Source organism: Borreliella spielmanii (assembly GCF_014201705.1).
Classification (GTDB): Bacteria; Spirochaetota; Spirochaetia; order Borreliales; family Borreliaceae; genus Borreliella; species Borreliella spielmanii.
The window spans coordinates 115,343-230,685 of record NZ_JACHFA010000001.1 but is presented as its reverse complement, the minus strand read 5'-3'; the positions used below and the strand labels follow the sequence as shown (position 1 = coordinate 230,685).

Sequence of the window (115,343 nt, the reverse complement as noted above, 5' to 3'; positions counted from 1 at the left end):
ATTGATAATTTTAGAAACGTTATCTTGTATTGGATGAAAAATGGTAAATTCTTTTCTTGAATTTAGATGATCTTTGATTTTATCTTTTTCTTCTTTTAAAAATATAAAATCAAAGATCATTTGACCTTTTAAATAGATTCTTGCAACTTCTTTTTGGGCAGGCAATGTTGATTTTTCTGCGTTATTTGATATTTTTATTTTTGGTATAAATTTTCCATTTTTTTCTATAGAAATCATTTTATATACTCCTGAAAGGTTTGGATCTCCTTTTGCTGTAACTAAATTTGTCCCAACGCCCCAAATATCAATTGGAGCATTTATTGAATTTAAGTACATGATAATATTTTCATCAAGCTCATTAGATGCAATAATTTTTACGTGACTTAAACCATTTTGGTTTAATTCTTTTCTTACTGCTTTACTTAAATATTCAAGATCTCCGCTGTCAATTCTTATCGAAAAATTGTTTTTTCCCTCTTGTTTGAGTTCCTTAAATATTTTAATAGCATTTTTTAATCCACTGTTAAGCGTGTCGTAAGTATCAATCAGTAGGCATACTTTGGTTGGATATGTTTTTGCATATTCTCTGAATGCTTGTTCTTCGTTTTCAAAACTCATTACCCAACTATGAGCCATTGTTCCTGTGATTGGTATATTGTAGTTATATCCAGCAAGCATATTGCTTGTAAAGTCTGCTCCCCCTATGTAGGCAGCTTTGCTAGCAGAGAGTGCTCCATTTATTCCTTGTGCTCTTCTTAATCCAAGTTCTGCTAAAATTTTTGCACCAGATTCTTTTATTCTTGATGTTTTTGTTGCTATTAAACTTTCAAAGTTTATTATGTTTAAAACCAGCCCTTCTATTAATAGCAATTCTATTAGATGCCCTTCAAGCACAACTACCGGTGTGTAGGGAAAAACCAAGCGACCTTCTTCTATTGAACTTATTTTTATGTTTAGTTTAAGTTCTTTAAGAAAGTTTAAAAATCGTTTATCCAAAATATTTAAGCTTTTTAAATATCCAATTTCATTTTCAGTAAAATGAATATTTTTTAATTCATTAATTAATGTATGTATTCCAGCTAAAACAATATAACCATTTTTAAACGGTGTTTTTCTAAAAAATACTTCAAATTTTGCTTTAGGGTTAATGCCTTTTATAAAATAAGCATTCATCATTGAAATTTCATAAAAATCTGTAAATAGCGATAGATTTTTCATTCTCCTTATTATATACTAATTTTGTTTGTAAAAAAAATAATATTTAATTTTAGCTTAATTTTTATTTATTTGTTCATATTTATAAATATATATTTGTAATATATAATAAGGTGACCAGGTTGGACCAGATTGTATGAAAGAAAGAAGTGTTTCTAATTTTGATATTGTAATTTTTGGAGTTACTGGGAATTTGTCTAGAAAAAAACTTATTCCTTCACTTTTTAATTTATTTAAAAATAAATGTATTAGCAATTTTAGGGTTATTGGTGTTTCTCGTAAAATCTTTACAGATAAAGAATTTAGATTATATATTAAAGATTCTTTGTGGCAAGAAGAGACTGATTCTTTGATTGAAATTTTTTTAAATTTCTTTATTTATGTATTTGGTGATTTTAATGAAAAGGAGCCTTATATAAAATTATTTAAATTTTTAGATAAAAGCCGAGAGACAATATATTATCTGTCAACGTCTCCTACATTTTATGGACCAATAATTAATCATCTAAAAAAGTATTTTTTAATTGAAAAATTAACTTTATCTAAAATAGTTCTTGAGAAGCCTTTTGGTTCTAGTCTTGAGACAGCTAAAAAATTAAATAGTTTACTGTATTCTGCTTTTAGAGAAGATCAAATTTATAGAATAGATCACTATTTAGGTAAAGAGACGGTTCAAAATATTTTTACATTTAGATTTGGCAATTCTATTTTTGAAAATATTTGGAATAATCGTTATGTAGATTTTATTCAGATTACAGTGGCAGAAGAATTAGGTCTTGATGGAAGAGCAGAGTATTACGATTCTGTTGGAGCTTTAAAGGATATGGTTCAAAATCATATTTTACAATTGTTAAGCCTTGTTGCCATGGAATCCCCTATTAGATTTGATTCTGAGTTTATTCATGATGAGAAGGTGAAAGTTTTAAAAAGTTTGAGAAAAATTAACAAAGAGGATATTAAGAATTGCATTATTAAAGGGCAATATATAGGCTCACAAGTTCAAGGGGTTTTTAAAAAAGGCTATAAAGATGAAACAGAATCTTTGGGAAATTCAAATACTGAAACTTATTTAGCTATGAAGGTTTTTATTAATAATTGGCGTTGGTCTGGTGTTCCTTTTTACCTTAGAACTGGCAAAGGTCTTGCTAGGAAATTTTCAGAAATATATATTCAATTTAAAAAGCCGAGCTTTACTCTTTTTAATAATAGTTCTGTTGATTTTTCCAATGCTTTAATATTTAGGATTCAACCAAGAGATGGGATTGAAATTAAATTCAATACCAAAAAACCCGGGTATAATTATGAAATTCAAACTGCTAATATGGAATTTTCATATCACGGGGCATTTAAAAGATTGTTTGATGAGGCTTATGAGCGTTTGTTGTTAGACGCTTTTTTAGGAGATGGCACTTTGTATGCTACAAGTGATGAGATTGAAAGTTCTTGGGAATTTGTTTCAGATATTGCCAATAAATGGGCAGATATTGAAATTTGTAATTATTTTTATGGGTCTGAAGGGCCAAAAGAGATAGATTCTATTTTGGAAAAAGATCATTTTTGGCGGAAAATTTAATTTTTCAAGTTTTTTAAAAAGATAAATAATTTAAAATTTTTTATATAATTTATTTCTATTCATTTTTAACGTTTATCTTATTTGCAGTTAACGTCTAAAGTCTTCGGATTTTTATTTCTTGTGACTTAGTACTAAAGTTTTTTGATAAATTTTGTTTTTCTTTTTAATATTTTAAGAGAATTGGTGATTTTTGCCCTTGAGTTGACTGCAAGTTTATGTATCGATTAATAATTTGAGGTATCATTAAAAAATAAGCAATCTTTTTTAAAAAGCAGCGCTTATACTTAAAGGATGTATATGGAAAATCTTGAAGCAAGAGTTCAACCAAATTTTTTTGGACTTGTTCCTTTTTTTGTTTTTATTATTATGTATTTAGGTACAGGGATTTATTTAGGGGTTATTGGTGTGGAAATGGCCTTTTATCAATTGCCAGCTAGCGTTGCGATGTTTTTTGCTTCTATTGTTTGTTTTTTGTTGTTTAAAGGAAAATTTTCTGACAAAATTCACATATTTATTAAAGGAGCTTCTCAGTACGACATTATACTAATGTGTCTTATTTTTATGCTTTCGGGGGCTTTTTCTTCTCTTTGTAAGGAAATAGGTTGTGTTGAAACTGTGGCAAATTTAGGGATTAAATATATTAATCCTAATTGGATTGTTTCTGGTATATTTTTTATAACTTGCTTTCTTTCTTTTTCTGCGGGTACTTCTGTTGGATCTATTGTTGCAATTGCTCCTATTGCTTTTAATATTGCCTTTAAAAGCAATATTAATCCAAATTTAATAGCAGCATCTGTAATGTGTGGAGCTATGTTTGGAGACAATCTTTCTTTAATATCAGATACAACTATTGTTTCTAGCCGAACTCAGGGCAGTAGTATCTTAGATGTTTTTATTAGCAGCAGTTTTTATGCTTTTCCATCAGCTATATTAACTTTTTTTTCTTTTTTCTTTCTTTCTGAAAATTTGCTTAATACTGCAAATTTTTCACATGAAAGTTCAATAGATTTGGTGAAAACCGTGCCTTATTTAATAATTATATTATTTTCTTTGGCCGGAATGAATGTTTTTTTAGTTCTTTTTTTGGGTATTTTTTCTATATTTCTTATTAGTGTTTTGTATGGTGATTTGTATGTTCTAGATGTAATGAAAAACATTAATAAAGGGTTTTTAAATATGGCAGATTTGATTTTTCTTTCAATTTTAACAGGGGGAGTTTCTTTTACTGCGATTCATAATGGAGGGTTTAAATGGTTGCTTATTAAATTGAAATCTTTGATTAGAGGAAAAAGTTCAGCTGAATTTTCTATTGGGGCATTTGTTTCAATAGTTGACGTTTTTCTTGCTAATAACACAATTGCCATACTTATTTGCGGCAAAGTGGCAAAAAAGATAGCTTTTGAAAATAACATCAGCTTTCAAAGAAGTGCTTCTATTTTAGATATGTTCTCTTGTATTTTTCAAGGCATTATTCCTTATGGTGCTCAAATGATTATTTTAGTAAGTTTTTCAAATGGACTTGTATCGCCAATTAGCGTTTTACCATTTTTGGTTTATTTTGGATTTTTATTGGTTTTTATTATTTTGTCTATTTTGGGAATTGATATAAAAAAACTTTTTTTATATTTTTTAAAAAAATAAAAATTTTAAAAACTTTAAGGTTTGCATTATTTAATTTTTATTGGTCAATTTTATTGATTTTATTTAGAATAAATTATTTTTAATTGTATTATATAATTTAGGAGGTTTGAAATTGGAAAGAGAAACCGATATAGTTCCAAATTTTTGGGGACTTACACCTTTTTTTCTTTTTATAGGGATTTATATTGGTACAGGACTTATTCTTTATCTTAACGGTGTAGAAAAGGCATTTTATCAAATGCCTCCTATATTTGCCATGTTTATTGCCATTGTTTTGACATTTATTGTTTTTAAAGGATCTTTTTTGGCAAAAATGAATAAATTTATCGAAGGTTGTGCTCAACAAGATGTTATTTTTATATCTTTAATATTTATGTTATCTGGCGCTTTTTCTACTGTTTGCAAAGAAATAGGGAGTGTTGGAGCTGTGGTAAATATTGGCATTAAATATGTTCCATTGAATTTGTTAGTATGTGGCATTTTTTTAATTACCCTTTTTTTGTCTTTTTCTACTGGAAGTTTTATGGGAACCATTGTTGCTGTTGCTCCTATTGCTTTAGAACTTGCAGACAGGGTGAATATTTCTCTTCCATTAGTTGCTGGTGCTATTCTTAGTGCTGGTGCATTTGGAGACAATATGTCTTTAATATCAGATACCCCTATTATTTCAAGTCGTACTCAAAAGGTTAATATTGTTGATGTTTTTAAAAATGGATCTTTTTATACGTTTCCAGCGGCAATTTTAGCAAGCATTGTTTTTGCATTTTTAGGTTCTTATTATACTAAGACTAATAGTTTTATTGTTGAGCCTGGTGAGATAAATTTTTTTAAAATTATTCCATATATTTTTGTTATGGTTGTTGCAATTTCAGGCTTTGATGTATTTTTAGCCTTGTTTTTAGGTATTGTTGTTGCTGGTATGATTGGAATTTATTATTCAGATATTACTTTTTTATTGTTGGCTAAAAAAATCAATGAGGGATTTTTAGACTTGGGAGAAATGTTTATTCTTGTTGTTTTTACAGGGGGAATTTCTTATATGGCAATTAAGTATGGGGGATTTGATTGGTTACTATTAAAATTGCAAAAAATGTCAAAATCTAAAAGAACTTCGGAATTTGTAATTGTATTTTTAGTTGGCATTTTAACTGTGTTTCTTGCAAATAATGGACTTGCTATTTTAATGAGTGGTTCTGTTGTAAGATCAATAACTAAGGAGAATAACTTAAATTCAAAACGAATTGCTGCTTTGCTTTGTATGTCTTCATGCTTTTTTTTAAGCATTTTACCCCATAGTATGCATGTCATAGCCCTTGTAGATTTTACAAAAGGCAAGCTTTCTCCTTTTGACATTTTTCCATTTTTAATTTATCAAGGATTTTTAGTCTTGTTGATTACTTTGTCTATAATTGGACTTGATATAAAATCGGTATTTAGATCTTTTTTAAATAATAGTCAACGATCTTAAAAGCCTTTAAGATCGTTTTTGTTTTTTAATATTTAAGAGGATAGATTCAAATATATTTTGAGTATTTCCTCTTTTATTTTTTTAGGTATTTTTTTAAAAATTTCAAATTTGGAAAAATCTTTTGGTATAAATTTTTCTTCTAAATATAATTTCATTTCGGGATTATTTTTTGCTTCTTCTTCTATTCTTTTTATTACATTTTTATTTGGAGAATTATATCTGGTTTCTTTGAAATTTTTATAAGATGGTTCATTGTCATATAGAAAGTTTATAAATTTATAAGCCAAGTTTTTATTTGGGGCATCAATAGGAATTACAAATGCGTCTATCCATAGATTGGTGTTTTCTGGTGCATAGAAATCCAAGTTTTTATCTTTTAGCATTGCGCTTTGTGCTTCACCACTCCATGTAAGTTGAATAGATGCTTCTCCATTTAGCATTAATGATTTTGCAGGCACATCTGAGAAGTATCCGATTAATAGTGGATTTTGAATTTTTAAAAGCTCGCCAGCTTCTTTGATTTTATCTATATTGTCTTCATTTATTGAGTATCCAAGTTTTTTTAGAGCGACTCCAATATTGTCTTTAGGAGAATCTAGCATTGTAATCTCTTTTTTATATTTTTTATTAAATAGTATGTCAAAGCCTTGCATATCATTTGAATCTATTTTGGTTTTATTATAAAGTATGCCCATTAGTCCCCAGTAAGCTGGAACTGAATAAAGATTGCCAGGATCATGTTCTAGGTTTGTGAGATTTTGAGAAATGTTTTTTGTTACATTTGGTAGTTTTGAATAATCTAATTTTTCAATTTTGCCTTCATCGATCAATTCTTGGATTAAATATTCTGATGGGACTATTATATCGTAGTAGTTCTTTGTGGTGTTAAATTTAGCTATCATTTCTTCATTGTTATGAAAGATTTCATAATTAATTTTTATATTATTTTCTTTTTCAAATTGATCTAATAAAGTCTCATCAATATATTCTGCCCAATTAAATACGTTTAAAGTTATTGTGTCTTTTTTAGTGCAAGTAAAAGTTGTAAGAATTGCTATTAATATAAAAATTTTTTTCATAAGTACTCCTTTTTTATTTTAAAGCTCAGCATCTGTTGTTAATTTTTTAATTCCTATAAATTTGTTAATAATAAACAAAAGGCTCAATATTGTAAAAAACAATATTGCAGAAATAGCGTTTATTACGGGTTTAATACCCCTTTTTGTTAGTGAGTTTATTAGAATAGATAAATTATTAAATCCTTGTCCAGTAGTGAAAAATGATATCAAAAAATCATCTATTGATAATGTTAAGGCAATAAGAGCCCCGGTTGCTATATTTCCAACGATTTCTGGATAAATTATATTGAAGAATATTTGAATTTCTGAGGCCCCAAGATCTTTGGCAGCATCAATAATATTGTTGGGAAGAGAATATAATTTGGGCAAAATTATTATTACTACGTACGGTGTTGAAAAAATTATATGTGACATTAGCATTGTAGAAAATCCCAATTGCATTTTTATTGTAGAATAAAATGTCATTAAGCTTATTCCTGTTACGATGTCTGGATTAATTATTGTTATTTTATTTACTGATAATAGTATTGTTTTTAATTTTTTATTTTCTGCTTTGTAGATTGCGTAAGCACCAATAATGCCAATAATAACAGAAGTCAAAGACGAAATTGTAGCTATTAAAATGGTATTAAATATTGCTGATTTGATTTGACTTGAAGCAAAAATTTCTTTATACCATTTCAGACTAAATCCTTGCCATATAAATCCACTATCACCAGAGTTAAACGAATAAATTATTAAGATTATTATTGGAAGGTAAATAAAGCTGAGTATTATGAATAAGAAAGTGTTTTTAAAGGCCCTAAACATATTTTATTCTCCACTATTTTTTTGCATTAATTTTATTATTATTAAATTAAAAATTAATATTACTAACATTAAAATAAATGAAATTGCAGCTCCAGTATTCCAATCTTCTATGAAAAGAAATTGTTTGCTTATTAGATTTCCTATTAAAATTTGTTTAGAGCCTCCTAGTAAATCCGAAATGACAAATACTGTGATTGAAGGAATAAATACCATAATTATTCCTGTTGCCAGGTAAGAGAGTGTTAAGGGTATTTTTATATAAATTAGTATTTGCCACATTCTTGCTCCAAGATCTTGTGCTGCCTCAATGTATTCTGACTTTATTTTTAAAAATCCTGTATATATTGGCAATATCATGAAAGGCAAAAAATTGTATACCATACCTATTGTAACAGCTTGTTCATTGTAAAGAAGATCTAAATTTCCAATTCCGATTTTTTCAAATAAGTTGTTGATAAATCCATTTTTTCCAAGTATTCTCATCCAGGCATAAGTTCTAAGTAATGTATTTATCCACATGGGAAGTATTATCATTATTATTAATTTGTTTTGAGCGCTTTTTTTTGATAATGAAATTAGCCAGGCGGCAGGATAGCCTATTAAAATGCAGAAAATAGTTGCTATTGTTGCTAATTTTAGACTTCTTGAAAAAATACTAAGATAGCTTGGTTTTAAAAGCCCAATAAAATTGTAGATTGTAAATTCATGGTTTTCATTTAAAAATCCCAGCAATATTATTATTAGTAAAGGAATAATACTAAACGTTAATAAGAATATAGAGTATATGGTTAATATTAATTTTTTCACAACCATTATTCCTTACGCATAACATGAATATCATCAGGTTCTAAAAATATGTCAACTTCTTCTCCAACTTTTGTAAGTCTTGTGCTTTGAACTATCCAATTTGTTTTTTGAATTTCTAGGGTCATTTCGTAATGAACTCCTTGAAAAATTGCAGATGTTACAGTTCCGCTTAAATGTCCTTTTCCTTTTGGAAGCAGCTTTATATCTTCGGGGCGTATTACAAGGTCAACTGTTTCTTCAGCCTCAAATCCTTTGTCAAGGCATTCAAATTCATGGCCTAGTAAACTGACAACCAACTCTTTTTTGTATGTTCCATCAAAAATATTACTTTCTCCAATAAAATCGGCTACGAATTTTGTTTTAGGTTCATTGTAAATTTCCTCAGGTGTTCCTACTTGTAGAATTGTTCCTTCATTCATTACAACAATTCTATCACTCATTGTCAATGCTTCTTCTTGATCATGAGTAACATATATGAATGTAATTCCAAGTTGGCGTTGTATTTTTTTTAATTCTTTTTGCATTTCTTGTCGCATTTTTAAATCAAGAGCAGAAAGTGGTTCGTCTAGTAATAAAAGCTTAGGTTCCATTACTATTGCTCTTGCTATTGCAACCCTTTGTTTTTGCCCCCCTGATAGTTCGTTAATATTTCTGTATGCATATTTTGGCATTCCTATTAATGAAAGAGATGTTTTTACTTTTTCTTTTATTGTATCTTTTGGTGTTTTTTTCATTCTAAGTCCAAATGAAATATTGTCGAAAACATTCATATGTGGGAAAAGTGCATAATTTTGAAATACAGTATTGATTTCTCGTTTATTTGGACTAGTTTTGGATATTTCTTTGGAAAGGAAATAAATTTCTCCAGTTTTTTGACTTAAAAAACCACCCAATATTTTTATTAATGTTGTTTTTCCACATCCAGACGGGCCTAATAATGTAATAAACTCATTTTTTTTAATTTTTAAATTTATGCTATCTAAAGTTTTGCTTCCATTGTTATCATAATAATGACTTAAGTTTTTAATCTCTAGGATAAAATTATCCAACTAATTCCAACCTCCTTATGGCTGTATTAATACAAATCAAGATTATACTTAATATTATTAAGTATGTAAATGCCCTTTTTAAAAGGCATTATAATTTTTGTCGAGAATTATTTTCCCAAATTTACCTTCTCTGAATTCTTTAATTAATATTTTTGATGCTTCCCCGAGGTTAAGCTCATTTTTTTTATGGATCAATTTTCTTGCTTTTGCAAAGTTTTGTAGAATATCAAGTGAATTTTTGTGATATATCTCATATTTTTTTAGTAAAATATTTTTATTATTTTGATCCATTATTTCAAGTAAATATAATGCAAGATCTATATTGTCTACTATTTCATTTTTGATCATATCTAATATTGCAAGTTTTTTAGCAATTGATTGGTCTACTATATTATGCCATAAAATTCCTGGCATATCAAAAAGATTGATTTCTTCACTTATTTTTACTATTTGTATATTTTTAGTATATCCAGGTTTATTTGCAACTTTTGCGCTCTTTTTACCGGATAATAGATTTATTATTGAAGATTTTCCAACATTTGGGACTCCAATAATTAAAACCTTTATTTTTTCTTTATAGTTTTTTATCTTTTTAACAATGGCTAATTTTTTAATATTGTCTATTATTTGTTTGCGCATTCCTTTTTTATAAATATTGCTTATTATTACAGTATTGCCGAGATTTTCAAAATATTTTTTCCATTTTATAATTTCATTTATTTGAGCAATATCAGATTTATGTAAAAGAATTATTTTGGTTTGATTTTTAATAATTTTTTCAGCTAAGGGATTTTTGCTACTAAATGGAGCTCTAGCGTCAAGTATTTCTAGCACAATATTGGTTTTTTGTAAATTGTTTTTTATCAAATCTAAGGCTCTTTTCATGTGGCCAGGAAACCAGTTAATTTTATTTATCATGCCTAAATTATATCTTAATGTTTATTGAATAATAAATTATTTTTGTTTTTATCTTTTAAATTTATATTAATTATGTTAGTTTACTTTAAAAGAATTGTTTTTTTTAAAGTAAAAAAATACTTTGTATTTGAGTTTTTATATTTTTTTTTAAAAATAAATTTTATAGGAGGTTTAATTATTATTGCAAGAATCAAAAGAGGGTTAATAGTATCTTGTCAAGCTCTTGAGAATGAACCTTTACATAGTAGTTTTATCATGTCTAAGATGGCTTTAGCAGCTAAAATAGGTGGAGCTGTTGGAATAAGAGCTAATGGGGTTAATGATATTAGCCAGATTAAGTTGGAAGTTGATTTGCCAATAATAGGTATTATTAAAAAAAGTTATAATAACTGCGATGTGTTTATTACTCCCACCATGAAAGAGATTGACGAGCTTTGTAATGAAGGAGTAGATATAATTGCCCTTGATGCCACTTTTAGGAATAGACCCGATGGTATATTGCTTTATGATTTTTTTGAAAATATTAAAAAAAAATATCCAAAGCAGTGCTTAATGGCAGATATTTCTTCTTTAGAGGAAGCTGTTAATGCTGATAAATTGGGGTTTGATTTTATTGGAACAACTTTGTATGGCTATACACAAAGTACTAATGGTTTAGATATTGCAGACAATGATTTTCATTTTTTAAAAACCTTGATTAATTCTAATTTGAAATCCACTTTAATAGTGGAAGGAAAAATAGACACCCCTTTAAAGGTTCAAAAATGTTTTGAAATGGGGGTTGATTTAGTAGTTGTGGGGGGAGCTATTACAAGGCCCGTTGAGATTACTAAAAAATTTGTAGAGAAAATAAATCAGGTTAAAAGACAATTTTAAATATTATATGAGTTAATTTATTTTTTATTTTAGGAGGTTTTTATGGTAAAAGGTTTTGAACAAGCTCAAAAATTTGGTCGTTCTTTCATGCTTCCCATTGCTATTTTGCCAGCAGCAGGGTTGCTTTTAGGAATTGGAGGTTCTCTTTCTAATCCAGAAACTATTAAGACATATTCTTTTTTGGATATATTTTTCTTACAATCAGTTTTCAAGATAATGAGTGCATCAGGTTCTATTATTTTTTCAAATTTAGCGCCAATATTTTCTATTGGGGTTGCTGTTGGACTTGCCAAGTCAGATAGAGGTACAGCTGGAATTGCGGCATTTATTGGCTATCTTGTAATGAATGCTACTATTGGGGTTTTAATTGATATGTCAGGCAAGGCAGAGTCTTTCTCTAGCGGTGCTGTGGGTTTGATTCTTGGAATTAGAACGTTAGAAACCGGAGTTTTTGGCGGGGTTGTAGTTGGTATTTTGACCTATTATCTTCATTCTAGGTTTAACAAGGTAGATTTACCCAAGGTTCTTGGATTTTTTTCGGGATCTAGATTTGTGCCGATTATTGTTTCTTTTTCTAGTATTTTTCTTGCTGTAATTATGTTTATTTTTTGGCCATTTGTACAAAATGGAATTAATAAAGTAGGAGGCCTAGTAGATTCAACCGGTTATATTGGAACGCTTATTTATGGAATTTTTTTAAGGATGCTTGGACCTTTTGGTCTTCATCATATATTTTATTTGCCATTTTGGACAACAGGCCTTGGAGGATCTGTTATTATTGATGGAAAATTGATTGAAGGAACGCAGAATATCTTTTTTGCAGAACTTGCTTCTCAAGGTACAAATAGATTCTTTGTTGGAACTAGTCGTTTTATGAGTGGGCGATTTATTACTATGATGTTTGGTTTGCCTGGAGCCGCACTTGCGCTTTATTACACTGCAAAACGTGACGAGAGAACAAAAGTTTTTGGTCTTTTAATGTCTTCAGCCCTAACATCATTTTTAACAGGTATAACAGAGCCCCTTGAATTTTCTTTTCTTTTTGTAGCTCCTATTCTTTATGTTGTTCATGCCACATTTGATGGATTTGCTTTTATGTTGTCGCATATTTTTCAAATTACAATAGGTCAAACGTTTTCTGGAGGGTTTATTGATTTTATTCTGTTTGGTATTTTGCAAGGAAATTCAAGAACTAATTGGATTTTGGTGCCAGTTGTAGGTATTGTTTGGTTTTTCCTTTATTACTTTACTTTTGTGTTTTTAATAAATAGGTTTGATTTTAAAACTCCTGGTAGAACGCAAGATTTAAATTCTGGAGATTCTTCAAATTCTAAGAGTAGTGAATTTGAAGAAAATCATGCTGCTAAGGTTATTATTGGGCTTGGCGGTGCTTCAAATATTGTTGAGCTTGATTGTTGTGCAACTAGACTAAGAATTACAGTAAAAGATGCTCTTAAAGTTTCTGAAAAAATTCTAAAAAAAACCGGTTCTAAAGGAATAATTATTAAAGGCAACGGGGTTCAAGTGGTTTATGGACCGGGCGTTAGTGTTCTTAAAAATGAAATAGAAGAGTTATTGGATGATTGATTTTTTTAATAAGTAATAGCCTTAAGGCTATTACTTATTTGCTTTGATTATAAAATCAACTGCATATTTTGTGAAGTATGATGTGTTTTGGGCGCTTTTGTAGCTTTGGTTCCCAATAGGTACGTGTGCGTGTGAATTTTCAAGAAGTATAATAGGAATATCTTTTTTTTTACCTCCATAATTTTTTATGAATCCATTTATTTTTATTGGGTCTACTGTATGATCATTAGGTGTGTGGGTTATTATCAAAGGTGTTTTGATTTCATTGAAATTGTACGAATTTAATAATTTTACAAGGCCCATCATTGCAATAATTGCGTCTACATGTTGTATTCTTGAAGAGTGGCTTTTTACAGTTAAGTGTTCTTTTCGTTTATCTTCTTTTGTTTCGAATTTATTGTAACCACCTGTTATAAGATATGCAATTTGTCGTCCCCAAGGATAATAAACGATGTTTGTTCTCTTGTCATAAGGGAATATGTTAGGAGAAATTAATACCGATGAGTTTATTTCATCTGGATAGTTTGCTAAGGCCCATATGCTGGCAGCACCTCCATTAGAGGTGCCAATTAATATTAATTTATCACCTATCAGTTTGCCAATTTCAATAGCCTCATCGATGTCTTTCAACCAATCTTGAGTAGTTATTCCCTGGAATGCATTTTTATTGTTAATTCCGTGTCCTTTTAATCTTGTAAAAAAAAGATTGGCATTAAGAGCTTTTGCAATATTATTTGGAACCGGATAAATTTCATTTTTTGATGCTCCAAATCCATGGATATAGACTACAGAATATTTTGTTTTTTTGGTATCTTTGTACCAAATTATTTCTTTTTTTGTATTTTTTTCTAAACTAAATTGTAATTCTTCTTTTAATAGGTAATTATCAATTTCTTTAATGTTTTTGGGAATTGCTTTTTTCGAAAATTCATTTTTAAATTTTATCCTTGGGCTAACTAGTATTAAGAGTAATAAGAATATAATTATAAAAATGATATTTTTTATATTCATACGGTGATTCCCTTGCTATTTAGGATATCGTTGTTGTTATGAGCTTCTTTTTTATAGCAATTATTGCAATGTCCTGAGTAAATTATTTCGATAGATTTTGTTTCCCAGTTTTCTCCAAGTTTGTCTTTCAGAATATCTTTAATATCGTCAAGTTGAATAGGATGGACTTGATTGCATTTATTGCATTTAAAGTGAGCTATTGTGGAAGCCAAGCTTAGGTAAAATTTTGTTTCTTTTTGATCAGTAGTTTTTATATCTTTTAGAATGTTTCTTTCTTTTAAAATGTTTAATGTGTTATACACTGTTGCTTTTGATAAGCTTGGAATTTCTTTTACAAGTTTGTTATAAACTTCTTTAGCTGTAAAGTATTCTTTCGGGTTTGATGCTATGTAGAGAATGATTCTGTTTCTCGAATGAGATGCTTTCATTCCCAATTCTGATGTTAAATTTTTTAATAATACAGGATCATTTGTAATGCCGACTTTTTCTAATGTAGAGTGGACGTCTATTATGTTATCGTTCATATTATTATACCTTTTTTATTTAAATTAAAGATTAAATACTTTTTATGTTCTACCTAGGATAATTTTATACCCAGTTATTAATATTTTACTACTTATTATTTATTTATTTTCATATTTTTTTATATTAGTATAAAAAATTAAATTTTTTATTTTTGAATTCAGTCTTATTTTGTTATCGAAATTATTATTTAATGGTAATATCATTAAATTTAGCGTCTGAGAGTAATTTATTACATCTTGAATCTTGACTGTATTGTAAGAGCCCCCTATGTTTAAAACTAACCATTTTTTAGAATTTATTTTTTCAATTTTATAATTAATTGTATGAATGATTTGTTTTTCAACATTTAAAAAGCTTATAAAAAAATTGCTATTTTTGTCATTTCCTTTAGATATTAAAAATTCTGTACCATTAATGTAGCCTTTGGGATTGTTTTTAGTTATTATTATTTTTTCATAAGTATCAAGATCGCTGTATTTTGCTGTTATTTTTAAATTAGTGCCTTTTGTAATTTCAAAAACAGGTATTTCAAGGGCAGAGTATTCAAGAAGATAATCAGGATTACATTTTTTTAATGCTTTTTTATCTAGATCGATTTTAGAAGGCCATTTTATTTTAATAGATACAAAAAAGCTAGAGATAGTCTCATCTATAAAAAAATCAATTGTTGATTTTGTAGAAGAGTTAAAAGCTAAGTATTGTTTTATTCCTAAAATTTTTTCATTTGAGAAAGAAAATGAACTCTCAATAGATGCTTCTTTTATTAATTCTTTTTTTGATAAAATTTTAAAATAGGTTCTAGATGTGTTTAGAAATTCAACTTTTTTGTCTTTAAATTTTATTTTATTTAATTTTCCATTTTCGAATTTGATATTGTATTGATCATGAGATAATGTGAAGTTTCCCTCCATATTGTATTCCAGATTCTTAGGAGCAATAGATTCTGAATTTCTGACAATTTCTTCTTGGTGTTTGTTTATTAAAAATTCCCTTAAGCTTTTTTCATTGATTTGATAATCTTTGAGTCTTTTGTTTTGAAAATTTATTATTGGTTCTTGCTCTTTAAGAGAGTTGAATTTTGGAATTTCTAGTAGTTCGGTAGTAAGTTTTGATCCTGTTAGATTTTGTATTTTGATGCTGTGTAGGCTATTTTCTAAGGATTTCAAATAAAGTAAAAAATTTTTTAATTCTTGATTGTCATAAGTTTCTTTGATTTCATAAAAATAAATAAGAGTTTCTACATTGCTTTTTGTAGAATCTATTTTTTGGACTTCATATAAATATTGACAGTTGTTTTTATAAAATATTAAGTAAGTTTTATTATTTTTGCTCTGCCTTATTCCTTCTGTATAATTAAAATTAAGCTTTCTATAAAGCTCAGTCACTTTTTTCCTAAACTTTTCTATATTGTATATATATAACATAATAGGTGTATTTTGAAATATATCTTTGTATCCACTTTTAAATGGATTTTTTAGCGCCCAATACAAATCTAAATGTATTTCATCATGTAGCATGTATTCATGAGGGCTTCCGCTGTAAGTTCCAGGCATATATACATCCATATTAGTCTTAAATCTTTCAAATAGCCATTTATTTAATTCTTCATGTTCTCTTAGAATTTCAAAAAAGTATATTGGAAATGTCCAATGTATTTTGTAAGCTAACCGTTTGTGCTCAATTAAATATTTTATGTTTGATATTATTGATAACAGGTTATTCTCTGAAAATTTAGTTATTGAAATAATAATAATATAGGTTTTTGGGTTTTTTAGTTTTCTAAACATAAATTCTTTATCTTTATGATGTAAAGATCTGCTCAATATTTATATTATATAATAAAAATTTGTACTGGTTTTGTATATTTTGTATTTTTTGATATATGGATCAATACGCTATAGCGAATGTATTAAGTTTATGTTAATCTTATAATGTTAAATATAAATTATTTTATGTATAAAAAGGGGTAAAATTTTTATGGCTAAAGACATATATTTTAATGAGGATGCTAGAAAAAGCTTACTTAGTGGCGTTGAAAAATTATCCAATGCTGTAAAAGTAACTCTTGGGCCAAAAGGGAGAAATGTTCTTATTGATAAAAAGTTCGGTTCTCCAACAGTTACAAAGGATGGAGTTAGTGTTGCTCGTGAGATTGAGCTTGAAAATCCGTTTGAAAACATGGGAGCGCAGCTTTTAAAGGAAGTTGCTATTAAAACAAATGATGTTGCTGGTGATGGAACAACAACCGCTACTGTTCTTGCTTATGCTATTGCAAGAGAAGGTCTTAAGAATGTTTCTTCAGGAATTAATCCTATTGGAATAAAAAAGGGAATAGATCATGCTGTAAATTTAGCTGCTGAGAAAATTCGTCAGTCTGCAAAAAAGATTACAACAAAAGAAGAGATTGCGCAAGTAGCTTCAATTTCTGCTAATAATGACAGTTATATAGGTGAAAAAATTGCTGAGGCAATGGATAAAGTTGGAAAAGATGGTGTTATAACAGTTGAAGAGTCAAAAACTTTTGATACTACTATTTCTTATGTTGAGGGTATGCAATTTGACAGAGGATACCTTTCTCCTTATTTTTCCACCAATAAAGAGAATATGAGCGTTAGTTTTGATGATGCTTTTATATTAATATATGAGAAGAAGATTAGCTCTATTAAAGAGCTTTTACCAGTTCTTGAGAAAGTTTTAGGAACAAATAAACCTTTATTAATTATTGCTGAGGACATCGAAGGAGATGCTCTTGCTGCTCTTGTTTTAAACAGCGTTAGAGGAGCTTTAAAGGTTTGTGCAATTAAATCGCCTGGTTTTGGTGATAGACGAAAAGCAATGCTTGAGGATATTGCAGTGCTTACTGGCGGTGTTTTAATCAGTGAGGAGCTAGGTCTTACACTTGAGACAGTTGAGATTGAGCAACTTGGACAGGCTAAAACTATTAAGGTTGATAAAGACAATACCACTATTATTAATACTGGCAATAAAGAACAAATAAAAGAGCGTTCAGAGCTTATTAAAAAACAAATTGAAGATTCAACATCTGAATATGATAAAGAAAAGCTTCAAGAGCGTCTTGCAAAGCTTGTTGGCGGAGTTGCTGTTATTAATGTTGGAGCTGTTACTGAAGTAGAGCTTAAGGAGAAAAAACATAGAGTTGAAGATGCTCTTTCTGCAACTCGTGCTGCTGTTGAAGAGGGTGTTGTGCCTGGTGGGGGATCAACTCTTATTGAAGTTGCTATGTATTTAGATACAATAGATACAAGCAAATTAAGCTATGAGGAAAAGCAAGGTTTTGAGATTGTAAAAAGAAGTCTTGAAGAGCCAATGAGACAGATTATTTCAAATGCTGGTTTTGAAGGATCTATTTATATTCATCAAATCAAAACTGAGAAAAAAGGTCTTGGGTTTGATGCTTCTAGCTTTAAGTGGGTAAATATGATTGAGAGCGGAATAATTGATCCTGCCAAGGTTACAAGAAGTGCGCTTCAAAATGCTGCTTCGATTGCTGGACTTTTATTAACAACAGAATGTGCAATCACCGATATTAAAGAAGAGAAAAGTACTTCTGGTGGGGGTGGTTATCCTATGGACCCAGGAATGGGGATGATGTAAATTAAAGTTTCACCGGTGAATTTGTGTTTTTGCCGGTGGAATATTTTATTATTTAAAGGAATTATTTTGAGTGAGGATGAATTTGTTTTTTGTATAGGGTACGATTGTTCAAGAGCAATAGTAGATAGGCAGCTTTTAAGAGAAAATAAAGGTAAAAGCGTTAAAGAACTTTTTGAACTTGGGCTTTATAGGAGTGCTTTTAGTAAGGCCCTTTATAGAAATGACGATGCTCTTATTAATTATTTAATTGAAGAGTACAATAAAATAAGTAATTCTAATTATACTAAAAAAGACGACTTTAAGCTTTTATTTGGAGTGGTTTATCCTGATGATATTAATAAGATAAAAGTGACATACGTATAGTAAAGGAGGTTTTGTGTTTTTATTGCAAGAATTTAGCGGCAATAGTAGCTTTTTACGAAGTTTTTTAGTTTTTGTGCCTGTTATTGCTATATTTTGGTTTTTAGTGATATCTCCTCAGCGCAAGGAAGAAAAGAATAAAAAAGAAATGATAAAAAATCTAAAAAAAGGTGATAAGGTGTTAACAATAGGTGGAATTTTTGGAGTTGTAAAAAAACTAGGTGATACGGATGTTATTTTGGAATTAAGTCCAAATATTGAAGCAGTATTTATAAAAAACTCTATTGATAAAGTTTTGTCCGAAAAAAATGAAGTTAAAAAGGTATTATAAGGTATTATAACTTAAGGTAAAATTAGAACTGGTAGCTAATAATGGTATTTTTTAAAAATTTTAAGGATTTATATAATGAAAAAAGGATCTAAGCTTATATTAATATTGCTGGTGACGTTTTTTGCGTGTCTTTTAATATTTCCGACTTTAAAGTGGTATTTTTTTATGAGCATTGAGGATAAAAAAATAAGCTCATATTCGCAAGAGGCTTTAAGGGATTATTCAAAGAAAAAAGCTTTGGATGATCTTGTTAAACTTAAGGAATTGTATCATAAAGATCCCAATAGCAGTATTCCGGCTAGTATGTCTTATTTGATTCCAATAGCAAAAAATAATTATAAGTCTTCAATGAAAATCCCCCCTAATTTTTTTACTGCTAAATCTTTGCGTGAAGGATTTTTGACTGATTCGGATATGGGGGAAGTAAGTTTAGAGATTTATAGGCATTATGAAAACATAAAGAAGAGTAAAAGCAGAATAATACATCTTGGACTTGATTTGTCTGGAGGGATGAGTGTTACTATTTCTCTTGATTATTCAAGTGTTGAAAAAAAATTAGGGCGTTCTTTAAGCTTTGCTGAGAAAGAAGATGCTATTTATCGTATAATGCAAATTCTTAAGGATAGGGTAGATAGGTTCGGACTTACAGAGCCTAAAATTGCAAGAGAAGCTGGGGGAAATAAAATTTTCTTAGATATTCCTGGAGAAAAAGATGAGAGCAGGGTAAGTACTCTTTTGAGTGGGAAAGGCAATTTGACTTTTTATGTGGTTGATGACGAGTCAACATCTATTTTGCAAAAAAAAATTTTAGAAGCGGGTTCTCTTTTTTCTATTGCTGAAATTCAGGCAAATATGAATCTCCCGGATAGTAAACAAATTTTTCCTTGGTATGTTAAAGATCCGTATGGGGTGGATGATGAGTCATCAGTTCGTTATTATGTAGTTGATGTAAGTCCTGAGAATTCATTTGATGGTGCGCATATTAAAGATGCTGGGGTTTCTAATGATCCTAGAACAGGTCGAGATATTGTTGCTTTTAACCTTGATGTTGATGGGAGTGAAAAATTTTTTAAATTTACTCAAAAAAATGTTGGAAAGTCTTTGGCCGTTGTTATGGAAGGAAAAATTAAGTCTGTGGCGGGAATTGGATATGCTATTACTGGTGGCAATGTTTCAATTCAAGGCGATTCTTTTGATAAAAAAGAGGCTTTAGATCTTGCGTTAGTGTTTAAAACCGCAGCTTTTCCAGTTGAGATTAAAATAGATGATTTGAGAATAATAGGACCTACTCTTGGTGCTAAGACTATTGATCTTGGTATTAAGGCTTCTGTGCTTGCTCTTTGTTTGGTTTTTTTGTTTATGTGTGTTTATTATGGATTGAGTGGCTTTGTAGCTGGGTTTTCACTTGTTATTTATAATGTATTTTTAATTTTAGCAATATTGTCGGCCTTTAATTTTACGTTAACTTTAACAAGTATTGCAGGTCTTATTTTGACAATGGGCATGGCTGTGGACATAAATATAGTCATTTATGAGAGAATTAAAGAAGAAATTAGAGAAGGCAGAAAATTTGAAAAAGCTTTTGAAGATGGTTTTAAAAAAGCCTTTTTATCTATTATGGATGCAAATATAACAACATTTATTGCGGTTCTTTTTTTAACTCTTCTTGGAACTGGAGTTATTCAAGGTTTTGCATGGTCTCTTTCTGTTGGAATTGTGGCATCCCTTTTTAGTAGTTTGATTTTTTCAAGATTTATTTTGGAATTTATCATATCTGTTAGAAAAAGCAAATTTATAAGTATATCTTGGAGTTCAAAATATGCAAAGAGTAATTAATTTTTTAAAATATGGAAGCAATGTTTTAATTGTTAGTGTTATTTTGACTTTGATTGGGCTTATTTATACTTTTTTTTATCATGGTGGATACAATTGGGGAATAGATTTTTCTCCTAGAGTTAATATTAATCTTTCAATAGAAAAATCAGATATTAAAGAAAATGAAATTAAAAAAATATTCTCCCCGATTTATAAGGCCTTAGAGGTTAATAGCATTTTTTCGTCTAATAAGAATAAAAGTGAATTTTCCATTATGGTAAAGTCAGATATCATTGATTATGCTTTTAAAACAGAAGTGCAAAAAACAATAATTGATGAACTTAAAAAAGCATTTAATGTTAATATTGAAGTTTTGGATTCTTATTTTATTGATTCAAGTTTTTCTTATACTTTAAGAAGTAAGTCAATATTTTTAGTATTAGGAACATTTGGTCTGATTTTGATTTATATAACTTTAAGATTTAAGCTAAGTTATGCTCTTGCTTCTATACTTTCAACATTTCATGATATATTTTTTATAGCTGCTTTTTTAGGAGCATTTAGAATAGAGATTAATAGCTATATTATTGTGGCAATATTAACGATTATCGGGTATTCTTTAAATGACACAATAATTATTTTTGATAGGATTAGAGATAATGTTAAGCGATTAACCGACAATACATTTTTAAATGTGTTAAATATAAGTATTAGTCAAACTTTATCAAGGACTGTTTTAACATCAGTTACAACATTTGTTGCAGTATTTTCTATTTATGTGTTTACTGAAGGGCCTATAAAAGATTTTTCTTTAGTATTTATGGTAGGGGTAATTGTTGGAACTTATTCTTCTGTGTTCATAGCGTCTCCAATACTTTTAAATCTGTATAAAAAGATAAAGTAGAACTTGAATAAGATGATATTGTGACATGAAGTTTTTTGATTTTGGTTCATTAGGATTTTATAGATTTTTTGATTTTCAAAAATATCTTAATTTTAGCATTTTTAGGTATAGTTTAATAAACTATTACTCTTATCGAGAGCAATCAAGTCTTATTAATGATGCCAATTTGCTTAAAGATAAGCTTGTGTTTTTGGATAAGATTTATAGAGATTTTAATCCCAGCGTCAGTAAATCTTGGGATGCTAATAAAGCTATTTTTTTAGATACTTTGCTTATTATTAAAAATTTGATAAGGAAATATCATCCCCATTCAGAATTTTTAGATATTCAAGAAGATGAATTATTAGAAGATGTTTCCCATTTTAATAAATTTTTAGATAAACTTAAATATTTAAATTTTAGGGTAGATCTTAAACAAAAAATTGAAAATTTTGAAAAAAAGAGCAAAGCCCCATTTTCTTGTATAAGAATTGCTACGTTCTTTATTCAAGAAGAATTTTTAGTGCGACTTAGTAATTCGTTGGATTTTTTTTCCAATGAGGCTAATAGTAATAATTTAGATGTAATTAATAAAGAAATTAATGATTATTATGAAAAAGTAGAGCAAATTAAAAAAAGTACTAATATTAAAGAAACTCATAAAAAATTTATTATAGACCATACAAAAGATAGAATTGATAAAATTATGAAATATCATAGTCTTGACATTTCTAAACTTCTTATAAAAATTGCTTTGCTTGAAATTACAATTCAATGTTTTGATAGTTATTATTTAAATTTATTGGAAATTTTACAAATTCTTTTATCTATCAATAATATAATTGAGATTGGTTTAAACGAATTACCAGACGCTATTTTTAATGAGTGGAATGAGCTTATTTATTTACGAAGAAAAGAGTTTCAAAAATTTGTTTTAATTTCCGATTATGTTTTTCAGAAAAGGATTGTATCTACTATAAATTCTGGAAATTGGAAATTTGCTTTTTTTACTCTTGCTCCCCGACAAGGGGATGTTTTTCAATTTTCGGTGGATATTGTCAAGAATTTTGATAATATTGAGGATGGAATCAAAGAATACGAGTCTAAGATAAATAAATTTAATGAATATAGGTTAGGGTGGGAGGCAAATTTGAAAAACTTTGGTCATTTATTTTCAGAAACACTTTAACTGTATATCTCTTTTAATCTTTCGTAAATAATTTTTACTTCGTTATTTATTATTTTGGGAATTTTTACTATCAAAGTGACTTTAAGGTCTCTTTTTGAGCTGCTTCCAATTATAGGCATTCCTAGTCCTTTTAAGTTTAGAATTTCTCCATTTTTTGCGTCCGAAGGAATTTTAAGTTTTATTTTTTTCCCCTCAATTGTTTCAAATAATTTTTCGCAACCCAAAGCCATTTCCCATGGATAAACTTCTATTGTTGTTTCTAAGGTTTTTCCATTTAGTTTAAATTTTTTATAGTTTGATATAGTAAATTTAACTATTAAGCTTTCCCTTATTCCGGAAATTGGGTTAATAGGTCCTTTGTTGTTTATTTTTATTTTAGTTGTTTCTAATGTTCCTTTTGGGATTATTATTTCGATTTTTTTATTGTTTATAAGTAGTATTTTTTTACTTCCCATATAAGCATCATAAAGTGAAATATTTACAGTTATTTCTTTGTCTGTTGTTCTTCTTGAAGATCCACTAAAGATTTTAGAAAAAAAATCTAAATCTTCAAAATTGCTAAATCTCGAGCTGCTAAATTCTCTTTCAAAATGGTCGTTATTGCTGTTAAAATTGGTGCTACCTAAAGTGTCGTAATTTCTTTTTTTATCAGGAGAAGATAAAATTTCATAAGCCTCATTTATTTCTTTAAACTTTTCTTCAGCTATTTTGTTTCCTTTGTTTTTGTCCGGGTGATATTTTATTGCCAATTTTTTATAAGCTTTTTTAATTTCTTCATTACTAGCATTTTTTTGTATTCCTAGTACATTATAATAATCTTTGGTCATTAAAAAATCTCCTACAAATCCCCTTTATTTATTATATTTTTTAATATTTATACTTTATATATGTTATAATTAAACTTAAATTTTTAAAAGACCAATTATGATAGTAGATCTTTTACCTCTTATCGAGTTAAGTCTTTATATTAATATGTCATTTTGTTGTAAAGATTTTAGCATTTTTAATAGAATTTTAGAGGAATTAAAATATCATTTAACCTTATTAGATCATCCAACTATAAAAACACTGTACATTAAGCATCTAGACTTTTGTTTGTGTAGCCAGAATGATTTAAAATTTATTTTTACTTCTTTATCCAAATATATTAATTTGGCTTTATTAGAAGAATTTACTTTAGAAATGATTCCGGGGTATGTTGATTTTGAAAAATTTAAACTTTTAGATGAATTTTGTATTACTCGAATTAATCTTGGTGTTCAAAGCTTTTCTTTAAAATTTAGAAAGATTATGGGAATTCCTGAAATTTCTTATGAAAAAATGAATATTCTAATTAACAATATTAGAAAATTTCCTTTTGATTTAAGTATTGATATGACGATTAATATGCCTTTGCAAACAAAGTCTTATCTCAAGTTTGATTTAAAAGAATTGCTCTTGTATATGCCTGAGCATATTTGTTTTAGTGATTTTATATGTGAAGAAGAAGGCTTTATTTTAAGAGATTTTAATAATAGTATTGATTCAGAAAAGCTGTGGTTTTATGCTTTAGAGCGTTTAGAATCTAATGGTTATATTAATTATGAAATTACTAATTTTGCGTTGAAAGGTCATGAGAGTAAACATAATAAGCTAAATTGGGAGTTAAAACCATATTTGGGATTAGGATTACACGCTGTAAGCTTGCTTTTCTGTAATGATAAGAATAATAATGTAAGGGCTTTGATTAGAAAAGATAGTGGTTTTGTTAAAGCAAATAATTACCCTGTAACGTTTAAATTGATAGAAGATTTAGAGTTTTTTATTTATCATTTTATTCAAGGGCTTGGAACCATTCAAGGTGTTAATTTACGGTCTCTTAGGCTTAAATTTGATTATAATGAAGAACAATTTTTTCAGTTTATTAATTATTGCTCAAATTTAAGTAGAAAGTTTGTTTTTGATAATAATATGTTGTTGTTAAAAGGGTATGAAAGGTTTAAGTTAGATTTTTATTTAGTAAAAATTATAAACTATTTTGATGATAACTTTTTTAAAGTGAAGTTCAGGCTTCCTTAATTTGTTTGTTTTGGTAATAAACTATTTTTGTGTTTTTATGATTAAATATCCCAATTTCAAGTATGCCTGGAAACAGTTTAAAGTATTTTTCTGCTCCTTCAGGATTTTCTACGTGCATTTTTACATCTAAAATATAATTATTATTATCAGTTATAATAGGTCCTTTTTTTTCGTTACAAATTCTTAAAGTTGTGTCTAAATTCATTTCTTCAAGTCTAGTCATAATAAAGCCAACAGCATTTTGGGCAACTTCTATTGGAATAGGCATTTTTGTTCCCAATTTTTTTACAATTTTTGTTTCATCTGCTATTATTAGCAATGTTTCTGAATTGTAAGCTATTACTTTTTCCATTAGATGTGCTCCCCCCATTCCTTTTATTAAGCTTTTTTTTTCTAATAGAATTTCATCAGCCCCATCAATTGCAATGTCTAGATTTTTGTTAAGCTTTGAAAAATTTGATTCATAAGGAATTTGTTCTTTTGAGAGTAAATATTTTGTATCGTTACTTGTTGTATAGAATTTTAAATTTTTTAAGTTACCCGATTTTAGCTTTTCGATTAAATATTTTATTGCATGATAAACAGTTGTACCTGTTCCGATTCCAAGGTTCATATTGCTTTTAATGTAGTGATCAATTGCGTATTTTGCTACCAAAATTTTTTGATTTTCCATAATTTTTTCCTTGTTTGAATTAATTTAAAGCCCAATGTATTTTAAAGTATATCATTATTTGATTAAGGTTTAAATCTTGACTAGATTTTGTGCTAATTTATAATTATTAGTATTAATAAGTAAAATAATATGCTAGGAGATTTTATGTATAAATTAGTTTTAGTAAGACATGGAGAGAGTGAGTGGAACAGAGAAAATCTTTTTACTGGGTGGACAGATGTTAAACTTTCTGATAAGGGTATCGATGAGGCTATGGAGGCTGGTTTGCTTCTCAAGCAAGAAGGTTATTCTTTTGATATTGCTTTTAGTTCTTTATTGTCAAGGGCCAATGATACTTTAAACATTATTTTGCGAGAACTAGGCCAATCTTATATTAGTGTAAAAAAAACTTGGAGATTAAATGAGAGACACTATGGAGCTTTACAAGGTTTAAATAAGTCGGAAACAGCTGCAAAATATGGGGAAGATAAAGTTTTAATTTGGAGACGCAGTTATGATGTGCCCCCGATGTCTTTAGATGAGTCTGATGATCGTCATCCAATAAAGGATCCAAGATATAAATATATTCCTAAAAAAGAACTTCCTTCAACAGAGTGCCTTAAAGATACTGTTGCAAGAGTTATTCCTTATTGGACTGATGAGATTGCAAAAGAAGTTCTTGAGGGTAGAAAAGTTATTGTTGCTGCTCATGGCAATTCTTTAAGAGCCCTTGTTAAATATCTTGATAATTTAAGCGAAGAAGATGTTTTAAAGCTTAACATTCCTACGGGTATTCCTTTAGTTTACGAATTAGATAAAGATTTAAATCCTATTAAACATTACTATTTAGGTGATGAAAGCAAGATTAAAAAGGCAATGGAATCTGTTGCTAGTCAAGGAAAGTTAAAGTAATGGCCTTTTGGTATTAAAGTGTTAATAAGTCATATTAATTATGACTTATTTATTTTTTTTATTATTTTAAGGTTTAATATATTTACTTGTAATCTTTTCAAAACGATCAATGCCAATTATTTTGATAAATCCGGCTAATTTTGGCCCTTTTTCTTTATCGATTAAAATTTTATAAATTTGTTTAAAAAACAAAGCGGGCTCTATATTATTTTCTCTTGAAATTTTATATATTTCGTTTTGAATGTCTTGCTCTGTAGCAACTTCAAAATTTTTCTTTAAAAAATCTAGAAGTTCATTAATTGCTTTTTTGCTATTTTCTTTTAATATTTCTATATTATCAAATTTATCTCTTAATGAAAATTTAAAATCTTCGGGCGCAAAATCTCTTACCCAATTAATTACACATTTGATTTTATTGATTAGTTTATCTTTTTGATCTTCTTGAACGTTTTTCAAGTAATCTAAAATTTTATTTATATTATTTTCGAATATTTGGCAGATTACACTTAAATGTCTAAATCCTATTTGATAAGGTATTCTTTTACTTGGCATGTATGGTTGAGATAGCTCATAAATTCTTTTAAATGATCTTTTTTTTTCTTCTTTTATATCTTCTACACCATAGTAAATTCTCTCAAACCTGTCGTAATCTTCGTATATTTTAATTACGTCAAGATCAAATGAGATCGAAAATTCAGTATTTGGTCTTGTAGAGGCAAATAAAAATCTTGTGACCTCAGGTGTGTAGACTTCAAGAACATCTTTGAGCGATATGACATCTCCTGATGAGGAGGATATTTTTCCGCCACGTCCTTTTATTGAAATAAAGTCATATTGGAATGTTACAGGAGGATTGCCTTGAAAAATTTTTACAATATTTTTAGATGTATCAAAACTACCACCGCTACTGTGGTGGTCTTTGCCTGCAGGTTCAAAGTCAACTTCTTCATACTTCCATCTCATAGGCCAATCTATTCTCCAGGGAAGCTTAATGGCCCATGTAGTTCTTATATCTAGAGATTCTTGGTTTCCACATTCACATGAGTACTCAACAGAGTAATGGTTGTCATAATTATTTACAGTTGTTGTATCTCTATTACACTTTGTACAAAATATACTGATTGGATACCAATTTTCTTCAAGCTTTGAAGTTCTATATTCGTTTAATGCCTCAGACAGTTCTTTTTTATGATTAAGTGCAAATTTTATTTGACTTGCATAAACGCTGTTGGTATATTGTTTACTTTGGTCGATGAATTCGGGATTGATCCCTACTATGGGTAAATATTTTTCAAATTCAATTTCATTAGCTCTTGCATAACTTGTTTTGTGGTTTCTTGTGTCAGGCACTCTTGTTATTGCTTGCCTTAAATAGGTTGTAAGAAGTTCTTGTTCTGGCATATTTTTGGGAACTTTTCGAAATACATCGTAATTATCCCAAGAATAAATAAATCTTACCTTTGACCCAGAATCTTTTAAAGCTCTTGCTACAAGGTCTACCGAGATAACTTCTCTAAAATTACCAATGTGCACAGTTCCAGATGGAGTAATTCCAGATGCTACTGTGTATAAGTTTTTTGGACCTTTTTCTTTTTTTATTTTTTCTGCGTAAAAATCTGCCCAGTGTGCTGTCTTCACATTTTATTCCTAATCCAAATTTTAGCATTTTATTTTTCAAGTTTCAATAATTTAGAAAATCGCAATTATATGTTAATTTATGAGTCTTTTTATTAGTTTGTCTTCTTTATTCCAATTTTTTTTTAGTTTTACTTGGAGAAATAGGTTGCATTTCGTTTCAAAAATTTTTGCAATTGTTTTTCTTGCCTTTTCTCCTATCGATTTTATTTCTTTCCCGTTTTTTCCTACAACGATTCCTTTTTGACTTTCATTGGCTACAAAAATATTTGCCCTAACAAAAAGACCCTTTTTTTTATTTTCTAGGGTATCAATATCCACATACAAAGAATAAGGAAGTTCTTCTTTTAAGTTTTCAATAGCCTTTTCTCTTATTATTTCGCTAATTCTAAAATTTATTTTTTGATCTGTGTAGTATTCTTGTGGATAATAAAGTGGGCCTTCTGAAAAATTTTCATAAATTTTATTTTTTAATTCTTCCGTGTTAATTTTTTTTTCAGCAGATATCTTAATTATATTACTATCTTCTATTTCTTTTGCTTTTAGAAATTGTGTTATTTCTTTTATTTTTGTATTTTTAAGATCAACTTTATTAATTAATACTAAAAATTTAACTTTAGAGTTTTTAATTATTTCTAGCATTTTATTTTCTTCCTCTCCAGGTTTGTCTTGGATGTCGATCATGTATAAAATAAGTTCAACTTCTCCTATTGAAGAGCGTATGTTGTTCATCATTGCAATATTAAACTTTTTTTTACTTAGATGAAATCCTGGTGTGTCTATGAAAATAATTTGTCCTCGGTCATCTGTAAAGATTCCTTTTATTTTATTTCTAGTTGTTTGTGGAATAGGGGATATGATTGATATTTTATGTCCGCATATTGAATTTAAAAGAGTAGATTTTCCAGTTGATGGTCTGCCAAGTATTGCTGCAAATCCCGATTTCATGTTTTAGCATTCCTTAAATATGTGATATTCATTCATTTTTTTATTATAATTAATTATATAGTATTTTATATACTTTATTTTTAAATAAAATTTAAATTTGAGGAATTTTAGTTTGGCAAAGGTAAATTTTGAAGTTTTTTGCGAGCAATGCGGTGAAAAAGTTGGACTTAATAGGACTATTTGCCCCAATTGTGCTGCTAAGCTTGGTGATATCGAATGTCCAAATTGTCGGCATGTAGGTCCAGTTTCTGCTTTTGGAGAGGGTTGCCCTAATTGTCATTATAGTCCTTTTCAAGAGCTTAAAGAAAAACCCTTTAAAAGAAAAGAAAGAGTAAGAATGGTGGGTGATGGAGTAGTTTCTAAAGTCTTTATAAGACTTTTCCATTTTGGGATTAATGTTAATGTTTTACTATATTTATTCTCAAGTTTTTTATTTGTTATACTTTTTCTTTATATTGTTTATGGCTAAAGGCTTTGTATGGGTGTTACAGTTTTTTATTTATTTTCTATTTTTACATCTTTTGTTATGGGTTCTAGCATGGAGTCTGTTAAAGAGAATATTCTCAAGAGTACTATTTTTTATTATGATGTTGAAGAAGTTGAATTTCCTTATGCTAGAAAACAGACTTTGCAATTTATTGCTAAAACGCATTTAAAATATGCTGTTTTTAATTTTGACAAAAATAAAATGTTTTCATACACTTTTGTTTTTGATAAAAAATTAATATCCCAGTATTCAATTTTCATTGAGGTAAAGAAAAAGTTTGGCGAGGCTACACTTGTAACACCTTTAAATTATTTATGGGATCTTGGTGAATGTATTATTGTTTTAAATAAAAATATTTTAAGAATGACTTTAAAATCTTATATTTCAAATTATAATAAATGATTTTAAATAAGGTTGATAATTGGAAAATATTTTAAAACGGTTTTTATATTTAGTTTTGTCGATGTCTTTTTTATCTTTTGCAGATCATTTTTATGATAAAGAAGTTGTGATAAACGGGGTTAGGTTTTTTGTAAAAATAGCAGCTAATGAATTTGATAGAGCAAAAGGATATATGGGTACTGAAAAAGTTGAATATGGAAATGGAATGCTTTTTGTTTTTAAAAAGGAACAAAATTTATCTTTTTGGATGGAAAATACACCTTTGCCCCTTGAAATAGCTTATATTGATTCAAATGGAATTATTAAAGAGATTTATGATTTAGAACCATTCTCTAGGGCAAATGTTAATTCTCTTTATAAAGTAAAATATGCTCTTGAGCTTCCAAGAGGCTCATTTTCTAAATCTCAAATAAAAATAGGTGATAGGGTGTATTTTTGCTTTGATATTAATTCTTTATCAGTAGAATGACTTTGAAATTATTGGGCTTTAATTTCTTGTAGTTCTTCTTCGATTTGATCTTCTTTAAGTTCATTTTTATTAAATTCTTTTGTTGAATTTATTTTTTCTTGATTTAAAGCGGGCTGTTCTCTTGATGTTTTATTTGTATTGTTATTTGTTTCATTATTATCAATGTTTTCGTTACTGGTTGTTATTATTTTTTTGAAAATAGTTATTGTTGAGGCGATTTCGTCAATTGCATCAAGCAAAAGTGTTTCGCTTGCAAATTCTTCTGCTTTTACAATATATACTAAAGAGTTAAGCCCTTTTTCTGCATTATGAATGATTTCCCACGATCCGAGTACTCTGTTATTATAGCTGTCGCTCATAAGAGAGTCAGATATTTCTTTAATTTTTTGTGTGTTTACATCAAATACTTTGACAATTCCAAATATTTCTCTTATTTTTGAATTTTTATATAAGTTTAGCCTTGATCTAATAATTACTTCTTCTCTTTCGTTATTGTTTATGTTTTTAAATGCTATAAAGTCATTCTCCGAGTCTATTTTATATTCGATTTTGTTTTTATCTAAAAATTTTTTAATTCTCTTGTCATACTGTATATTCTTATGGTTGCAAGAAATGAGTGTAAAAATGATAATAATCATGCTATAGAATAATGTATTAATATTCATTATTCTTGGAATTAACATTGTATTATTTGACATATGATTATTATAATTTAATTGCGAGGATTTTAAAAGTAATTTATGCGTCTTCAAGGTAGCGGTTATTCATATACTGTTATTCAATCTAAAAATAATTATTCACAAAAATCTTCTTTTGGAATTTCTTTTGTAATATTAAGCAGAGGAACAAAAATTTTTAGAGAAGATTTGTTTGAATTTTTATCCAATTTTGACTTTATAAGAGAAATAATTTCAATTGAAAAACAGAGCAATAGAAGTTCTTTGCAGTTTATCTCAGAAAGTTATGGTAAGTTAAAATTTATTTTACTCTCTGATGATTTGAATTCTGGAGAAAAGGTTAATTTGGCAATGAAAGAATCCAGCTGTGATTTTGTTTTTGTTTTGCAAAGTGACATGTACTTGTTAAATCCTTTTTGGATTCCAAATATATTTGATGAAATAGTCAAAAAAAATGTTCTTCTTGTTGGTGGTGAATTTTTCGATAAAGAAGAGGAGATAATCCCTTCAATTTTTCTTCCCAGCATAGATAAACAGCAAAAGTTTAAGGTAATTTTAGTAAATTCTGAGAAAGACTACGAAAAAACTTTGATTACCATGGATTATTGTGGACTTTATTCTAAAGAGAAGTTTTTACAGCTTGGGGGTTTTGACGGAAGGATTCAAAATGAATATTTTCAAAGAATAGATTTTGGACTAAGAGCTGTTTATTTTGGAGAACATGTTTACATTTATAGAAAGTTGAGAATTCAGTATACTGCATTAAATTCACCAGAAAATTTGACCAAAAATAAAAGTTTTTTAATTTTTTTGCTTAAAAATTATGTCCCAATTTTTGTTGGAAATGGCGTTGTTTTTTCTTTTTTGAGGTTTTGTAAAATTTGTTTAAAATACAAAATTAATCCTTTTCTTTTCCAAAAAGAGTTTAAGGAAATAAAAGGAGAGATTACTAAAAATAGCTTAAGATTCAAAGGAGACTTAAAGAGTGCCATCGAGCTTTGGGAAAATGATATTATTGATTGATTTATTTTTGCTTTCATATTTAAGCTTATATTCCAAGACTTCTGATTACTTAAATGTTCTTGATTTTTTTGATGCTAATGTTTTTAGGTTTGATTTTAACATTGAAAATGATGTTTTTACAATTGAAAATGATAAGGGATATTTAAAATTTAGAGTAGGTTTTGAATATGCGCTTACATCTTCTGGTTATTATATGTTTGTAGATCCAATTATTGATATTCGTGGAGAAATTTTAATAAGCCAAAAGGTATTAAAACAAATTGAAAATTATTTCAACTCTCTTAAAAGTTATAATAAACCCAGAATTACTTCAATAATCATTGATCCTGGACATGGCGGACATGATGCTGGTGCGGTTGTGACTTTAAAAATAAATGGTTACGATGTTGTGCTTCAAGAAAAAGATTTTGCATTAACCTATTCTATATTTTTGTCTAAAATTTTAAGTAATTATTTTGTAAATAAAAATATTTTGTTAACTCGTATAAATGATGTTTTTTTAACTTTAAAAGAGCGGTCGGAATTTGCAAATGCAATAAAGCCAAATTTTCCAAATAATGTTATATTTTTATCCATGCATGCTAATGATGCTCCAAATAATGAAGCTAGGGGGGTTGAATTTTGGTATCTTCCCAAGGACTCAAAAAGAGAGGTTATTAAAGATTTTAAAGGGTATGATATTAAGGGTAATAGATACTTAAGCGAGCTTAATGATATACTAGATATTAAATATAAATATGAATCGAAAAGATTGGCTGAAATTTTATATAAAGTGTTTAAAAATGAGTTAAGTGAAACTAATATTAGGCCAATTAGAGAAGAGCAATGGTTTGTAATAAAAAATAGCAGTATGCCTGCTGTATTGATTGAAATGGGATTTTTGTCCAATATTTTAGATGCTAAATTGATTTTGGATTATAATTACATGAGCAAGTTTAATATCCTAATACTTAAATCTTTGATGGAATTTATAAATTTTTATGAAAAATAATATTTCGGATATATTTTTTAAATATAATACAGTGATTTATAAATTTTTTAATTTGAAAAAAGAGTATATAGTTAGATTGCTTTTAGGGGCTTTGGCAGCAAGCTTTTTGTTTTCTATTTGTATGGTTTTTTTAAATTATGACAATCTTTTTTCAAGAAAGGTTTTTTATTTTTATTCTAGCAAGGGCTTTGTTGCTAATTTAAGATATTTAAGAGATGAAAAAAATTTAAAAGATAATTTAGATCTTTTAGTAAAAGATTTTCTTTTAGGGAGCAATGAAGGGTTTTCTTTTGGATTTTTATTAAGTGATGTAAGATTTTTATATTCTTTTTTGCAAAATGGAATTTATTACATAAATCTTTCAAGGGAATTTTATGATTCTTTTAATAACGGTGATTATAATGAATCTTATGAATCTTTTGATGTTAAGGTTAATCTGTTTGCCATGTCTTTAATAAAAACAATACGCTTTAACTATCCCGGCAAGGCAAAAAAGCTTGTTATTCTTGTTGAAGGGTGTATGCTAAAGGAGCAAAGTTGATAAATTTAAGTTTAATAATAACAATTAAAAAACAAAAATTTTATAAGAGGTATATATAAGGAGTTGGTTTATATGAAGAGGAAAGCGAAAAGTATTTTATTATTTTTATTATCCACCGCTCTTTTTGCTCAAGAGAGTGATGGGTTAACAGAGGGCTCTAAAAGGACAGAGCCTGGAGAATTAGTTTTAGATTTTGCCGAACTTGCAAGAGATCCAAGTTCAACCAAGCTTGATCTTACGAATTATGTTGATTATGTTTATTCAGGTGCTTCTGGTATTGTTAAGCCGGAAGATATGGTTGTAGATCTCGGGATAAATAATTGGAGTGTTTTACTTACTCCTTCTGCAAGGTTACAAGCTTATGTTAAAAATTCAGTTGTTGCACCCGCTGTTGTTAAAAGCGAGTCGAAAAGGTACGCGGGGGATACTATTTTAGGAGTAAGAGTTTTATTTCCAAGCTATTCTCAATCATCTGCTATGATTATGCCGCCGTTTAAAATTCCTTTTTATTCAGGGGAAAGTGGGAATCAATTTTTAGGCAAAGGCCTTATTGATAACATTAAAACCATGAAAGAGATTAAAGTATCAGTTTATAGTTTAGGCTATGAAATAGATCTTGAGGTTTTATTTGAAGATATGAATGGCATGGAGTATGCTTATTCTTTAGGGACTTTAAAGTTTAAGGGGTGGGCCGATTTAATTTGGTCAAATCCTAACTATATTCCTAATATATCATCTAGAATAATCAAAGATGATGTTCCAAATTATCCCCTTGCTTCAAGTAAAATGAGATTTAAGGCTTTTAGAGTTTCAAAATCACATAGTTCAAAAGAACAAAATTTTATCTTTTATGTGAAAGATTTGAGAGTTCTTTATGATAAGTTGAGTGTTTCAATAGATTCTGATATTGATAGTGAATCTGTATTTAAAGTTTATGAGACTAGTGGGGCTGAATCCCTTCGAAAATTAAAGGCACATGAAACTTTTAAAAGAGTTTTAAAGCTTCGAGAAAAAATTTCTATGCCTGAAGGTTCTTTCCAAAACTTTATAGAAAAGGTTGAGAATGAAAAACCTAAAGAATCATCCTCAAATAATTAGGTTTGAATTAATAAACAAAGCTGGCCTAAAGGGTTAGCTTTGTTTATGAAATGTTAATAGGAAATGGTATGGAAATATTAGATTTGGAAAATGAAGAGCTTTTAGGAGTTTTTTTTGAAGAGGCTCAAAATCTTGTAGATACCCTTGAAGAGAATATCATGTCATTAGAGGATGATCCTAATAATTCTGATACTATTGATGAAATATTCAGAGCAGCGCACACTTTAAAAGGAAGTTCTGCTTCTCTTGATATGATGGAGCTATCTGATTTTACTCATATTGTTGAAGATGTTTTTGATGCTATTAGAGATGATAGAGTAAATATAAACAATGATCTTGTTGATTTGCTTTTAAATTCATTAGATGTTATTAAGGAAATGCTTGCACTTCGCCTTGATGGCAAGGTTTATTTGAATGATATAAGTGATCTTAAAAGCAAATTAAGGCAATTTTTATCAATTGATGATCAACCTTATATTAAGAAATTTAAAGAAAATTCAATTAAAAACAATTTTTGTCTTTCAAGGTTAGATCTTGAGGAGATAAAAGAGGGACTAGGAATTGGACAAAAGGTTTTAAGGATTAGTGTTATTTTTAATACAAGTAGGGACTTTGAAGTTGACAATGGTGGATTGAAAATATTTAATATTTTAAGAAACTTAGGGCCTGTGTTACATACAATTCCTAAATATGAGCAAATAATCCAAGATAAATTTTTAACAAGAGTAGATTATTATCTGATATATTCAGATATAGAGGGTGTGAAAAAAAGTTTAGACCCTTCAAGTTTAATTGCAAGCTATTTGGTTGATGAATTTAATGTAGAAGAAGAATTAAAAAAGTTTGTAGATAAAAAGATTAAAGATGTTGATTTAGATTCTAAACCTGTTTTAAATGATAGTTTAGATTTTACAGAGAACGAGATTTCTGATTTATTGCTTGAGGTTGAAAATCAAAAGTTATTTAAAGTTAGATTATATTTTGTAAAAGACAACCCTATGGCTACTATTAGTGGGCTTCAAATGCTTCAGGCATTAAAAAGCCTTGGAAAAATTTTCAAGTCTATTCCAGATTCTAGTGAATTATTGGCAGATAAATTTTTTAATTTTGTTATATATTACCTAATATCAAATGTCAGTGCAGACAGTATTGCTAAAAAGATTAATTTGCCCGATGTTGTTAGTCATTTTGAAATCGAAAATATTGATTTAGAATTTTTAAAAAATGTAAGTCTAAAAGAAGGCGATGAATTGCCTACTAAAGTAAATAAAAGTATTAAGAAGAACAATCCAATTAGTGTTAATTTAATTAGAATAGATAGTAAAAAAATAGACTACATATTAAATCTTGTCAGTGAGGCTGTAATAAGTAAATCATCTTATAATCAAATAAATTCAGAGATGATTACATTATTTTATAATTTTAATTATTTTTATGATTATCAAGAAAGTTTTCAGAGAAACTTTTTGATTGATTTAAAGATAATTTTTAAAGATGCAGGTTTAACATTAGAAGATGAGATCGAATCCCATATTAATTCTTTAATGAGTTTTAAAATGGAAAAGTCTCTTAATGATATATCTGAATTGAGAAATTCTTTTTTTAGACTTCTTCAAAACTTTAAAATGACTTCTGGACGGCTATCTAGAATAATTACGGATTTACATGAGAGTGTTTTAAAGACCAGAATGTTACCAATATCTAATATATTTTCAAGGTTTACAAGAGTTGTTAGGGATCTTTCAAAAAAATTGAATAAGATTGTAAATCTTAAAATGGAAGGAGAAGAAACTGAGCTTGATAAATCCGTTATAGATGACCTTGTAGATCCTTTGATGCATTGTGTTAGAAATTCAATGGATCATGGACTTGAAACAGTTAAAGAGAGGGTTAAAAAGGGAAAGAGTAAAGCGGGTACTATAATTTTGCGCGCTAAGAATGAGGGTAGTGTAATATCAATTGAGATTGAAGATGATGGAATTGGTATAGATCCAAAGATTATTAAGCGCAAATTAATCGAAAAGGGAATAATAAAAGAAGGCGCAATTTATTCCGATTTTGAACTTATTAACTTGATTTTTACTCCAGGGTTTTCAACAGCGGTTCAAGTGACAGATCTTTCAGGTAGAGGTGTTGGTCTTGATGTTGTAAAAAAAAGTATTGAAAAGCTTAATGGAACTATTTTAGTAGAATCAGAAATTGGTATTGGAACAATTTTTAAAATCAAGCTACCATTGACATTAGTGATTATACAAGGCCTTTTGGTAAAGTCGGGGTCTGAGACTTATGTTATTCCTTTAAACAATGTTCTTGAAACTCATAGAATAACTGAGCATGATATAAAATTGCTTGAAAATTATCATGAAGTTTATAATTTAAGAGACGAAATCATTTCTGTTCTCAGGCTTGATAAACTTTTCAATATAACAAGAGATGATTCATTAATAGAGAAATTTTTAATAGTTGTTAATATTAACAACATAAAGACCGCAATTGTTGTAGATTCTATTCTTGGTGAAGAAGATTTTGTGGTAAAGCCTATTAAGGATAAATTTTCATCAAGCGCGGGTATAGTTGGAGCTACTACACTTGGTAATGGTAAGGTTGTATTAATAATTGATGTTTTTAAACTTTTTGATTTAAAAAAGGATACTAAGGAGTGAATCTCTTGTGCAGATAAAAGAAATTTATTTTGGATCCAAAATTCTAGATGATAAAAATAGTAATTCTAAATTGACCAATTTTGATTTTAAGGTTGTTTCTTTTGAGCTTGGTTCGGATCATTATTTAGTAGATATTATGCAGGTTAAAGAAATTAGAAAATCTAGTAATTTTACTTATGTTCCGAATGCTAAAAAATATGTAGCTGGGCTTGATAATTTGAGAGGTGAGATAATTCCTATTATAGATCTTAGAATAATGTTTAATTTGGAATTTAATAAAAAAGATCTTGAAGATATTATGGTCTTAAAAAATGAAGACCTTCTTATAGGGGTTATTGTTGATAAAATTAATAATGTTTTTTCAATAGATTCTAGTCTTATTCAAGATCCGCACCCAGTTTTATCTCAAGATTCTTTGATAAACTATATAAAAGGTGTTGTAGATTATAACGAAAAGCTTTATATACTCCTTGATGTTTTTAAAATTTTTAATTATGGCGAAGAGGAAAAGGTGTTAACCTCCGGTCAAAATTTTGTTGAAAAAACCGATTTTGTAGGCGATTTTGATGATTTAGATATGCTGGAGAATTGTAAAGGCAGTTTATCTAATAATGTTTTTTTAAAAAATAGTAATAACAATGATAATTTAGCTGCAAATAATATTGCGACTTTTAATTTGGAAAATATTAAAAAAAATCTTTCGAAATTTTCGTTTAATGCTTCTTTAGTAAATGATGTGTTTTTAGAAAAAGTTGGAGTAAAATTTAATATGGTTGATACTGATTGCTTGCCTTACGATAGTTTTTTAAATGAATTTTATTCAAAATCATCAGGAAATCTGTGGGGAGCTGATTGTTTGGAAGAATTTCAAAATGAAATTGTTAAGAATCGCTTAAATTTTATGGAGAATTTGAATTCTATTTTTAATGTATTAGAAATTGGTTGTGGTAATGGACGAGAGACCATGGCCTTGGTTAATGCTTTGTCTGAGTATTATGTAGGATCGTTTAAGTTGACAGCTATTGATAATGATTTATTAAAAGTGGTTGAAACTTCTAGGTTGATTTTTTCGGAGTCAGAAATTAGTATTAGTGAGATTTATCGTAGGAACTCTTTTGAACAAAGTCCTGGGATTTATAAATTTAAGTCAGAAATTCTCAATAATGTTTTGTTTGAATATTCCGATGCTCTTTTTTCAGATTTGCCTGGCAATTTGGGAATGGTTTTTTTAAAAGATGTTTTATGTTTCTTAGGCAGTGAAGATCAGATTTCAATGTTGAATATCATTGCTTCCAAAACTATTAAAGGGGCTCTTTTGGTTTTAGGAGATAACGAAGAACTTAAAAATAATGATATTTTTATAAAAGAAAAATCCACAAAATATTTTAACTTGTACAGGAAAGTCTAAAGGAGAAATTAATGAGAATAGATTATATAGAGCCGTTTTTGGATGCCGCTTCTTCTGTTTTAAGAGATATGTTGCTTGTTGAGAATATAGAAATGGGTAAACCAGGGCTTAAATCGATAAATCAAAAGATAAAAGGTGTTTCTGTAATAGTGGGACTTGCTGGATCTGTTGAGGGCAGTATAATTATTGATATGGATATAGAAACAGCCCTTTTTGTTGCTTCTAAGTTAAATTTTGAAGAATATTGTGATTTTGATGATGAGGAAACAAAAGAGATGGTTGCTGCAACTCTTACTGAAGTTGGCAACATTATTGCTGGAAATTTTGTTACTACTTTGCATGCCAAAGGTTTTGTATTTGATATAACTCCACCAGCTTTTATTTATGGAGAAAATATGAAGATAAGTAATAAAGGTTCTGAGGCTTTAATTGTTCCTTTTTCTTTGCCTGATGGTAAAATTATAGAAGTTAATATTGCAATAAGAGAGAGGGTTTGATATGAAAAAAATTCTTTTTATTAGAAAAGGGAGGTTAATATGATCCAAAAGACCACAATTGCTGCAGATTCTTCATCTAAACCTAGAGGAATCAATTATGATACAGGTATTCCCTTTAATGTTTTGATTGTTGACGACTCTGTTTTTACCGTAAAGCAGCTTACACAAATTTTTACATCAGAGGGTTTTAATATTATTGATACAGCAGCTGATGGAGAGGAGGCTGTTATAAAATACAAGAATCATTATCCTAATATTGATATTGTCACTCTTGATATTACCATGCCCAAAATGGATGGAATAACCTGTCTTTCTAATATTATGGAATTTGATAAAAATGCTAGAGTGATAATGATATCTGCTTTGGGTAAAGAACAATTAGTTAAAGATTGTTTGATAAAAGGAGCTAAAACATTTATTGTTAAACCATTAGATAGAGCAAAGGTTCTTCAAAGAGTAATGTCTGTGTTTGTCAAATAACTTGTTTATAAAAACAGCTCAGGCTTTAATTTTATTGGCTTTAATTTTATTGTTTTTATTCTTTTGGAAAGAAAATCATTTCATTACTTATTTTATCTGAATTCTTTAAGAAATAAGTAATGTTAAGGTTGAATATTTTTATAGGTTCTGTATTGTTTTCTATGTAAAGTTCTAATTTGTAAAATCCTTTTTTTGTATATATTAGTGAATAGCTTTTAAAACCCCCATTTATATTTTTAATTTTAAAGATTTTATATTTTAAAAATTTGTTATCAACAAGCTCGCTTTGAATCAGATATTTATTTGCTTCTTTGTAGTTTGGATTTAATAAGCCGTAGTCAGGTTTATTAATCATTATGCTTTTTACAAAATGTTCAGTTAGTTTATAAATATTTTTTTCTATTTCGCTTGTTGGAAAATTAGTATAGTATTCTTTTTCTAAAATTAAATTAAAAGATGAATATTGTTTTATTTCTTCGTTTACTTTTTTTTCAATTGATATGTCCAAAAGTCTAGCATTAAGTGAAAAATTTAACAATGTAAATAATAGCATTATAATTATTTGAATTTTCATTTCAATTCCTGATTTTTATTAATTATTTTTTTTACTTTTTCAATTTCTAAAGGTATTTTGCTTTTTCGCTTTGAATTTAGTTTTTCTTTTAGTAAAAGATTGTTAAATGCTTTTGCAAGCTCATATACTTTTTCTTCGCTTAAAGTAAAAGGAATTTGAATTTTTCGATATTCTAATGGATCTTGTAAAATTTTTGTCATTAAAATAATAGGCTTTAAAAAGCTTGCCTTGAAGAATTTATAAAAATTCATTAAAAAAATGGTAAATGATGCAAACAATGCAAATAGAAAAATTCCAAGAATAGAGTCGCTTTTTCTTTGCAAATATTTGTCTATATAAAATTTTGTCTTTTCTATTTCGATTACTTTGTATTCGCTAGGACTGTAGTAAACAAATATTTCGTCTGATTTTGAGTATATTATGTCTTCTTTTTCTTTGATTATTAAGATGAAGGGATATTTTTCTTTAATATAAGCTTTTTCATTTATTATTGATATATTTTTAATAATATTAAATTCTTGTTTTTCTGGTATTGAATTTACAATTTTTGAGCTTGATATTATTATAAAAAATGTAAATGGTATTAACAAGCTTATTGAAAATGTTCTAGCAAATGCTGTTAGTATTAGGTTTTTTTCTTGTGAATTGTAATAGATTTCTATTATTAGATCATTAAACCTAAGAAGTCTTAAAAATCTCAGCTTGAAAAGTGATAGCATTATTGGATTTAATATGGTTTCTTGGGCAACAATTATGTTTTTAAGCTGATATGAACTGTAAAATACTAAAGGGATAAGGCAGTGAATTATATCGAAGAATAGATTGTTTCTAACGTATATTTCTAATCTTTGGGAAAGGTAGGCTTTAGTTATTTTGTATAAAAAAATAAAAATAAAAATTGTGTCAAATAAAAACCCAAGAAATATTAGAGCAAATCGTATTTTGTATGGTAAAAAAAGAATTATTGAGAGTTCTTCAACTAAAAGTTCAAATATTGAAAAAATTATTATTGCTTTTAAGAAAATCGAAAATTTTTTTACCATTTATTTACCTTAGCTATTTCTAATAATTCTTTAATTATTCTTGAATCATATTCCCTAGAGCCCGATTGTTTTATTGAAAACCAACTCTCATCGTACCCAATAAAACCCTTGACTGAATTGTTTTTATACTTTGGAATTCTCGCTCTGGCTGAAAAAATGGCAATTAATGTTGAAATTGGAGACATTGTTTGTAAAATGTCATATTTAAAAAAGCTTTCGATTATAAGTTTGGCTGTTTTTTCGTCTAGAAAATCAGTATCATTGCTTATTGCTTTTGAAGTCGATTCAATATTTTTAATAGTCAATTCTATTTCTTTTTCAAAGCAGTATTTAATTACCAATACTTTTAAGAGAAGTAATATCTTTATATAATTTTTTATGATGTCTGATGAATAAAGGGCTTTATTTTCCTTTTGTATTAAGTATACTGTGTAAGAGTTTTTTCCTTCAAATAGTTTATTTATGTAAAAAGTAATATACCCGTTACTTATAGTATTAAAATTATAAAAGAATTCTTTTCTTAAAGATGAGTTGATTTTAACGAAGTTAAATACCAAATTCAAGTCGTTTTTTGTTAATTCTTTGGTAAAGAGAGGCTTTACAATGTTAAAATCAATAGCTTCAATACCAGATAAAACAAATGGCGTAATCATTATATCTGTTTTATCTTTGACGTACTGAATTAAATCTTTTAGTTCTGATTCAAAATCATTCTTGATAAATGTAGTAATAGTTTTTTTGTTTTCTTTTAAATAGTTGAGTATTTCAATTTCTTTTTCTATAGCAGATAAACTTTTTATGCTTTCATGATTAAATAGGTAATGATATATGTAAGGAAAATATGGTTTTATATTCATTTAATTAGGTCCAATAGTTCAAGAGGATTATGGAGTATATATTTTGCTCCGTTTTGTTTTAATTCTTGAATACTTCTAAACCCCCAAGAAACTCCTATTGGTATGAATCCGGCGTTTATTGCAGTTAGCATATCCACATCACTGTCTCCAATATATGCAATTTCTTCTTTGCGAACATTTAATTCTAATATCATATCAAGGGCATTTCCAGGATCTGGCTTTGGTGGAAATTTTTTTGAATAACCTCTGATTTCAAAAAAAAATATATTTCCAAAAATATTTTTTACTAAACTTATTAATTCTTCGTGATTTTTATTACTTAAAATCCCAATTGGAATGTTAAGTTTATTCATATTTTCAAGAAGAGTTTTTATGTTTTCGTATGGTTGTGTTTGAGATGAAAGGTTTTTGTTGTATTCTTTTACAAATTCTTTGTAAAGTTTATCTTGTAAATTAGGATTATTGTATTCAAGAGATAATAGCTTTAGGGTGTCTATTACGAACTGGTTAAATCCTCTGCCAACAAGAGCATTGAATTTGTTTAGTTCGATTGTATTGTATCCCAAGTTTGAAAGAGCCATGTTCATTGAGAATGCAATATCCATAATGCTATTTACCAGGGTTCCATCCATATCAAAAATGCAGGCTTTGATTTTCATAGTACTCTCTTTTTATAATAGTTTAGTCATTCTTTTATTTTAGCATTAATTTATTTTCTTTATTAAGGTTTTTATATTTTAAGCATTTTTTATTTATTAGTAATTAATTTTTATAAATAACTTATTTTGTTTATTAAAATATAAAAATGTTATTGAAAATATAAATTTTAAGTTTTATTATATTTCATTAGAATAGAATATTGTAAGTCTTTGTGTTTGATGTTTATTAGGGTTAAATTTTAATGAAAGAAGATATATTGGTATTAGAAAATATTACAAAAAAGTATGGCAATTTTATTGCCAATGATAATGTTTCTATTAAATTTAAAGCGGGGGAAGTTCATGCTATTCTTGGAGAAAATGGTGCTGGAAAGACTACCCTAATGAAGACTATTTATGGAATTCATCAAGTAAATAGCGGTCGAATTATTTTAAAAGGTCAAGAAGTAAACTTTAAGGATTCAAGTGAGGCTATTCGAAATGGTATTGGAATGGTTTTTCAGCATTTTATGTTGATTCCGCAGTTTACTGCTGTTCAGAATATTATTTTAGGGTATGAAAATTCAAAATTTGGTTTTATTGATTACAAACAAGCTAGAAAAAAAATAAATTATCTTTCAGAAAAGTATGGTTTAAAAATAGATCTAGAGAAAAAGGTTGAAGACTTGAGTGTTGGTATGGAGCAAAAAATAGAGATATTAAAAGTTCTTTATCGAAATGCAGATATTATTATTTTTGATGAACCTACTGCAGTGCTTGCTCCAAGTGAAGTTGATGATTTTATAAATATTTTAAAGGTACTCACTCAAGAGGGTCATACTGTAATACTTATTACTCATAAAATAAAAGAAATTAGGTCTATTGCAAAGCGATGTACAATTATGCGTCTTGGGAAGACTGTAAAAACTGTTAATATTGCTGAGATTGATGATAAAGATCTTACAAAATTAATGATAGGCAAAGAAATTGCACTTCGCTCATCCAAGATTCAATTCAAAAATCATTTTAATGTTCTTGAAATAAAGAATTTAAGTGTTAAAGATGAGAGGGGAATTTTAAAGGTTAAAGATGTTAATCTTGATCTGAGAAATGGTGAAATTCTTGGGATATCAGGTATTGAGGGAAGTGGTCAAGAGGACTTGGTTGATGCAATTTTGGGTTTGAAAAGCATTTTTAAGGGCGATATTTTTAAAAAAAATTCTTCAGGTAATTTGGAATCTTTAAAAGGTTTAACAATTAAGCAAATAATAGATAAAAAAATTGGCAATATTCCTTCGGACAGGCAAAGACATGGTCTTATTTTAGAATTTAATGTTATGCAAAATATTGGGCTTAAAAGCTTTGATAATTCTGATTATTTGAAATTTAAAAAAAATCATTCAAAGAGTAATTTTGATTTGAAATTTAATTTTTTCAATTTTATTAAAAGACAATTTGATAAGGTTAAAAGACAATTTATAGGGTTTGATCTTAACATTTTAAAAAAATTGAGCAACCAACTTGTAAATTATTTTGATATTAGACCAAGAAATATTTTTAATAAGGTAAAATATTTATCTGGGGGTAATCAGCAAAAGGTTATTATTGCTCGTGAGATTAGTTTAGAGCCAGATGTTCTTTTAGCCATTCAGCCTACAAGAGGACTTGATGTTGGAGCTGTTGAGAATATTTATAAAAGAATAATAGAGCAAAGAGATGCGGGTAGATCTATTTTATTAGTTTCTCTTGAACTTGATGAGCTTGTTAATGTTTGTGACAGGATAGCTGTAATGCATGATGGAAAGATAGTGGGTATTTTAGAGGACAATTTTGATATTGATGTTATTGGTAAAATGATGATAGGTTTAAATTGAATGATGATTAGTAAAAAAACATGCAGTAAACTTGTATTGAAATTTTTAAATTCTTCAGCATTTGTTAGTATTTTTGCCCTATTTGTTGGATTTTTAATTGTTGGGCTAGTAGTAACGGTGTTTGGCTATTCTCCTTTTAGGATGTATTTTATAATACTAGAGATTATATTTTCTTCCCCCAAGCATTTAGGTTATATTTTAAGCTATGCAGCCCCTTTGATTTTTACAGGTCTTTCTATTGGAATTTCTTTAAAAACAGGTCTTTTCAATATTGGGGTTGAAGGTCAGTTTATACTAGGATCTATTGTTGCTTTAATAGCAGCAGTTTTACTTGATTTGCCTCCAATTTTACATGTAATTACTATTTTTGTTATTACCTTTTTAGCAGCAGGTAGTTTAGGAATTTTAATTGGATATTTAAAAGCTAAATTCAATATTAGTGAAGTGATTTCAGGAATAATGTTTAATTGGATGTTATTTTATTTAAATAATATAATTTTAGATTTTAGTTTTATTAAAAGAGATAATAGTGATTTTTCAAAGCCTATTAAAGAGAGCGCATTTATTGATTTTTTAGGATCTTGGAAACTTTCACCAGAAGGTCTTGCTTATAGGGCTTTGCATCCTTTTGTTAATGAGCTTTTAAAAGCCCCTCTTCATTTTGGAATAATTTTGGGTATAATTTTTGCTATTTTAATGTGGTTTTTGCTTAATAAAACTATTATTGGATTTAAAATAAATTCCACAGGAAGTAATATTGAAGCTTCAAGATGTATGGGTATTAATGTAAAAGCGGTTCTAATCTTTTCAATGTTTCTCTCAGCAGCTATTGCAGGCCTTGCTGGCGCTGTTCAAATTATGGGTGTTAATAAAGCCATATTTAAGCTTTCTTTTATGGAAGGAATTGGTTTTAATGGGATAGCTGTTTCTTTAATAGGAAACAATTCGCCGATTGGCATAATATTTTCTAGTATTCTTTTTTCTATATTGCTTTATGGAAGCAGTAGGGTTCAAAGTTTAATGGGTCTTCCATCTTCAATTGTATCTTTAATGATGGGAATAATTGTTCTTGTAATTTCTGCTAGTTATTTTTTAAATAAAATCTTTTTAAAAGGTGTTAAGAGTGTCAAATATAATAATATTCTTGATTAGTGAAACTTTAATAAATTCTCAAACCTTAATTTTAGCTGGTCTTGGGGGTCTTATAAGTGAGAAAAGTGGAATTATTAATATTGGACTTGAAGGAATAATGACAATAGGAGCATTCTCAGGAGCCACAGTTGCGTATTTTACACATGACCCATTGTTTTCAATTTTTGTTGGTGGATTGGCGGGGCTTGTGCTTGCTATTTTGCACGCTGTTTTTACAATTTTTTTAAAATCAGATCAAATTATAACCGGAATGGCGCTTAATTTTTTAGGACCCGCTATTGCTGTTTTTATAAGTACTTTGATTTTTTCTTCTATTTCAACTCCGCCCATAGAAATAAAGTTGCCGATACTTTTTAATGGAATTTTAAGCAAAACATCTTTTATATTTCAAATTTTTGGTAAAAGATATTCTGTATACATTGCAATACTAGGTGTGTTTTTATTTCATATTGTTTTTAAATATACTAAAATTGGGCTTAGAATTAATGCTAGCGGTGAAAATCCAGAGGTATTAGAGTCTGTTGGGGTTAGTGTAAATAAGATTAGATTTTTTTGTGTTCTTTTGAGTGGGTTTTTAGCGGGGGTTTCGGGTGCTGTTCTTACAACAGTGATTGCATCAAGCTATGTGCAGGGGGTTACAGGTGGGCAGGGTTTTATTGCTATTGTAATGTTAATTTTTGGAAAATGGACGCCTTTAGGAGTTTTAATGGGTAGTTTTTTGTTTTCATTTGTGAAAACTTTGGCAATTGTTTTGGCTCAATCGCCTTTTTTGTCTTTAATAATGCCTCCCAAAATGTTAGTTATTGCTCCATATTTGATTATTATTTTAAGTCTTATTTTTTTTTCAAAAAGAAATAATGCTCCTAAGTTCTTAGGAATACCTTATAAAAAGCATTAGTAGTCAATAATAGCTGGTAATTTGTTTTTCATGTTGTGAAAATTCTTTTAATTTTTTAAGAGTTTTTAATTTTTTGCTGTAAAATTTTTTTTGATACCCTTTTTGATTTTTAGTTTGTTTGATTAAATAAGTAGATGATTTGTGAGGTAGTTTATTATGCTATTGAAGCTTAAATACAGGTTTGTTGGTTTTTTATTATTGTTTTTAATTTTTATACTATTACTTTTTTCTATGATTTTTAACTTTGTTTTATGCGGTTATTTAGAAGATTATTATAAGCAACTTACAAGGGCACAATTAAGAAGAGCAGCTTTTTCTACACAATCTTTTTTGGATACTTTGTATGTTATAGTCAGTGGCGCAGCTTCTAATTTGGCACTTGAAACTATATCAGAATTTGCAATGTCTGAGAATAGAGGAAAAGATTTTTCTGAATCTGAATTGGTAGATTTAAGAAAAAATTCAAAATTTATTATTGATTCTGTAAAGGTAAATAAAAAATATCGACGGTACTTATACAATTTTATGACTAATCTTAAAAATGATACCTTTTTTGAAGAATTTGCATTTTTTGATTTTGAAGGAAGAATAATTGTTAGTACAAGACATGAAAATAATATGGATTTTGGTCATTCTGAGGCTAATACTAATTATTTTAAAAAAGCGGTTGAGGATTATAAGCAAAACCAATTAAAATTTGTAGGCTGGTATTCAAATCTTTCTGAAGGAATATCTGCAGAGGTTGCCATTAGGTCTAGGCAAAGCGAAAAAAAGGCTTTTGCAATAATTGTGCCTGTATATTCTCCAGAAGATAAGCTTGTTTGTGGATATTTGGCTGGATATTTACTTAATGATGTTTTAGCAGATAGTTTTGATAGATTTAGATTTGGTTTTTATAAAAGAGGCAATTTTATTTATGTGGATCCTAATAATATAGCGGTTAATCCTTTTGAAGAATACAATGAAACTAGCAGGGTTAGTTCTAAATTTTTAAATACCCTTAAAGATGTTTTTTCTAAGCCACCTCTTTTATCAAATATTTCTACTGAAGTATCGGTTTATACCATTGATAGAATACTTTTCTCCGAAATGGGGGAGGAGTGTTATTATGCACTGTTGCCCATAAGTAGTAAATTGGGAGAAAAAGGCGGAGTACTTATTGCTAGGCTTCCTTATAAAGATATTTATGGAGTAATATCTAGTATAAGATTTCAGTATGTTTTATATTCTGTCTTAGGTATTATTGTATTAAGCATTATTCTTTTAGCGAGAATAGACAGGATTATTAGTTTTCGTTTAAATGCAATTAGAGTTTTAGTTCAAGATATGGTTAGTGGAAATTTAGATAAAGATTATGCTCTTGATGATAGCGATGATTTTTCTGATGAGCTTAGCATGTTAAGTCTTCAGGTTGTGAAGATGAAAAAAGCTATTTCTGTAGCAATTGCGAGTGTTTTGAGAAATATTAGCTATGTAAATAAGGCAAGTTTAGAAGTTGCCAGTTCGAGTCAAAATTTAAGTTCTAGTGCTTTACAGCAGGCATCTGCTCTTGAAGAAATGTCAGCTAATGTTGAGCAAATAGCTTCGGGTGTTAATATGAGCGCGAATAATTCTTATGAAACAGAGCAAATAGCTTTAAAAACTAATGAAAATTCCCATATAGGTGGTAAGGCTGTTGAAGAATCTGTTATTGCTATGCAAGATATTGTAGAGAAAGTTAGTGTTATTGAAGAAATAGCTAGGAAGACGAATTTACTTGCTTTAAATGCGGCTATTGAAGCTGCAAGAGCAGGTGATGAAGGAAAGGGATTTGCTGTTGTGGCTAGCGAGATTAGAAAGTTGGCTGATCTTAGTAAAATTTCGGCTCTTGAGATTGGAGAGTTAGTTGAAGATAATTCTAGAGTAGCAACTGAAGCAGGAGTGATCTTTAAAGAAATGCTACCAGAAATAGAAGAAACAGCTAATCTTGTTAAGAAGATTTCAGAAGGTAGTTCTAAGCAGAGTGATCAAATTGCTCAATTTAAAATGGCTTTAGATCAAGTTGGAGAAGTCGTTCAATCTTCAGCTTCAAGTAGTGAGCAACTTTCTAGTATGTCCGATAAAATGCTAGAAAAGTCTAAGGAACTTAGGAAATCTGTATTATTTTTCAAAATTAAAGATTCTAAGATTGAAAATCTAGAAAATGGTGATTATGATTTTAGATTAATAGATTGTCCTGAAGATTCTTTTAAAGATGAAAATCAAAATTTTAAAAGCAATGAAATTTCGACTTTAAATGGCAGTAGGCATAATAATCATTCTTTAAGTATTGAGGCTGAGTCTTCTGTAAGAGCTATTAATAAGCGAGTTGATCCTAAAAAAGCCATTGATATTGCTGATAAGGATTTAAATTTCGATGATGATTTTTCAGAGTTTTAGAATTTATTTTTTGTAAAAGAGGTGGTTATTATGAATCTGAAAGCTAGGATGTTACTACTTGTTCTTATTCTGATAGCATTCTTTATATCAATTTTATTTTTTGTGTTTGGAATGTTGATTAATAGTAAATTAGTAGATCAGCAGTTTGATCTTATGATAAATCTTATTGGAAATATTAAAAGTTCTTTTAACCTTTATATTTCTTCAATGGAAGAGAAAGTTAGGGTTAGTTCCATGTATTTCAATTCTGCTGAAAAATTTAATGAGGCTAGTAAGATTAAATCTAAAAGGTTGAGTTTAATTTCAGATCAATCTGAAATTCTTGTTCAAACTGGTAGTAATATGATGGTTACAAATAAAGAAGGTGAAATAGTTTTTACTACGGCTGTTAAGGATAATAGTGATTTTGGCAGGTCTATTGGAGATAGGGAATATTTTACAAAACTTAAAGAGTCTCAAAACATTGTTTACAATTCCTTTGTCATGTTGGCAGATCCCAAGTCTATTGAAGAATCTTTAGTTAAAAACATTTCTAAGATAAGAAATAAAAAAGGCCAGATTCCTTACATATTAATAGGTATACCATTAAGAGATTTTGGCACAGGCGATATTTTTGGTTATTTTATGTTTTTTTATTCGATGGATTATATATGTAGGTCTTTTAGAGGGATTAATTTTGGAATACTCTCTAGTGGTCGCGCATTAGCTTATGATATTACGGGAAAATTTTTAGTTCATCATACAGTACTTCCAGGTGATGTTTTGACAGATCTAAGTGCTTCTTATTCCAATATTCTTAAAAAAACATCTGAAGATTTGTTGCAAAAAAATAAAGAAACTTCAACTGTTTACTATTATGATCCTAATAACAGTAAAAAATATGTGGGAATTAGTCAAAAGGTGTTATTAAATTTGTCTAATAGTAAATTTATTCTTTTAATAAGAACCTCAGAGGATGATTTTTATTACATGTCGAGAGCTACATCTTTAATCTTGGGTATTAGTTTTGCGGTTACATTACTTATTCTTGCTATTGCAACTCTTTATCTTGTGAAAAAGCTGAGCGCTTCTTTAAATAAGATATTAGAATATTCTGAGCGACTTGCTTCTGGTAATTTTACTGCTGATGTTAATTTTGGTAGATGGGATACTATAGAGCTGTATAGTTTGTATGAAGGTTTTGAACAATTGAGAACCAATTTTTCTTCAGTTGCGAAAGGTGTCATTGAAAATCTAGATTACCTTTATGAAAATGCGATTCAAATAGCGAATGCAAGTCAGAATTTAAGTTCTGGTGCTGTTGAGCAAGCATCTACTTTAGAGCAAATGACAGCAAATATTGAGCAAATATCACAAGGCGTTTCTGAGAATACTGAAAATGCATCTACTACTGAAAAGATTGCTGTTAATACTAATGAGAGGACTAAAGAGGGGCATAAATCGGTTGTTAAAGCTATTGAGGCAATGACTGTAATTACTGAAAAAATTGGAATTATTGATGAGATAACAAGGCAAACCAATTTGCTTGCTTTAAATGCATCGATTGAGGCTGCACGAGTGGGAGAAAAGGGTAAGGGGTTTGAAGTGGTGGCTGCTGAAGTTAGAAAGCTTGCGGATCAAAGCAAAGAATCAGCAAGAGAAATTATTGATATTGCAAACAGAAGCTTAACTGTTGCAAGCCGTGCTGGGGAAAATTTTGAACAAATAGTTCCTGGTATGGAGCAAACGGCTAGACTTGTGAAAAATATTTCTAATGAAAGTTCTAAGCAAAGCGTTCAGATAGAGCAATTTAAGAATGCAATAGAACAGGTTAGTCAGTTGGTTCAGACAACAGCTTCAAGTAGCGAAGAGCTTTCTGCAATGTCTGAAAAAATGTTAGAGAGTGTAAAAGATTTAAAGGAATCTGTTGATTACTTTAAGATCGAAAAGTAAGGAGAAGATTGAAAAATTTTCTCTAACTTTTTGGCGGATTATTATTCTAGGACTTTAAAAATTTTAGCACCCCCTAGACATTCTGTGTTTTTATAAAAAATTGCAAATTGTCCCGGAGAGATTCCACAATCTTTTTTATTTAAATAAATTTCAATTAAGTTATTTGTAATAAGTTTTAATTTGCACGAATATTTTTTTTCGCCGTGCCTTATCTTAATTTTGAAATTTTCAAAATTTAAAGGTGTGCCATTTATCCAATGTATTTCGTGAACTAAAAATTTTCGTTTTGCTTGTTTTGAATAATTCTCATTATGGGAGATGTATATAATATTTTTTTCTAGGTCTTTTTCTATGACGAACCACGGTCCATTGCTAAGCTTTATTCCCCTTCTTTGTCCAACTGTAAAAAACCAATATCCGTCGTGAATTCCTATTATTTTTCCTGTTTCTTTTTCAATTATATTGCCTTTTTTCTCACCAAGATGATATTTAATAAATTCGTTATATTTAATTTTTCCCAAAAAACAAATACCTTGACTATCTTTTCTATTTTTGTTGGGCAAATTTATGCTTTTAGCAATTTGTCTTACTTCGCTTTTAAGTAATGTTCCTAATGGGAAGTATAGTTTTGACATTTGGTTTTGAGATAGATGAGATAAAAAGTAACTTTGGTCTTTAATTTTATCTTTTGCTTGTTTTAAAAAAAATTTTTTATCTTTTTTTTGTATTTTGGCGTAATGTCCTGTAACAACTAAGTCATACTGTTTATTGATTTTTTCAAAAAATGCTCCGAATTTTATTCTTTGATTACAAAAGATATCTGGACTTGGGGTGTTACCACTTTTTAGTTCTTTAATAGTATAGCTTACCACTTTGTTATAATATTCTTTTTGAAAGTTTATTATTTCATATGGTACATTAAATTTATTACATACAGCTTCAACGTAATTTAAATCTTCTTGCCAAGGACAGCTTCCAATATAAGACAGCTCATCTTCAAGCCAAATTTTTAAATAGTAGCATTTTACATTTGTATGCCCTTTGTTTATAATTCTGTAAAGGGCAACAGAGCTGTCAACCCCCCCAGATAAAAGTACGGCTATTTTCATAAATTTACCTTTTTAGGCTTTATTATATAAGATTTTGCTAATTTTTGTAAATTATAATATAATACTTAAATCTATTAATGTGGTGGGGATTATGAAAGTAGGCATTAGTGATATTAGAATTTTTTTACCTTTAAATTATTTAGACTTTTCTGTCCTTTTGGAAAATCCTTTATATTCTTCCAATGAAATTTTGTTTAAAAAAATCAATAGGGCGATAGATGCGACTTTACAAAAAGGTTTTAGGTTTACCAGTCCTAATGAGGATAGTGTAACCATGGCAAGTTCAGCTGTTAAGCTTATTTTTGACAACAATAATCTTGATTTAAGTAAAATTAGAATGCTTTTAGGTGGAACTGAGACGGGGGTTGATCATTCAAAGGCAATTTCCTCTTATGTTTTTGGAGCTTTAAAGCAGTCTGGTATTTGTTTGGGAAATAATTTTCTAACTTTTCAAGTTCAGCATGCGTGTGCTGGTGCTGCTATGTCTTTACACAGTGTAGCAAGTGTTTTAAGCCATACTAATAATTCTGAATATGGCATAGTTTTTTCTTCAGATATTGCGCATTATAGCAATCTTACTACGGCTGAGATTACTCAAGGAGCTGGTGCAACTGCAATTCTGGTTGAAAAAAATCCAAAGCTACTTTCGATCAATTTATCTGAATTTGGAGTTTATACCGATGATGTTGATGATTTTTTTAGGCCTTTTGGAAGTGTTGAGGCTAAGGTACGTGGTCAATATTCAGTTGAATGTTACAATAATGCAAACGAAAATGCTTTAAGAGATTTCGCTACTAAAAAGCAACTTAGTATGAAAGATTTATTTTCTAATTATAGATTTATTTTGCATGTTCCTTTTGCTAAGATGCCGATAGATTCGATGCATTATATTTTAAAAAAATATTACAGTGATGACGAATCTGTTAGAAATAATTATTTAGAATCAATAGATTTTTACGATGGGGTTGAAGCTGCTATGGAAGTTGGTAATTTGTATACGGGTTCAATTTTTCTATCTTTAGCATTTTATTTAAAAAGAGTGCTTTGCAAGAAAGATATTACAGGAGAAAAGATATTGTTTTGTTCTTATGGATCTGGCAATATTATGGTTATTTATGAATTTACCATTGAAAAAGGTGCTTTTGATGTTGTTAAATTATGGGATTTTGATAAGCTTTTGAAAAATAGAAATAATGCAAATTTTGAAGAATATAAAGATTTTTTTCAAAATAAAGTAGTTCCTGGTGAATCCAGAGGATTTTATTTAAAAGAACTAAGGGATGATGGATACCGAGTGTATGGGTATCGAGCCTAATATATTAGAAAATAAAAAAAGACATATTGATATTTGTTTAAATAAAAACGATGTTAAAAGTGGTTGTAATTTTTTAAAATTTGTTAAGCTAAAACATAATGCTCTTAGCGATTTTAATTTTTCTGAGATAAACATAAAAGAAGAAGTATTTGGATACAATATTAGCATGCCTGTTTTTATTTCTTCCATGACAGGAGGTAGTAAAGAAGGAAATGATTTTAATAAATCTTTAGTTAAAATTGCAAATTGTTTAAAAATTCCCATTGGTTTAGGTTCTTTTAAGCTTTTGTTTAAGTATCCTGAGTATATAAAAGACTTTTCTCTTAAGAGCTATGCTTGTAATATTCCTTTGTTTGCCAATATTGGCGCTGTTCAGATTGCTGAGTTTGGTATTTCTAGAATAGCTGAAATGATTAAGAGATTAGAAGTTGATGCGATTATTGTGCATCTTAATGCGGGGCAAGAATTGATGAATGTTAATGGCGACAGAAATTTTAAAGGAATAAAAGAGTCAATAGCTCAATTGTCTAACTTTTCAAGTGTTCCAGTAATTGTCAAAGAAACAGGTTTTGGAATTTCTCCAAACGACGTTAAAGAATTATTTAAGCTTGGGGTTTTTTATATAGATCTTGCGGGAAGTGGTGGAACCAATTGGGTTTTAGTAGAAGGTATGAAGAGTAATAATCTAAATATTGCGTCTTGTTTTTCTGATTGGGGTATTCCTTCTACTTTTACTTTACTTAGCATTGATGATTCTCTAAAGGCTAATATTTTTGCATCTGGTGGATATGAGACAGGTATGGACATTGCTAAAGGCATTGCTCTTGGAGCTAGGCTTATAGGCGTTGCCGGGGTTGTTCTTAGAGCTTTTTACAATTCAGGAGAAGATGGGGTGTTTAGTCTTTTTTCTGATTATGAGCATGTTTTAAAAATGTCTATGTTTTTAAGTGGAAGCAAAAACTTGTCAGAATTTAGAAATAATAAGTATTTTTTAAGTAGCTATTTACTTGCTGAGCTTAGGGTTTTTAAGCAATTTTATGAAACTTAGTAAAAATTTTAGACATAAAAGTGTTTTAGAAAAAAGGCAAGAGATAAAAAGTTTTTTGGGATTGTCTTTTAAAGATTTTTTTTATAACAATGTCAATGAAGATTTTCTTTTTAATATGATAGAAAATTATATTGGATATTTATCTCTTCCTATTGGAATTGTAAAAAATTTGAAAATAAATGACAAATATTATTCTTTACCTATTGCGACAGAAGAATCTTCTGTTGTTGCTGCCTTAAATTTTGCGGCAAAAATTCTTGAAAATGCTAATTTAAGTTATTCTTTGGATGAAGTTTTGGGAATTTCTCAAATTTATGTAAAATCGGGAAAAGATTTAAGTAAAGTTTTTACTGATCTTGGTGATAAAATTAAGACCTGGATTGAACCCCTTTTAATTAATATGAATCGAAGAGGAGGTGGGTTTAGAAGATTATCAACTAGGTATATTAAAGAGCTTGGTATTCAAAAATTAAATATATATTTGGATACTTGTGATGCTATGGGTGCTAATTTGTTAAATTCAGTTGCAGAGCGTGTAGCAGAATGTATTTTTTTAGAATTTGGATATGAATGTGTTTTAAAGGTTTTAAGCAATGATATTGGTGAATTTACAACCAAAGCCCGGTTTGTTTTAGATTTTAAGCATCTGCTATTAAGTGAAGAGGATTCTTGGAATTTGGCTAAAAAAATTGAACTTATTTCTAGCATAGGTTTTTACGAAGAGGAGCGTGCTGTTACTAATAATAAAGGTGTTATGAATGGAATTACAGGCGTGTGTCTTGCAACTTTTAATGATACAAGAGCGCTTGAGGCCTCTGTGCACAGATTTGCTTCAAAAAGTGGCAAATATCTTCCCCTTAGTAAATTTTATATTACTAATAATGCTTTGGTTGGAGAAATTGAAATTCCTTTACAAGTTGGAACTAAAGGTGGGGTTATATCTTTTAACGAAGCTTCAATTTTAAGTTTTAAAATTATGAATGTAAATAGCAAGAGTGAGTTTATTGGCATTCTCTCTTGTGTTGGACTTGCTAGTAATTTTGCTGCATTAAGGGCTCTTGCATTTAATGGGATTCAAAAGGGTCACATGAGATTGCATGTTAATAAAATACTCCACCTTTTAAGGATAAAATATAATATTTCTGATTTTGAGAAAGACAAATTATTAATAGAAATGGAAAAAATGGGTATTTATTCTGTTGATTTTGCTTTTAAAATTTTAAAGAAAATAAGGTTAGAGAATGAAAATAAAGTGCAAAGCTAATGCAAGCTTAGCTTTAATTAAATATTGGGGCAAGAAGGATGTTTTTTTAAACATTCCAGCGACTTCTAGTCTTGCTGTTAGTGTTGATAAGTTTTATTCAATAAGTGAGCTTGAACTTTCAGATCGAGATGAAATAATTTTAAATTCAAAGCCAGTTATATTGCAAAATAGAGAAAAGGTGTTTTTTGATTATGCAAGAAAAATTCTTGGTGAACCAAATGTTAGATTTAAAATTAAAAGTGAAAACAATTTTCCAACATCAGCAGGCCTTGCAAGTTCAAGTTCAGGGTTTGCTTCTATTGCTGCTTGTATTTTGAAATATTTTAATAAATATTCTTTTAATAGTGTATCTAATCTTGCAAGAGTAGGATCAGCTTCTGCAGCAAGGGCTATTTATGGGGGCTTTACTATTTTAAAAGAAGGTTCAAAAGAATCTTTTCAATTAAGAGATGAATCTTATTTTAATGATTTGCGCATAATATTTGCCATAATTGATAGCAATGAAAAAGAATTGTCTTCAAGAGCCGCAATGAATATTTGTAAACATCACGGATTTTATTATGATGCTTGGATTGCTTCTAGCAAAAAGATTTTTAAAGATGCTTTATATTTTTTTTTAAAAAAAGATTTTATACATTTTGGAGCAAATGTTGTAAAAAGTTATCAGAATATGTTTGCTTTAATGTTTGCATCTTCTATTTTTTATTTTAAAAGTAGTACAATAGATTTAATTAAATATGCTGCTAATTTGAGAAATGAAGGAATTTTTGTATTTGAGACAATGGATGCGGGTCCCCAAGTAAAGTTTATTTGTTTGGAGAAAAATTTAAATACTATTTTAAAAGGACTTAAGAAAAATTTCACTGGCATTAATTTTATTGTTTCAAAGGTTGGGTGTGACTTAGAATGGATTTAATTAGCTTTTCTGTGCCTGGAAATTTGCTTTTAATGGGGGAGTATACTATTCTAGAGGAGAAGGGTTTGGGATTGGCAATTGCCATTAATAAGAGAGCATTCTTTTCTTTTAAAAAGAGCGATTCTTGGCGGTTTTTTAGTAAAAAGAAAGAGATAGATGATTTTTCTTTAATAGAAAATAGAAATGATTTTGTTTTTAAAATGTTTGCGCACTTAAGTCAAAATTGTTTTTTTAATCTAGAAAGCTTTGCATATGATGTATATATTGATACAAGTGATTTTTTCTTTAATGATGGAACTAAAAAGGGATTTGGCTCAAGCGCTGTTGTTGCTATTGGCATAGTGTTTGGACTTTTTTTAATTCATAATTCTACTAATGTTGTTGATAAAGATGAAATTTTCAAATATTGTTTAGAAGCCTATAGACACTCTCAAGGGGGAATAGGTAGTGGATATGATATTGCTGCTAGTATTTTTGGAGGTGTTATTGAGTTTGAAGGTGGTTTTGCTCCTAAATGTAGGCAGTTGGACTTTGTAGAGTTTAATGATTTTTATTTGATGCAAGGTTTGCAAGCAATTAAAACCACCACCTCTATTTATGAGTACAATAAACATAGAGATTCTATTTTAGATTTTATATTGAAATGCAATTTGGAGATGAAAAAATTTGTTTTAAGTGTTGATGGTTCTAAATCTACATTAATTTCTAGTTTAAAAAGAGCTAAAGAATTAGGATTAGCAATTGGAGAGGCAATAGGAGTCCCCGCATCTTTGCCTCCAAGTTTTGAGCATCTTCAAGATCAATGTGATTTGATTAAAGCTTTGGGAGCCGGAAATGAAACTTTTTTAGTTTATAGGCCCAATATTAAAGCTTTTTCTTTGCCTAAAATTATTCCTATTGTTTTGGAGCACGAAAGTATTAAGTTTGAAAACGATAAATGCTAAGAATAAGAAAGCCGGCTAAAATATTGTTTTTAGGTGAACATAGTGCTGTTTATGGGTTTCCAGTTATTGGAGCTACGGTGCCAATTTATATGGATCTAGTTTACAGTGTTTCTAAAAATTGGAAATATTTGGGAAAACCCAATACTAAATTAAATAGTTTAATAAGCTTTATTGTTTCAAATTACGGCAAGGTTAATCCGATTGAGTTTACTATTCTTTCTGAAATTCCTATTGGTGTTGGTCTTGGGTCTTCGGCTAGTCTTAGTTTATGTTTTGCAGAATATATTAAAAGCCATTTTGAATATAGAGATTGTAATAAACTTTTGTTGGCAAATCAAATTGAAAACATTTTTCATGGTAAATCTTCTGGAATGGATATTAGGTTAATTGATCTTGGTGGAACTTTTTATTTAGAGAAGAAAGAGGGTGTTTTAAATTCAAGAAAGGTAAAAGATTCTGGTTTTTGTTTTTTAATAGGAGCGATAAAAAGAGATTTTACTACCAAAGAAATAGTTATTAATTTAAAAAAACAGTTATTATCCAATGAGGATTTATTTGTTTTTATTGAAAAGCTTGGTCTTGCTGTAAGCAATGCTTATGTTTCTTTTCAGAATAAGGATGTATATTCTTTGGCTGGCGAAATGAATATTGCACACCGTTGTTTAAAGCGTTTGGGATTGTCTAATGATTCTCTTGATTGGTTAATAAGCAAGGGGATCGAGTTAGGCGCTCTTTCTGGTAAGTTGAGTGGTTCTGGCAAGGGAGGAGCGTTTATTTTTCTTTTTGAAAGTCAGGAAAAAGCCAATAAAGTTCAAAAAGAATTAAATAGTATGCTGATAAATTCTAAAATAAATTTGGCCTTAGAATTAAAAATAATTGAAGTTTAGGTTATTTTTGGGCCCAGAGAGATTCGAACTCCCGACATCCTGCTTGTAAGGCAGGCGCTCTGACCAACTGAGCTATGAGCCCTTTTTACTATTAAGTAGTATACAGTATAAACTTTAATAGTGTCAATTCTCATTTCTTCTTTTTCCAAAAAGAACTACAAATATATCTATATTGTCAGCTGTTTTTAATCTATAGCCGCCTATTTTAGTGGTATCTTTATTAATAAGAGCTTCTTTGTGGCTTGGGCTATTAAGCCATGCATCAACTACTCTGTTAAGCTCAATTCCTGATGCTAATATTTCTCTTGTTAAATTAAAGGATTCGTCGTATTTATGTATTCTTTTCATTGGTGTTGTGCCAAAAAGGGTATGAGTTAGTGTTTTATTTTCACCTAGTTTAATGGCATATTCTTTTGCAACTTTTTCAAGAACATCGTCTATTTCTAGATGGTTTAGATTTAAATTTTTCCTTAATTTAGCAATTTCTGAATATAGAATTTTCATATCTTCTCTTGTATCTATTGGGTGCAATGTGTTTAAATTACATGCTTGAGACAAAAAAAGTGTAAAAATCAAAATCAATTTTTTCATTAAAGATCCTTTTTATTTATTATGGTATTAAAATTATAATTATATCTCATTATGTATTATAATGATTGTATCAAGGAGATAGTTATGGAAAAGTATTTAAGTTATATAAAAAAGGATAATTTGGACGAAATAAACTCAAAATTACAAGAACTCTTGGCAAGTTTGCATATTTTTTATTCTAATTTAAGAGGTATTCATTGGAATATAAAAGATACCAATTTCTTTGTTATTCACAAAAAAACACAAGATCTTTATGAATATATTGAAAAGACTATTGATGTTGTTGCAGAACGCTCAAGAATGCTTGGATATGATTCTGAATTTAGATATTCTGAGTTTATGAAAAAATCCTTTATTAAGGAGCTTGATATTGAAACAACTTCTAATTTTTTACTTTCAATGCAAAGCGTTGTTTCCAGCCTTACTGAGATTTTAAAAAATATTTTTGGAATGAGAGAATTGATTGACACTGCTTGTGATTATGGTACTGCTAATATTATGGATGACATCATGAGTGATCTTGAGAAATATTTATGGATGCATAAGGCATTGCTTGAAAATTGTGATTGTGTTTGTCACGATGATCGCAAATGTTGCGAGTGTGATATGAAATAATAATTTTATTAAAAGGTTTGGCTAATTAATGCTTAGTTTATTTATATTAAGGCTATAGTTGTTGTTGGGGATTTATGGGTATTAGAAATATTGGGGTTATGGCTCATATTGACGCTGGCAAAACTACTACTACTGAAAGAATTATTTATTATACTGGCAAAAGTCATAAAATGGGAGATGTGGATTCTGGAAATACTATTACTGACTGGATGCCTCAAGAGCAAGAGAGGGGTATTACTATTAGTTCGGCTGCTATTACTTGTCATTGGAAAGATCACCAAATAAACATTATTGATACTCCAGGGCATGTTGATTTTACAGCAGAGGTTGAAAGATCTCTTCGAGTTCTTGATGGAGGTATTGTCATTTTTAGTGCTGTTGATGGGATTCAAGCTCAAACAGAAACTGTTTGGAAACAGGCAGAAAAATATGAAATACCACGACTTGCTTATATTAATAAGATGGATAGAATAGGTGCTAATTTTTTTAAAGTTGTGGAAGATATTGAAAATAAATTTAAAACTATTCCTTTGGTTTTGCAAATTCCAATTGGAAATGAAAGCAATTTTGAAGGAGTAGTTGATATTATTTTAAATAAAGAGCTCCATTTTGCAATGGAAAATGGAATTCCAAAATTAACTTATAGTCAAATTAGAGAAGAGTTTGTTGAAAAGGCATTTCTTTTTAAGAAAAAGCTAATAGACATCCTTAGCCAATTTAGTGAGGAGATTACTCAATTATTTCTTGAAGATAAAGAGATTAGTTTAGATATTATTAAGAGTGAGATTAGAAGAGGTACTATTTCTAGATTTATTATTCCTGTTTTAATGGGAACTAGTTTAAAAAATATTGGAATAGAACCTTTGATTGATTCGATTGTAGATTACTTGCCAAGTCCTTTTGAAAAAAGTTTTAGTGCTTTTTCTTTAGATACAAATAAAAAAATTTTAGTTGATCCTAATGAAAATAAAAAATTATCAGCTCTTGTTTTTAAAGTTCAATATTCAAGTGTAATTGCTGCTCATCTTTATTTTGTTAGAGTTTATTCTGGCGAAATTAATTCTAATAAAAAAATTTTCAATGCTTCAAATGGCAAGCGTGAAAAGTTTACAAAAATTTTTAGAGTTTTTTCAAATAAAAATGAACAAATAGATTTTGTGAAAACCGGTGATATTGGTGCTGTTTTAGGATTAAAGTTTTCTGTTACTGGGGATACTCTTGTTGAAGAAAATAATAATATTTTACTTGAATCTGTTATGTTTCCAGAGCCAGTTGTTTTAATGTCTGTTGAGCCCGAAAAATCATCAGATGAGGTTAGGTTAAAGGAAATTTTTGAAATAATTTCCAAAGAAGATCCTACTTTTAGCTATTCTGAGAGCAAAGAAACAGGACAATTGATTATATCTGGAATGGGTGAATTACATCTTGAGATTATTTTGACAAGAATTAAAGATGAATTTAATCTTAATGTTTATACAGGAAAACCTCAAGTAAGTTACAGAGAGAGTGCAGGTAAAATTGTAAAAGAAGTTTTTGAGTTTAATAATATTTTTGCTGGCAAAAATATTAATTTTAAAATTGGAATGACCATTAAACCTTTGTCACGAGGTGAAGGAAATAAAATAGATTTTGGATGTGGTATTGACTCTACAATTAAGTCTGCAATATTTAAAGGAATTACAACTACATTTGTAAGTGGAGTTTTTGGGTATCCTATTATTGATATTAATGTTAGTATTTTTTCTATTGTTTGTGAGACTAGTAAGATTAGCGTGAGTGCTTTTGAATCAATTTCAGGATTTGCTTTTCATAGCATTTTTCAAAAATCGGATCCTATTAAGCTTGAACCAATAATGTTATTGGAAATTAGAACGCCTATTGAGCATACAGGAGAAATTATTTCTACATTAAATATTATAGGGGGAGTTATTCATTTAGTTAGTAATATTGGGGAGTATGATTTGATAAAGTCAGAGGCGGCTTTTGAAAAACTTTTTGGGTATGCTTCTATTTTAAGAAGTTCTACTAAAGGTAGGGGTAGTTTTACGATGGAATTTTCTTATTTTAAGGAAAAAGCAAGTTAAAGTTATTAGTTTTTAAGACAAAATTGTTTTTTTGTGTTTATTATTTTTTAAATCTAATTAATTTTTATTGCTGAGTTTTTAAGTAAAAATGATTTTATTCTTTTTTTTATTAAGCCTTAAATTTTTGATAGTTTATTATGAATGTGATATTATGATGTAAAATATTTTTTAGCCTTATAAAGGCATGTTTGTCTTTTAAGAATAAATAAAATATTATATTGGTTTTTTTGATATGATATTTTATAATATTTTTTTATTTTAAAAATAAAGGAGGTGTATTATGCAAGGTGAAAATATGGTTTCAATTAGAGGTGGAAATAGAAGAAAAATTCTTCTTAGTTTGAAAAATATGCAATATTCAAGAACAGACTTAGCTCGTAAGTTAACCTTAACAAATGCTGCAGTTACTATTTTGACCAATCAAATGATAAAAGAAAATCTTTTGATCGAAGTTGGTTCTAGAGTGTCTAATGTTAAAAAACACGGACGAAAAGAAATACTTCTTGATATTAATAAAGATTATGCTTATTCAATGGGAGTTATTATTTCTAGCAATTATTTTCAAATAGGTATTGCTAATCTTAAATGCGAAGTTTTAATAAGCGAGACTCATTCTTTTGAACCCCCAGTTAGTGCTTATGATATTTTAGAAAAAATAAAAGATCATATGATAGAAATTATTTGGAAACATAATTTCTCAAGAGATAAGTTTATTGGATTAGGTTTTAGTATAACAGGTTTAATAAAAGATAAAGAATCAGGCATTGTTAACGACAGTTATGGGGCATGGATTGAAAAAGATGTTCCTGTTAAGAGAATACTTGAGGAATATTTTTCACTTACAGTTTATCTTGAAAGTTATGTTAAGAATTTATCTCTTGCTGAATTTATGGGTAAGAATGTGGATAATATTATGTTTTTTGACTACACAGATACCGCGGAACTTTCGATTTGGTCAGGCGGCAATGTTTATCCTGGTTTTAATAATAAGTCGGGTATGGTTAGTCACATGATAATTGATTATGAAGGAGAAAAAAGTTGTCCGACTTGTGGTAATAAAGGCTGTGTTAATATGTTAATATCTAATTTTGCTTTGCAGAGATTGATTTCAAAAGAGTTTATGAATGGTGAGATTCCTGAACTTTATGAAAAGTATGAGGGTAGATTAAAAAAGGTTACAATATACGATATTTTTTCTCTTTATGAAAAATATAATTTTATAAATAAAATTATGGAAGATACAGTTAAATATTTGGCAATAATTATTATCAATATTCAAAGAATGCTTGATTTTGATTATTTAGTGCTCTATGGTCAAAGTTTTAAATTAAAAGCTTTTTTTGATTTGTTAAAAGAAGAGATTAAAAAGCGAAATAGAGAAAATATAGTATTAAAACTTAGTTCATTAGATACTGAAGTTTCTGTTGTTGGACCTGCTTCTAGTGTTATTTTTAATAAATTTTATTTGACAGGGGGAGATATTGATTAATATTGCCTTTTTTTGTATCTTATATTTGATAGGATTATTTTTGAGAATAAGGGTTATTTTTAATGCTTGAAAGTTTGGGATCAAATTTTAAAAGTTTTATAAACTATCTTTCTGGAAAATCTACAATAAGTGAAAAAAACATTACAGAGGCTGTTGAGATTATTAAAAATTCTTTAGTTGATGCTGATGTTAACTTAAGAGTTGTAAGACGTTTTTTAAATTCTATAATTGAAGAATCCAAGGGAGTAAAAGTTTTAAGAGGTATTGATCCTAAATCTCAGTTTATTAAAATTGTCAATGATAATCTTGTTAAATTTTTGGGAGGCAAAAATTATGAGCTTAGCTTGCATCCTGTCAATAAACAATCTTATATTCTTATGCTCGGACTTCAAGGTTCTGGTAAGACTACAACATCTGTTAAGCTTTCGTTAAGGCTTAAAAAAGAAAATAGAAAAGTGCTTCTTGTGGCTGCTGACACATTTAGGGCTGCTGCTGTAGAGCAGTTAAAAATATTAGGTAGTCAAATAGGTGTTCCAGTATTCTCACTTGAGGGGGAAAAAGATCCTATTAAGATCGTTAAAGCATCTATGAAGTTTGCCAAATCTGAGTTTTTTGATTCTGTAATAGTTGATACTAGAGGACGACTTGAAGTTGAGTCTTTGTTAGTTGAAGAGATAAAAAAAATCAAGGGGATTTTACAGCCCACGGAAACCATTTTAGTGGTAGACTCTATGATGGGTCAAGTTGCAGTAAATATTGCTAAGGAATTTAATGAGAATGTTGGACTTACTGGTGCAATATTTTCTAAGTTTGATTCAGATACTAGAGGGGGTGCTATACTATCGTTTAAAAGTATTTGTGAGGTTCCTATTAAATTTGTCGGGGTTGGAGAAAAAATTGAAGATCTTGATTCCTTTTATCCAGAAAGAATTGCTTCTAGAATTCTTGGCATGGGGGATGTTGTTAGTCTTGTAGAGAAGGTTCAAAGTGTTGTTGACAAGGAAGAAGCTGTTAGACTTGAGGAAAAAATTAATAAAGCTAGTTTTAATTTTGAAGACTATTTAAGTCAATTTAGACGCATGAAACAAATAGGAGGATTTGCCAATTTTGTAAGTTTTTTACCAGGTGTTTCAAAATCAATGTTGAATATCAATGATTTAAATGAAGAAGCTTTTAAGAAAGAAGAAGCTATTATTCTTTCTATGACTAAGAAAGAAAGAATAAACCCAGTGATTTTGAACAATCCCTCAAGAAAAAAAAGAATAGCTTTAGGAAGTGGAACAACTGTTTTTGATGTTAATAAGCTCATAAAAAAGTTTAGTCAAACAATTTTGATGATGAAAAAAATGAAAAATAAAGATTTTCAAAATAAGATTGCATCCCTTTTGGGAAAATAAGGAGGAATAAATTTGAGCGTTAGGATAAGATTGAAGAGAATGGGGGCTAAAAAAAGACCTTATTATAGGATTGTCGTTATGAATTCTGCTTCTCCTAGAGATGGTAGAGCAATTGAAGAGCTTGGTTATTATCATCCTGTTGAAAAGCAAAATCAAATAAAAATTAAGGAAGATAGAATGAAAGATTGGATAAGCAAGGGAGCAATTTTAAGTGATACAGTAAAAATGCTTTTAAATAAAAACAACTTGAATGCGAAAAGTCAGGAGGTTTAGATGAAAGAGTATGGAAATGAGATTGAACTAATAGAGTTTGTGGTAAAGTCTCTTGTAGATAAACAAGATGAAGTAAAACTAAATGTAATTGAAGGTGAAAAATCAACTATTTTAGAATTAAGAGTTTCTCAAAGCGATGTGGGTAAGATAATCGGAAGGCGGGGGCGTATTGCGCGAGCTATTAGAACTTTGCTTGGGGCTTGTGCTGCTAAAACCAATAGGCGAGTGCAATTGGAAATTTTAGATTGATTTATGTTTGTTAAAGGCGTAATATTATCGTCTTATGGAGTTAATGGATATGCTAGGATTAAAAGCATATCCAATAATTTTTGTGATTTTATTAACCTAAAGAACAATAAAGTCCTTTTAAAAAAAAGTAATGGTTTTGCTATTGAAGTTAAAGTTGTAGATGTTAATATAAAGAGTAATTCTTTATTTTTGAAGTTTGAAGGGATTAATACCCCAGAGTTAGTTAAGCCTTTGATTGGTTTTGAATTGTGGGTGGATGATTCGCTTGCATCGAGTTTAAAAGAAGGCGAATATTATTTGGGGAAATTGATTGGATATACTGTTGTTAATGATAATAGAAAGTTGGGAGAAGTTGTAGCTTTTTTTGAATATTTAAACAATGTATTTCTTGAGGTCAAAGTGGGTATTAAATTTTTTTTTATTCCCTTTTTGAGTATTTATATTGGAGATATAGATACAGGAGAAAAAACAATTGAGCTTAAGGTTTTAGATCTTTTAAAATGAAATTTACGGTTATATCACTTTTTCCAGCAATAATTAAGCCATTTTTTGAAAATTCAATAATGAAAAAAGCTATTAACAAGGGAATAGTAAGTTTTGAGCTTGTTAATGTTAGAGATTTTTCAAAAGATAAGCATAAAAGGTGCGATGATTTGCCCTACGGAGGCGGTGCCGGGATGGTATTAAGGGCTGAGCCTATGTCTTTTGCTCTTGAACATGTAAAAGCCACCAAGAAAACAACAATATTTTTAAGTCCTTCTGGCATAAAGTATACCCAAGAGTTAGCACATTCCTTGTCAAAAAGAGAAGAAATTGTTATAATTTGTGGAAGATATGAAGGAATTGATCAACGTATTATGGATTTATATGTTGATTTTGAGATTTCTATTGGAGATTATGTTTTATCTTCAGGGGAGATTGCGGCTCTTGTTTTAATAGATAGTGTATATAGATTAATAGATGGAGTAATAAATCCCAATTCTTTATTAGAAGAATCATTTGGCATTAAAAATGGTTTGCTTGAATATCCCCATTATACTAGGCCTTATGATTTTATGGGGATAAAGGTTCCAGAAGTTCTTATTTCAGGGCATCATGAGAATATAAAGAATTGGAGGCTTTTTAAAGCTATAGAAAAAACTAAAAAAAATAGATATGATTTATACCTTAAATATTTAAAGAAAATAGGAGAAGATAATGGATTTGATAAGAAAAATTGAAGCTCAGAATAAAAGAGATGAGGCTTTTGTTTTTAATGTAGGAGATACTGTAAAGGTTGTTTATAAAATTATTGAAGGTAATAATGAAAGGTTGCAGAGCTTTGAGGGAATTATTATTTCTTTGCAAAATAAGGGAATTGGCAAAACATTTTTGGTTAGAAAAATTTCTTCAGGAATAGGTGTTGAAAAAATTTTTCCAGTATATTCTCCTATTATAGAAAAAGTTGAAGTTTTAAGAAGGGGAAAGGTTAGAAGGGCTAAGCTTTATTATATGAGGAATAGAATTGGCAAGGCTGCTATGAAGATAAAGGAGCGTCTTAATATTAAAAAAGGTTGAGCATTAGTTTTTAAGTTATTTTAAATATTTTGGCAAATTGAGCTTGAGATGAATTAAATTAGATAATAATTAAAAAATATTTTTAAATGGTCCTTTGTTTTGTTAATCTTTATTTAAGATTTAGGGTTTTTACTTTTAAAAAAGTGATTTTAACAAACTTGATAGTGCATTTATTGCGATTAAGGGCATTAATTAACCATTCTGATTAATTTCAATGTATTTAGTTGGACTCTTGCTTTTAAAAAGCTTAAAAATTTAAAATTTTGTTTTTATTTTTTGTAGGATAAATATTTATTTTCATTAAGGAGAGTTGATTTTGAAATATACTCAAAGTAAGTTTAAGAGTAGTAATTTTCAGAAATTTAATAAGCGTTTTTATGGTTTTAAAAATAAAAGATTAAATTCTGAGAGCAAAAGTCAAAATGTTGCCCCGTTAAACAGTTTTGATAATAGATCGACTGGTTTTAATGCAGATAAACAAAATATTTTTAAAGGTAAATCTAGAAGAAAAAATATAAAGTTTAAAACAAGAATAAATCTTAATATTGCTTGCGCTATTTGCGAAAAAAAAATAAATGATCTTGTTTTTAGTATGTCTTTAAAAGTTGAAAATGAAGATAAACCTGTTCATTTTGATTGTGCTATCAACAAATTAACAGTTGAAAATAATCTTTCAAGTAATGAAAAATTAGTTTATAAGGGTGTTGGTAAATTTGTTATTGTGGATACATCCTCTAGGGGAGAATATTTATATTTCAAAATTATTAAAGAAATTGAATTTGAAAATTTAGAAGAACAACCAATATGGCGAAAAAAAATTCTTAAAGATATTAATAGGGGGTTTAGGCTTTCTTGATATGAAGGTGGCAGTTTTTCCTGGATCTTTTGATCCGATTACCTGGGGGCATATTGATTTAATTAAAAGATCATTGGCTATTTTTGACAAAGTTGTTGTTTTGGTAGCTAAAAACAAATCAAAAAAATATTTACTAAGCGATATTGAGAGGTTTAGTCTTACAAAAGATGTTATTTCTTCTTTAAATTTTTTAAATGTATTTGTAGATAGTTATAGTGGTTTTATTGTTGATTATGCATTAGTTAATTCTATTAAATTTATTGTTAGGGGAATTAGGGCTTTTAATGATTTTGATATAGAGTTTGAGAGATATCTTGTTAATAATAAGTTAAATTTTAAAATTGATACTATATTTTTGCCAAGTAGTGCAGAACATTTATACATAAGGTCAGATTTTGTAAAGGAATTGATGGGGAAAAAGGATGTTGATCTTTCTCATTTTGTTCCAGAATTGGTTTTCAATAGATTGAAATCTAAGTTTATTGACAAATGACTTGGTTAATATATATATTATTAAGATAATTTAATGTAGTTTAAAAGTAGTAGGAGAAAGTAATGGCTGTTCCAAAATTTAAGCCTTCAAAATCTAGGAGTAGAACAAGGCGTAGTATAAATATGAGGAAGAAAATTCCACAATTTCAAGAATGTTCTAATTGTGGCAATCTTGTAGTGAGACACAGAATTTGTTTAAAATGTGGATATTATAGAAACAACCAATATCTAGAAATAAGTTTGTAGTTTGTAGCAAGGAAGGTATATTCATGGATAATGATGAAATTTTTAGCAAGGTTAGATCTATTATATCTGAGCAGCTTGATAAAAAAGAAGATGAAATTACTATAGACTCTAGATTTGTTGAGGATCTTAATGCAGATAGTCTTGATATTTATGAGCTTTTGTATTTACTTGAAGAGGCTTTTAATGATAAGATCCCAGAGAACGAAGCCAATGAATTTGAGACAGTGGGAGATGTTGTTAATTTTATTAAAAAGAGAAAAGGTTGATGAAAAAAAATTCTTCCGATTTTTGTTTTAGTAGTGAAAGAAAAGCTCAATTGAGTGAATTTTTGGAAAATTTGAGTATTGATTTTAATAATTTTGATTTATTAAATACAGCATTGAGCCATTCGTCGTATTCTAATGAGTTGGATCAAAAATCTGGCAATAATGAGAGATTAGAATTTTTGGGAGATTCTGTGCTTAATTTAATTATCACAGATCATCTATATAAAACTTATCCAAATAAAAGTGAAGGGGAGCTTAGCAAGGCTAGGTCTTATATTGTTAGTGAAGATTCCCTATCTAGCATTGCTAGAGAGATTGATCTTGGTTCTTATATTTTGCTTGGCAGAGGAGAGGAGAGTAATGATGGTCGAAATAAAAAAGGCATTCTTGCAGATGCTATTGAAGCTTTTGTAGGCGCGATTTATCTTGATAGTGGGTTTTCAATAGCAACAGAATTTGTGGTTGGACTTTTTGACATGTATATAAGATTAATGTTTAATAGGGGAGATTTTAAAGATTATAAGAGTTTGTTGCAGGAATATGTTCAAAAGAAATATAAAATCTCGCCAAGTTATAAGCTAGACAAAGAAATAGGTCCAGATCATGATAAAGTTTTTTGTGTTGAGCTTTACGTTGGAGAAAAGTTTATATCAAACGGAAAAGGCAAATCTAAAAAAGAGGCCGAAATGAGGGCAGCTGAAGTAGCTTTAAAAGCTATGGAAGATATTAACCTTTAAGATTTTTATTTTTTTTATAAGGCAATTTTTAGTATTAAGCTTAGGGTTTTCAATTACATAATTTAGCAATAAATTTAAAATTTTACCTATATTTTTATTTTCTATTTGTACTAGATTTTGTACATCTTTCCCGTTTATTTTTAAGTCTTTTAAAGAGAGGGGGCTTTTTAGCAATTTTTTTCTTTTTATGTTTTTTATTATAAATAAATATTTTTTCTTTTTCCCTTTGAGTGCCTTGTATATATCAATTATTTCTTTATAATGTTCTCTTGTGCTTTTGCTAAGCAAGTATCTAATATCACTTAATTTTTTGACATTAAAAATATTGTTATCATCGATTATGCTTCTATAAAATAAAATTAACTTAATTTCTTTATTTGAGAATTTAAGTAAAGTTAAGCTTTCTTCTAGTTCTTTTATAGGTTTTTTAATTGTCAATATAGTAATTGCCTTTAGATAAAATTTGTTTTTGTTAAGTAGAGCAGTTTTTTTTATTAATTTTGTTTTTATTTCTAGATTAAAAAAATTCTTAAAAAAATCAACTTTTTTAAGATAATAAATTCCTTTTTGTATATTTGTTCCTTCTAGTAATTTGTGAAATTCATTTTTTATTCTTTCCTTTGAAATCATTAAAATATTTTCTTTTTTGTATTTCATTGAGATTAAAGTATTTTTTTCAATATTAAAATTAAGTGTGGATGAGAATCTTGCTGCTCTTAGTATTCTTAGGGCATCTTCTTCAAACCTTTTATTTGGATTTCCTATGCATCTTATTATTTTCTTATTAAGATCTTTTTTCCCATCATAGCAATCTATTATGTTAAAGTTGAAAATATCCATTGCAATTGCATTGATTGTGAAGTCTCTTCTTTTAAGATCTTTAATTAAATTTTTAGTATACTCTACTTGTTTAGGTGCTCTTTTTTTTTCATATTCTTTTTCTATTCTATATGTAGTGATTTCAAAGATTTTTTTATTAAAAATAATACCAATTGTACCGTGCTTTATTCCTGTTTTAATGTTATTTGGAAATAATTTTATTATTTCTTCAGGAGTTGCATTTGTTGCAAAATCAAAATCGCAAGGTTGTTTATTAAGTAGTAAGTCTCTTAAAGCGCCTCCAACTAAATAAAATTCGTAGTTATTTTTTTTAAAAATTTTACCAATTTTAGTTATATTTTGATTATCCTTTCCTAGGTTCATATAAAATTATATTATATTATATTGTAAATATTTTTTTCTAAAATTGATTTACAATTTTAATTTATTTGAAGTATGTTGTAAGTAATGCTTTTATTTTTTTAAATGGTTTTATTGGGGTTTTATGAGTGCTAATAACAATAATGTATACAACGCTATAGGGCAGCTTTCAAAAGAGACTAAAAATAGGTTGATGAATGATATAAGAAAGAGCTTGGGTTTAAAATCTTCTGAGTTTGTTTTGCCTAATTGTAGTAGCGAGCCTGATGTTGATTCTCAACTTGAAAAATTCCTTTCAGGGCGTTTAATGGAAGAATCATTTCTTATGAGAATGTGGTTAACTATTTTAAATTTTTTTCAGAAGGATAAAAGTAAAGAAGATATTTATAAATCTTATGTTATAAAAAACATAGAAAATCAAATTAATGAAATGTGCAAACATCCAGTAATAGATTTTAAAAAAGAATGTTTGTATTTTGGTTTTGTAGAAATGTTTTTTAGTGTTTGCCGATATTCAATGGAATTGAAAGAATTTTTTAAGAAATTAGAAAAAGGTGGCATTGTTGTTGAGCAAACTATTTTAGAACTTATTCAAAATAAAGTTCTTCATTCTAAGAAAAATTTGGAAGATTTTTTGGATGAGGATGAATATGAGCTTTTTTTGAAAAAAGAAAAGACCCAAAACGATTTAGAGGAATCTCTTAAAGTTAAGATAAATGAGTATATTAATTCTATTTCATTTAATACTTACAAAACTGTTTCTGATATGTTTGAGTTTTATTATGTTTTTAATAGTTTGGCGTTTTTCCCTTACAAATCTTTTTTTTCATTTTTCAATGTAGATTTTTTAGATGATGTTGAAAATATTAGCATTGTTGACCTTGACCTTGAAGTTGGATTTGGAGTCAGCTTTTCGAGTGTTAGTAAGTATTTGAATTATTTTTTTGACATTTTGTATACATTAAAAGATATTGAGATAGATGTGGATATTGTTAAAAGTATTATATCAAATTATTTTTTAATATCTGATGATATTAGTAATTCAGAAATAATTTCAAGAGAAGATCATTTGTCTCGAGTGGAATATGTATTGAAAAATGTTTTATCGGTTGTATCTAAGATTGTTGGTTTGTCTAGAACTTTGCCTTACTTGGATGTTTTTAGGGTGTATTGCAAAAATCCAGTTGCATCTCCTAAAAAATATGTACCATTTTTTGATGTGAAAAATTTTTATGAGAGCATTTTATTTTTAAATGTTATGGGTCAGGCTGTTAAAAGACATGATAGTTCTTTAAAAGTTCTTGTAGTTAAAGAAATAAAAAGACTTGTTAGAGATCCTGGTGTAATTTTAAATTTAAAGGGTGAGATTTTTAACGAATTAAATCTTGGTCATTATAGTTTTAAAAAGTTATATTTTCTTAATTATTTTTTTAAAAACATCTATGATATTAGAATGATGGAAGTTTTAAGAACTATAAATAATGTCGTATTAATTAATAATCACGATTTAAGGAATATATATGTTGACATTGAAAATAATATTACTATTTTAAAAAAAGAAATTTATAATATTTACTTTGAGATTGATTATAAAAATGAAGAATTTGAAAGGCATAAAAGAGAGAGCAAAATTGATGATTCTTATAGGGAAAGGATTTTGAAGTGGTGTTTAAATGAATCGGTTTCTATTGATAAGATTTCAAATAGATTTGTAGATTATTTTATTGAGCTTAAAAAGAGATGTTTAGCCCTTTTAGAAAATCAAAATGTTTTTATTCGAAAATCTTTAACAGTTTCTTACAAGTCAATGGCAAATGAAAATAAAAAAATTACATTAGCTGATGTTATTGGTAATCTTTTAGAAATTATCAATCAAGCGCTTTTCATAATAAAAAATTTATAAATTTCATGCAAGTTTTTAAAGTAAAAAATCTAAAACGTTTTTCAAATTTTATTAGAATCTTGGTTATTGTATTATTTTTAAATTCTTTATTGAGTTTATTCGTTTTTTTGGCCGGTTCTTACAATATTTTTGTTTACAATTTTCAGAAATTTTATCTTAATCTTACTATTATTTTAAGTTCTGTTTCTTTTGGGCTTGAATCTACTAGGCTGATATTTTTTTATTTATTGAGAAATAAGAAAATTAATTATTATTCAATTTTAATTTTTAGTTTTGTGATTTTTGTTTGTGCTCTTGTTTTTAAAATTTTTCTTTCTGGCAACAAATAGATTGATAAAAAGGCAGCATTAATTATTTGCCATTATTCTATTGACTAATGAATTTTATTTTTATAAACTAACTATTAGTTTGTTATTTGCCGACTTAGCTCAGCTGGCCAGAGCAGCGGTCTTGTAAACCGCAGGTCGTCGGTTCGACTCCGACAGTCGGCTTTTTAGGGGCGGTACCGAAGTGGTTAACCGGGGCAGACTGTAAATCTGTTGGCTTTGCCTACGTGGGTTCGAATCCCACCCTCCCCAGTTTATTGAAATTATGAGCTATTGCCTTTTTAATAATTTTTTGATAGTGATCTTTTGAATGTGTTATATTGTTTTATTGTGGGCTTGTATTTTTTGTCTGTTTAGAAAAGTTCTTATTGGTTATAAAATATGATTTTAGTTATCAAATTAAAAGTTTCAATTGATAACTAAAAAGCAATTAGCAAATACTTTTGTTTGGCTAGGAGATTCGTGTGCTTATTAAAATTGGGAAAGTATTTATTCTTTTTTTCTTTTTAGTATCTATTTTGTCAATTTTTATATATTTTTTAAACTTATCTGCTTTGGCAAATGGTTTGGTTTATGAATTTGGTGTTGAGAAAGGTTGGGGAGTTAAAAAAATAGCTAAAGAATTGAAAAAGCAAAAGTTAATTAAATCCGAATTGCTTCTTGTTTTTATTTCGTATATTTTTGGTAGTGACAAACAATTTAAAGAGGGAAGATATTTAATAAACAGCGATCTTTCTACATTTGAGATATATAAAGAGTTTTTAAAGGGATCTTCTAACGTTAATATTGATGTTACAATACCTGAAGGGTATACCAGCAGAAGAATTGCTTTTAAGCTTAAAGAATTTGCTGTCATTGATGATGTTCAAGATTTTATTTTTTTGATCAACGAAAAATCTTTTATTTATGAACTTGGATTTGATTACGACTCTCTTGAAGGATTTTTATTTCCAGATACTTATAAATTTTATAAAGGTATAGAAATAAAGAATGTTGTTCGTATGTTTGTTGATAATTTTTTAAATAAGCTTAAATCTATAGGTGTTATTTTTAATGATTATTCAAGCAAGGATTTTTACAATAAAGTGATAATAGCATCTATTGTTGAGCGTGAGTATAGGGTTAAAAGTGAAGCCTCAATAATGTCTTCGGTTTTTTATAACAGAATAAAATCTGATATGGCATTACAATCTTGCGCTACTATTGAATATGTTCTTACAGAAGAGTTGGGCCGAAGCCATCCCAAAAGAATTTATTTTTCAGATTTAGAGATAAATTCTCCTTATAATACATATATTAATAAAGGTTATCCTCCTACTCCAATTTCAAATGCTGGTATTATTTCGCTACAAGCAGCTTTTTTCCCAAAAAATACGCAATATTTATTTTTTGTGGTAAATGATTCTAAGTTAGGTACACATCAATTTTCATCAGATTATTCTTCACATCTTTTAGGAGCAAAAGATTATATTAAAAATTTTATTACTAAGGATTAAGAAGTATGGAGTATTTACAAACTGCATCTTCAATTAAAACTAAATTTGATATTGTAGTTGTTGTAGAGCAATATATTAAACTTGTTAAATCGGGATCTACTTATAAAGGGCTTTGTCCTTTCCATGCTGAGAAAACCCCTTCTTTTTTTGTAAATCCTTTGCAAGGATATTTTTATTGTTTTGGATGTAAAAAGGGTGGGGATGTTATTGGATTTTTAATGGATATGGAGAAGATCAATTACAATAATGCTCTTAAGATTTTATGTGAAAAGTTTGGCATTTATTATGATGATTTAAAAATAAGTAGGGAAAGTTTAAAAAAAAATGAAAATAAAGATATAATTTTAGAAATTTATTCTCTGAATTCTAGATTAGTCAATACTATTAAATTTTTTTTAAATAAAAACAAAAAGGCTTTAGATTACATTTTAAAGAGTAGAGCAATATCTAAGGAAGTTGTTGATTTATTTGAACTTGGTTATTTACCACTTAATGTTAAAGATGGTTTAGAGCTTCACGGGTTTTTAGTTTCAAAAGGATATTCTTTTGAAATACTAAGAAAAAGTGGATTATTTTCAAAAGCAAATCCCAAGGCTTCCATTTTATCTCAAAGATTGATTTTTCCAATTAAAGATTTTAAAGGAAATGTTGTTGGTTTTGGGGGTCGAGATTTGGATGGGAAAGGTTCTAAGTATATTAATTTAAGTGAAACTGAAGTTTTTAAAAAAAAGGAGCTTCTTTATGGATTTTATGAGGGACTTGATGAGATTAAATCTACAAAGTCAATCATATTAGTAGAAGGGTATATAGATGTTCTTGCTTTTTTTACATCTGGGATTAAGAGAGCTGTATCAACTCTTGGTACTTCTTTTTCAAAAGAACACCTAGCTTTGATTCAAAGATATGCTGATGAGGTAATATTTTCTTTTGACAGTGATGATGCTGGACTTTCTGCAACTTTAAAAGCTTATCAAATTTGTTTGCCATTTAATATTAATGTTAGTGTTGTTAAAATGGATTTTGGTCGTGATCCTGCAGATGTTCTTAAAAGTGAAGGTAAGGATTTTTTGCAGGAAATTTTAAATAATAGATGCGATGCTTTTGACTATCTCTTAGATGTTTATTCTAATAAATATGATTTAAATAAGACTGTAGATTTAAATGCGATGATTAATTTATTTTTAAATTTGATTAATTTATCAAAAGTGGATACTCAGAAAAAAATTTTTTTAGACAAATTAAGCAATAAACTTGGTATTGGTGTGGCAATTTTATTAAAAGATTATTATAGGATAAAAGAAAGATTTGCAGTTGACAATAATAAAAGAAATTTGTATGCTCATAATGATGATTCTTATGAGAGGTATTTAATAGTAGCTTTGTTGAAAAATTTTAGTTATTTTGGTATAATAAGGCGCAATATTATTGATAGCGATTTAATTGATGTTAATGCCAGAAAAGTTTTTATGTGCTTTGAGGATTTATTTGAAAATAATGAAGATTTTTCATTGATGGATTTAAAAAGAAATTTAAAGGATACATATAAAGTTAGTGAAATCTTTTTTGAAGAAATTTTAAATTCTGAATTTGAAGTGGACGACGAAACGCTCATTCATGTTTTACTTGCAATCAAGAGGAGAAAATTAGATTCTCGTGTTGTGCTTTGCAAAAAAAGATATGAAGGGGATTCTTTGGTAAGTGCTAAGATTCAAATAAATGAGTTAATGTTTTTAAATATGCAGAGAAAAAATTTAAAAATCTACATAGACGATGTTCCAGGGAGTTAAGTTTTGTCGGATTTGGAAAAGAAATATTCGAAGCTGATAGAGAGTATTATTACTAATTTGGGGGATAGAAAATCTCTTAGTTTTAGTGAATTATCAAATTTGCTTCCTGATGACATATTAGAACCAGAGATTCTTGATTGTATTTGCTCAGTGCTTGAGGATAAGGGAATAAGTTTGGTTAATAAAATTTCGGAATTAGATCTAGTTGGCACCGAAGATGGAAATGAAGAAGAGGAAGAAATGGAGATTGATTCTGATAGAAGCTTTATAGTTTTAGATGATGGTTTTCAAAGTGACGAAGAAGATGTTGATATTGATGTCAAGCTGGATGATTGTGATGAAGAAGGTATTTCTGTTAAGGATGACTTAGGTTCAGGATATATTAAAAGTAATGTTTTAAAGGATAGTCATTCAGAAGATCCAATAAAGCTTTATTTAAAAGAAATAGGAAAAGAGTTCTTATTAACAGGAAATCAAGAAGTTGAACTTGCAAAGCAAATGGATTCTGGGGAGAGTATAATTGAGAATATTCTTAAAAATGAGGGACTTGTTATAGAAAACTATTATAATCTTGTTAATACTATTTATTCAAGAATGGAAAGGGAAGAATTTTTCAAAAGAGAAAAGGATAGAGATAAAGAGAGTAACCCTGATTACTATAATAAAAAAAAAAGAATTGCCTCTTTTTATAAAATTCCTTTAAAACCAATTCAAGATCGTTTGATAAGTTATGTAGATAATAAGCATAGGGTATATGAGCTTGGGGGAGATATTTTTGAAAAGAATTTAAAAAAGGAGAGATTAGCCCTAAAAGAGCTTTTACGAGATATTCCCTTGTATCAAGATGAATTAAGGATCTTTTCAGATGATTATATTGATTCTGCTAATAAAATAAGGGATTTGCAAAGACAGCAAAGAATAATTCTAAGTAGGTTGAAAATTGAAAAAATAAGAGATTTAAGGGTGCTTGGAAGAGATTTGACTATTGCTGAAAAAAGGATAGAGATAGAAAAATCTCTTAAATTAAAAGAAGATGCTATTAAAGAGCAAATTACAGAGGCTCAGCTTGCTCAAAAAGAACTTGAGAGAATTGAAATGTATTATGAATATCCAATGGATAAAATAATAAGCATGTCTGAAGAGATTGCCAAAGGAAAACAAATGATGCAACATGCTAAAGATCAGTTGATTAAGGCTAATTTAAGGCTTGTTGTAAGCATTGCTAAAAAATATGCAAACAGAGGTCTTCATTTTTTTGACCTTGTTCAAGAAGGTAATATTGGATTAATTAAAGCTGTTGAAAAGTTTGAATATAAGAGGGGGTTTAAGTTTTCAACCTATGCTACTTGGTGGATTAGACAGGCCATAACAAGATCTATTTCCGATCAAGCTCGAACAATTAGAGTTCCTGTACATATGATTGAACAAATAAATAGACTTAACAGGGAAACTAGGTATTTAATTCAAGTTTTAGGGAAAGACCCTACAGATGAAGAGCTCTCAGACAGACTTGGGTGGGAGCTTAAAAAGGTTAAAACTGTAAAAAGTGTTTCAAGAGAGCCTGTTTCTCTTGAAACACCAATTGGGGAAGAGGAAGATTCTGTTCTTAGTGATTTTATTGAGGATAAGGCAATAAAAAATCCTGCGAATCACACGTCCTTTGTAGTTTTGCAAGATCAAATAAGAGCAATTCTTGGAACTCTTCCTGAAAGAGAGCAAGAAGTTGTAAAAATGAGATTTGGACTTGAAGATGGTTATTCTTTAACTCTTGAAGAGGTTGGGCTTCATTTTAATGTTACAAGAGAAAGAATTAGGCAGATTGAGTCTAAGGCATTAAGGCGGCTTAAAAATCCTAAAAAAACTCAAAAATTAAAAGATTATCTTGAAGATTTAAATTAAACAATGGGGGATTGATGGAGAATAATATTGATACATTAAAAAAACTTGAAGTTATATATAAGTCTAAATTTGAGCTTGAGGAAAGGAGAAAAAGTATTCCTAAGTATTTAGAGATGAAAAAAATTCAGATTGAAGAATTATCTAAAGTTCTTATTGATTTACAACAAAAGTTTAAGGAATATCAAAAAGAAGATTCTGCTTTAAAGTTAGATATTCAAGATATTAATTTCAGAAAGAGTAGGGCAGAAGAAAAAATTGATAGCATTAAAACGCAAAGAGAATATGAGGCTCTTGAAAAAGAACTTCAGATTATTATTGACGATGAAGTTACAGTTAGAAAAAAGATGACACATGTTAATGGACTTAAAGCTAAAATAGAAAAGGAAATATCAGATGTTAATGAAAAGCATAGCAAAGAAGAGGAATGTTTTAGGTCTGAAAGCAATAGTTTAGAGTTAGAGCTTTTAGAAATTAAAAAGAAACTTTTAGAAATAGAGAGTGAAGAGTTAAATTGCGCTTCTAAAATGAATGAGGATTTTTTATTTAAATTTCAAAGAATAATAAGAAATAAATCAAATGGAGTTGTGCCTTTAATTAATAATGTTTGCAAAGGTTGTCATATGATACTTCCTATTGAATTTGCAAATAAAGTAAGACGTGAACCCAATGATATTAAATTTTGTCCTTATTGCAGTAGAATACTCTATTATCAGGATAAAATTCGAATAAGTGATGAAATAATTCCTGGTAGTTTGGCGGATCTTGTTGAATAAAATTTATTAATTTGATACTTTTTATTTAAGCTGACAGCCAGCCATCGCTTAGTTTTATAATAATTAAAGCTTAAGAGGAAAGTCCGAGCTCCAATAAGAACATAATGCTAGGTAATGCCTAGGGGTTTTAAACCTAAGAAAGTGTCGCAGAAAATTACCGCCATAAAAGGTAAGGGTGAAAAGGTGAGGTAAGAGCTCACCGCTTATTTAGCAATAAATATAGGCAAGATAAACCTCATTAGGAGCAAGATCAAGTATATAAGCTTTCTTTGTTCTTGAGAGCATGCTTATGGGTAGATCGCATGATTTTTTTAGCAATAAAAAAACAAGAGAGATGATGGCATAGTACAGAACTCGGCTTATGGGTGTCAGCTTAATTTTATAAACCTAAAAGAGAGTTTCAAATGGAAATAAGATATTTAAGATATGTTTTTTATTTATTTATGATTTTCATTTTTATATTTTTAATTTATTATATTTTATCATATTTTAAATCTTTTTCTAATTCTTATTTAAAAGCAGGGCCAACGCAGGTTGATTTGCTTTTGCTATGGGATAAAAAAGAATATAAAGAAATAATAGATTATGCTGAGAATGATATTAAAAATCATAGATTTGATTTTAATTTAAATTTGCTTTTGGGATTTTCATATTTTTATTATTCTTTAATAGTAAATGAAGGATATTTAAAAGGAGAATTTTTAGATAAATCCATAGAAAGATTAAGATTTTTAATTTCTATAAATAATGGAGTTTCTATAGGCCCTTTATATTATATATTAGGAAAAGCATATTCTCATAAAGGAGAGTTTTATAGTGAACTTGCTGTAAAATTTTTGAAGAAGGCTTTAAGTGTTGATAATTTTGATTTTATGAACATTAAGGAAGATATTTTTGAATATTTGGGATATTCGTATCAACTTTTAAGAGATTACAAGTCCAGTTTAAAGTTTTTTGAAAAAGCTTATAATCAGAATAAATCTGATTTAGTTCTTTGGAGTTTGGCTTATGTTAATTATAAGTTAAATGATATAAACAAAAGCATCGAGTATATAAAAAAAATAATAGAAGAAGAGAAAGGCAAATTGTCAAAAGGTGAGAAAACGGATGAAAATTTAATTCAAAAGGTATATTTGCTTTATGGAGACATTCTATTAGATAAAGGTGACTATGACAATGCTTTTAATTACTATAATAAAGTTCTAGAAATTAATAGTTCAAATTCTAGTGTTTATGTTAAAATAGGAGATATATATAGGAAGAGAGATAAAGATTATCCTAAAGCTAGAAAATACTGGAGAGAAGCTCTCAATCTCAATCCTTATTTAGAAGCAGCAAGAGAGAGGCTTGGAATTACTTTGGAAGATTTTTAGGGAGGTTGATTTTGAATTTGTTTAAGTCTTTTTTGATAGATATTGGTATTGATCTTGGAACATGTAATACGTTAGTTTATATTAAAGATTATGGTGTGGTTATGAGTGAGCCTTCTGTTGTTGCAATAGATATTACTAAGGGGAATAAAGTCGTTGCAGTTGGCCGAAATGCTAAAAAAATGCTTTGGAAAACTCCAGAAAATATTAAAGCTGTGCGACCGCTTAGAGATGGGGTTATTGCTGATATTGAAAATACAGAGAAGATGATTAAGTATTTTATTAATCAAATTTTTTCTCGTAAAAAATTGTTTTTTAAGCCGAGAATGGTAATAGGTGTTCCAACTTGCATTACAGAGGTTGAACGAAGAGCTGTAAAAGAGAGTGCAATGAATGCTGGCGCAAGAGAAGTTAAGGTAATAGAAGAATCCCTTGCAGCTGCTATTGGATCTGATATTCCTATTTTTGAACCTACAGGACACATGGTGTGTGACATTGGGGGTGGAACTACAGAAATATCGGTTATTTCTCTTGGTGGTATGGTTGTAAGTAGAGCGATTAGGACTGGTGGTGACGAATTTGATGAGAGCATAATAAAGTATATGAGAAATTCTCACAATATTATAATTGGTCAACAGACAGCAGAAAAATTGAAAATTAAGATAGGAAATGTATATCCTGATATTCAAAATTTAAGGGTAGAAAAAATAGATATTAAGGGTACAGATGCTGTAACTGGTCTTCCTAGAAAGCAGCTTGTTGATTCTATGGAAGTAAGAGAGTCTTTACAAGAGCCTATTAATATTGTTGTGGATGAAGTTAAGCGTACCCTTGGTGCAACGCCTCCAGAGCTTGCTACAGACATTGTTGAGCGTGGCATCATTTTGACAGGAGGGGGAGCTCTTCTTAAGGGTTTAAATAGGCTTCTTTCAAAAGAGACTGGAGTTCCTGTTTATGTTGCAGATAATCCGCTGCTCTCTGTGGCTGTTGGTGCTGGTTTATTTTATGATTATGCTAATAGAATAGATATTAGTAAGAATATTTACAGTTTTATCAATGAATAAGTTATGAATTTTCTTGTTAAATTCAAGAATTTTATCAAAGTGCTTTTAGTATTGATAGTTTCTCTTGTTTTTATGATTTATGATTCAAGTAGTATTCAAAGGAGAAAACCAGATAATTTTTTATTTTTTACTCTTAATTCTTATATTCAAAGTAGAATGCATGGGATTTTTAGTTTTATTTCCAATGTTTTTAAAACCGTAAATGAATACAAGAATTATAAGGACAAGATAGAATTTTATAAAAAAAGGATACAACAGCTTGAAATAGTAACTCAAAATATACAGTCACTAAGGCAAGAGAATGTTCGTCTTAAGGAGCAATTAAATTTTTATTCGTCAAGTTCTAGTGATTTTATTTCAGCAGAGATTATATATCTAAATTATTCAAATATATCGACATTAATGGCTATTAATAAAGGATTCAATGATGGGATAGAAAAGGATATGATAGCAGTTGCATATCAAGATGGATTTAGTGGTCTTGTAGGTAAAGTTGTAAAGGTTTATTCTAATACTGCTAAAATTTTGCCCTTGACCAATTATGAAAATTTCGTGTCCGCAAGGATTCAAAGTAGCAGGTTTATAGGTCTTGTAGAAGGCAATGGTTATGGTAAAAAGCTTGAAATGAATTATGTTAATAAACTTGCTGAAAAAGATTTAAAGATAGGTGATTCTATTGTTACTGCTGGGTTTAGTGAATATCCGGTTGGCATTTATATTGGAAAGATTACAAATTTTCATATTCTTGATTACAATTCTCTTTTAAAAATAGAAGTAGAACCGGCGATAGCTTTAGATAAGCTTGAATATGTTTTTCTTGTTAAAAACAACAAAGAGATTAGCGAATAATGGCATCATTTTTTACATATTTTATTTCTAGTGCGTTTTTGGGTAAAATTTTCCAACATTATTTTGCAACTTATTTTTATTTTTCAATAGATATTTTTTTAATTTTTCTAGTTTTTAATTCTTTAAATTTTATTTTTAATGTGGGACTATTATCTAGTATTTTATATGGTCTTCTTATGGACTATTTTACAGGATTACCACTTGGATTTTTTGTTTTTGGATATACATTGATATTTTATTTTAACAATAAAATAAAGTTATTAATGCCTAAAAATATGCTTAGTATGACAATATTTTTTATTCTTTCAAAAGCTATATTATGGTTTTTGGCTATTGTATTGTATGATTTTATAGATTTAAAATCTTTTAATTATTCAGTTTTTAATCTTGATCTTGTTGTAAATATAATGTTTATTAACTTTTTATATCCAATTCAAAATTATTTTACTAGAAATTTTCATTCTTTTAAAGAGGATTATTAGTGGGTGTTATAACAAATTTTAGATACAAGTTTGGTATATTATTTTTAATATTAATTATGGTGCTTTATCTAGCGATTTTATTTCAAATGCAAATCGGCAAGCATCTATTTTACGATAGAGAAGCCAATGTTTTTTTATCAAGATTAGAAAAAATTAATGCTTCAAGGGGCGAGATCTTAGACGCTAATTCTAATATTTTAGCAAATAATTTAACTATGTTTAGTTTAAAGATAAGCTTGCAACAGTATTATAATATGCCCGTTGATACTAGAAGTGAGATGATTGACTTTTTATCAAGTGTCCTAGATATTGATAAATCAATTATTTTATCTAAACTTCAAGAGCCTGGTGGATATCTCAAAGATGTTGAAATAATGGAGCTTACCCCAAAGATGTTGTTTAAAATTTCTGAAAAAAAGTTTTATTATCCTGCTCTTTTATGGACCTATTCTTTTAAGCGTAATTATTTAGTTGACGATTCATATTCGCATTCAATCGGTTATGTTGGGCAAATAAATCAAAGAGAGCTTAGAACATTTTATAATGTTAGTGGGTATGATAATACTTCCACGATTGGAAAGTTAGGTATTGAACAAGTTTATGATAATTATATTAGAGGGCAAGAAGGATTAATTAAATACAAAGTGGATTCTAAAGAGAGAAGAATAGACGATGGTTCGATTATAAGAAATATGGTACCAGGTAATAATGTTGTACTTAATATTAATAAAGATATTCAAGATCTTGCTAAGAATGCTTTGGGCAAAAGGTATGGTGCTATTGTAGTATTAAAGCCATCAACAGGCGCTGTTCTTGCTCTTCACAATTATCCTTATTATTCCATGAGAGATGTTTACAATAAACATAATAAAGAAGATTACTCTTTTTTAAATAAAGCGATTCAATCTGTTTATCCACCAGCGTCTATTTTTAAATTGGTTGTTGCTGCTGCTATTCTTGAGGAGAGAGTTATAGATAAAGATCGTAAAATTTATTGTCCTGGGTATTTTAAAGTTGGAAATAGAATTTTTCATTGTTGGAAGCCCGGTGGTCATGGGTATGTTAATTTAGAAGAGGCAATTGCGCATTCTTCTAATGTTTATTTTTATACACTTGGACTTAAGTATCTTGGGATTGATAGAATTAGAAAGTATGCAAAAGAATTCGGGTTTGGAGAAAAAACAGGAATTGATTTGCCAAATGAAGTATCTGGTCTTCTTCCTAGTCCTGAGTGGAAAGAAAAAACTTTTAATCAGTCTTGGGTGGGAGGAGATACTGTAAATTTTTCAATAGGTCAAGGATTTTTAAATGCTACTCCTATGCAGATTGTTAATATGGTTGCGATGATTGCAAATGAAGGTGTTGTATATAAGCCTAGAATTGTAAATAAAATTTTAAAGGGCGGTACGAATGAAGTTATTCTTGAGAATAAGCCAGAAATATTAAGAAAGACAAATCTTATTAGTAAGAGCACATTTAAGCTTCTAAAAAAATATATGAGAAGTGTTGTAACTTATGGTACAGCAAGATACGCAATTCTTACTAAGGCTGTTAAAGTTGGAGGCAAAACAGGTACTGGTCAAACCGGTATAGATGGTTTTGAAAATAGTTCTTTTATTGGACTTGCTCCTTATAACGGTTCAGCTGATAATCAAATTATTGTTTTTAGTTTGGTTGAGGCAAAAAGCAATGTGGATTGGTGGCCTGCAAAATCTACAGATTTAATAATGCAAGGTATTTTTGCAAATCAAAGTTATGAAGATATTCTTAAAGGCTATAGGCCATGGTATCTTAGGTAAATTAATGGTTTTTAGAAAAAATTATGATTATTTGGTTTTGATAAGCTTGTTTATAGTTTCTATTGTTGGTATATTGTTGATTTATTCTAGCGATTATAATATTAGTGGATCTTTAACTAAGAATGAATATATAAAACAAACATTTTGGGTAATTATTGGATTTTTTCTAATTTTTATAGTGGGTAAATATGATTTAAAATTTGTTTATAGTATGATATATCCTTTATATTTTTTATTAATATTGGCTTTAATTTTTACTGCATTTTTTGGAACTACTGTAAATGGAGCAAGATCTTGGATTGGTATATGGAAACTTGGGGGACAACCTTCTGAATTGGGTAAAGTTATTGTTATTTTAACACTTTCAAAATTTTATAATGAAAAGAAAGGTTATAATGAATTTTTTATTTTTATTGCTGCATTTTTGTTAATTTTTCCATCGGTAATTCTTATATTATTGCAACCCGATTTTGGTACAGCGATAGTGTATTTAACTATTTTTATATTTATTTCGTTTTTTGCAGGAATAGATTTACATTATGTTTTAGCATTTACATTGATAGGGTTTTTTTCTTTCGTTTTTGCAATTTTACCAGTTTGGTATGAATATAAGGTAAATATGGGTAATGTATTTTATCTTATATTCTCAAATCCTTTTTATTTTAGAATAATAATGGGGGTGTTGCTTTTAATACTTTTGATTTCTGTTTTAGGGTTTTTTATTACTAAATATGGTTTAAGTATTAAAATAATTTATTTTTATGTGTTTTTTGCAAGTTCTATTTTATTGGTTTCAATAGTGTTTTCAAAAGTCCTTTCAAAGTTAATGAAAACTTATCAAATTAAACGGTTTTTAGTATTCTTAGATCCGGCTATTGATGCTAAAGGTGCTGGTTGGAATTTAAATCAAGTTAAGATAGCAATTGGTTCTGGCGGTCTTTTAGGTAAGGGATTTTTAAAGGGACCTTATACCCATGCTAATTATGTGCCGTCTCAAAGCACAGATTTTATTTTCTCTATTCTTGCCGAGGAGTTTGGATTTTTAGGTGTTAGTACAATTTTATTATTATTTTTTTTTATTTTTTTTAGATTTTTAATAATAATGAATAAATGTCAAGATAGGTATATGGCTTTAGTAATATCTGGAATTTTAGGACTTTTATTTTTTCACACTTCTTTTAATGTTGGAATGTCTTTAGGGATTCTCCCTATTACTGGGATTCCTTTTCCTTTCCTATCTTATGGGGGTTCTTCTACTATTACATTTTTTTTAGCAATGTCTTTTTATTTTAATATTGAATCAATAGTTGCTATGGATTGAGAATTTATTTTTAAATTTTTTCTTTTCTTATCTCTATTTTTTTAGAAAATTTTTTTGTATATTTTAATTTAGTAATTATAAATATTTGGGATAGGTATTTTTGCGTAAAAGTGATGAATGTGAATTTTAATTTTTTAATAAAACTCGAAAGATTAAAGGTGTTGTTGTGAGTAAAGATTTAGATAAAGAAGATATTCTTTATAAAAAAAGACATTCAATAGCTCATGTTATGGCAGAAGCTGTGTGTGATTTATTTCCAAATACTAAGATTGCAATAGGGCCCCCTATTAAAGATGGTTTTTATTATGATTTTGAATTTAAAAAGCAAATCACAGAAGATGCTCTTTTAGATATAGAAAAGAGAATGAGGGAGATTTTAAAGACTGGAAGTTCTTTTGAAAAAGAATTAATAAGCGTAGAACAGGCTCTTGAAATTTTTAAAGATGAGCCTTATAAGATTGATTTGATTAAAAATTTTGATTTACAAAATGAAATTTCTATTTACAAGAGTCATAATTTTGTCGATCTTTGTAGGGGACCTCATGTTGACAATATGAATAAAATTGATCCAAAGGCATTTAAGCTTACTAGTATTGCTGGAGCTTATTGGCGGGGTAATGAAAAAAATACAATGCTTACTAGAATTTATGGAACTTTATGGAATAATGAAAAAGAGCTAAGATCTTATCTTAATTTGAGAGAGGAAATAAAAAAAAGAGATCATAGAAAGCTTGGAAAAGAGCTTGATTTATTTTCTATTCATGAAGAGATTGGGCCAGGACTTGTTTTTTTTCATCCCAATGGAGCCAAAATAAGAGCTTTAATAGAAGATTTTTGGAGAGAAGAGCACTCTAAAAATGGGTATGATATTCTTTTTAGTCCTCATATTGGCAAATCTTGGCTTTGGCAAACTTCTGGACACTTAGACTTTTATAAGGATAGCATGTTTGAAAAAATAGAAATGGATAAAAGTGATTATTACCTTAAACCTATGAATTGTCCTTTTCATATTGCAATTTACAATACAGGTAAGCATTCTTATAGAGATTTACCATTTAGATGGGCCGAGCTTGGCACTGTATATCGTTATGAAAAGATAGGTGCTTTGCATGGCATGATGAGAGCTAGAGGTTTTACTCAGGATGATGCTCATATTATATGCACTCATTCTCAAGTTGTAGATGAGATTAAAGAAGTTCTTAGGTTTGCTATTTATATGTGGAGTAAATTTGGCTTTAACAGCTTAAAGGCATATCTTTCTACAAAGCCTGAAAAGTTTGTTGGAAATGATTCTGATTGGGAAATGTCTTTAAAAGTTCTTGAAGAGGCTTTAAGTAGTTTTAAAGTTCCTTATGAAATTGATAAAGGGGGAGGTGCTTTTTATGGGCCTAAAATTGATCTTAAGATAGTTGATTCGCTTGAGAGAGAGTGGCAGATGAGTACAGTTCAATTTGATTTTAATCTTCCTGAAAGATTTAATATGACTTATACTGCTGAGGATGGTAAAGAAAAAAGACCATTTATGATTCATCGAGCCTTATTAGGGTCTATTGAAAGATTTTTTGGAATTCTTATAGAGCACTACGGTGGAGCGTTTCCTTTATGGTTATCTCCTATTCAAGCGGTAATCATTCCTGTTAATAATGCTGTAGAAGATTATGCTATTAAGGTTCTTAATAAATTTAAAAATGAGGGGATTAGAATAAAACTTGATAATACTTCCTCAAGAATGAATGCTAAAATTAGGGAATATCAGGCTAAAAAAATACCTTATATGTTTATAATTGGCGAGAGAGAAGCAACAGAAGAAAAAATATCTATTAGAACAAGAACAAATGAGCAAATAAATGGAATTAAACTTGATGAAGCTTTTGAATTTATTTTATTAAAAATAAGAGATAAGGAGATTTGATAAATTGAATAATTTAATTAAAGTTATTACTCCTAATAAAATAACATTAGCTAGGATTATACTTTCCTTTATCATATTAATTTTATTTTTTTTGGAAAATATATTTTTTCCATATTTGTTTTTTGGAATTATTTGGTTTTTAATAATTTTTAATGAATTTACTGACTTTATTGATGGGTATCTTGCAAGAAAATATGGTCTTGTTAGTAATGTGGGCAAAATTTTAGATCCTTATGCGGATGTTTTGCAGCATTTAACATATTTTGTTTTTTTCTTTTACAAAGGAATAACTCCGTATTATTTTTTTGTAATATTTGTTTATCGTGAAATTTCTATTGGTTTTGTTAGAAATTTAATTATTCAGTTTAATATAGTTCAACAAGCCAATTTTTTGGGAAAATTGAAGTCAATTCTTTATGCTGTTTGTACTTTTGCAAGTCTTTTGTTTTATACTTTAAATCAACTCAACTTTACAGAATCAATTCAAAATTTTATTAGCGGCATTTTAAATTTTGAATTTAAATTTTTATTTATTGTCCAAGTAATGTATGTTTGTGCTGCGTTTTTTGCAATTTTATCGTTTTTAGATTATTTATTAATATTCTTGAATATAAAAAAATATGAAAATAAATAAGACATTAATTTTGCTATTTTTATTTATAAAATTTTCTTCTATTCAAGCTCAAGCAAATCAAGTATTAACGGAAATTAGTTCGGTGAGTATTTTAAGTAAAAATGGGAAAGGTAGTGTTTATTTAAAAGTTAGCAAATCTTCTGATTATATTTTAACCTTAGATAAGAGTTCAAATTCTGATTTTGTTTTTAAAATTTATGATATTTCTAATAAAAAGTACATAACTGATAAAATAAAAAGCAAAGATTTTAAAATAAAGTTAGATCAAAATACTCTTTATGCAATAATATATGTTGGCAGTAAGAATGAAAAAATAAAATTTTCGCTTACAGATTTAGATTTTTCAATTTTGAGTAGCGATTCCTTGAAAGCCAAGGCATCTAAAGTTAAAAAAGAAAATTTATTTTTTACTTTAAAAGATTTACCTGTTTTAAATTTAACTAGCAAGCTTAAAAAGTATGTATTAAGAATTTATAAAAGTAATATTTATATTGCTTATCAGTTAGAAAATAGCGATGACATTAAAGTTGCTGAGTTTATTGAGGATGTTGGTTGGTTTAATCTTGATTCATCTGTTAATGGAAATATTATTAATATAGTTAATTTTGATTTTTCAATTAATTCAAAAGGAAATTTATATATTGCTTTTGTTACGAAATCGGGGACTGATTTTGCTAGTGAGCTTGTAGTTAAAAAATTTAATAGTAGAAAATGGATTGATATTAGTCCTGGATACATAGAAAATTTTGGATCTTTATTAAATATTAGCATTGATTTAAAAGATAGGTTGTATTTAGCATATTTAAGAGAAATTGGAGATGAATATAAAATAAATTTAATTTCAAATATGGGTTACGGAAGTGTTTGGACTGATGTAATACATACTTATTTAAGCAAAGGTGATTCTAATGTTAATTCATCAAACATTGGGCTAATATCTGAGCCTTTTTTAGGTATTTTTTATAATTATAAGTCAAACAATGAGATTAAATCTGAATTTATTGTAAACAATGAGAATGCTTGGGTAAATGCAAACATTTCTTCTGTTTATATGGCTAATTTTATTAAAGGGTTTTTTGATTCTAATTTTAATCAAATAGTTATGAGTTTTGTTTCTGAAAATAGACCTATTGTAAGCATTTGTCCTTTAAAAAGCAATAGATGGATTAATATAAGTCCTAATGTTGAAATGGAAGGTTCAAGTATTGATATTGGGTTTTATAAAAATAATTTGTTTTTAGCTTTTGAAGACAATAATAATGTGCGGTTAATTTATTTTAAGAATAAAAATTGGTATTTTTTAAATAAGTTGGATTATTTTAAGAGTAATGTTACTAGTCCTCAGATTGGGGTTTATGGTAATCATGGACTTGTGGTCTCTACTTTAAGCACTAATTCCAATGAATTATTTTTTACTTTGGTTTGCCAATGAAATTAATTCAAAGTAAGACCTAGTTTCAAGGTTTTCTTTCAATCCAAAAATATTGATGATGTTATCAATTTCTTTTTTTGCTAAATCTATGTCATTTTGATTGTTAATTATTTTTTCTATTTCTAAAAAAAATCCAAGATTTTTTACTTCGTTTATTTCTACATTTAAATTATTAGTTTGATAAATTAAACTTTTTTTTATTTTTTTGTATAGCTTTTTAAATTTAAGTTCTTTAAGAAGTATTAAAAAATTGTTAGTGTTATTTATTTTAAATTCTATTTCTTTATTAATTTCTATAGCATTGTTTTTGTCCAATATTTTTTTTTTAAATGTGACAATTTTTTCTAGAGTATTTAATTTTCTTATTCTTATAATTTTTTTGGGGTTTGAGTAATAGATGTCGGTTTTTATTTCTTCTTTAATAAACTTGAATTTTTTATTTGCTAACTTAATAATTCTTTTTACCTCTTTTGGGGGAATAAATGCTTTTGATTCTACTTCGAACATATATTAAAAATAATGTAATTATGATAATATTTCAATGTTAAAATATTATGCTATATAAGATGAATTTTTAATAATTTAAACAACTTTTTGTATGATATGTTGAAATTTGAATTTAGCGACAGGTTTTTACTTTTTAGTTATTTTCTTTTAATTATGCTTGTAGGCTCTCTTTTGTTAATGCTGCCTATTTCTTGGGGAGGTGATGGCAAATTAGCATACATCGATGCTCTTTTTACTGCTGTTTCTGCTGTAAGTATTACGGGTCTTACAACGGTTAAAATAGAAAGTTTTTCTACTTTTGGATTTATTTTGATAATGCTACTAGTCCAGCTTGGGGGGCTAGGCTTTATAAGCATTACCACTTTTTATTTGCTTATACCTAAAAAGAAAATGAATTTAACAGATGCAAGAATAATAAAGCAGTATTCCCTTTCAAATATAGAATATAATCCTATTAGAATTTTAAAAAGCATATTGTTTATAACTTTTTCAATTGAAATGATAGGTTTAATATTAATACTTATTTGTTTTAAACTTAGGGGAGTTAGTATTTCATTCTTAGAGGCTTTATTTACTACAATTTCTGCTTTTTGTAATGCAGGTTTTTCTATGCATTCTGAGAGTATTTATGCATGGCGAGATGTTCCTGAAGCTATAGTTGTGGTTTCTATTTTAATAATTTGTGGTGGGCTTGGGTTTATGGTCTACAGAGATGTAAAGAATACTATTAAGAATAAAAAAAAATTATCACTTCATGCCAAAATAGTTTTTTCTTTAAGTTTTGTTTTAATTGTAATTGGTGCAATTTTATTCTTTTTTACAGAGATGCATAAATTAAAAGATGGTTATTCAATAGGGACTCTAATATTTAATTCAATTTTTTATTCTATTAGTACTAGAACAGCTGGTTTTAATTATCTTGATAATTCTTTAATAAGTGGAAGAACTCAAATAGTTTCTCTGCCATTTATGTTTATTGGTGGGGCACCCGGATCAACTGCAGGAGGAATTAAGATTACAACATTTTTTTTAATTATATTAGCTGTTGTTAAAAATCAAAACGGCAATGGATATATTATTGGGTCTTACAAGGTTTCAATAGATAGTATAAGATTTGCACTTTTATTTTTTGCAAGAGCTATTTTTATTGTAAGTTTTTCTTTTTTTATGCTTCTTTTTTTTGAGGGAGGATCTGGCAATTGGAAAGTTATTGATTTGGGTTATGAAGTATTTTCTGCTTTTGGAACAGTTGGTCTTTCAGTTGGAGTAACTCAGGATTTGTCATTTTGGGGTAAAGTCATTATAATTTTTACTATGTTTGCGGGACGAATAGGGCTTTTTTCGATGGCTGTTTTTGTTTCAAGAAAGTCACGTTTTGAAGAATTTACAAGGCCAAGGCAGGATATTTTGGTTGGTTGAAATATGAAAACATTTGTTATTATTGGACTTAGTAATTTGGGAATTCATTTGCTTGAAGATTTAAGCAGACTTGATTGTCAAATTATTATTATAGATACATCTAAAGAGCTTATTGAAGAATATGATGTGATATCTACAGAAAGCTTTGTTGTTGAACAATTTACTAAAAATGCTTTGAAAAGAATAATTCCTGTAGATACAGATGCTGTTGTGATTGATTTTGATGATGATCTGGGCAAAAGTGCCCTTGTAACTCATTATTGTAATCTTTTAGGTTTGAAGGAAATATGCGTTAAGACAGAAAATAGGGATGATGCTGAAATATTAAAAACTCTTGGTGCAACAAAAATTATATTTCCAAGTAAAGATGCCGCAAGAAGATTAACCCCATTATTAGTATCTCCTAATCTTTCAACTTATAATATTATTGGGTATGATATTATTGTTGCTGAAACTGTTATTCCTAAAGAATATGTTGGAAAAACTCTTTTTGAAGCTGATCTTAGAAGGGAATGCGGTATTACAGTGATTGCTGTTAGAAATTTAAGTAATTCTAGATATGAATTTGTTGATGGTGATTATTTTTTTTTAAAAGATGATAAAATTGTAATTTGTGGGAAACCGGATAGTATTGAAAATTTTACAAACAATAAAGATTTAATTAAAGATTTAATTTCGGTTTCTAAAGAGGATGAAAGTTTAAGCAAAGATACTGAAAAGAAATCGAGGTTTGTGGGGATTTTTAATTTTATGAAAATTTTTCAAAAAGATCGTAAGGATAATTAGGATTTAATAATGACTAAAATCATTCCTGTAGCAAGTGGTAAAGGTGGTGTTGGAAAAACATCTTTTGTTGCAAATATTGGTTATAAGCTTTCTAGTTTAGGTAAAACTGTAATACTTGTTGATCTTGATCTTGGTGGTTCTAATCTACATACTTGTTTGGGTGTTAAAAATAAGGGTGTAGGTATTGGTTCTTTTATTAATAAAAAGGATAAAAGTTTTTCGGATTTAGTGTGTAAAACACCTTATGATAAACTTTATCTGATTCCAGGTGATGCTCTTTATACAGGAACAGCTAATCTTTCTTTTTCTGTTAAGAAAAAGATTGTAGAATCTATTCAGAATGATCTTGTTGCTGATTTTATTTTTTTAGATTTAGGATCTGGAACTTCTTATAATACAATAGATTTTTATTTAGCATCTTATAGTGGTGTGATTGTTACAGTTCCAGAAACCCCCTCTATACTTAATGCTTATTCTTTTTTAAAGAATGCTCTTTATCGCCTTTTATATTTAGGCTTTCCTCAGAAAAGTCCTGAGCGCGATTATATTGCTAATTTTTTTAAAGATAAGATTGAAGGAACAAAACTTGGATTTAAAGATTTAGTTGTTGGGATTGAACTTATTTCTTTAAGTTCTTCTTTGAAGGTTAAGAAGATGATGAATAATTTTTATCCTAGAGTAGTGTTAAATAGAATAGAAACTAGCGAAGAGATTGCTATGTGTGAAAATTTGATTAATGTTGTTAAGAATAATATTAATATACCAATAGAGTTTATAGGCTTTGTGCCTTTTGCAAAAAGTTTTAGAGAGGCTATTAATAATAGAATGCCATTTATTGATTTTGAGAAGAATTCAAAGTTGAATAAATATTTTGAATTCATAGCTGGTAATTTAATTAAATCACCTGTTGAAGGTTCTCCTTATATTTATGATGACATATACGATATGATTAAAGATCAAAGTCAATTTATTAGAAAGTAATTTATAATACTATAAAGGAGTATTTGCTGTGTATAGAATTAAAAATGAAAATTTAGATTTTAAAATAGACAGTTTGGGGGAATGCAAGCAAAACAATCCTTTGATTGATTTTTATGCTAGCGAGGGTTCTTCACATTTTGTTAATGAAAAAAATAAAATTAAATTTAGTGTATATAGAAATGAAGATGAGGGAGATAGGTACGAAGATGTTCTTTTAGAAAAAGCTGGACCTAGAGAAAAAATTTATTTTGTGCCCAGACATGTTAAGGCTGCTATTACTACTTGTGGTGGACTTTGTCCCGGTTTTAACGATGTTATTCGTTCTATTGTGCGAACTTTATGGAAAATTTATGGTGTTCGCAATATTTATGGGGTAAAATTTGGATATCAAGGGCTTCTTCCTGAGTCAAATTCACCTTTTATTAATCTTAATCCAGATGTTGTTGATGATATTAATAAATTTGGAGGTACTATTCTTGGCTCTTCAAGGGGTGGTATTAAACCTGTGGAAATAGTTGATACTTTAGAGAGAATGAACATTAATATGATTTTTAACATAGGTGGAGATGGTACCCAAAAGGGATCTCTTCTTATTGCTGAGGAGATAGAAAAAAGAAATTTAAAAATAGCAGTTGTGGGCATTCCTAAAACTGTGGATAATGATTTTATGTTTGTTCAAAAATCTTTTGGATTTGAGACTGCTGTAGAACAAGCGGTTGCAGCTGTTGCTGGTGCTCATTTTGAAGCTAATAGTGCTTATAATGGCATTGGACTTGTTAAAGTTATGGGACGAGATTCTGGCTTTATTGCTGCTCATACTGCGCTTTCTTCTAATGATGTTAATTTTTGTTTAATTCCAGAGCTTGATTTTGACATAGAAGGTCCTAATGGATTTCTTGTTCATCTTGAAAGACGACTTTTAGAGAAGGAAAGTTTAGAAGAAATTCCCCATGCAGTAATATTGATAGCAGAAGGAGCAGGTCAAAAGTATTTTGATCATTTCCCTCGTAAGAAAGACGATTCTGGGAATTTGCTTTATGAGGATATTGGACTTTATATTAAAGATAAAATTACAGAATATTTTAAAGCAAAGAATATACAATTTACCCTTAAATATATTGATCCTAGTTATATTATTAGAAGTTCGCCTGCTAATGCTAGTGATTCGCTTTATTGTGCTAGACTTGGGTCTAACGCTGTTCATGCTGCAATGTCCGGCAAGACAAAAATGTTGATTAGTTTATGGAGTACAAAATTTGTGCACATACCAATTAAGATGGCAGTAATTGACAGAAATAAGGTTAATCCGAATGGTTCTTTTTGGAGAGATGTTCTCTCAAGCACAGGACAACCAATTAGCATGAAGAATTAAATTGAATTAAATTAATTAAATTTAAATTTTTTACTATTTGGCAGCATTTCCAGCAATATTTAATATGTCCCAGGTTCTTGAGAATGGTGGAGAATATGAGAGGTCCATCATTCCCAATTCTTTTGTTGTAAGTTTTGAATAGATTGCAATTGATAAAGCATGAATTCTTATTACAGCTCCATTTTTTCCTATTGCTTGTGCCCCAAGGATTACTTTGGTATTTTCTTCATAAATTAATTTAATATAAAGATCTTCTTGCCCTGGATAATAATTTGTATGATTTTTATCCTTTACAAAAATCGTTTTATATTTTATTTGAAGCTTTTTTGCATCGTTTTCTGTAATCCCTGTTCTTGCAGCTTCCAGAGATAGTATTTTAATTGAAGCTGAGCCCAATGTCCCTTTAAATGAAATATGATTTCCGGCTAAATTTTCACCGACTATTCTACCAAGCTTGTTAGCTGTTGTTGCTAGGGGTATGTATTCATTTTTTTTGCTTACTATATTATAAATAGTTGCACAATCTCCTGCAGAAAAAATATTTTTAATGCTAGTTTCGCCATACTCATTTACAATTATTGCTCCATTTATATTAGTTTTAAGTTGATTTTCTAAAAATTCAGTAGCGGGTTTTATTCCAGTAGCAAGTATGACAACGTCAGCTTGATAAGTATTTTTGTTTGTTACCACCCCTTCTACCTTTTTTTCTCCTATTAAGCTTTTTACAAATTCACTTGTATGAAGATCAACTCCTTTTTCTATCAGTTCTTCTTCCATTATTTTAACTATTTCTTCGTCAAAGGAATCTATTAGGATGTATTTGTCTAGTTGAATTAATCTTACATTTTTTCTTTTATTTTTTGCTGCTTCTATCATTTCAATTCCAATGTATCCAGCACCAATTATCACTATATTTTTAATCTCTTCATTATCCATTAAATTTTTTAGTTTTTGACCGTCTTCTAAATTTCTAAGTGTATAAAAATTTTCTAGATTGATATTATTTATTGCTGGGATAATAGGTTTTGCACCAGTTGCTATCATTAGTTTGTCGTAAGTATTGTTAAGAATGCTTCCTGTTTTTTGATTTTTTATTGTAATTGTATTACTTTTTGCATCTACTTTGATGACTTCGTGGTTAGTTTTAACAGAGATTCCAGTTTTTTTGAATTCTTCTTGTGTTCTTGAGATCATTGTGTTTGGATTGTCAAAAAATCCCCCTATAAAGTAAGGCAGACCACAAGCTCCAAAGGATACAATATTTGTTTTTTCATAGATAGTAATATCTAGGTTTTTGTTTAAGCGTTTTGCTTTAGCTGCGGCACTAGTTCCTGCTGATGTGCCCCCAATAATTATTATTTTCATAATTGTTTTTCCATTTATTTAGTTATAAGCTCTTTTTCGTTGTATATATTGTGGTTAAATTGTTTAAGTTGTTTTGCAGATATAACACCGGCAACCATTGAGCCGCTTACATTAACAGCTGTTCTTCCCATGTCAATTAAAGGTTCAACAGATATTACAAGTCCAACCAATCCTACTGGAAAGTTCATTGCTGAGAGTACCATTAATGAAGCTGTTGTGGCGCCTCCGCCAGCGCCAGCAGCTCCAAATGAAGTTATTATTATTAATCCAAGAAGTGTGAGTATAAATAAAGTATCTGTAGGGTTGATTCCTTGAGTTGGTGCTAGCATTACTGCAAGCATAGAGGGGTGCAGTGCTGAGCAACCATTTTGCCCAATTGATGTTCCAAAAGAGCTTGATAAATTTGCTATTCCTTCGCTTACCCCTAGGTTTTTAGTTTGAATTTCTATGTTAATAGGTATGGTTGCAGCACTAGATCTAGATATGAATGCAAATGTTAGTGCTGGAGATATTTTTTTTATAAAAGTAATTGGGTTTAATTTGTTTATTGCAATTAATGACATATGCATAAGAAATGTAAAACCTATGGCAATGTAAGAAGCAATTACAAATTCCCCAAGCTTTATTATGCTTGTAATTTCGCTGGTTGCTGTAATTTTTGTCATTAAAGCTAATATAGCATAAGGTGTTAGTTTTAAAATTAAAGTTACTATTCCTAATATTGTGTCTTGAAATGTTAATATTATTTTTTTAAAAAATTCTATTGATTCTGGCTTTTTAACAGATGTTTTAAGTGCGGCTATTCCTATGATAGCTGAGAATATTACAACTCCGATTGTTGAGTTTTTTCTAAGTCCTGCTAAATCTTCAAATATATTTTGTGGAATAAGTTCTGTAATTTTTTTTGTGATTGGTGTTTGATTTAATATTTCAAGGCCTTTTTGTAATTTTTCACCTTGTAAAATTTCGCTGGTTCCTGCTTGCAGTCCTTCTGCTGTTAATCCTAATATTAAAGCAGTGGAAATGCCAATGATAGCAGCAATGCCTGCTGTAAATATCAGTGTTAATATTACAAATAGGCTCATTTTTCCAGCATCTTTGCTGTTGGTTAATTTTATTATTGCAGAGATTATTGATGTTATTATTAAAGGGGTTATAATCATTTTAAGAAGTCTTACGTATCCATCACCTAAAATATTTATCCAATTAATAGTTTCGTTTGTTATAGATGAATTTGCGCCATAAAAATATTGGATAGCCATTCCAAATACTATTCCTAGTCCTAACGATATAAACACTCTTTTTGTAAAAGAGATATTTTTTCTTTTACAAAAATAAACTATTCTTATTAGAATAAGCATAGTTATAATGTTGATTAATGTATATAATATACTTATCTTATCCATTCTTACCTCTTGTATAAGCTTAGTGCATTCTTTTTTAAACTTAAGGATATGTATTTAAAATTAATTAATCTTGCTTTAATATTTTTTTAGAATAAGATCCTACTATTTCATCTTCAAAAATATCATTTTTTAAAATTTGATTTGCAAGAATTTTTCCTAGCTGAACTCCTTCTTGGTCGAATGAATTTATGTTTAATAAAAATCCCTCAAACATTACTTTATTTTCATAATGGGATAGTATTGATCCTATTGTATAAGGTGTTAATTCTTTTGAATATATTAGTGCAGAAGGTCTCTCACCTTTAAAATTTTTATTTTTGTTACTATTTTCTTTGCCTTTTGAGAATGCTATTATTTGGGCTATTAAATTTGCTTTTAATTTATCATTGCTTGAGCTGTTATCGGAGATTACATCTTCTTTAAGCTGTGTTTCATTAAAACCTATGAAATCCATTGGAACTATATCTGTTCCTTGATGAAGCATTTGAAAGAATGAGTGCTGAACATCCGTTCCAATACCCCCCCAAATTATTCTTACAGTTTTGTAGTTTATTGTTTCGTTAAATCTGTTTACACTTTTACCATTGCTTTCCATTTCAAGTTGTTGTAAGTGAAGATAAAAATTTTCCATTGCCTTAGAATAAGCAATTATGCAATTGCTACTGTAGTTGAGAACATTTCTTTCGTATATACTAATTAGTGCTGCTAAAAGAGATGCATTGTCTTTTACGTTTTTATTTAATGATTTTTTGTCAGCCTTATGGGCTCCTTTTAAAATTTCTTTTACAATTTTTTCTGTGAAGCAAAGGGTAAGTAGCGCAAGCCCAACTGCTGATGTTGGAGAAAATCTTCCACCTATTGAATCATGCATAAAGAAATATTCAAGATACCCTTTTTCCTCTAGTGCTAACATGCTGTCTTTTAATGTTATAATGACCATTTGTTTTTTATAGTCTTTTATACCATTTAATTTCAATTTGTTTATTAAGAATTGCATATTAGCCTTGGTTTCTAATGTATTTCCGCTTTTTGAGACAATAATAAAAAGAGTTTCATCAATATTAATGTTATTTAACACTTCTTCTGATTCGTCTGGATCGATGTTTGAAATAAAGTAACCATCCATTAAGGCCAGATTGTGTTTTTTTGCATAATTTTTTATTGAGCTGTAGAGAGCTTTTGGTCCTAGGCTGGATCCACCAATTCCTATTTGAACTACGTTTTTAAATTTTTTACCATTTGCACTTTTAATATTCCCAGAATGGATTTGCTTTGCAAAATTATATATCTTTTCAAGTTCTGATTGGAAAAACTCCCGCATATTTTCTTTATTGTCTTCTATTACGTCTTTACCAATTTGCCCTCTTGTAAGGTGATGTAGGACTTTTCTATTTTCACTAATATTAATCTTTTCTCCATTAAGTATTTCTTTATATTTTTCTATTAAATTTGCTTCATCGCTTAAATTTTGAAAAATTTTAAGGTGGTTTTCATTAATTTGTTTTGAAGCATAATTATAATGTACACTGTCTCCTTCTATTGTAATGTCGTACTCTTTTATTCTTTTTCCAGTTAATGCAGTTTTTAACACCTCTGGATCAATCCTTTCAAGGATTTTAAAGTTTTCAAGTTCATTAAGATTTTTGTAATTTATCATAAACACACCCCTTTGTTATGGTTTAAATTTTTCTATTTTTTTCTTTTCCACATGTTTTTAATTTTTAATATAATAAATTTAAGAAATCTTATTATTGTATTATTTTCAGAATAAATTTTTAAGTAAGCTTCACCTTCGTTTGCTTCACTTTTTGTAAATGATTTTCTAACATTATTCTCATCAAGTTCAATTTCAAGTAAAGTTTTTTTATTTTCAATTGAGATTACCTTTACCTCAACTTCTTTATAGCCTATTTCTTTTAATGCTTGATATCTTCTAAATCCTGCTATCAAATTTTTATTTTTATCTATTATTATTGGATAAATTAATCCATGTTTTATAATACTGTTTTTAAGGTTTTCAATGTCTCCTATATTTTTTCTAATTCTTTTTTTTATTTTTATTTGATCGATATCTATTAACATATTGTTTTAATCCAATTGAATATCTTCTCCGTTGACGTCTTTATTGTTAATTTCCCCATTTTCATTCTCATTTTCATTATTGTTTAAATTTAATTCTTTTATGCTTTGTATTTCTATTGTGTTTTTTTCATTAACAATAACCGAGTCTTTAATTTCTTTAGTATTTTCAATAAGCATTTCATCACCATTGTTGTTATTTATTAAATCTTGTTGTGAATTTTTATTTTCTATTTTATTTAAGGGCTCTTGAGTGTTCATTTCTATTTCATCTTCGTTTTTATTTTCATTATTGTTAATGTTCTCAAGAACATTATTATTGTTTAGGCTTTCAAGATTATTATCAAGGTATTCAAATTCAGGAGTATCAAAATTTATTTCATCGTTATTATTAATGTCATCAATTCCATATATGTTAAATTCTATTGTATTTTTAAATTCTAGTTTATTTTCATAGTATTTTGATTTTTCAATTGGCTGGGTGCCAGAAATAAACAGTTCATTTATTATTTTCTCATCAGCAATTTCTTCTGGCAATAGCCCTGTTTCTGCTTGTACAGGGATACTAATTATTCCTGCGGGTTTTACAAAAACTTTTTTAGGTAAGTTTTTGTGATATTCTGCCATAAATTCTCCCCAACTAGGTCCTGCTAATCCTGTTCCTGTTCCAGATATTCCTAGTGAATAACCTTTTTTGTCAAAGCCAACCCAAAATGCTGTTGTTATATAAGGAGAGTATCCTATTGCCCATCCGTCTGCCCAATTTTGTGTTGTTCCCGATTTTCCAGCAATGTCAGATTTAAAATTTTTAAGATTTGTGTATCTTTGATTTGCTAAGGTTCCGTATTGAATTGTTGATTTCATCATATCTGTGATGATATAGGCAGCTTGAGGAGACACTATTTGAGCTTGATGTTCTTTGTTTTTTATTTTAGCCAATATGCTTGCTTCTTCATTTGCTATTATTCTTCCAGTTCTGTCTTCAATGTATCTTATTCCATAAGGTTCGATTTCGTTACCACTATTTCCCAAAATTGCAAAGGCTCTTGCCATTTGGATTGGAGAAACCGATATTACGCCGAGTGCTAGCGGATAAACTTTGGGAAATGTTTTTTCTATTTCTTTTGGATCTGTTATTCCTAGTAGTTTTGAAGAGTAGTTAATTGCAGAGTCAAAGCCCAGTTTATCTAATATTCTTAATGCTGGAATATTTAAAGACAAGGCCAATGCTTGACGTGTTAAAACGTTGCCCCTCCACTTACCACCATAATTTCCTGGAGCATAAATTTCTCCGTTTTTATTTAAAAATGCTACTGGAGAGTCTGAAAACATTGTGGCAGCTGTTATTTTTTTTAGATCAATTGCGGCTGCAAAATATAATGTTTTAAAGGCGCTTCCAGGTTGGACTTTTGCTTGTGTAGCTCGATTAAATTCGTTGTCTTTAGCATGTCCACTGCCTCCAACCATGGCTCTTATTGCTCCGCTTGTTGTATCTATTGCTATCATTGCTCCTTCAGGCTGTGCAACGAGTTTTGGTGTTAATTTATTTTTGATAATATATTCTTTTGTTGCTGTATCTATTTTATCAATTCCAAGTATAGCTCCAAAGCTTGCAATTAGATCAATATTGTCTTCGTAAAATTTTCTTTTTCTCAGTTTTTTATATTGCCTTCCATTTATTCTTAAATTTTTAATTCCTAATAAATCTGATATTGCATCTACTACAGGGACAATTTCTGAATTAATAATTATTGTTTCAGATGATCTGTTTAAATTGTGCATTGTTCTTGCTTTATTAATCATATCGTTTGTAACTTTATCTGCATATTTTTGTGCTTCAAGGTCAAGAGTTGAATATATTGAGTACCCGTCTTTATATATGTTCGCACCGTCTGGTAAATATTTTAGTATTTTTTGTCTTATGTACTCAGAGAAATAAGGAGCTTGGTCTTTTTTATTTGAAATTGCAGATGTATCAGCCATTCTAGTCCAATCATAATTTTGCCAATATTCATTAAATTCTTTTTCGGCAATTTCGGCTTTTACTATTCCATTTGATACAACTTGGTTTAAAACCGCACGTTGTATTTTTTTTGAGAATTCTGGATTGTAAAGAGGTGAATAAAGTTTTGCATTTGGGAGTTGGATTATCATCATCACGGATTCTGCTGTATTGATTTTATTTACGCTTTTACCAAAAAAGAATTTTGATGCGGCAACTATTCCATAGTTACCGTTTCCAAAATAAACTTTATTAAGGTATTTCTCTAGTATTTCGTATTTTGAGAGTTTTTTTTCAAGTTGGATTGCCCACCATATTTCATTCAATTTTCTCAAAATAGATCTTCTTGCTTGATTTGTGTAGAGAAGCTTTGCAAGTTGTTGGGTTAATGTACTGCCGCCTGAGAAATATCTACCAAGAACAATATTAAATGCGGCTCTAAATATTCCTATCAAGGAAAAACCCCGATGAGAAAAAAAACCAATATCTTCTCGTATTAAAAGTGTATTAATTAAATTGTCAGGCATTTTTCTCAAGGGCATTAATTCTCTATTCTCGTCAGATATAAATTGAGTTATTTGTTTCCCATTAATATCTAAAAGTCTTGAAGGAACTGCCGGGTTTATATATCCAAAATTTTTATCTTTTTGTATGTTTATAGTCTTAGATATTGCTAATGACAGCGTGATAATAGAAAAGCTAACTGTGAAATATGTTAAATAAATAAGTAGTTTATGCTTATTTATTTTTTTCAAATTAAGGCTATTTAATTTCATACTTTTTACTAAAGTATACTATAAGTGTATAAGAATTAATAATGTTATAGTTTGATTGTTATAGTGTAGAATTATTGTTATAATTTTACACTATGTAAGCAGCATTTTTAAGTTTTATTAAATTAAACAGATGTTGTGTGGGTTGGTATTGATATGTCTTTGATTTTAAGAGTAGGTTTATTGATTATTGGTTAAGATTATTTATAACTTGATTGGTTTAAACCAGTTCTAGCGTTGTTTAGTATATTTTATATCCCAAAAAAGGAGAAAGGAGAGGTTTATGCTTTTATCTAGAAAAATAAGAGATTATGGAGCTAAGTATAGGGGCAAAGAAATTAAAATGAGCACAGAGATAAATAGTTTTTTAAATCTTCGCAATACTATTGAGATGAGGATAGGCGATTATTCTGTGCTTGGTGTAATTTATTCTATTTCTATGGATTCTTTTAAGCTTATTTTTCAAGAAGATACTGTATTGCCTGCTTTGGCTAAAAATAAAAATTTAGGCTCTATTCAATTTAAGAAAAATTCAGACTCTAAGAATGGTATATCTTTTTTTCCCTTTTTGTCTGTTAAGCTGTTAAGTGCTTCTGCTTATTCTTCTCAAAATAAAGAATATAATTTATTAACATTGGAATTTTTATCTCCTGTGCCAGAAGAGATTGCTATTAAAGTTGGTAAGCTTCTTGATTTAAAACTTGGGCAAAATCAGAGAATTCATGAGAGGATTATTGTTGATAAAGATTCTATTAGGAAACTAAAAATCGATTCAGATAAAGCTTTTATCAAGTTTAATGGTTCAAAACATAAATGCTTAATAAAAGATTTATCTTACGGAGGCGCTTTAGTAATTTCTTCTTTTGATTATGGGGATGTCAAAGAAGATTCAATTGATTTGATTTTCAGTTTTGAATTTATGGGTGAAGAGATTTTTATTGAGGGAAAGTCAAAAAGTTTAAGCGTTATTCAGACGCCTAATGGAAAGGTTTTTGCGCTTGGCATTGCTTTTGATGAGGAAAAAATACCACTTGAGTATACTATGTTAATCCATGATTATTTTAATTAATCAAAAGATCAAAACTCTTCTTATGTGAAAATTTGTTCGTAAACTTGGTTTAGAGTTTTTTAATTATATTTGGTGGCTTTATTGAGATTGAGAGAGTCCGGTTGTGTGGCATAGTTTTAGACGTTTGCTTTCAGATTAAGTATTTATGTTTATGCTTTTTAAATTTTTAAGCAATAATTTATCAGTATTTTTATTCTCGATTAAATAAACCTATTTGAGCTGGCTTTTTTAATTCTATTGTTTATTGAGTATCCAAGTCCTTCATCTTTTACGAATTCACTAAGAATTTGTTTGTAGCTGCTCTCAGAATTGACTAGCTCTTTGTAAAGATTTTGTGCATATTCTTCAAGAGTATTAAATACTTTAATATTTTTTTTATCCCACAAAAAATTAAATAAATAGGATTTTAGAGTGGGTTTTGTAATAAGTATTTTTGTGTCTTTGTTTAAATACCTTCTTATATTGTCTTGACTTTTAAATAAATAGACAGGAATTTTTGGTTTGTAATGCTCTATTATATTCCCAGGTGATTTTTCAAGCTCTATTTTTGTTTCTGCGTAATTTACTGTATATTTTCCTTTAAGCTCTTTTTCTAGCATTTTTTTTGTGATTGCGCCCGGTCTTAATATTAATACGTTATCTTTTAGGTCAAATCCAATCACAGTTGATTCGATTCCAATATTAAAGTCTTTGTTTTCTGTTTTTATTATTCCCCTTACAAGTCCATTTAATTCTTTTAAGGCCATTTCGAAGCTTGTTGAGCTTGGCCTTTTTGATATATTTGCAGATGGTGCTGCTATTGGGACTTTAGATGCTTTGATTAAGTTTAAAGCTATTTTATTTGCAGGAATTCTTATTGCTACAGTGTCTAGATTACCACTTATAAATCTGGATATTTTTATTGATTTTTTAAGAACATAAGTTAAAGGGCCTGGGCTAAACTTTTTGATTAGCATTAGAGCACTTTTGGGAATATATTCCGATAATTCTTTTATTTTTTTTACTGTGTCAACATGTACTATTAAAGGATTTTCAATGGGTCTTTTTTTTACTAAAAAAATCATTTTTACAGCGTCTTCATTGTAAGCATTTGCGCCAATTCCATAAACCGTTTCTGTTGGGAATATAACAAGCTCTCCCATTTTGATAAGCTTTGCTGCTTTTTGTATTTGATTACTGCTAATTATTTCTGTTGATATCATTTTCAGACTTTTTTCTTTTTATAATTAAATCAAAAAAAATACAAATAAGCAATTTATGAGCTTAATTGTTTATTGAAATATGTTTTTATATTATAATAAATTTATGAGAAATTTAATTGATGTCACCATAAGAGATAATAGAAAGTTTGTCTTTCTCTTTGTATTTTTTTTTGTTGCTTCTCATATAAATTCTGCTACAGTAGGCCTTGCTTCATGGTATGGTGAAGCTTTTCACGGCAAAACTACTGCTAATGGTGAAAAATTTGATATGATGGCTCTTACTGCTGCTCACAAAGAATTGCCTTTTAATACTGCTGTAAGAGTTACTAATCTTTTAAACAATAGATCAGTTGTTGTAAGAATTAATGACAGAGGTCCTTTTAGGAAGGATAGAATAATCGATTTATCAAAACATGCTGCTGAGAAGCTTGATTTTTTAGGAATAGGAGTTGCTCCTGTAAAGATTGAAGTAATTGAAAGTGTGAATGAAAAAAGACCTTCTGTATCAAAATCTAGTGACTTTAAAAAAGTATTTAATACTCCTAATATTAAAGAAGAAAAGAAGACCAAGCAAGCAAAGGAGAATTTTTCTGTTGAAAGTGAATCTTCAAATTTATTAGTAGATTCTTCAGTTTCTACCGACAAAGAAACAGATTTTTACATACAAGTTGGATCTTATAAAAAAAAAGATTATGCTGATAGGGCTTATAGAATATTAAAAAAAGCAGGTCTTTTTGTTGTAGTAAATTCTCACGGACCGTTTTATACTGTTTTTATTCCTACTAATGCTGATGATGTTCAAAGAAATATAGAGCTTATTAAATCTGCTGGATATAAAGATACTTTAGTAAGAAAAACCAAAGTTCCAGGTGAGAGTCTTGTTATGGATTAATTTTTTTAAATTATTTTTTTTATCAAAATTGTTTATTAATTTTTTGAAATTTTATTATCATGGCATTTATTGCCAATTCTTTTGTTGTAGTTTTTATTCTAAAAATAACAATGTTATTTCTAAAAATCTAAATCTATTAAACATAAACAACTGTTTTGATTTGCTTAAATTTACATTTTATTATTATATAGTCATTTTATGAAGTTTTTATTTAATATTCCTCTTCCAGTTATGATTTTAGCTCCAATGGAAGATGTTACAGACTCTGTTTTTAGAAATTTAATTCATTTAATAGGATCTGGAGAAGGAGAACCGCATATTTATTTTACTGAATTTATTTCTGTAAAGGGAATTTTAAATAGATCAAAACAATCTATTCAACATATTTTTTTAAAACCCAATGAACTTAATAGACCTTTAATTGCTCAAATTTGGGGAAATATTCCTGAGCAATTTTATAGAGCAATAGAAATATTAGGGGGCATGGGGTTTTGGGGAATTGATATTAATATGGGTTGTCCTAAGAATAAAATAATTAAAAAAGAGGTTTGTTCAGCTTTAATTAATAATAAATCTTTGGCTGGAGAAATAATTCTAGCAAGCAAAGAGGCTTGCTCAAAATTTAATTTGCCTCTTAGCGTTAAAACCAGGCATGGATTTTCATATCCAGAAGTTGATGATTGGTTAGGGTTTTTATTGGGCTTTGGAATTGATATGTTAACGGTTTATCCAAGACTTGCTGTTAATCAGAGCGAAGGTCCTGTTAATTTTGATATTTTTTATGAACTTGTTAAGTTGCGAAATAATATTAGTCCCTCTACGTTGATTATTGGCAATGGGGATGTTTTAAGCCTTAAAGATGCTAGATATTATGTTGATAAATATTTAATTGATGGGATTATGTTTGGTCGTGGAATTTTTAAGAATTTAAATTTATTTAAGTTCTCTTCGAAGCACTTTTTAGATAATAATTTAAATTTTAGGTTAAATATATTAAAATTCCATATAAAGGATTTTCATACTACTTGGGGATTTGGAAAAGATTTTAATAAACTTAAAAAATATTTTAAGATATATTTTACTGAGAAAGAAAGACAGAGTAAATATTTCTCAAATCTTATAAATTCAAAAACCCATGATGAGCTTTTTGAAAATTTAAACGTTATTGATATGGTAGGAGATTTTGAAAACAATGAACTTTAGACCTCTTGAAAAATATGATCCCAAGTCATTTGAAGATGAAATTTATAACAAGTGGCTTAAAAATAATGTTTTTTTACCGGATAATTCTTTATTTGAAAAATTTAGTATGGTTGCGCCTCCTCCCAATGTTACTGGTGTATTGCACATGGGGCATGCTCTTAATTTTGTTTTACAAGATATTCTTGTAAGGTATAAAAGGATGAAAAAACACAATACGTTGTGGCTTTTTGGGACAGATCATGCAGGAATAGCAACGCAGGCTGTTTTTGAAAGACATCTTAAAAATATTGGTAAAAGTAAGAATGATTTTGAAAGAGAAGAGCTTGTTCAAGAAATTTTTAAATTAAAAGATAAGCATAGAGGTGTAATTGTTGATCAGATAAAAAAACTTGGTGCGTCTTATGATCACTCAAGAGAAAGGTTTACCCTTGATGAGGGTCTTTGTGAGGCTGTTAATAAGGTTTTTAAGGATTTATATTCTAAAGGGTTGATTTATAGGGGTGAGTATCTTGTTAATCTTGATCCTGGGTCTGGAAGTGTTGTTAGTGATGAAGAGATTGAATATAAAGAAGTTGATGGCAAGCTTTATTTTGTTAAGTATTTTATTGACGATTCTTCTTTTATTGAGATTGCAACAACTAGACCTGAGACAATGTTTGGAGATACCGCTATTGCTGTTAATCCTAATGATGAGAGATATAAGTCTTTAGTTGGCAAAGAGGTCACAATTCCTTTGACAACTAAGAAGATAAAAGTTATTGCGGATTTTTATGTTGACAGTGCTTTTGGCACTGGGGCTTTAAAAGTTACTCCCGCACATGATCCTAATGATTTTGAAATTTCAAAAAGACATAATATTCCCAAGGTCAATATTTTAACTCAAGATGGAAAACTTAATAAAAATGTTCCTGTGCAATATCAAGGATTAAGGATGAAAGATGCGAGATTTAAAATAGAAATAGAATTAATGGAAAAAGGGTTTTTACAAAGTGTTAAAAAACATAGGCAACAGGTTGGGCATTGTTATCGATCAGGCGAGGTTGTTGAACCTTATTTGTCTACTCAGTGGTTTGTGCGTATGAAGCCTTTGGCAGACAAAGCTTTAAAGGCTTTAGAGAATGGCGAGTTAAGATTTTATCCTAAAAAGTGGGAAAATACATATAAATATTGGTTGTCAAATATTAGAGATTGGTGTATATCAAGACAGCTTGTTTGGGGGCATAGAATACCAGCTTGGTACAATATTGATACAGCTGAGCTTGTTATTAGTGATACCGATCCTTCTTTAGATGAAAAGAATATAGGCAAGAGGTTTGTTCAAGATCCAGATGTTCTTGATACTTGGTTTTCTTCTTGGCTATGGCCTTTTTCTTCTCTTGGATGGCCTAATGATACTAGTGATTTTAAAAATTATTATCCAACAAATACCTTAATTACAGCTTACGATATAATATTTTTTTGGGTTGCAAGAATGGTAATGGCAGGATTAGAATTTACAGGTCAAATCCCTTTTAAAGATGTTTATATCACACCTCTTTTACGTGACAAGCAAGGTAAAAAAATGTCAAAGTCTTTGGGTAATGGAATAGATCCTCTTGATATTATTAATGAGTATGGAAGTGATTCTTTGCGGTTTACTTTATCCTTTTTGTCTGTTCAAGGTCAAGATTTAAATATTGATTTTAAGGATTTTATGCTTGGAGCTAAGTTTGCAAACAAAGTTTTTAATGCTTCCAAATTTATTCTTTTAAATTTGAAAAATAGAGAAATATTAAATGATTTGGAATTTAACGACATCGACAAATGGTTGCTTACAAGCTTGAATTCAACCATTCTTGGCGTAGAGTCTTCTTTTGCAAATTATAAATATAATGAAGCTTCAAAATTTGTTTATGAGTTTTTTTGGAATGATTTTTGTGATTGGTATATTGAAATTAGTAAAATTGATCTTAATAGTGAAGATGTTAACATTCAAAATATGGCTATTTCCAAGTTGCTATTTTTTCTTAAAAAAGCATTGTTAATTTTACATCCTTTTATTCCTTTTGTTACAGAAAAAATTTATTCTGGATTTTCAAAAAAGGGGGATATTTTAGCTTTAAATGAATATCCAAGCTTTGATATTACTAATAATTTTCAAGAAGAATTTGAAAGCTTTAAAGTATTTAAAACTTTCATTGTGGCCGTTAGAACACTTAAGAGTGAATTTAACATATCTTCTAGTATTGAGATTGATGTCGCTTTGAAGTTTGATGCTGACTTTAAATATGTGGGATATTTTCAGGCTAATGAAAGCATTGCAAAAAGAATGATTAATTTTAAAAATATATTTTACAATAAAAATTGCGACGGTATGCTTGGTGTAGCCGTAGTTGGTTTTGAAATTTATGCAGATGTTAAGTCATTAATAGATAAAACTAAAGAGTTAATAAGGCTGGAAAAGCAACTTGAAAAGTATAAAATGCTTAAGATTTCTGTTTCCAAAAAACTTGAAAATAAAAATTTTTTAATGAATGCTCCTGCAGAAATTGTTGAATCTGAAAAATTAAAATTTGCAGAATTTTCTTCTTTAATTAATAAGATAAATAGTTATATTGTTAATTTAAAAAATCTGTAAATAAAGTTGAAAAATTATTATGTAGTTGAATTTGTTATACACAGCTTTTCAGCAAAATGCTATTTCTATTGCAAATAACATTTTGCACTCTTAGTTGTTAAATAATGTTTGAGGAGATAAGAAATTTGGATCTTGTAATTTCATGAAGCTGTTTATTATTGTTGGCACATCTTCTTCTTTAATGTAAATTGATGGAAACGTTTTTCTTTGATCAAAGAGAAACTCAAAATCAAGAATTAAATAAGTTTGATTATTTTTGCAAGTTGCGCTTAGCTTTAATTCAAAGTCATCATCGTCTTCGTACCGTTTATTGGGATTTTCTTTAATTATTTTTGTACCCAATAATATGATTTCATTTTCTTTAATGCTTTTGGGCCTGTCATTAAATAAGCTTAGGCTTTTTATTATATTACTAGTATTTAAAAGATTGAAAAAGCTGAAATTTTTTCTATATCCTTTTTCTTTTAGGATGAGCTTAACCTCTGAATCGTTATCTTTAATATATGATCTGTTATGTTCAATTTCAATAATGCCCTCAAGGCTTGCATTATTTAGAGTTTCTGAATATTTTTCTTTTTTTATTAATATATCTTGTATAAAGAATAAATCTTTGATTGTGTCTCTTGCAAAGATATGATTACTAGATATTAAAAAGATTAAGGCTGTAACAAATATTTTTTTTATCATTAAAATTCCCCTTTTCCTATTCTATAGTATATCATATTCGTTGAAATTGTTTTTTTAACAGCTTATATTAAAAGTAATTTTTTAATTTTTTTGAGCTTTTATCATATGTCTTTTATTTCCAAATCCTTTTTCTATTTGGATGTATTTGAAATTGGCAAGTTTTAAGCCGTCTTTTACAATTCTTGCAGAGGAAAATGTTGAAAGCTTGCATTCCGGACTGCTTTTTTCAGAAATTAAATTAAATATTTCATTATTCCACATGTCAGGATTTTTTTTAGGATTAAATCCATCTAAAAACCAGTATTCTACATTTTTTGGAATTTCTTTAATTTTTATTTTAGCGTTTCCAATTAAAATTTTTAAATTAATATTTTCTGTTATTTTTAGTTTTAAATTTTTTTTTGGAATTTTAGGATAATTTTTTAACATTAATTTGAAATAATCAGTGTCTTTAACGAAGAACTTTGAAATTTTCATTATTGTTTTTTGTGGAAGTGGAAATTTTTCTATAGAATAATAATTAATTTTTGAAGTTATATTGTTTTCTTTTATGAATTTTAAAAGACATATGAAGTTTAATCCTGTTCCAAATCCTAACTCTGCTATTAAAAGATTTTTTTTTGTTTTTAATTCTAAATCTAAATTACAGCCTTTAATAAATGTATAAAAACTTTCTTCAAGTCCATACTTTGGGTTGTAATAGATGTCATCGAATTTGCTTGAATATATGGTTTTTTCTTTAAAAACTAGATTTTTCATTTAACTTTATTTTTTCAAGCTTACAGGATTTTGTAAGCTTGAAATTTTTAATTTGATTGATCAGAATAATAAGTTTTTATGATAAACTTATAAAGATTTGTAGATTTTAGTAATTCTGCTTCTAGAAGTACAAAACTTCTATCAATTTTGCTTCTTCTATAGGTCACAGTCATTTTTTATCCATACTAAAACTTGAACCTTATTTTTCAATAATCTTTATAAAATATTTTATAAAGATTAAAGCTAAGTAGCTAAACTTAGCCTTTTACTCTTCTATTATTGCAACTATTTCTTTTGCTTTTAATATTAAATGTTCTTTATTCTCGATTTTTACCGCAGCTCCTGCATACTTTTCGTAAAGTACAGTGTCGCCAACTTTTACAGTGATCTCTTCTTTGTTAGAACCAATGGCCACGACTGTTCCGATATTTGTTTTTTCTTTTGCATTTTCTGGTATGTAAAGTCCTGAGATTGTTTTGCTCTCAGCTTCTTTGATTTTTATTAAAACTCTATCAGCTAAAGGCTTAATATTTTTCATTTCAAACATCTCCTTATGTTAATAATATTAAATATACGAAAAAATTGAGAGCCTAGTCAATATATTTATATAGTGCTTGAAAATTAAATTAATTTTCAAGATAATTTTGTTATTAGAATATCAATTTTAGGCAGGGTAATGGTTTGATAACTATAAATAATTTGGAAGTTGCATTTGGAGAGAGAGTTTTATTCAAAGATGTAAATATTAAATTTTCTTCTGGAAATTGTTATGGAATAATTGGTGCTAATGGAGCGGGAAAAAGCACTTTTTTAAAAGTACTAGGTGGGATGATTGAATCTACTAAGGGTGAAATATTTATTCCAAAAAATCAAAGAGTAGCGGCTCTTGAGCAAGATCAATTTGCGTATGATGCATATAAGGTTATCGATACTGTTATTATGGGGCATAAAAGACTTTATTCTGTCCAAAAAGAAAAAGATGAAATTTATAATAAACTTGATTTTAGTGATGAGGATGGGATTAGAGCCGGGGAGCTTGAAGCAGAATTTTCAGAGCTTGGAGGATACGAAGCTGAATCTGATGCAGCAGTTCTTCTTAAAGGTCTTGGGATAGATGAATCAATTCACAATAGTTTAATGAGTGATATTGAAGGGGCTTTAAAGGTTAGGGTTCTTTTAGCCCAAGCTCTTTTTGGTGAGCCTGATATCTTGCTTCTTGATGAGCCTACTAATAACCTTGATCTACAATCTATTAAATGGTTAGAAGAGTTTTTAATTAATTTTGAAAATACAGTTATTGTTGTATCTCACGATAGACATTTTTTAAATCAAGTTTGTACTCATATTGTTGACATTGATTATGGAAAGATTCAAGTGTATCTTGGAAATTATGATTTTTGGTATGAAACAAGCCAGATTTTAAACAAGCAATTAAAAGATGCTAAAAAGCGATCTGAAGATAAAATTGCGGAACTTAAGACATTTATTCAAAGATTTTCTAGTAATGCATCTAAGTCTAGGCAGGCAACATCAAGGAAAAAGCTGATTGAAAAAATAAAGGTTGAAGATTTAAAGCCTTCTTCAAGGAAGTTTCCTTATGTTAATTTCAAAAGTGAAAGAGAGCTTGGTAAAAATGTTCTCACAATTAAAAATTTGATAAAAGAATTTGAAGGGAATTTAATTTTAAATAAGTTTAGCAGTATTATTGAACCTCAACAAAAGATTGTTTTTTTGGGAAATCCCATGTTTGCAACTTTTTTGTTTGATATTATTACAAATGAAGATAGAAATTATAAAGGCCATTATGAATGGGGCTCTACTGTTAATTTTTCATATTTTAATAAGGATAATGGGAAATATTTCGATTTGAATTTGAATTTAGTTGATTGGTTGCGTCAGTATTCAAAAGAACAAGATGAAACTTATATTAGAGGATTTTTAGGTCGAATGCTTTTCAGTCAAGATGAAGCTTTAAAGAAGGTAAATGTTCTCTCAGGGGGAGAAAAAGTAAGATGCATGCTTGCTAGGGCTATGCTTAGCGGAGCAAATGTTTTAATACTAGACCAGCCTACGAATCATTTAGATCTTGAGGCAATTACATCTTTAAATGCTGGGCTTAAAGAGTTTAAAGGGGTTGTTCTTTTTACATCTCACGATCATCAGTTTATAGATACTATTGCAAATAGAATTATTGAGTTTACTCCTAATGGAATAATTGATCGATATATGACTTTTTCTGAGTATATTGATGATACTAAGATTAGGGATCTGAGAAATAGCCTTTATGGTGATAATACTGGTTTTAGGCTTTAGTATTTGTTTTTTAAAAACTCAAAAGGTTTTTTATTTTGAGAGGTATACTTTTCATATTTGTATTTTCAGCGTCTTTTTTAAGGCTTTATTCTAGTATTAATTTATATTTTCAAAAAGCATTAACTGGTAAAATTGTGGGCAATCCAATTATTGATGAAAAGCGAGATACTATTACGGTTTTAACAAAAGATAGATGGTTAACTACCTATACAATGTCATTTGAAAAGAAATATTCTTATAGATTAAATAGAATTCCATATTCTTTTCTTTTGAAAGATTTTGATAATGGATATTATGTTATTACAGTTAGAAATGAAGTTCAAAAGATCAAAAGAGGAAAACTTGTTTGGAAGTATAAGCTTGATTTTTCCCCTTCAGGTTATCCTGCCATAGGAAATACTGGCATTTTAATTCCCCTTGCTAATGAGAGAGTCGTTTCTATTGATTTAAATAGTGGAGAAAAAATATTTGAGGTTAACACAGGCAGCAGACCTGTTACTTCTCCTGTAGTTTTTGATAATGGTGATTTTTGCATTGCAAGCGAGAATGATGAAATATTTTTGTTTGATTCTTTAGGTAATAAAAAATGGTTTTCCAGGCTGGTTGCTTTTCCCTTTTTATTGATGATAAATACAAAAAAAGAGGTAGTTGTTGGTCATAAGTCAGGTCATATTGTTGCTTATGGGAGAGATTTTGGGGAAGTTGTTGGTTCTATTAAATTAGACTTTCCTATTAATTTTTTGTTTGAAAAGTTTAATGGTGAATATATCGCAATTTCAAGTGTTGGTATGTTTTTTGATTTAAGTAGAAATTTCAAGCTTAAATTCAAAAAAAAAATGAACTTTGAGATTGAAAAAGCTGTTCTTTATAATAATAGGGATCTTTTAATTTCAACCAAATCAAATGGGATTTTGTCTCTTAGAGAAGATTTTGATATATTTTTTACAGATGCTAAAATTAAGGATTTGTCAGGACTTAGTGCTAATTCGGGCATTATTGTCTTAGGGGGGGGCGATTGGGTTCTTAGTACTTATTATTACGAATACGACAAAGAGCTTGATGTTAGTGTATGGAACCATTTTAGAGGTAATAAATATAATCAAGGTAGAATAGATTTAAAAGAGAAAGATTTTGTAGATTATGATAAAAATTATTTACTTCTTGATGAGATTCTTAACTCTAGTTATAGTGATACTGCTTATAATAAATTTTTAGGGATTTTGGATGTTCTTGCAACTAAACATGGAAATTTTCCCAAAAAATATTTAAATTTATATGAAAAAGCTTTTAATGTTTGGCTTTTGCCAGAAAAGGGATTTGATAGAATTGCTTCAAGGGGTAAGCTTTATAGATATTTTGTATATGTTAATAATGAATTTTCAATTAAAAGCTTTATTGATTTGGCAATTAGAGAAAGAGATATTAATAATATAATTACTATAGTGCAAACTATTACCAAATTTGAAAGTTATTATGGGCAAGATTGTATTATATATAATTACATTCAACATATAGTGTTAAATTATCAAGGCAATTTAGAAATAGCTTATTCTGTGATTTTGAATTTGAGAAATATAATTTTAAATTCAACAGACGAACTTCTTAAACTTTGTAAGCAGAAGTATTTAAAGTTATTAATGTTTATGAGACGTCAAAATTTTTCTGAAAATATTAACAAGTACATTAATGAAATTATTTCAATCATTCAAGCTTGAATTAGCTGTTTTGCATATAAATCCGATTATGTTAAAATTAGGTTTAAATTAGTGAATTTAGTTGGTAAGGTAGATTATAATTAAATTTATAGGAGAATTTCTTTTATGAAAAAAATGTTACTAATCTTTAGTTTTTTTCTTATATTTTTAAATGGATTTCCTCTTAATGCAAGGGAAGTTGATAAGGAAAAATTAAAGGACTTTGTTAATATGGATCTTGAGTTTGTAAATTATAAAGGTCCTTATGATTCTACAAATACATATGAACAAATAGTGGGTATTGGGGAGTTTTTAGCAAGGCAGTTAACCAATTCCAATAGCAACTCAAGTTATTATGGTAAATATTTTATTAATAGATTTATTGACGATCAAGATAAAAAAGCAAGTGTTGATGTTTTTTCTATTAGTAGTAAGTCAGAGCTTGACAGTATATTAAATCTAAGAAGAATTCTTACAGGGTATTTAATGAAGTCTTTTGATTATGATAGGTCTAGTGCGGAATTAATTGCTAAAGCTATTACAATATATAGTGCTG

The 115,343-nt window shown here is 28.5% G+C and carries 107 protein-coding genes, 3 tRNA genes and 1 other RNA gene (2 of these 111 running past the window's edge); 78 read left to right on the top strand and 33 right to left on the bottom strand.

The genetic code is table 11. From position 1 onward, the window contains the following. Positions 1 to 1,218, bottom strand: the 5' portion of a protein-coding gene (locus HNR35_RS01055; RefSeq protein ID WP_006433740.1) for a nicotinate phosphoribosyltransferase. Its footprint begins 228 nt before the window's first position; the window shows 1,218 of its 1,446 coding nt (coding positions 1-1,218); its start codon is at positions 1,216 to 1,218; the stop codon falls past the left edge of the window. Between the two features lie 133 nt (positions 1,219 to 1,351). On the opposite strand from HNR35_RS01055, the gene zwf reads away from it, so the two are divergent. The 3 genes from zwf (at position 1,352) to HNR35_RS01040 (ending at position 5,897) form a co-directional block, all read left to right on the top strand. Further along, positions 1,352 to 2,788 (top strand): glucose-6-phosphate dehydrogenase, encoded by a 1,437-nt coding sequence (gene zwf, locus HNR35_RS01050; protein WP_006433656.1) that lies wholly within the window; start codon positions 1,352 to 1,354, stop codon positions 2,786 to 2,788. 297 nt (positions 2,789 to 3,085) lie between these two features. After that, positions 3,086 to 4,429, top strand: a complete 1,344-nt coding sequence (locus HNR35_RS01045; RefSeq protein WP_006433812.1) for a Na+/H+ antiporter NhaC family protein — start codon at positions 3,086 to 3,088, stop codon at positions 4,427 to 4,429. 112 nt (positions 4,430 to 4,541) lie between these two features. Continuing rightward, complete coding sequence (locus HNR35_RS01040; RefSeq protein ID WP_183223351.1) at positions 4,542 to 5,897, top strand: Na+/H+ antiporter NhaC family protein; 1,356 nt, start codon at positions 4,542 to 4,544, stop codon at positions 5,895 to 5,897. A 32-nt stretch (positions 5,898 to 5,929) separates the two neighbouring features. Here the strand turns inward: HNR35_RS01040 and HNR35_RS01035 are convergent, their stop codons facing one another. From HNR35_RS01035 to ylqF, 5 genes are all read right to left on the bottom strand, one after another. Next, positions 5,930 to 6,976, bottom strand: coding sequence for an ABC transporter substrate-binding protein (locus HNR35_RS01035; RefSeq protein WP_183223349.1), 1,047 nt, complete (start codon positions 6,974 to 6,976; stop codon positions 5,930 to 5,932). 18 nt (positions 6,977 to 6,994) lie between these two features. After that, entirely contained in the window at positions 6,995 to 7,786 is a 792-nt protein-coding gene (locus HNR35_RS01030) for an ABC transporter permease (RefSeq protein WP_006433736.1), read from the bottom strand. A gap of 3 nt (positions 7,787 to 7,789) precedes the next feature. Then, positions 7,790 to 8,593 (bottom strand): ABC transporter permease subunit, encoded by an 804-nt coding sequence (locus tag HNR35_RS01025; protein WP_183223347.1) that lies wholly within the window; start codon positions 8,591 to 8,593, stop codon positions 7,790 to 7,792. A 5-nt stretch (positions 8,594 to 8,598) separates the two neighbouring features. Further along, complete coding sequence (locus HNR35_RS01020; RefSeq protein ID WP_006433797.1) at positions 8,599 to 9,642, bottom strand: ABC transporter ATP-binding protein; 1,044 nt, start codon at positions 9,640 to 9,642, stop codon at positions 8,599 to 8,601. 78 nt (positions 9,643 to 9,720) lie between these two features. Next, positions 9,721 to 10,560 carry a ribosome biogenesis GTPase YlqF gene (gene ylqF, locus HNR35_RS01015; protein ID WP_006433665.1) on the bottom strand — a complete coding sequence of 280 codons (840 nt, stop codon included), beginning with the start codon at positions 10,558 to 10,560 and terminating at the stop codon, positions 9,721 to 9,723. Positions 10,561 to 10,722: 162 nt separating this feature from the next. Between ylqF and HNR35_RS01010 the strand changes: the two genes are divergently transcribed. Then, positions 10,723 to 11,436, top strand: a complete 714-nt coding sequence (locus HNR35_RS01010; RefSeq protein ID WP_183223607.1) for a putative N-acetylmannosamine-6-phosphate 2-epimerase — start codon at positions 10,723 to 10,725, stop codon at positions 11,434 to 11,436. Between the two features lie 42 nt (positions 11,437 to 11,478). Then, positions 11,479 to 13,023, top strand: coding sequence for a maltose/glucose-specific PTS transporter subunit IIC (locus HNR35_RS01005; protein WP_006433761.1), 1,545 nt, complete (start codon positions 11,479 to 11,481; stop codon positions 13,021 to 13,023). Between the two features lie 30 nt (positions 13,024 to 13,053). On the opposite strand, the gene HNR35_RS01000 is transcribed toward HNR35_RS01005, so the two are convergent. The 3 genes from HNR35_RS01000 to HNR35_RS00990 all read right to left on the bottom strand — a co-directional run bounded on the left by HNR35_RS01000 (position 13,054) and on the right by HNR35_RS00990 (position 16,346). After that, positions 13,054 to 14,034 (bottom strand): alpha/beta hydrolase, encoded by a 981-nt coding sequence (locus HNR35_RS01000; RefSeq protein ID WP_183223345.1) that lies wholly within the window; start codon positions 14,032 to 14,034, stop codon positions 13,054 to 13,056. Continuing rightward, positions 14,031 to 14,558 carry an oxidative stress transcriptional regulator BosR gene (bosR, locus tag HNR35_RS00995; RefSeq protein ID WP_006433798.1) on the bottom strand — a complete coding sequence of 176 codons (528 nt, stop codon included), beginning with the start codon at positions 14,556 to 14,558 and terminating at the stop codon, positions 14,031 to 14,033. The genes HNR35_RS01000 and bosR overlap by 4 nt, the downstream gene beginning before the upstream one ends. Before the next feature lie 99 nt (positions 14,559 to 14,657). Further along, positions 14,658 to 16,346 (bottom strand): hypothetical protein, encoded by a 1,689-nt coding sequence (locus HNR35_RS00990; RefSeq protein ID WP_006433752.1) that lies wholly within the window; start codon positions 16,344 to 16,346, stop codon positions 14,658 to 14,660. Between the two features lie 190 nt (positions 16,347 to 16,536). Between HNR35_RS00990 and groL the strand changes: the two genes are divergently transcribed. From groL to HNR35_RS00960, 6 genes are all read left to right on the top strand, one after another. Next, the gene (groL, locus tag HNR35_RS00985) at positions 16,537 to 18,174 is read left to right on the top strand and encodes a chaperonin GroEL (protein ID WP_183223343.1); all 1,638 of its coding nucleotides are present in this window, start codon (positions 16,537 to 16,539) and stop codon (positions 18,172 to 18,174) included. Between the two features lie 66 nt (positions 18,175 to 18,240). Beyond that, positions 18,241 to 18,537: a hypothetical protein gene (locus HNR35_RS00980; protein WP_006433794.1), complete on the top strand. Its 297-nt coding sequence runs from the start codon at positions 18,241 to 18,243 to the stop codon at positions 18,535 to 18,537. A gap of 13 nt (positions 18,538 to 18,550) precedes the next feature. Then, positions 18,551 to 18,865, top strand: a complete 315-nt coding sequence (gene yajC, locus HNR35_RS00975) for a preprotein translocase subunit YajC (RefSeq protein ID WP_006433719.1) — start codon at positions 18,551 to 18,553, stop codon at positions 18,863 to 18,865. A gap of 75 nt (positions 18,866 to 18,940) precedes the next feature. Further along, on the top strand, positions 18,941 to 20,701 hold the full coding sequence (gene secD / locus HNR35_RS00970; protein WP_183223341.1) for a protein translocase subunit SecD: 1,761 nt from the start codon (positions 18,941 to 18,943) through the stop codon (positions 20,699 to 20,701). Continuing rightward, positions 20,685 to 21,584 (top strand): protein translocase subunit SecF, encoded by a 900-nt coding sequence (gene secF / locus HNR35_RS00965; RefSeq protein WP_183223339.1) that lies wholly within the window; start codon positions 20,685 to 20,687, stop codon positions 21,582 to 21,584. The genes secD and secF overlap by 17 nt, the downstream gene beginning before the upstream one ends. Positions 21,585 to 21,609: 25 nt before the next feature. Next, the gene (locus HNR35_RS00960) at positions 21,610 to 22,752 is read left to right on the top strand and encodes a hypothetical protein (RefSeq protein ID WP_006433659.1); all 1,143 of its coding nucleotides are present in this window, start codon (positions 21,610 to 21,612) and stop codon (positions 22,750 to 22,752) included. Here the strand turns inward: HNR35_RS00960 and HNR35_RS00955 are convergent. Next, on the bottom strand, positions 22,749 to 23,579 hold the full coding sequence (locus HNR35_RS00955; protein WP_183223336.1) for a DnaJ domain-containing protein: 831 nt from the start codon (positions 23,577 to 23,579) through the stop codon (positions 22,749 to 22,751). The two genes, HNR35_RS00960 and HNR35_RS00955, sit on opposite strands and share 4 nt — an antisense overlap. Positions 23,580 to 23,676: 97 nt before the next feature. Here HNR35_RS00955 and psgB point away from each other — a divergent pair, with 97 nt between their 5' ends. Further along, positions 23,677 to 24,810, top strand: coding sequence for a HemN-related non-iron pseudo-SAM protein PsgB (psgB, locus tag HNR35_RS00950; protein ID WP_183223334.1), 1,134 nt, complete (start codon positions 23,677 to 23,679; stop codon positions 24,808 to 24,810). Here the strand turns inward: psgB and rpiA are convergent. After that, complete coding sequence (gene rpiA, locus HNR35_RS00945; RefSeq protein WP_006433720.1) at positions 24,797 to 25,483, bottom strand: ribose 5-phosphate isomerase A; 687 nt, start codon at positions 25,481 to 25,483, stop codon at positions 24,797 to 24,799. The genes psgB and rpiA overlap by 14 nt on opposite strands. Positions 25,484 to 25,627: 144 nt before the next feature. Between rpiA and gpmA the strand changes: the two genes are divergently transcribed. Then, on the top strand, positions 25,628 to 26,374 hold the full coding sequence (gpmA, locus tag HNR35_RS00940) for a 2,3-diphosphoglycerate-dependent phosphoglycerate mutase (RefSeq protein ID WP_006433674.1): 747 nt from the start codon (positions 25,628 to 25,630) through the stop codon (positions 26,372 to 26,374). A 66-nt stretch (positions 26,375 to 26,440) separates the two neighbouring features. Here gpmA and lysS read toward each other — a convergent pair whose 3' ends face one another. Both lysS and era read right to left on the bottom strand, forming a co-directional pair. After that, on the bottom strand, positions 26,441 to 28,012 hold the full coding sequence (gene lysS / locus HNR35_RS00935; RefSeq protein WP_183223332.1) for a lysine--tRNA ligase: 1,572 nt from the start codon (positions 28,010 to 28,012) through the stop codon (positions 26,441 to 26,443). 72 nt (positions 28,013 to 28,084) lie between these two features. Then, positions 28,085 to 28,957: a GTPase Era gene (era, locus tag HNR35_RS00930; RefSeq protein WP_183223330.1), complete on the bottom strand. Its 873-nt coding sequence runs from the start codon at positions 28,955 to 28,957 to the stop codon at positions 28,085 to 28,087. Positions 28,958 to 29,069: 112 nt separating this feature from the next. Between era and HNR35_RS00925 the strand changes: the two genes are divergently transcribed. Genes HNR35_RS00925 through HNR35_RS00915 form a run of 3 tightly spaced genes read left to right on the top strand, consistent with a single transcriptional unit; the run spans position 29,070 to position 30,315 of the window. Further along, complete coding sequence (locus tag HNR35_RS00925) at positions 29,070 to 29,426, top strand: hypothetical protein (protein ID WP_006433732.1); 357 nt, start codon at positions 29,070 to 29,072, stop codon at positions 29,424 to 29,426. 9 nt (positions 29,427 to 29,435) lie between these two features. Beyond that, positions 29,436 to 29,846 (top strand): hypothetical protein, encoded by a 411-nt coding sequence (locus HNR35_RS00920; protein ID WP_006433777.1) that lies wholly within the window; start codon positions 29,436 to 29,438, stop codon positions 29,844 to 29,846. Between the two features lie 19 nt (positions 29,847 to 29,865). Next, positions 29,866 to 30,315 carry a DUF192 domain-containing protein gene (locus HNR35_RS00915; RefSeq protein WP_183223328.1) on the top strand — a complete coding sequence of 150 codons (450 nt, stop codon included), beginning with the start codon at positions 29,866 to 29,868 and terminating at the stop codon, positions 30,313 to 30,315. Positions 30,316 to 30,323: 8 nt separating this feature from the next. On the opposite strand, the gene HNR35_RS00910 is transcribed toward HNR35_RS00915, so the two are convergent. Beyond that, positions 30,324 to 30,998, bottom strand: coding sequence for a hypothetical protein (locus HNR35_RS00910; RefSeq protein WP_183223326.1), 675 nt, complete (start codon positions 30,996 to 30,998; stop codon positions 30,324 to 30,326). 57 nt (positions 30,999 to 31,055) lie between these two features. Here HNR35_RS00910 and HNR35_RS00905 point away from each other — a divergent pair, with 57 nt between their 5' ends. From HNR35_RS00905 to HNR35_RS00870, 8 genes are all read left to right on the top strand, one after another. Continuing rightward, a complete protein-coding gene (locus HNR35_RS00905) occupies positions 31,056 to 32,015 on the top strand; it encodes a glycosyltransferase family protein (RefSeq protein WP_006433673.1) in 960 nt (319 codons plus the stop codon). Next, a complete protein-coding gene (locus HNR35_RS00900) occupies positions 32,008 to 33,006 on the top strand; it encodes an N-acetylmuramoyl-L-alanine amidase (RefSeq protein ID WP_183223605.1) in 999 nt (332 codons plus the stop codon). Before HNR35_RS00905 ends, HNR35_RS00900 begins: the two co-directional genes overlap by 8 nt. Then, on the top strand, positions 32,996 to 33,547 hold the full coding sequence (locus HNR35_RS00895) for a flagellar filament outsheath protein (protein ID WP_183223324.1): 552 nt from the start codon (positions 32,996 to 32,998) through the stop codon (positions 33,545 to 33,547). The genes HNR35_RS00900 and HNR35_RS00895 overlap by 11 nt, the downstream gene beginning before the upstream one ends. A 72-nt stretch (positions 33,548 to 33,619) precedes the next feature. Further along, complete coding sequence (gene flaA / locus HNR35_RS00890; protein WP_006433773.1) at positions 33,620 to 34,645, top strand: flagellar filament outer layer protein FlaA; 1,026 nt, start codon at positions 33,620 to 33,622, stop codon at positions 34,643 to 34,645. A 68-nt stretch (positions 34,646 to 34,713) separates the two neighbouring features. After that, positions 34,714 to 37,308 (top strand): chemotaxis protein CheA, encoded by a 2,595-nt coding sequence (locus tag HNR35_RS00885; protein ID WP_183223322.1) that lies wholly within the window; start codon positions 34,714 to 34,716, stop codon positions 37,306 to 37,308. A gap of 7 nt (positions 37,309 to 37,315) precedes the next feature. Next, positions 37,316 to 38,716 carry a CheR family methyltransferase gene (locus tag HNR35_RS00880; protein WP_183223320.1) on the top strand — a complete coding sequence of 467 codons (1,401 nt, stop codon included), beginning with the start codon at positions 37,316 to 37,318 and terminating at the stop codon, positions 38,714 to 38,716. Between the two features lie 11 nt (positions 38,717 to 38,727). Beyond that, on the top strand, positions 38,728 to 39,213 hold the full coding sequence (locus HNR35_RS00875; protein WP_004789896.1) for a chemotaxis protein CheX: 486 nt from the start codon (positions 38,728 to 38,730) through the stop codon (positions 39,211 to 39,213). A 39-nt stretch (positions 39,214 to 39,252) separates the two neighbouring features. Beyond that, complete coding sequence (locus tag HNR35_RS00870; protein ID WP_002557259.1) at positions 39,253 to 39,693, top strand: response regulator; 441 nt, start codon at positions 39,253 to 39,255, stop codon at positions 39,691 to 39,693. A 55-nt stretch (positions 39,694 to 39,748) separates the two neighbouring features. Here the strand turns inward: HNR35_RS00870 and HNR35_RS00865 are convergent, their stop codons facing one another. From HNR35_RS00865 to HNR35_RS00850, 4 genes are read right to left on the bottom strand one after another with little or no spacing between them, the layout of a single operon-like run. Then, entirely contained in the window at positions 39,749 to 40,267 is a 519-nt protein-coding gene (locus HNR35_RS00865) for a hypothetical protein (protein WP_006433770.1), read from the bottom strand. Then, positions 40,264 to 41,310, bottom strand: a complete 1,047-nt coding sequence (locus HNR35_RS00860) for a hypothetical protein (RefSeq protein ID WP_183223318.1) — start codon at positions 41,308 to 41,310, stop codon at positions 40,264 to 40,266. The genes HNR35_RS00865 and HNR35_RS00860 overlap by 4 nt, the downstream gene beginning before the upstream one ends. Then, a complete protein-coding gene (locus HNR35_RS00855) occupies positions 41,304 to 42,167 on the bottom strand; it encodes a hypothetical protein (protein WP_183223316.1) in 864 nt (287 codons plus the stop codon). The genes HNR35_RS00860 and HNR35_RS00855 overlap by 7 nt, the downstream gene beginning before the upstream one ends. Then, positions 42,164 to 42,826 (bottom strand): HAD family hydrolase, encoded by a 663-nt coding sequence (locus tag HNR35_RS00850; RefSeq protein WP_183223314.1) that lies wholly within the window; start codon positions 42,824 to 42,826, stop codon positions 42,164 to 42,166. The genes HNR35_RS00855 and HNR35_RS00850 overlap by 4 nt, the downstream gene beginning before the upstream one ends. A gap of 242 nt (positions 42,827 to 43,068) precedes the next feature. Between HNR35_RS00850 and HNR35_RS00845 the strand changes: the two genes are divergently transcribed. The 5 genes from HNR35_RS00845 to HNR35_RS00825 all read left to right on the top strand — a co-directional run bounded on the left by HNR35_RS00845 (position 43,069) and on the right by HNR35_RS00825 (position 51,079). Then, positions 43,069 to 44,679, top strand: a complete 1,611-nt coding sequence (locus HNR35_RS00845) for an ABC transporter ATP-binding protein (protein WP_183223312.1) — start codon at positions 43,069 to 43,071, stop codon at positions 44,677 to 44,679. After that, complete coding sequence (locus HNR35_RS00840; protein ID WP_183223310.1) at positions 44,680 to 45,831, top strand: ABC transporter permease; 1,152 nt, start codon at positions 44,680 to 44,682, stop codon at positions 45,829 to 45,831. It begins immediately after the preceding gene. Then, positions 45,803 to 46,729: an ABC transporter permease subunit gene (locus HNR35_RS00835; RefSeq protein ID WP_183223308.1), complete on the top strand. Its 927-nt coding sequence runs from the start codon at positions 45,803 to 45,805 to the stop codon at positions 46,727 to 46,729. The genes HNR35_RS00840 and HNR35_RS00835 overlap by 29 nt, the downstream gene beginning before the upstream one ends. Before the next feature lie 156 nt (positions 46,730 to 46,885). Then, complete coding sequence (locus HNR35_RS00830; RefSeq protein WP_183223305.1) at positions 46,886 to 49,147, top strand: methyl-accepting chemotaxis protein; 2,262 nt, start codon at positions 46,886 to 46,888, stop codon at positions 49,145 to 49,147. 30 nt (positions 49,148 to 49,177) lie between these two features. Next, complete coding sequence (locus HNR35_RS00825; RefSeq protein ID WP_006433745.1) at positions 49,178 to 51,079, top strand: methyl-accepting chemotaxis protein; 1,902 nt, start codon at positions 49,178 to 49,180, stop codon at positions 51,077 to 51,079. 41 nt (positions 51,080 to 51,120) lie between these two features. Here HNR35_RS00825 and mnmA read toward each other — a convergent pair whose 3' ends face one another. Further along, the gene (gene mnmA / locus HNR35_RS00820) at positions 51,121 to 52,188 is read right to left on the bottom strand and encodes a tRNA 2-thiouridine(34) synthase MnmA (RefSeq protein WP_183223303.1); all 1,068 of its coding nucleotides are present in this window, start codon (positions 52,186 to 52,188) and stop codon (positions 51,121 to 51,123) included. Positions 52,189 to 52,279: 91 nt separating this feature from the next. On the opposite strand from mnmA, the gene HNR35_RS00815 reads away from it, so the two are divergent. The 6 genes from HNR35_RS00815 to mvk are packed head-to-tail and all read left to right on the top strand — an operon-like array spanning position 52,280 to position 58,562. Further along, entirely contained in the window at positions 52,280 to 53,503 is a 1,224-nt protein-coding gene (locus HNR35_RS00815) for a hydroxymethylglutaryl-CoA synthase (protein ID WP_183223301.1), read from the top strand. Further along, positions 53,487 to 54,551, top strand: a complete 1,065-nt coding sequence (gene fni, locus HNR35_RS00810) for a type 2 isopentenyl-diphosphate Delta-isomerase (RefSeq protein ID WP_183223603.1) — start codon at positions 53,487 to 53,489, stop codon at positions 54,549 to 54,551. The genes HNR35_RS00815 and fni overlap by 17 nt, the downstream gene beginning before the upstream one ends. Continuing rightward, on the top strand, positions 54,541 to 55,815 hold the full coding sequence (locus tag HNR35_RS00805) for a hydroxymethylglutaryl-CoA reductase, degradative (RefSeq protein WP_183223299.1): 1,275 nt from the start codon (positions 54,541 to 54,543) through the stop codon (positions 55,813 to 55,815). Before fni ends, HNR35_RS00805 begins: the two co-directional genes overlap by 11 nt. After that, the gene (gene mvaD / locus HNR35_RS00800; protein WP_183223297.1) at positions 55,793 to 56,731 is read left to right on the top strand and encodes a diphosphomevalonate decarboxylase; all 939 of its coding nucleotides are present in this window, start codon (positions 55,793 to 55,795) and stop codon (positions 56,729 to 56,731) included. Before HNR35_RS00805 ends, mvaD begins: the two co-directional genes overlap by 23 nt. Beyond that, on the top strand, positions 56,722 to 57,675 hold the full coding sequence (locus tag HNR35_RS00795) for a GHMP family kinase ATP-binding protein (protein WP_183223295.1): 954 nt from the start codon (positions 56,722 to 56,724) through the stop codon (positions 57,673 to 57,675). The genes mvaD and HNR35_RS00795 overlap by 10 nt, the downstream gene beginning before the upstream one ends. Next, entirely contained in the window at positions 57,669 to 58,562 is an 894-nt protein-coding gene (gene mvk / locus HNR35_RS00790) for a mevalonate kinase (protein WP_183223292.1), read from the top strand. The genes HNR35_RS00795 and mvk overlap by 7 nt, the downstream gene beginning before the upstream one ends. A gap of 8 nt (positions 58,563 to 58,570) precedes the next feature. Here the strand turns inward: mvk and HNR35_RS00785 are convergent. Both HNR35_RS00785 and HNR35_RS00780 read right to left on the bottom strand, forming a co-directional pair. Beyond that, a tRNA-Val gene (locus tag HNR35_RS00785) sits at positions 58,571 to 58,644 on the bottom strand. A gap of 41 nt (positions 58,645 to 58,685) precedes the next feature. Beyond that, positions 58,686 to 59,153, bottom strand: a complete 468-nt coding sequence (locus HNR35_RS00780) for a BB0689 family surface lipoprotein (protein ID WP_183223290.1) — start codon at positions 59,151 to 59,153, stop codon at positions 58,686 to 58,688. Positions 59,154 to 59,237: 84 nt separating this feature from the next. Between HNR35_RS00780 and HNR35_RS00775 the strand changes: the two genes are divergently transcribed. The 14 genes from HNR35_RS00775 to rnc all read left to right on the top strand — a co-directional run bounded on the left by HNR35_RS00775 (position 59,238) and on the right by rnc (position 69,414). Then, positions 59,238 to 59,768 carry a Dps family protein gene (locus tag HNR35_RS00775; RefSeq protein ID WP_006433716.1) on the top strand — a complete coding sequence of 177 codons (531 nt, stop codon included), beginning with the start codon at positions 59,238 to 59,240 and terminating at the stop codon, positions 59,766 to 59,768. Between the two features lie 74 nt (positions 59,769 to 59,842). Continuing rightward, entirely contained in the window at positions 59,843 to 61,852 is a 2,010-nt protein-coding gene (gene fusA, locus HNR35_RS00770) for an elongation factor G (protein WP_183223288.1), read from the top strand. A gap of 280 nt (positions 61,853 to 62,132) precedes the next feature. Then, on the top strand, positions 62,133 to 63,341 hold the full coding sequence (gene badR / locus HNR35_RS00765; protein WP_006433790.1) for a host adaptation transcriptional regulator BadR: 1,209 nt from the start codon (positions 62,133 to 62,135) through the stop codon (positions 63,339 to 63,341). Between the two features lie 62 nt (positions 63,342 to 63,403). Next, complete coding sequence (gene ffh, locus HNR35_RS00760) at positions 63,404 to 64,738, top strand: signal recognition particle protein (protein WP_183223286.1); 1,335 nt, start codon at positions 63,404 to 63,406, stop codon at positions 64,736 to 64,738. A gap of 12 nt (positions 64,739 to 64,750) precedes the next feature. After that, the gene (rpsP, locus tag HNR35_RS00755; protein WP_006433756.1) at positions 64,751 to 65,011 is read left to right on the top strand and encodes a 30S ribosomal protein S16; all 261 of its coding nucleotides are present in this window, start codon (positions 64,751 to 64,753) and stop codon (positions 65,009 to 65,011) included. Then, on the top strand, positions 65,012 to 65,260 hold the full coding sequence (locus tag HNR35_RS00750) for a KH domain-containing protein (protein ID WP_004789492.1): 249 nt from the start codon (positions 65,012 to 65,014) through the stop codon (positions 65,258 to 65,260). A 3-nt stretch (positions 65,261 to 65,263) separates the two neighbouring features. Continuing rightward, positions 65,264 to 65,764 (top strand): ribosome maturation factor RimM, encoded by a 501-nt coding sequence (gene rimM / locus HNR35_RS00745; protein WP_006433733.1) that lies wholly within the window; start codon positions 65,264 to 65,266, stop codon positions 65,762 to 65,764. Then, on the top strand, positions 65,761 to 66,480 hold the full coding sequence (gene trmD, locus HNR35_RS00740; RefSeq protein WP_006433653.1) for a tRNA (guanosine(37)-N1)-methyltransferase TrmD: 720 nt from the start codon (positions 65,761 to 65,763) through the stop codon (positions 66,478 to 66,480). The genes rimM and trmD overlap by 4 nt, the downstream gene beginning before the upstream one ends. After that, positions 66,458 to 66,817, top strand: coding sequence for a 50S ribosomal protein L19 (gene rplS, locus HNR35_RS00735; RefSeq protein WP_006433763.1), 360 nt, complete (start codon positions 66,458 to 66,460; stop codon positions 66,815 to 66,817). Before trmD ends, rplS begins: the two co-directional genes overlap by 23 nt. 316 nt (positions 66,818 to 67,133) lie before the next feature. After that, positions 67,134 to 67,673, top strand: a complete 540-nt coding sequence (locus tag HNR35_RS00730) for a hypothetical protein (RefSeq protein ID WP_183223284.1) — start codon at positions 67,134 to 67,136, stop codon at positions 67,671 to 67,673. Position 67,674: 1 nt separating this feature from the next. Continuing rightward, a complete protein-coding gene (coaD, locus tag HNR35_RS00725; protein ID WP_006433805.1) occupies positions 67,675 to 68,166 on the top strand; it encodes a pantetheine-phosphate adenylyltransferase in 492 nt (163 codons plus the stop codon). 62 nt (positions 68,167 to 68,228) lie between these two features. Then, positions 68,229 to 68,411: a 50S ribosomal protein L32 gene (rpmF, locus tag HNR35_RS00720; protein ID WP_011601176.1), complete on the top strand. Its 183-nt coding sequence runs from the start codon at positions 68,229 to 68,231 to the stop codon at positions 68,409 to 68,411. Positions 68,412 to 68,434: 23 nt separating this feature from the next. Next, entirely contained in the window at positions 68,435 to 68,677 is a 243-nt protein-coding gene (gene acpP, locus HNR35_RS00715; protein WP_006433795.1) for an acyl carrier protein, read from the top strand. After that, entirely contained in the window at positions 68,677 to 69,414 is a 738-nt protein-coding gene (gene rnc / locus HNR35_RS00710) for a ribonuclease III (RefSeq protein ID WP_006433783.1), read from the top strand. Before acpP ends, rnc begins: the two co-directional genes overlap by 1 nt. Here rnc and HNR35_RS00705 read toward each other — a convergent pair. Then, positions 69,385 to 70,617: a CCA tRNA nucleotidyltransferase gene (locus HNR35_RS00705; protein ID WP_183223282.1), complete on the bottom strand. Its 1,233-nt coding sequence runs from the start codon at positions 70,615 to 70,617 to the stop codon at positions 69,385 to 69,387. The two genes, rnc and HNR35_RS00705, sit on opposite strands and share 30 nt — an antisense overlap. A gap of 121 nt (positions 70,618 to 70,738) precedes the next feature. On the opposite strand from HNR35_RS00705, the gene HNR35_RS00700 reads away from it, so the two are divergent. The 18 genes from HNR35_RS00700 (at position 70,739) to HNR35_RS00615 (ending at position 89,661) form a co-directional block, all read left to right on the top strand. Further along, positions 70,739 to 72,517: a hypothetical protein gene (locus HNR35_RS00700; protein WP_006433711.1), complete on the top strand. Its 1,779-nt coding sequence runs from the start codon at positions 70,739 to 70,741 to the stop codon at positions 72,515 to 72,517. A 5-nt stretch (positions 72,518 to 72,522) separates the two neighbouring features. Beyond that, positions 72,523 to 72,846 carry a hypothetical protein gene (locus tag HNR35_RS00695; protein ID WP_040353477.1) on the top strand — a complete coding sequence of 108 codons (324 nt, stop codon included), beginning with the start codon at positions 72,523 to 72,525 and terminating at the stop codon, positions 72,844 to 72,846. Between the two features lie 88 nt (positions 72,847 to 72,934). Then, a tRNA-Thr gene (locus tag HNR35_RS00690) sits at positions 72,935 to 73,008 on the top strand. Positions 73,009 to 73,013: 5 nt separating this feature from the next. After that, positions 73,014 to 73,095: transfer RNA gene (locus HNR35_RS00685), tRNA-Tyr, on the top strand. 212 nt (positions 73,096 to 73,307) lie between these two features. Continuing rightward, positions 73,308 to 74,339: an endolytic transglycosylase MltG gene (gene mltG, locus HNR35_RS00680; RefSeq protein ID WP_183223280.1), complete on the top strand. Its 1,032-nt coding sequence runs from the start codon at positions 73,308 to 73,310 to the stop codon at positions 74,337 to 74,339. A gap of 5 nt (positions 74,340 to 74,344) precedes the next feature. After that, the gene (dnaG, locus tag HNR35_RS00675) at positions 74,345 to 76,126 is read left to right on the top strand and encodes a DNA primase (RefSeq protein WP_183223279.1); all 1,782 of its coding nucleotides are present in this window, start codon (positions 74,345 to 74,347) and stop codon (positions 76,124 to 76,126) included. Between the two features lie 3 nt (positions 76,127 to 76,129). Further along, positions 76,130 to 78,025, top strand: coding sequence for an RNA polymerase sigma factor RpoD (gene rpoD / locus HNR35_RS00670; RefSeq protein ID WP_183223277.1), 1,896 nt, complete (start codon positions 76,130 to 76,132; stop codon positions 78,023 to 78,025). A 14-nt stretch (positions 78,026 to 78,039) separates the two neighbouring features. Further along, complete coding sequence (locus tag HNR35_RS00665; RefSeq protein ID WP_006433766.1) at positions 78,040 to 78,798, top strand: zinc ribbon domain-containing protein; 759 nt, start codon at positions 78,040 to 78,042, stop codon at positions 78,796 to 78,798. A 28-nt stretch (positions 78,799 to 78,826) separates the two neighbouring features. Further along, positions 78,827 to 79,176: RNase P RNA component class A (gene rnpB, locus HNR35_RS00660), an RNA gene on the top strand. A 26-nt stretch (positions 79,177 to 79,202) separates the two neighbouring features. Next, positions 79,203 to 80,171 (top strand): tetratricopeptide repeat protein, encoded by a 969-nt coding sequence (locus HNR35_RS00655; RefSeq protein ID WP_183223275.1) that lies wholly within the window; start codon positions 79,203 to 79,205, stop codon positions 80,169 to 80,171. 11 nt (positions 80,172 to 80,182) lie between these two features. Further along, a complete protein-coding gene (locus HNR35_RS00650) occupies positions 80,183 to 81,232 on the top strand; it encodes a rod shape-determining protein (RefSeq protein WP_004789620.1) in 1,050 nt (349 codons plus the stop codon). A 3-nt stretch (positions 81,233 to 81,235) separates the two neighbouring features. After that, complete coding sequence (gene mreC / locus HNR35_RS00645) at positions 81,236 to 82,081, top strand: rod shape-determining protein MreC (RefSeq protein ID WP_040353478.1); 846 nt, start codon at positions 81,236 to 81,238, stop codon at positions 82,079 to 82,081. Further along, complete coding sequence (mreD, locus tag HNR35_RS00640) at positions 82,081 to 82,563, top strand: rod shape-determining protein MreD (protein ID WP_006433651.1); 483 nt, start codon at positions 82,081 to 82,083, stop codon at positions 82,561 to 82,563. The genes mreC and mreD overlap by 1 nt, the downstream gene beginning before the upstream one ends. Next, positions 82,563 to 84,362, top strand: coding sequence for a penicillin-binding protein 2 (gene mrdA / locus HNR35_RS00635; RefSeq protein WP_006433690.1), 1,800 nt, complete (start codon positions 82,563 to 82,565; stop codon positions 84,360 to 84,362). The genes mreD and mrdA overlap by 1 nt, the downstream gene beginning before the upstream one ends. Positions 84,363 to 84,366: 4 nt before the next feature. Next, positions 84,367 to 85,683, top strand: a complete 1,317-nt coding sequence (gene rodA, locus HNR35_RS00630) for a rod shape-determining protein RodA (RefSeq protein WP_183223601.1) — start codon at positions 84,367 to 84,369, stop codon at positions 85,681 to 85,683. 166 nt (positions 85,684 to 85,849) lie between these two features. After that, positions 85,850 to 87,595 carry a threonine--tRNA ligase gene (gene thrS, locus HNR35_RS00625; RefSeq protein WP_183223273.1) on the top strand — a complete coding sequence of 582 codons (1,746 nt, stop codon included), beginning with the start codon at positions 85,850 to 85,852 and terminating at the stop codon, positions 87,593 to 87,595. Between the two features lie 4 nt (positions 87,596 to 87,599). Next, positions 87,600 to 88,229, top strand: coding sequence for a CDP-diacylglycerol--glycerol-3-phosphate 3-phosphatidyltransferase (pgsA, locus tag HNR35_RS00620; RefSeq protein WP_006433735.1), 630 nt, complete (start codon positions 87,600 to 87,602; stop codon positions 88,227 to 88,229). Continuing rightward, positions 88,216 to 89,661, top strand: coding sequence for a hypothetical protein (locus tag HNR35_RS00615; RefSeq protein ID WP_183223271.1), 1,446 nt, complete (start codon positions 88,216 to 88,218; stop codon positions 89,659 to 89,661). Before pgsA ends, HNR35_RS00615 begins: the two co-directional genes overlap by 14 nt. Here the strand turns inward: HNR35_RS00615 and cyaB are convergent. Further along, the gene (gene cyaB / locus HNR35_RS00610; protein ID WP_183223269.1) at positions 89,635 to 90,168 is read right to left on the bottom strand and encodes a class IV adenylate cyclase; all 534 of its coding nucleotides are present in this window, start codon (positions 90,166 to 90,168) and stop codon (positions 89,635 to 89,637) included. The two genes, HNR35_RS00615 and cyaB, sit on opposite strands and share 27 nt — an antisense overlap. A 96-nt stretch (positions 90,169 to 90,264) precedes the next feature. Between cyaB and HNR35_RS00605 the strand changes: the two genes are divergently transcribed. The 4 genes from HNR35_RS00605 to HNR35_RS00590 are packed head-to-tail and all read left to right on the top strand — an operon-like array spanning position 90,265 to position 94,726. Then, positions 90,265 to 91,587, top strand: a complete 1,323-nt coding sequence (locus tag HNR35_RS00605; protein WP_006433780.1) for a TrkH family potassium uptake protein — start codon at positions 90,265 to 90,267, stop codon at positions 91,585 to 91,587. Between the two features lie 3 nt (positions 91,588 to 91,590). Further along, positions 91,591 to 92,373 (top strand): potassium channel family protein, encoded by a 783-nt coding sequence (locus HNR35_RS00600; protein ID WP_006433729.1) that lies wholly within the window; start codon positions 91,591 to 91,593, stop codon positions 92,371 to 92,373. 9 nt (positions 92,374 to 92,382) lie between these two features. Next, positions 92,383 to 93,354, top strand: a complete 972-nt coding sequence (locus tag HNR35_RS00595) for a MinD/ParA family protein (RefSeq protein WP_183223267.1) — start codon at positions 92,383 to 92,385, stop codon at positions 93,352 to 93,354. 28 nt (positions 93,355 to 93,382) lie between these two features. Then, entirely contained in the window at positions 93,383 to 94,726 is a 1,344-nt protein-coding gene (locus tag HNR35_RS00590; protein ID WP_006433698.1) for an ATP-dependent 6-phosphofructokinase, read from the top strand. Positions 94,727 to 94,759: 33 nt separating this feature from the next. Here HNR35_RS00590 and HNR35_RS00585 read toward each other — a convergent pair whose 3' ends face one another. The 5 genes from HNR35_RS00585 to HNR35_RS00565 all read right to left on the bottom strand — a co-directional run bounded on the left by HNR35_RS00585 (position 94,760) and on the right by HNR35_RS00565 (position 102,354). Next, positions 94,760 to 96,091: a CoA-disulfide reductase gene (locus HNR35_RS00585; RefSeq protein ID WP_183223265.1), complete on the bottom strand. Its 1,332-nt coding sequence runs from the start codon at positions 96,089 to 96,091 to the stop codon at positions 94,760 to 94,762. Positions 96,092 to 96,105: 14 nt separating this feature from the next. Continuing rightward, positions 96,106 to 97,497 (bottom strand): L-cystine transporter, encoded by a 1,392-nt coding sequence (locus HNR35_RS00580; RefSeq protein WP_183223263.1) that lies wholly within the window; start codon positions 97,495 to 97,497, stop codon positions 96,106 to 96,108. A gap of 64 nt (positions 97,498 to 97,561) precedes the next feature. Continuing rightward, positions 97,562 to 99,154 carry a glucose-6-phosphate isomerase gene (locus HNR35_RS00575; RefSeq protein WP_183223261.1) on the bottom strand — a complete coding sequence of 531 codons (1,593 nt, stop codon included), beginning with the start codon at positions 99,152 to 99,154 and terminating at the stop codon, positions 97,562 to 97,564. Positions 99,155 to 99,186: 32 nt separating this feature from the next. Continuing rightward, entirely contained in the window at positions 99,187 to 99,579 is a 393-nt protein-coding gene (locus HNR35_RS00570; protein ID WP_183223259.1) for a ParB N-terminal domain-containing protein, read from the bottom strand. Between the two features lie 6 nt (positions 99,580 to 99,585). Continuing rightward, the gene (locus tag HNR35_RS00565; protein ID WP_006433804.1) at positions 99,586 to 102,354 is read right to left on the bottom strand and encodes a penicillin-binding protein 1A; all 2,769 of its coding nucleotides are present in this window, start codon (positions 102,352 to 102,354) and stop codon (positions 99,586 to 99,588) included. A 280-nt stretch (positions 102,355 to 102,634) separates the two neighbouring features. On the opposite strand from HNR35_RS00565, the gene plzA reads away from it, so the two are divergent. Continuing rightward, positions 102,635 to 103,420, top strand: coding sequence for a c-di-GMP-binding receptor PlzA (plzA, locus tag HNR35_RS00560; protein WP_183223257.1), 786 nt, complete (start codon positions 102,635 to 102,637; stop codon positions 103,418 to 103,420). A 200-nt stretch (positions 103,421 to 103,620) separates the two neighbouring features. Here plzA and HNR35_RS00555 read toward each other — a convergent pair whose 3' ends face one another. Beyond that, on the bottom strand, positions 103,621 to 104,622 hold the full coding sequence (locus tag HNR35_RS00555) for an L-threonylcarbamoyladenylate synthase (protein WP_183223255.1): 1,002 nt from the start codon (positions 104,620 to 104,622) through the stop codon (positions 103,621 to 103,623). Positions 104,623 to 104,725: 103 nt separating this feature from the next. On the opposite strand from HNR35_RS00555, the gene HNR35_RS00550 reads away from it, so the two are divergent. The 3 genes from HNR35_RS00550 (at position 104,726) to valS (ending at position 109,334) form a co-directional block, all read left to right on the top strand. Further along, entirely contained in the window at positions 104,726 to 105,514 is a 789-nt protein-coding gene (locus tag HNR35_RS00550) for a septal ring lytic transglycosylase RlpA family protein (RefSeq protein ID WP_183223253.1), read from the top strand. A 198-nt stretch (positions 105,515 to 105,712) separates the two neighbouring features. After that, a complete protein-coding gene (locus tag HNR35_RS00545; protein ID WP_183223251.1) occupies positions 105,713 to 106,717 on the top strand; it encodes a tRNA dihydrouridine synthase in 1,005 nt (334 codons plus the stop codon). Next, positions 106,707 to 109,334 (top strand): valine--tRNA ligase, encoded by a 2,628-nt coding sequence (gene valS, locus HNR35_RS00540; RefSeq protein ID WP_183223249.1) that lies wholly within the window; start codon positions 106,707 to 106,709, stop codon positions 109,332 to 109,334. The genes HNR35_RS00545 and valS overlap by 11 nt, the downstream gene beginning before the upstream one ends. Positions 109,335 to 109,424: 90 nt before the next feature. On the opposite strand, the gene HNR35_RS00535 is transcribed toward valS, so the two are convergent. The 4 genes from HNR35_RS00535 to groES form a co-directional block, all read right to left on the bottom strand. Further along, positions 109,425 to 110,021, bottom strand: coding sequence for a hypothetical protein (locus tag HNR35_RS00535; RefSeq protein ID WP_183223247.1), 597 nt, complete (start codon positions 110,019 to 110,021; stop codon positions 109,425 to 109,427). Positions 110,022 to 110,102: 81 nt separating this feature from the next. Further along, entirely contained in the window at positions 110,103 to 110,780 is a 678-nt protein-coding gene (mnmC2, locus tag HNR35_RS00530) for a tRNA (5-methylaminomethyl-2-thiouridine)(34)-methyltransferase MnmC2 (protein WP_183223245.1), read from the bottom strand. A 47-nt stretch (positions 110,781 to 110,827) separates the two neighbouring features. After that, positions 110,828 to 110,953, bottom strand: a complete 126-nt coding sequence (locus HNR35_RS05895) for a hypothetical protein (RefSeq protein WP_006433809.1) — start codon at positions 110,951 to 110,953, stop codon at positions 110,828 to 110,830. A 92-nt stretch (positions 110,954 to 111,045) separates the two neighbouring features. After that, positions 111,046 to 111,318, bottom strand: a complete 273-nt coding sequence (gene groES, locus HNR35_RS00525) for a co-chaperone GroES (protein ID WP_006433722.1) — start codon at positions 111,316 to 111,318, stop codon at positions 111,046 to 111,048. 143 nt (positions 111,319 to 111,461) lie between these two features. On the opposite strand from groES, the gene HNR35_RS00520 reads away from it, so the two are divergent. The 3 genes from HNR35_RS00520 to HNR35_RS00510 form a co-directional block, all read left to right on the top strand. Further along, positions 111,462 to 113,093 carry an ABC-F family ATP-binding cassette domain-containing protein gene (locus HNR35_RS00520; RefSeq protein ID WP_183223243.1) on the top strand — a complete coding sequence of 544 codons (1,632 nt, stop codon included), beginning with the start codon at positions 111,462 to 111,464 and terminating at the stop codon, positions 113,091 to 113,093. A 35-nt stretch (positions 113,094 to 113,128) separates the two neighbouring features. Next, a complete protein-coding gene (locus HNR35_RS00515) occupies positions 113,129 to 114,808 on the top strand; it encodes a PQQ-binding-like beta-propeller repeat protein (RefSeq protein ID WP_183223241.1) in 1,680 nt (559 codons plus the stop codon). A gap of 105 nt (positions 114,809 to 114,913) precedes the next feature. Continuing rightward, a protein-coding gene (locus HNR35_RS00510) for a P83/100 family protein (protein WP_183223239.1) crosses the window boundary here: on the top strand, positions 114,914 to 115,343 show its 5' portion. The gene runs 1,559 nt beyond the window's last position; 430 of the gene's 1,989 nt are visible here — the first part of the coding sequence; the start codon lies at positions 114,914 to 114,916; its stop codon lies off the right edge, out of view.

Bases quoted from the DNA above. Each gene is read 5' to 3' on its own strand.
- zwf (WP_006433656.1), top strand. From the start codon at position 1,352: ATGAAAGAAAGAAGTGTTTCTAATTTTGATATTGTAATTTTTGGAGTT.
- HNR35_RS01045 (WP_006433812.1), top strand. From the start codon at position 3,086: ATGGAAAATCTTGAAGCAAGAGTTCAACCAAATTTTTTTGGACTTGTT.
- HNR35_RS01035 (WP_183223349.1), bottom strand. From the start codon at position 6,976: ATGAAAAAAATTTTTATATTAATAGCAATTCTTACAACTTTTACTTGC.
- HNR35_RS01030 (WP_006433736.1), bottom strand. From the start codon at position 7,786: ATGTTTAGGGCCTTTAAAAACACTTTCTTATTCATAATACTCAGCTTT.
- ylqF (WP_006433665.1), bottom strand. From the start codon at position 10,560: ATGATAAATAAAATTAACTGGTTTCCTGGCCACATGAAAAGAGCCTTA.
- HNR35_RS01005 (WP_006433761.1), top strand. From the start codon at position 11,479: ATGGTAAAAGGTTTTGAACAAGCTCAAAAATTTGGTCGTTCTTTCATG.
- HNR35_RS01000 (WP_183223345.1), bottom strand. From the start codon at position 14,034: ATGAATATAAAAAATATCATTTTTATAATTATATTCTTATTACTCTTA.
- bosR (WP_006433798.1), bottom strand. From the start codon at position 14,558: ATGAACGATAACATAATAGACGTCCACTCTACATTAGAAAAAGTCGGC.
- HNR35_RS00990 (WP_006433752.1), bottom strand. From the start codon at position 16,346: ATGTTTAGAAAACTAAAAAACCCAAAAACCTATATTATTATTATTTCA.
- groL (WP_183223343.1), top strand. From the start codon at position 16,537: ATGGCTAAAGACATATATTTTAATGAGGATGCTAGAAAAAGCTTACTT.
- secD (WP_183223341.1), top strand. From the start codon at position 18,941: ATGAAAAAAGGATCTAAGCTTATATTAATATTGCTGGTGACGTTTTTT.
- secF (WP_183223339.1), top strand. From the start codon at position 20,685: ATGCAAAGAGTAATTAATTTTTTAAAATATGGAAGCAATGTTTTAATT.
- HNR35_RS00960 (WP_006433659.1), top strand. From the start codon at position 21,610: ATGAAGTTTTTTGATTTTGGTTCATTAGGATTTTATAGATTTTTTGAT.
- HNR35_RS00955 (WP_183223336.1), bottom strand. From the start codon at position 23,579: ATGACCAAAGATTATTATAATGTACTAGGAATACAAAAAAATGCTAGT.
- psgB (WP_183223334.1), top strand. From the start codon at position 23,677: ATGATAGTAGATCTTTTACCTCTTATCGAGTTAAGTCTTTATATTAAT.
- rpiA (WP_006433720.1), bottom strand. From the start codon at position 25,483: ATGGAAAATCAAAAAATTTTGGTAGCAAAATACGCAATTGATCACTAC.
- gpmA (WP_006433674.1), top strand. From the start codon at position 25,628: ATGTATAAATTAGTTTTAGTAAGACATGGAGAGAGTGAGTGGAACAGA.
- era (WP_183223330.1), bottom strand. From the start codon at position 28,957: ATGAAATCGGGATTTGCAGCAATACTTGGCAGACCATCAACTGGAAAA.
- HNR35_RS00920 (WP_006433777.1), top strand. From the start codon at position 29,436: ATGGGTGTTACAGTTTTTTATTTATTTTCTATTTTTACATCTTTTGTT.
- HNR35_RS00910 (WP_183223326.1), bottom strand. From the start codon at position 30,998: ATGTTAATTCCAAGAATAATGAATATTAATACATTATTCTATAGCATG.
- HNR35_RS00905 (WP_006433673.1), top strand. From the start codon at position 31,056: ATGCGTCTTCAAGGTAGCGGTTATTCATATACTGTTATTCAATCTAAA.
- HNR35_RS00895 (WP_183223324.1), top strand. From the start codon at position 32,996: ATGAAAAATAATATTTCGGATATATTTTTTAAATATAATACAGTGATT.
- flaA (WP_006433773.1), top strand. From the start codon at position 33,620: ATGAAGAGGAAAGCGAAAAGTATTTTATTATTTTTATTATCCACCGCT.
- HNR35_RS00885 (WP_183223322.1), top strand. From the start codon at position 34,714: ATGGAAATATTAGATTTGGAAAATGAAGAGCTTTTAGGAGTTTTTTTT.
- HNR35_RS00875 (WP_004789896.1), top strand. From the start codon at position 38,728: ATGAGAATAGATTATATAGAGCCGTTTTTGGATGCCGCTTCTTCTGTT.
- HNR35_RS00870 (WP_002557259.1), top strand. From the start codon at position 39,253: ATGATCCAAAAGACCACAATTGCTGCAGATTCTTCATCTAAACCTAGA.
- HNR35_RS00865 (WP_006433770.1), bottom strand. From the start codon at position 40,267: ATGAAAATTCAAATAATTATAATGCTATTATTTACATTGTTAAATTTT.
- HNR35_RS00860 (WP_183223318.1), bottom strand. From the start codon at position 41,310: ATGGTAAAAAAATTTTCGATTTTCTTAAAAGCAATAATAATTTTTTCA.
- HNR35_RS00855 (WP_183223316.1), bottom strand. From the start codon at position 42,167: ATGAATATAAAACCATATTTTCCTTACATATATCATTACCTATTTAAT.
- HNR35_RS00850 (WP_183223314.1), bottom strand. From the start codon at position 42,826: ATGAAAATCAAAGCCTGCATTTTTGATATGGATGGAACCCTGGTAAAT.
- HNR35_RS00845 (WP_183223312.1), top strand. From the start codon at position 43,069: ATGAAAGAAGATATATTGGTATTAGAAAATATTACAAAAAAGTATGGC.
- HNR35_RS00840 (WP_183223310.1), top strand. From the start codon at position 44,680: ATGATGATTAGTAAAAAAACATGCAGTAAACTTGTATTGAAATTTTTA.
- HNR35_RS00830 (WP_183223305.1), top strand. From the start codon at position 46,886: ATGCTATTGAAGCTTAAATACAGGTTTGTTGGTTTTTTATTATTGTTT.
- HNR35_RS00825 (WP_006433745.1), top strand. From the start codon at position 49,178: ATGAATCTGAAAGCTAGGATGTTACTACTTGTTCTTATTCTGATAGCA.
- mnmA (WP_183223303.1), bottom strand. From the start codon at position 52,188: ATGAAAATAGCCGTACTTTTATCTGGGGGGGTTGACAGCTCTGTTGCC.
- HNR35_RS00815 (WP_183223301.1), top strand. From the start codon at position 52,280: ATGAAAGTAGGCATTAGTGATATTAGAATTTTTTTACCTTTAAATTAT.
- fni (WP_183223603.1), top strand. From the start codon at position 53,487: ATGGGTATCGAGCCTAATATATTAGAAAATAAAAAAAGACATATTGAT.
- HNR35_RS00805 (WP_183223299.1), top strand. From the start codon at position 54,541: ATGAAACTTAGTAAAAATTTTAGACATAAAAGTGTTTTAGAAAAAAGG.
- mvaD (WP_183223297.1), top strand. From the start codon at position 55,793: ATGAAAATAAAGTGCAAAGCTAATGCAAGCTTAGCTTTAATTAAATAT.
- HNR35_RS00795 (WP_183223295.1), top strand. From the start codon at position 56,722: ATGGATTTAATTAGCTTTTCTGTGCCTGGAAATTTGCTTTTAATGGGG.
- mvk (WP_183223292.1), top strand. From the start codon at position 57,669: ATGCTAAGAATAAGAAAGCCGGCTAAAATATTGTTTTTAGGTGAACAT.
- HNR35_RS00780 (WP_183223290.1), bottom strand. From the start codon at position 59,153: ATGAAAAAATTGATTTTGATTTTTACACTTTTTTTGTCTCAAGCATGT.
- HNR35_RS00775 (WP_006433716.1), top strand. From the start codon at position 59,238: ATGGAAAAGTATTTAAGTTATATAAAAAAGGATAATTTGGACGAAATA.
- fusA (WP_183223288.1), top strand. From the start codon at position 59,843: ATGGGTATTAGAAATATTGGGGTTATGGCTCATATTGACGCTGGCAAA.
- badR (WP_006433790.1), top strand. From the start codon at position 62,133: ATGCAAGGTGAAAATATGGTTTCAATTAGAGGTGGAAATAGAAGAAAA.
- ffh (WP_183223286.1), top strand. From the start codon at position 63,404: ATGCTTGAAAGTTTGGGATCAAATTTTAAAAGTTTTATAAACTATCTT.
- HNR35_RS00750 (WP_004789492.1), top strand. From the start codon at position 65,012: ATGAAAGAGTATGGAAATGAGATTGAACTAATAGAGTTTGTGGTAAAG.
- rimM (WP_006433733.1), top strand. From the start codon at position 65,264: ATGTTTGTTAAAGGCGTAATATTATCGTCTTATGGAGTTAATGGATAT.
- trmD (WP_006433653.1), top strand. From the start codon at position 65,761: ATGAAATTTACGGTTATATCACTTTTTCCAGCAATAATTAAGCCATTT.
- rplS (WP_006433763.1), top strand. From the start codon at position 66,458: ATGGATTTGATAAGAAAAATTGAAGCTCAGAATAAAAGAGATGAGGCT.
- coaD (WP_006433805.1), top strand. From the start codon at position 67,675: ATGAAGGTGGCAGTTTTTCCTGGATCTTTTGATCCGATTACCTGGGGG.
- rpmF (WP_011601176.1), top strand. From the start codon at position 68,229: ATGGCTGTTCCAAAATTTAAGCCTTCAAAATCTAGGAGTAGAACAAGG.
- acpP (WP_006433795.1), top strand. From the start codon at position 68,435: ATGGATAATGATGAAATTTTTAGCAAGGTTAGATCTATTATATCTGAG.
- rnc (WP_006433783.1), top strand. From the start codon at position 68,677: ATGAAAAAAAATTCTTCCGATTTTTGTTTTAGTAGTGAAAGAAAAGCT.
- HNR35_RS00705 (WP_183223282.1), bottom strand. From the start codon at position 70,617: ATGAACCTAGGAAAGGATAATCAAAATATAACTAAAATTGGTAAAATT.
- HNR35_RS00700 (WP_006433711.1), top strand. From the start codon at position 70,739: ATGAGTGCTAATAACAATAATGTATACAACGCTATAGGGCAGCTTTCA.
- HNR35_RS00695 (WP_040353477.1), top strand. From the start codon at position 72,523: ATGCAAGTTTTTAAAGTAAAAAATCTAAAACGTTTTTCAAATTTTATT.
- dnaG (WP_183223279.1), top strand. From the start codon at position 74,345: ATGGAGTATTTACAAACTGCATCTTCAATTAAAACTAAATTTGATATT.
- HNR35_RS00665 (WP_006433766.1), top strand. From the start codon at position 78,040: ATGGAGAATAATATTGATACATTAAAAAAACTTGAAGTTATATATAAG.
- HNR35_RS00655 (WP_183223275.1), top strand. From the start codon at position 79,203: ATGGAAATAAGATATTTAAGATATGTTTTTTATTTATTTATGATTTTC.
- mreC (WP_040353478.1), top strand. From the start codon at position 81,236: ATGAATTTTCTTGTTAAATTCAAGAATTTTATCAAAGTGCTTTTAGTA.
- mreD (WP_006433651.1), top strand. From the start codon at position 82,081: ATGGCATCATTTTTTACATATTTTATTTCTAGTGCGTTTTTGGGTAAA.
- rodA (WP_183223601.1), top strand. From the start codon at position 84,367: ATGGTTTTTAGAAAAAATTATGATTATTTGGTTTTGATAAGCTTGTTT.
- HNR35_RS00615 (WP_183223271.1), top strand. From the start codon at position 88,216: ATGAAAATAAATAAGACATTAATTTTGCTATTTTTATTTATAAAATTT.
- cyaB (WP_183223269.1), bottom strand. From the start codon at position 90,168: ATGTTCGAAGTAGAATCAAAAGCATTTATTCCCCCAAAAGAGGTAAAA.
- HNR35_RS00605 (WP_006433780.1), top strand. From the start codon at position 90,265: ATGTTGAAATTTGAATTTAGCGACAGGTTTTTACTTTTTAGTTATTTT.
- HNR35_RS00600 (WP_006433729.1), top strand. From the start codon at position 91,591: ATGAAAACATTTGTTATTATTGGACTTAGTAATTTGGGAATTCATTTG.
- HNR35_RS00595 (WP_183223267.1), top strand. From the start codon at position 92,383: ATGACTAAAATCATTCCTGTAGCAAGTGGTAAAGGTGGTGTTGGAAAA.
- HNR35_RS00585 (WP_183223265.1), bottom strand. From the start codon at position 96,091: ATGAAAATAATAATTATTGGGGGCACATCAGCAGGAACTAGTGCCGCA.
- HNR35_RS00580 (WP_183223263.1), bottom strand. From the start codon at position 97,497: ATGGATAAGATAAGTATATTATATACATTAATCAACATTATAACTATG.
- HNR35_RS00575 (WP_183223261.1), bottom strand. From the start codon at position 99,154: ATGATAAATTACAAAAATCTTAATGAACTTGAAAACTTTAAAATCCTT.
- HNR35_RS00570 (WP_183223259.1), bottom strand. From the start codon at position 99,579: ATGTTAATAGATATCGATCAAATAAAAATAAAAAAAAGAATTAGAAAA.
- HNR35_RS00565 (WP_006433804.1), bottom strand. From the start codon at position 102,354: ATGAAATTAAATAGCCTTAATTTGAAAAAAATAAATAAGCATAAACTA.
- plzA (WP_183223257.1), top strand. From the start codon at position 102,635: ATGCTTTTATCTAGAAAAATAAGAGATTATGGAGCTAAGTATAGGGGC.
- HNR35_RS00555 (WP_183223255.1), bottom strand. From the start codon at position 104,622: ATGATATCAACAGAAATAATTAGCAGTAATCAAATACAAAAAGCAGCA.
- HNR35_RS00550 (WP_183223253.1), top strand. From the start codon at position 104,726: ATGAGAAATTTAATTGATGTCACCATAAGAGATAATAGAAAGTTTGTC.
- HNR35_RS00545 (WP_183223251.1), top strand. From the start codon at position 105,713: ATGAAGTTTTTATTTAATATTCCTCTTCCAGTTATGATTTTAGCTCCA.
- valS (WP_183223249.1), top strand. From the start codon at position 106,707: ATGAACTTTAGACCTCTTGAAAAATATGATCCCAAGTCATTTGAAGAT.
- HNR35_RS00535 (WP_183223247.1), bottom strand. From the start codon at position 110,021: ATGATAAAAAAAATATTTGTTACAGCCTTAATCTTTTTAATATCTAGT.
- mnmC2 (WP_183223245.1), bottom strand. From the start codon at position 110,780: ATGAAAAATCTAGTTTTTAAAGAAAAAACCATATATTCAAGCAAATTC.
- HNR35_RS05895 (WP_006433809.1), bottom strand. From the start codon at position 110,953: ATGACTGTGACCTATAGAAGAAGCAAAATTGATAGAAGTTTTGTACTT.
- groES (WP_006433722.1), bottom strand. From the start codon at position 111,318: ATGAAAAATATTAAGCCTTTAGCTGATAGAGTTTTAATAAAAATCAAA.